This is a genomic window from Hyphomonas atlantica corrig., from assembly GCF_017795365.1.
GTDB classification, from domain to species: Bacteria; Pseudomonadota; Alphaproteobacteria; order Caulobacterales; family Hyphomonadaceae; genus Hyphomonas; species Hyphomonas atlantica.
In genome coordinates this window covers 111,683-227,025 of record NZ_CP051254.1, presented here as the reverse complement: position 1 = coordinate 227,025, position 115,343 = coordinate 111,683, and the positions used below count along the sequence as shown (strand labels likewise).

General features: G+C 57.6%; 99 protein-coding genes and 2 tRNA genes (2 of these 101 running past the window's edge). 54 read left to right on the top strand and 47 right to left on the bottom strand.

Annotated elements, in window-relative coordinates; all coding sequences use genetic code 11:
* Positions 1–236, top strand: partial view of a DUF805 domain-containing protein gene (locus HF931_RS01060; RefSeq protein ID WP_273241530.1) — the final stretch only. It extends 286 nt beyond the left edge of the window; 236 of the gene's 522 nt are visible here — the last part of the coding sequence; its start codon lies beyond the left edge, outside the window; it ends in the stop codon at positions 234–236.
* Positions 237–259: 23 nt separating this feature from the next.
* A complete protein-coding gene (locus HF931_RS01055) occupies positions 260–1,060 on the top strand; it encodes a hypothetical protein (protein ID WP_273241529.1) in 801 nt (266 codons plus the stop codon).
* Here HF931_RS01055 and lipB read toward each other — a convergent pair.
* Complete coding sequence (gene lipB, locus HF931_RS01050; RefSeq protein ID WP_420537724.1) at positions 1,033–1,731, bottom strand: lipoyl(octanoyl) transferase LipB; 699 nt, start codon at positions 1,729–1,731, stop codon at positions 1,033–1,035. The two genes, HF931_RS01055 and lipB, sit on opposite strands and share 28 nt — an antisense overlap.
* 85 nt (positions 1,732–1,816) lie before the next feature.
* Between lipB and HF931_RS01045 the strand changes: the two genes are divergently transcribed.
* From HF931_RS01045 to HF931_RS01030, 4 genes are all read left to right on the top strand, one after another.
* Positions 1,817–1,901, top strand: a tRNA-Leu gene (locus tag HF931_RS01045).
* 329 nt (positions 1,902–2,230) lie between these two features.
* Entirely contained in the window at positions 2,231–3,613 is a 1,383-nt protein-coding gene (mgtE, locus tag HF931_RS01040; RefSeq protein WP_035550734.1) for a magnesium transporter, read from the top strand.
* Positions 3,614–3,720: 107 nt separating this feature from the next.
* Positions 3,721–4,878 (top strand): lysozyme, encoded by a 1,158-nt coding sequence (locus HF931_RS01035; RefSeq protein WP_273241527.1) that lies wholly within the window; start codon positions 3,721–3,723, stop codon positions 4,876–4,878.
* Positions 4,879–4,914: 36 nt separating this feature from the next.
* The gene (locus tag HF931_RS01030) at positions 4,915–6,087 is read left to right on the top strand and encodes an isovaleryl-CoA dehydrogenase (RefSeq protein ID WP_273241525.1); all 1,173 of its coding nucleotides are present in this window, start codon (positions 4,915–4,917) and stop codon (positions 6,085–6,087) included.
* Here the strand turns inward: HF931_RS01030 and HF931_RS01025 are convergent.
* Complete coding sequence (locus tag HF931_RS01025; RefSeq protein ID WP_273241524.1) at positions 6,084–7,880, bottom strand: patatin-like phospholipase family protein; 1,797 nt, start codon at positions 7,878–7,880, stop codon at positions 6,084–6,086. The two genes, HF931_RS01030 and HF931_RS01025, sit on opposite strands and share 4 nt — an antisense overlap.
* 117 nt (positions 7,881–7,997) lie before the next feature.
* On the opposite strand from HF931_RS01025, the gene HF931_RS01020 reads away from it, so the two are divergent.
* The 6 genes from HF931_RS01020 (at position 7,998) to HF931_RS00995 (ending at position 13,171) form a co-directional block, all read left to right on the top strand.
* Positions 7,998–9,605, top strand: a complete 1,608-nt coding sequence (locus HF931_RS01020; RefSeq protein WP_273241523.1) for a carboxyl transferase domain-containing protein — start codon at positions 7,998–8,000, stop codon at positions 9,603–9,605.
* A 2-nt stretch (positions 9,606–9,607) separates the two neighbouring features.
* On the top strand, positions 9,608–10,141 hold the full coding sequence (locus tag HF931_RS01015; RefSeq protein ID WP_273241522.1) for a hypothetical protein: 534 nt from the start codon (positions 9,608–9,610) through the stop codon (positions 10,139–10,141).
* A gap of 81 nt (positions 10,142–10,222) precedes the next feature.
* Complete coding sequence (locus tag HF931_RS01010; protein ID WP_273241521.1) at positions 10,223–10,810, top strand: NAD(P)H-dependent oxidoreductase; 588 nt, start codon at positions 10,223–10,225, stop codon at positions 10,808–10,810.
* 117 nt (positions 10,811–10,927) lie between these two features.
* Positions 10,928–11,236: an EF-hand domain-containing protein gene (locus tag HF931_RS01005; protein ID WP_272981658.1), complete on the top strand. Its 309-nt coding sequence runs from the start codon at positions 10,928–10,930 to the stop codon at positions 11,234–11,236.
* An 83-nt stretch (positions 11,237–11,319) separates the two neighbouring features.
* Positions 11,320–12,366: an acyltransferase family protein gene (locus tag HF931_RS01000; RefSeq protein WP_273241520.1), complete on the top strand. Its 1,047-nt coding sequence runs from the start codon at positions 11,320–11,322 to the stop codon at positions 12,364–12,366.
* 4 nt (positions 12,367–12,370) lie between these two features.
* Positions 12,371–13,171: an enoyl-CoA hydratase-related protein gene (locus HF931_RS00995; RefSeq protein ID WP_273014762.1), complete on the top strand. Its 801-nt coding sequence runs from the start codon at positions 12,371–12,373 to the stop codon at positions 13,169–13,171.
* 7 nt (positions 13,172–13,178) lie between these two features.
* On the opposite strand, the gene HF931_RS00990 is transcribed toward HF931_RS00995, so the two are convergent.
* Positions 13,179–13,499, bottom strand: coding sequence for a hypothetical protein (locus tag HF931_RS00990; RefSeq protein ID WP_035550757.1), 321 nt, complete (start codon positions 13,497–13,499; stop codon positions 13,179–13,181).
* Positions 13,500–13,640: 141 nt separating this feature from the next.
* Between HF931_RS00990 and HF931_RS00985 the strand changes: the two genes are divergently transcribed.
* The gene (locus tag HF931_RS00985; protein ID WP_273241518.1) at positions 13,641–14,534 is read left to right on the top strand and encodes a DUF817 domain-containing protein; all 894 of its coding nucleotides are present in this window, start codon (positions 13,641–13,643) and stop codon (positions 14,532–14,534) included.
* On the opposite strand, the gene HF931_RS00980 is transcribed toward HF931_RS00985, so the two are convergent.
* On the bottom strand, positions 14,494–14,877 hold the full coding sequence (locus HF931_RS00980; protein ID WP_273241517.1) for a hypothetical protein: 384 nt from the start codon (positions 14,875–14,877) through the stop codon (positions 14,494–14,496). The two genes, HF931_RS00985 and HF931_RS00980, sit on opposite strands and share 41 nt — an antisense overlap.
* A 69-nt stretch (positions 14,878–14,946) precedes the next feature.
* Between HF931_RS00980 and HF931_RS00975 the strand changes: the two genes are divergently transcribed.
* Positions 14,947–16,848: an acetyl/propionyl/methylcrotonyl-CoA carboxylase subunit alpha gene (locus HF931_RS00975; RefSeq protein ID WP_273241516.1), complete on the top strand. Its 1,902-nt coding sequence runs from the start codon at positions 14,947–14,949 to the stop codon at positions 16,846–16,848.
* Positions 16,849–16,979: 131 nt separating this feature from the next.
* Here HF931_RS00975 and HF931_RS00970 read toward each other — a convergent pair whose 3' ends face one another.
* Together HF931_RS00970 and gltX are read right to left on the bottom strand one after the other, a co-directional pair.
* Positions 16,980–17,309, bottom strand: coding sequence for a hypothetical protein (locus tag HF931_RS00970; RefSeq protein ID WP_273241515.1), 330 nt, complete (start codon positions 17,307–17,309; stop codon positions 16,980–16,982).
* Between the two features lie 204 nt (positions 17,310–17,513).
* A complete protein-coding gene (gltX, locus tag HF931_RS00965; protein ID WP_273241514.1) occupies positions 17,514–18,854 on the bottom strand; it encodes a glutamate--tRNA ligase in 1,341 nt (446 codons plus the stop codon).
* Between the two features lie 130 nt (positions 18,855–18,984).
* Between gltX and HF931_RS00960 the strand changes: the two genes are divergently transcribed.
* Positions 18,985–19,812, top strand: coding sequence for a hypothetical protein (locus tag HF931_RS00960; RefSeq protein WP_273241512.1), 828 nt, complete (start codon positions 18,985–18,987; stop codon positions 19,810–19,812).
* Here HF931_RS00960 and HF931_RS00955 read toward each other — a convergent pair.
* Positions 19,779–21,041, bottom strand: coding sequence for an MFS transporter (locus HF931_RS00955; RefSeq protein ID WP_273241510.1), 1,263 nt, complete (start codon positions 21,039–21,041; stop codon positions 19,779–19,781). The two genes, HF931_RS00960 and HF931_RS00955, sit on opposite strands and share 34 nt — an antisense overlap.
* Entirely contained in the window at positions 21,034–22,683 is a 1,650-nt protein-coding gene (locus tag HF931_RS00950) for an NAD+ synthase (RefSeq protein ID WP_273241509.1), read from the bottom strand. Before HF931_RS00950 ends, HF931_RS00955 begins: the two co-directional genes overlap by 8 nt.
* A gap of 194 nt (positions 22,684–22,877) precedes the next feature.
* Between HF931_RS00950 and HF931_RS00945 the strand changes: the two genes are divergently transcribed.
* A complete protein-coding gene (locus HF931_RS00945; protein ID WP_273241508.1) occupies positions 22,878–23,330 on the top strand; it encodes a hypothetical protein in 453 nt (150 codons plus the stop codon).
* Between the two features lie 13 nt (positions 23,331–23,343).
* Here HF931_RS00945 and HF931_RS00940 read toward each other — a convergent pair whose 3' ends face one another.
* Positions 23,344–24,237 (bottom strand): hypothetical protein, encoded by an 894-nt coding sequence (locus HF931_RS00940; RefSeq protein WP_273241506.1) that lies wholly within the window; start codon positions 24,235–24,237, stop codon positions 23,344–23,346.
* 30 nt (positions 24,238–24,267) lie between these two features.
* Between HF931_RS00940 and HF931_RS00935 the strand changes: the two genes are divergently transcribed.
* Entirely contained in the window at positions 24,268–25,128 is an 861-nt protein-coding gene (locus tag HF931_RS00935) for a hypothetical protein (RefSeq protein ID WP_273241504.1), read from the top strand.
* Positions 25,129–25,210: 82 nt separating this feature from the next.
* Here HF931_RS00935 and HF931_RS00930 read toward each other — a convergent pair whose 3' ends face one another.
* Together HF931_RS00930 and parE are read right to left on the bottom strand one after the other, a co-directional pair.
* Positions 25,211–26,809, bottom strand: coding sequence for a diguanylate cyclase (locus tag HF931_RS00930; RefSeq protein ID WP_273241502.1), 1,599 nt, complete (start codon positions 26,807–26,809; stop codon positions 25,211–25,213).
* 108 nt (positions 26,810–26,917) lie between these two features.
* Positions 26,918–28,915, bottom strand: a complete 1,998-nt coding sequence (gene parE, locus HF931_RS00925; RefSeq protein ID WP_035550785.1) for a DNA topoisomerase IV subunit B — start codon at positions 28,913–28,915, stop codon at positions 26,918–26,920.
* Between the two features lie 38 nt (positions 28,916–28,953).
* On the opposite strand from parE, the gene HF931_RS00920 reads away from it, so the two are divergent.
* From HF931_RS00920 to HF931_RS00910, 3 genes are all read left to right on the top strand, one after another.
* Complete coding sequence (locus tag HF931_RS00920) at positions 28,954–30,270, top strand: NADH:flavin oxidoreductase/NADH oxidase family protein (RefSeq protein WP_337957148.1); 1,317 nt, start codon at positions 28,954–28,956, stop codon at positions 30,268–30,270.
* Between the two features lie 170 nt (positions 30,271–30,440).
* Positions 30,441–32,858: an endopeptidase La gene (gene lon, locus HF931_RS00915; RefSeq protein ID WP_273013821.1), complete on the top strand. Its 2,418-nt coding sequence runs from the start codon at positions 30,441–30,443 to the stop codon at positions 32,856–32,858.
* Between the two features lie 90 nt (positions 32,859–32,948).
* Positions 32,949–33,024 (top strand) — tRNA-Val (locus HF931_RS00910).
* 227 nt (positions 33,025–33,251) lie between these two features.
* Here HF931_RS00910 and HF931_RS00905 read toward each other — a convergent pair.
* The 26 genes from HF931_RS00905 to HF931_RS00780 all read right to left on the bottom strand — a co-directional run bounded on the left by HF931_RS00905 (position 33,252) and on the right by HF931_RS00780 (position 61,835).
* Complete coding sequence (locus tag HF931_RS00905; protein ID WP_273241498.1) at positions 33,252–34,373, bottom strand: Fic family protein; 1,122 nt, start codon at positions 34,371–34,373, stop codon at positions 33,252–33,254.
* Between the two features lie 129 nt (positions 34,374–34,502).
* Complete coding sequence (locus HF931_RS00900; protein WP_273241496.1) at positions 34,503–35,627, bottom strand: tyrosine-type recombinase/integrase; 1,125 nt, start codon at positions 35,625–35,627, stop codon at positions 34,503–34,505.
* A gap of 191 nt (positions 35,628–35,818) precedes the next feature.
* A complete protein-coding gene (locus HF931_RS00895) occupies positions 35,819–36,049 on the bottom strand; it encodes a DUF2274 domain-containing protein (RefSeq protein WP_034741777.1) in 231 nt (76 codons plus the stop codon).
* Positions 36,046–37,305, bottom strand: a complete 1,260-nt coding sequence (locus tag HF931_RS00890; RefSeq protein WP_045695883.1) for a TraB/TrbI/VirB10 family type IV secretion system protein — start codon at positions 37,303–37,305, stop codon at positions 36,046–36,048. Before HF931_RS00890 ends, HF931_RS00895 begins: the two co-directional genes overlap by 4 nt.
* Positions 37,302–38,324: a P-type conjugative transfer protein TrbG gene (gene trbG / locus HF931_RS00885; protein ID WP_034741985.1), complete on the bottom strand. Its 1,023-nt coding sequence runs from the start codon at positions 38,322–38,324 to the stop codon at positions 37,302–37,304. Before trbG ends, HF931_RS00890 begins: the two co-directional genes overlap by 4 nt.
* 13 nt (positions 38,325–38,337) lie before the next feature.
* Positions 38,338–39,024 carry a conjugal transfer protein TrbF gene (trbF, locus tag HF931_RS00880; protein ID WP_045695882.1) on the bottom strand — a complete coding sequence of 229 codons (687 nt, stop codon included), beginning with the start codon at positions 39,022–39,024 and terminating at the stop codon, positions 38,338–38,340.
* Position 39,025: 1 nt separating this feature from the next.
* On the bottom strand, positions 39,026–40,354 hold the full coding sequence (gene trbL / locus HF931_RS00875) for a P-type conjugative transfer protein TrbL (RefSeq protein ID WP_273241493.1): 1,329 nt from the start codon (positions 40,352–40,354) through the stop codon (positions 39,026–39,028).
* 4 nt (positions 40,355–40,358) lie between these two features.
* A complete protein-coding gene (trbJ, locus tag HF931_RS00870; RefSeq protein ID WP_045695787.1) occupies positions 40,359–41,084 on the bottom strand; it encodes a P-type conjugative transfer protein TrbJ in 726 nt (241 codons plus the stop codon).
* The gene (gene trbE / locus HF931_RS00865) at positions 41,069–43,498 is read right to left on the bottom strand and encodes a conjugal transfer protein TrbE (RefSeq protein ID WP_034741976.1); all 2,430 of its coding nucleotides are present in this window, start codon (positions 43,496–43,498) and stop codon (positions 41,069–41,071) included. Before trbE ends, trbJ begins: the two co-directional genes overlap by 16 nt.
* On the bottom strand, positions 43,492–43,764 hold the full coding sequence (locus tag HF931_RS00860; protein WP_034741973.1) for a VirB3 family type IV secretion system protein: 273 nt from the start codon (positions 43,762–43,764) through the stop codon (positions 43,492–43,494). Before HF931_RS00860 ends, trbE begins: the two co-directional genes overlap by 7 nt.
* The gene (locus HF931_RS00855; RefSeq protein ID WP_034815832.1) at positions 43,764–44,075 is read right to left on the bottom strand and encodes a TrbC/VirB2 family type IV secretion system protein; all 312 of its coding nucleotides are present in this window, start codon (positions 44,073–44,075) and stop codon (positions 43,764–43,766) included. Before HF931_RS00855 ends, HF931_RS00860 begins: the two co-directional genes overlap by 1 nt.
* On the bottom strand, positions 44,072–45,097 hold the full coding sequence (gene trbB, locus HF931_RS00850; protein WP_112074349.1) for a P-type conjugative transfer ATPase TrbB: 1,026 nt from the start codon (positions 45,095–45,097) through the stop codon (positions 44,072–44,074). The genes HF931_RS00855 and trbB overlap by 4 nt, the downstream gene beginning before the upstream one ends.
* Positions 45,090–45,551: a hypothetical protein gene (locus tag HF931_RS00845; protein WP_045695782.1), complete on the bottom strand. Its 462-nt coding sequence runs from the start codon at positions 45,549–45,551 to the stop codon at positions 45,090–45,092. Before HF931_RS00845 ends, trbB begins: the two co-directional genes overlap by 8 nt.
* On the bottom strand, positions 45,548–47,611 hold the full coding sequence (gene traG, locus HF931_RS00840; protein WP_051615497.1) for an IncP-type conjugal transfer protein TraG: 2,064 nt from the start codon (positions 47,609–47,611) through the stop codon (positions 45,548–45,550). The genes HF931_RS00845 and traG overlap by 4 nt, the downstream gene beginning before the upstream one ends.
* Positions 47,612–47,889: 278 nt before the next feature.
* Complete coding sequence (locus tag HF931_RS00835) at positions 47,890–48,564, bottom strand: hypothetical protein (RefSeq protein ID WP_034741805.1); 675 nt, start codon at positions 48,562–48,564, stop codon at positions 47,890–47,892.
* Positions 48,561–51,653, bottom strand: coding sequence for an HsdM family class I SAM-dependent methyltransferase (locus tag HF931_RS00830; RefSeq protein WP_034741808.1), 3,093 nt, complete (start codon positions 51,651–51,653; stop codon positions 48,561–48,563). The genes HF931_RS00835 and HF931_RS00830 overlap by 4 nt, the downstream gene beginning before the upstream one ends.
* Before the next feature lie 96 nt (positions 51,654–51,749).
* Positions 51,750–52,265, bottom strand: coding sequence for a hypothetical protein (locus tag HF931_RS00825; RefSeq protein ID WP_146740241.1), 516 nt, complete (start codon positions 52,263–52,265; stop codon positions 51,750–51,752).
* Between the two features lie 218 nt (positions 52,266–52,483).
* Entirely contained in the window at positions 52,484–54,388 is a 1,905-nt protein-coding gene (locus tag HF931_RS00820; protein ID WP_034741820.1) for a DUF3363 domain-containing protein, read from the bottom strand.
* Positions 54,385–55,125, bottom strand: a complete 741-nt coding sequence (locus tag HF931_RS00815; protein WP_146740240.1) for a S26 family signal peptidase — start codon at positions 55,123–55,125, stop codon at positions 54,385–54,387. The genes HF931_RS00820 and HF931_RS00815 overlap by 4 nt, the downstream gene beginning before the upstream one ends.
* Before the next feature lie 81 nt (positions 55,126–55,206).
* The gene (locus tag HF931_RS00810) at positions 55,207–55,422 is read right to left on the bottom strand and encodes a helix-turn-helix domain-containing protein (protein ID WP_045695780.1); all 216 of its coding nucleotides are present in this window, start codon (positions 55,420–55,422) and stop codon (positions 55,207–55,209) included.
* A gap of 243 nt (positions 55,423–55,665) precedes the next feature.
* The gene (locus tag HF931_RS00805; RefSeq protein ID WP_034744474.1) at positions 55,666–55,989 is read right to left on the bottom strand and encodes a DUF736 domain-containing protein; all 324 of its coding nucleotides are present in this window, start codon (positions 55,987–55,989) and stop codon (positions 55,666–55,668) included.
* Between the two features lie 453 nt (positions 55,990–56,442).
* A complete protein-coding gene (locus tag HF931_RS00800) occupies positions 56,443–58,422 on the bottom strand; it encodes a ParB/RepB/Spo0J family partition protein (protein ID WP_051615562.1) in 1,980 nt (659 codons plus the stop codon).
* A gap of 35 nt (positions 58,423–58,457) precedes the next feature.
* Positions 58,458–58,934: a hypothetical protein gene (locus tag HF931_RS00795; protein WP_045695779.1), complete on the bottom strand. Its 477-nt coding sequence runs from the start codon at positions 58,932–58,934 to the stop codon at positions 58,458–58,460.
* Positions 58,935–58,937: 3 nt separating this feature from the next.
* Positions 58,938–59,354, bottom strand: coding sequence for an antirestriction protein ArdA (locus tag HF931_RS00790; protein WP_273241479.1), 417 nt, complete (start codon positions 59,352–59,354; stop codon positions 58,938–58,940).
* Between the two features lie 3 nt (positions 59,355–59,357).
* Positions 59,358–61,088, bottom strand: coding sequence for a group II intron reverse transcriptase/maturase (gene ltrA, locus HF931_RS00785; RefSeq protein WP_273239838.1), 1,731 nt, complete (start codon positions 61,086–61,088; stop codon positions 59,358–59,360).
* Positions 61,089–61,091: 3 nt separating this feature from the next.
* On the bottom strand, positions 61,092–61,835 hold the full coding sequence (locus tag HF931_RS00780; protein ID WP_273241477.1) for an antirestriction protein ArdA: 744 nt from the start codon (positions 61,833–61,835) through the stop codon (positions 61,092–61,094).
* Between the two features lie 287 nt (positions 61,836–62,122).
* On the opposite strand from HF931_RS00780, the gene HF931_RS00775 reads away from it, so the two are divergent.
* Complete coding sequence (locus HF931_RS00775) at positions 62,123–62,557, top strand: GNAT family acetyltransferase (RefSeq protein WP_034742719.1); 435 nt, start codon at positions 62,123–62,125, stop codon at positions 62,555–62,557.
* Between the two features lie 328 nt (positions 62,558–62,885).
* On the opposite strand, the gene HF931_RS00770 is transcribed toward HF931_RS00775, so the two are convergent.
* The 4 genes from HF931_RS00770 to HF931_RS00755 form a co-directional block, all read right to left on the bottom strand.
* A complete protein-coding gene (locus HF931_RS00770) occupies positions 62,886–63,704 on the bottom strand; it encodes a DNA -binding domain-containing protein (protein WP_034742714.1) in 819 nt (272 codons plus the stop codon).
* A gap of 298 nt (positions 63,705–64,002) precedes the next feature.
* Positions 64,003–65,052 (bottom strand): 4-hydroxy-2-oxovalerate aldolase, encoded by a 1,050-nt coding sequence (gene dmpG / locus HF931_RS00765; protein ID WP_045699438.1) that lies wholly within the window; start codon positions 65,050–65,052, stop codon positions 64,003–64,005.
* A complete protein-coding gene (locus HF931_RS00760; protein WP_045699440.1) occupies positions 65,052–65,999 on the bottom strand; it encodes an acetaldehyde dehydrogenase (acetylating) in 948 nt (315 codons plus the stop codon). The genes dmpG and HF931_RS00760 overlap by 1 nt, the downstream gene beginning before the upstream one ends.
* Positions 66,000–66,011: 12 nt before the next feature.
* A complete protein-coding gene (locus HF931_RS00755; RefSeq protein WP_034738348.1) occupies positions 66,012–66,800 on the bottom strand; it encodes a 2-keto-4-pentenoate hydratase in 789 nt (262 codons plus the stop codon).
* 128 nt (positions 66,801–66,928) lie between these two features.
* Between HF931_RS00755 and HF931_RS00750 the strand changes: the two genes are divergently transcribed.
* The 22 genes from HF931_RS00750 to HF931_RS00645 all read left to right on the top strand — a co-directional run bounded on the left by HF931_RS00750 (position 66,929) and on the right by HF931_RS00645 (position 95,914).
* On the top strand, positions 66,929–67,672 hold the full coding sequence (locus HF931_RS00750) for an IclR family transcriptional regulator (protein ID WP_051615006.1): 744 nt from the start codon (positions 66,929–66,931) through the stop codon (positions 67,670–67,672).
* A gap of 702 nt (positions 67,673–68,374) precedes the next feature.
* Positions 68,375–69,157 (top strand): 3-(cis-5,6-dihydroxycyclohexa-1,3-dien-1-yl)propanoate dehydrogenase, encoded by a 783-nt coding sequence (gene hcaB, locus HF931_RS00745; RefSeq protein ID WP_034738352.1) that lies wholly within the window; start codon positions 68,375–68,377, stop codon positions 69,155–69,157.
* A 72-nt stretch (positions 69,158–69,229) separates the two neighbouring features.
* Positions 69,230–70,321: a WD40/YVTN/BNR-like repeat-containing protein gene (locus HF931_RS00740; protein WP_273241470.1), complete on the top strand. Its 1,092-nt coding sequence runs from the start codon at positions 69,230–69,232 to the stop codon at positions 70,319–70,321.
* Between the two features lie 46 nt (positions 70,322–70,367).
* The gene (locus HF931_RS00735; RefSeq protein ID WP_273241468.1) at positions 70,368–72,695 is read left to right on the top strand and encodes an efflux RND transporter permease subunit; all 2,328 of its coding nucleotides are present in this window, start codon (positions 70,368–70,370) and stop codon (positions 72,693–72,695) included.
* Positions 72,696–72,754: 59 nt separating this feature from the next.
* Positions 72,755–74,677: a DUF1302 domain-containing protein gene (locus HF931_RS00730; RefSeq protein ID WP_273241466.1), complete on the top strand. Its 1,923-nt coding sequence runs from the start codon at positions 72,755–72,757 to the stop codon at positions 74,675–74,677.
* Positions 74,678–74,714: 37 nt separating this feature from the next.
* Positions 74,715–76,145, top strand: a complete 1,431-nt coding sequence (locus HF931_RS00725; RefSeq protein ID WP_273241464.1) for an outer membrane lipoprotein-sorting protein — start codon at positions 74,715–74,717, stop codon at positions 76,143–76,145.
* A gap of 175 nt (positions 76,146–76,320) precedes the next feature.
* Positions 76,321–78,207: an AMP-binding protein gene (locus tag HF931_RS00720; RefSeq protein ID WP_349679777.1), complete on the top strand. Its 1,887-nt coding sequence runs from the start codon at positions 76,321–76,323 to the stop codon at positions 78,205–78,207.
* A 92-nt stretch (positions 78,208–78,299) separates the two neighbouring features.
* Positions 78,300–79,283, top strand: coding sequence for an NADPH:quinone reductase (locus HF931_RS00715; protein WP_034738356.1), 984 nt, complete (start codon positions 78,300–78,302; stop codon positions 79,281–79,283).
* A gap of 134 nt (positions 79,284–79,417) precedes the next feature.
* Entirely contained in the window at positions 79,418–80,458 is a 1,041-nt protein-coding gene (locus HF931_RS00710) for an alpha/beta fold hydrolase (protein ID WP_045699445.1), read from the top strand.
* A gap of 240 nt (positions 80,459–80,698) precedes the next feature.
* The gene (locus HF931_RS00705) at positions 80,699–81,436 is read left to right on the top strand and encodes a GntR family transcriptional regulator (RefSeq protein ID WP_206741425.1); all 738 of its coding nucleotides are present in this window, start codon (positions 80,699–80,701) and stop codon (positions 81,434–81,436) included.
* A 69-nt stretch (positions 81,437–81,505) separates the two neighbouring features.
* Positions 81,506–82,885: an aromatic ring-hydroxylating dioxygenase subunit alpha gene (locus tag HF931_RS00700; protein WP_084146479.1), complete on the top strand. Its 1,380-nt coding sequence runs from the start codon at positions 81,506–81,508 to the stop codon at positions 82,883–82,885.
* Between the two features lie 114 nt (positions 82,886–82,999).
* A complete protein-coding gene (locus HF931_RS00695; RefSeq protein WP_045699447.1) occupies positions 83,000–83,563 on the top strand; it encodes an aromatic-ring-hydroxylating dioxygenase subunit beta in 564 nt (187 codons plus the stop codon).
* An 8-nt stretch (positions 83,564–83,571) separates the two neighbouring features.
* Complete coding sequence (locus HF931_RS00690; protein WP_034738357.1) at positions 83,572–83,898, top strand: bifunctional 3-phenylpropionate/cinnamic acid dioxygenase ferredoxin subunit; 327 nt, start codon at positions 83,572–83,574, stop codon at positions 83,896–83,898.
* Positions 83,898–85,127 (top strand): NAD(P)/FAD-dependent oxidoreductase, encoded by a 1,230-nt coding sequence (locus tag HF931_RS00685; RefSeq protein ID WP_051615014.1) that lies wholly within the window; start codon positions 83,898–83,900, stop codon positions 85,125–85,127. The genes HF931_RS00690 and HF931_RS00685 overlap by 1 nt, the downstream gene beginning before the upstream one ends.
* A 51-nt stretch (positions 85,128–85,178) precedes the next feature.
* Positions 85,179–86,057, top strand: a complete 879-nt coding sequence (bphC, locus tag HF931_RS00680; RefSeq protein ID WP_034738359.1) for a biphenyl-2,3-diol 1,2-dioxygenase — start codon at positions 85,179–85,181, stop codon at positions 86,055–86,057.
* Positions 86,058–86,123: 66 nt separating this feature from the next.
* Positions 86,124–86,978 carry an alpha/beta fold hydrolase gene (locus HF931_RS00675; protein ID WP_034738360.1) on the top strand — a complete coding sequence of 285 codons (855 nt, stop codon included), beginning with the start codon at positions 86,124–86,126 and terminating at the stop codon, positions 86,976–86,978.
* A gap of 100 nt (positions 86,979–87,078) precedes the next feature.
* Positions 87,079–87,372: a hypothetical protein gene (locus HF931_RS00670; RefSeq protein ID WP_034738361.1), complete on the top strand. Its 294-nt coding sequence runs from the start codon at positions 87,079–87,081 to the stop codon at positions 87,370–87,372.
* 169 nt (positions 87,373–87,541) lie between these two features.
* Complete coding sequence (locus HF931_RS00665; RefSeq protein ID WP_045699449.1) at positions 87,542–88,057, top strand: hypothetical protein; 516 nt, start codon at positions 87,542–87,544, stop codon at positions 88,055–88,057.
* A gap of 1,284 nt (positions 88,058–89,341) precedes the next feature.
* Positions 89,342–92,434: a TonB-dependent receptor gene (locus HF931_RS00660; RefSeq protein WP_273241454.1), complete on the top strand. Its 3,093-nt coding sequence runs from the start codon at positions 89,342–89,344 to the stop codon at positions 92,432–92,434.
* A 167-nt stretch (positions 92,435–92,601) separates the two neighbouring features.
* Positions 92,602–93,333 carry a SapC family protein gene (locus tag HF931_RS00655; protein WP_273241452.1) on the top strand — a complete coding sequence of 244 codons (732 nt, stop codon included), beginning with the start codon at positions 92,602–92,604 and terminating at the stop codon, positions 93,331–93,333.
* A 54-nt stretch (positions 93,334–93,387) separates the two neighbouring features.
* Positions 93,388–94,389: a cupin-like domain-containing protein gene (locus HF931_RS00650; RefSeq protein WP_420537723.1), complete on the top strand. Its 1,002-nt coding sequence runs from the start codon at positions 93,388–93,390 to the stop codon at positions 94,387–94,389.
* 25 nt (positions 94,390–94,414) lie between these two features.
* Positions 94,415–95,914, top strand: coding sequence for a tryptophan halogenase family protein (locus tag HF931_RS00645; protein WP_273241449.1), 1,500 nt, complete (start codon positions 94,415–94,417; stop codon positions 95,912–95,914).
* Here HF931_RS00645 and HF931_RS00640 read toward each other — a convergent pair.
* Entirely contained in the window at positions 95,911–97,230 is a 1,320-nt protein-coding gene (locus tag HF931_RS00640; protein ID WP_273241447.1) for a flavin monoamine oxidase family protein, read from the bottom strand. The two genes, HF931_RS00645 and HF931_RS00640, sit on opposite strands and share 4 nt — an antisense overlap.
* A gap of 175 nt (positions 97,231–97,405) precedes the next feature.
* On the opposite strand from HF931_RS00640, the gene HF931_RS00635 reads away from it, so the two are divergent.
* Positions 97,406–99,121: a sensor histidine kinase gene (locus HF931_RS00635; protein WP_273241445.1), complete on the top strand. Its 1,716-nt coding sequence runs from the start codon at positions 97,406–97,408 to the stop codon at positions 99,119–99,121.
* A gap of 98 nt (positions 99,122–99,219) precedes the next feature.
* On the opposite strand, the gene HF931_RS00630 is transcribed toward HF931_RS00635, so the two are convergent.
* A complete protein-coding gene (locus HF931_RS00630; RefSeq protein ID WP_273241443.1) occupies positions 99,220–100,245 on the bottom strand; it encodes a glycosyltransferase in 1,026 nt (341 codons plus the stop codon).
* An 88-nt stretch (positions 100,246–100,333) separates the two neighbouring features.
* On the opposite strand from HF931_RS00630, the gene HF931_RS00625 reads away from it, so the two are divergent.
* The 7 genes from HF931_RS00625 to HF931_RS00595 all read left to right on the top strand — a co-directional run bounded on the left by HF931_RS00625 (position 100,334) and on the right by HF931_RS00595 (position 109,472).
* A complete protein-coding gene (locus HF931_RS00625) occupies positions 100,334–102,109 on the top strand; it encodes a hypothetical protein (protein WP_273241441.1) in 1,776 nt (591 codons plus the stop codon).
* A 255-nt stretch (positions 102,110–102,364) separates the two neighbouring features.
* Positions 102,365–103,405: a rod shape-determining protein gene (locus tag HF931_RS00620; RefSeq protein ID WP_035550806.1), complete on the top strand. Its 1,041-nt coding sequence runs from the start codon at positions 102,365–102,367 to the stop codon at positions 103,403–103,405.
* A gap of 41 nt (positions 103,406–103,446) precedes the next feature.
* Positions 103,447–104,316 carry a rod shape-determining protein MreC gene (gene mreC / locus HF931_RS00615; protein ID WP_051602618.1) on the top strand — a complete coding sequence of 290 codons (870 nt, stop codon included), beginning with the start codon at positions 103,447–103,449 and terminating at the stop codon, positions 104,314–104,316.
* Between the two features lies 1 nt (position 104,317).
* A complete protein-coding gene (locus HF931_RS00610; protein ID WP_035550808.1) occupies positions 104,318–104,866 on the top strand; it encodes a hypothetical protein in 549 nt (182 codons plus the stop codon).
* Positions 104,863–106,803, top strand: coding sequence for a penicillin-binding protein 2 (mrdA, locus tag HF931_RS00605; RefSeq protein ID WP_035550811.1), 1,941 nt, complete (start codon positions 104,863–104,865; stop codon positions 106,801–106,803). Before HF931_RS00610 ends, mrdA begins: the two co-directional genes overlap by 4 nt.
* Positions 106,800–108,008: a rod shape-determining protein RodA gene (gene rodA, locus HF931_RS00600; RefSeq protein ID WP_164473913.1), complete on the top strand. Its 1,209-nt coding sequence runs from the start codon at positions 106,800–106,802 to the stop codon at positions 108,006–108,008. The genes mrdA and rodA overlap by 4 nt, the downstream gene beginning before the upstream one ends.
* Before the next feature lie 78 nt (positions 108,009–108,086).
* Complete coding sequence (locus tag HF931_RS00595; RefSeq protein ID WP_035550813.1) at positions 108,087–109,472, top strand: sodium-dependent transporter; 1,386 nt, start codon at positions 108,087–108,089, stop codon at positions 109,470–109,472.
* A 305-nt stretch (positions 109,473–109,777) separates the two neighbouring features.
* Here the strand turns inward: HF931_RS00595 and pip are convergent, their stop codons facing one another.
* Complete coding sequence (pip, locus tag HF931_RS00590; RefSeq protein WP_273011224.1) at positions 109,778–110,767, bottom strand: prolyl aminopeptidase; 990 nt, start codon at positions 110,765–110,767, stop codon at positions 109,778–109,780.
* A 113-nt stretch (positions 110,768–110,880) separates the two neighbouring features.
* On the opposite strand from pip, the gene HF931_RS00585 reads away from it, so the two are divergent.
* Positions 110,881–111,495 (top strand): hypothetical protein, encoded by a 615-nt coding sequence (locus tag HF931_RS00585; protein ID WP_273241437.1) that lies wholly within the window; start codon positions 110,881–110,883, stop codon positions 111,493–111,495.
* A gap of 9 nt (positions 111,496–111,504) precedes the next feature.
* Here the strand turns inward: HF931_RS00585 and HF931_RS00580 are convergent, their stop codons facing one another.
* Together HF931_RS00580 and HF931_RS00575 are read right to left on the bottom strand one after the other, a co-directional pair.
* A complete protein-coding gene (locus HF931_RS00580; RefSeq protein ID WP_273241435.1) occupies positions 111,505–111,864 on the bottom strand; it encodes a DUF423 domain-containing protein in 360 nt (119 codons plus the stop codon).
* Positions 111,861–112,289 (bottom strand): PaaI family thioesterase, encoded by a 429-nt coding sequence (locus tag HF931_RS00575; protein WP_035550823.1) that lies wholly within the window; start codon positions 112,287–112,289, stop codon positions 111,861–111,863. The genes HF931_RS00580 and HF931_RS00575 overlap by 4 nt, the downstream gene beginning before the upstream one ends.
* Positions 112,290–112,396: 107 nt before the next feature.
* Here HF931_RS00575 and HF931_RS00570 point away from each other — a divergent pair, with 107 nt between their 5' ends.
* Positions 112,397–113,509, top strand: coding sequence for a hypothetical protein (locus HF931_RS00570; RefSeq protein WP_273241433.1), 1,113 nt, complete (start codon positions 112,397–112,399; stop codon positions 113,507–113,509).
* Here HF931_RS00570 and dgcA read toward each other — a convergent pair.
* Positions 113,506–114,489: an N-acetyl-D-Glu racemase DgcA gene (gene dgcA, locus HF931_RS00565; protein ID WP_273241431.1), complete on the bottom strand. Its 984-nt coding sequence runs from the start codon at positions 114,487–114,489 to the stop codon at positions 113,506–113,508. The genes HF931_RS00570 and dgcA overlap by 4 nt on opposite strands.
* 88 nt (positions 114,490–114,577) lie before the next feature.
* On the opposite strand from dgcA, the gene HF931_RS00560 reads away from it, so the two are divergent.
* Positions 114,578–115,343, top strand: the 5' portion of a protein-coding gene (locus HF931_RS00560) for an ABC transporter permease (protein WP_273011231.1). Its footprint extends 359 nt past the window's final position; 766 of the gene's 1,125 nt are visible here — the first part of the coding sequence; the start codon lies at positions 114,578–114,580; its stop codon lies off the right edge, out of view.

Here is a 115,343-nt window from a genome sequence, read left to right as displayed (position 1 = left end):
CGCCGGAAGCGTTCGCATTGTATGCGGAGTTCGGAAACGATCTTGCCGCTGCGATGGAAGCCCTGACTGAAAACATTCAGGAATTCGAGCGTTTGACCGCATTGACGTCGCTGGCCAGTTTCCTGCTGACAACGGCCTTGCTCGGTTTTATCGCCGCGCGCCTGCCGACCGATACCGGCCCCAACAAGTACGGACCGCCCACGTCGGGCACACCGATGACTCCCCCCACTTCCTGACCCCCGCAAGGAACCGACCGGACATGACCCATCATACGACAACGCCCATAGATCCGCATCGGCCCTGGATTCGGGACGAGCGCGATGACCCGTCCCGGATGAACTGGGTGCAGACCTTGTTCAATCCGTTTGGCATGACGGGCAAACTGCACTTCAGCCGCGCCTGGACATTCATGTTCATGGGGCGACTGCTGCTATTCATCGTGCCGGTTTTCGGCGTGTCCATTGCGACGATGGCGGGCGCGGACCTCAGCTCAGCCTGGCAACCGATCAAATCGATCGGGGTGCCGCTGCCAGCGCTTTTGGTGCCCTTCTTCTTTTTCACGATTGTCACTGAGTTCACATCCTGGGTGGCTCATGTGCGTCGTTTTGCGGAAGCGAACCGGTCGACTCTGAAGGCGGCGATCGTATTGATTCCGCTGACGCTCGGCCTGATCGGATTCGCGCTCGGGGTTATGGGTGGCGTGTCTCAGTACGAGGCCCAACAGGGACAGTCTGCACAGGCGCCGGTCGAAACCGTCACGGATGAAACGGCTGATGGTACGGCCGCTGACGCCGCACCGACAGAAGCAGCCGAACAGGCCCCGGCGCAGAACCGCGGCCGCAGAGGTCCACCGCCAACGCCAGCGGAGATGGCCCTTGGCGCGGGTATGGGCCTCGCCATGCCGCTGTGGGCCTTGTCATCCTTCTTCGTCATGCTGTGGACGCTGCTTCATGTGGCACGCCTGCCGAATGGCGGCGTTGGCGGGTTTCGCACAGGAAGCGACCTGACGCAGGAAGAGCAGCGGCTGAAATCCTACGAGATGGCCGCAAGCGGTTCCTGAACCCGAACAAGGCGGCTTTCGAACACGGTTTCAAACGCTGCTTTCAGCGCGGCGTCCACGTCTTCCATTGTCGCGAGAATACCAAGGTCGACGAGGCTGGTGACGCCATAGCGCGGGTCTGCGATGCCGCAAGGCGTGATACCAGAGAAGTGCTCCAGATCAGGCTCCACGTTCAGGGATATACCGTGGAAGCTGACCCACTTTTTCAGGCGCACGCCAATGGCTGCGATCTTGTCTTCGCGCAAGGGTCCACCCGCTTGTGTCCGGTCGACCCAGACCCCGACCCGTCCGTCGCGCGTACCGGCTTCGACATTGAAAGCGCTGAGCGCCGCGACAATCCAGGTTTCAAGATTCTGCACGAATGCGCGCACATCCCGGCCACGCTGGGCGACATCCAGCATCATATAGGCGACGCGCTGTCCGGGGCCGTGATAGGTGTACTCACCACCGCGGCCGGCATCGAACACGGGGAAGCGGGACGGGTCACGCAGGTCGTCCACCTTGGCTGACGTACCAGATGTGTAGAGCGGGGGGTGTTCCAGGAACCAGACCAGTTCCGGTGCGCCTTCCTCACGGATGGCGCGGGCGCGGGCCTCCATGAACCGGACTGCGGCTTCGTAGGGAACCTGCCGTTCGGAAACGGCCCATTCGGTGTCGGGAAATTTCTGCATCACCGCGCGCATATAGGCGACATTCGGGGCTTCACAAAGGGCTGGTGTCGCCTTATACGGCCCGTCTGCCTCATTGAAGACCAGTGCGGTCATGGCGGAATTGGTAGACGCGCAGCGTTGAGGTCGCTGTGGGGCAACCCGTGGAGGTTCGAGTCCTCTTGACCGCACCATTCATTCGCGGTGGCGCTCCGCGCCAAAAATCGATCAAGGATCGATTTTAGCGAATGAATGAATTCAAAGACTCATCCCGGCTTCGTTTCACTTCGCCCTGGATGCAGCTCAAGGCTGCTGCGGTGGCGCTCCGCGCCAAAAATCGATCGAGGATCGATTTTAGCGAATGAATGAATTCAAAGACTCATCCCGTCTCTATTTCCCGTGTGCGCGCGCTTCACAGCTCTCCGCCACATATTGTTGGCAGCCTGTGAATTTCCCGCGAATCCCTGTCACCTCCGAGCATTCGGTTCTTGCCGACGCAGATTAACAACGGCAAAGAGGCGACATGACCGAACAGTCCGTTCAGCCTGCGCAGGCCGCTGAGACGCCAAACGTCGATCCGGACCTGCTGGAAGATATCATCGAGTCGATCGATGAACGTGATACCCGCTGGCTGGCGCGGACGCTGCAGCGCATGCACCCGGCCGATGCGGCGGATGCGCTGGAAGCGCTATCCTTCGACACGTTTTCCGAAGCTGTGGAACTGCTGGGCGGCGAATTGCCGGCAGACATCCTTATCGAATTGCGCGATTCCTATCGGGAAGAGGCGGTCGAGGTGCTGCCCGATGCAGCCGTTGCGAGCGCGCTGGATGAGCTCGACTCCGATGATGCAACCACCATCCTTGAAGACCTCGAAGATGATCGGCGCGAGCGCATCCTGGAAGACCTCGCGCCGATTGACCGGGCTCAGCTTGAGCGTGGTCTTTCCTATGAAGAGGAATCGGCTGGCCGTCTCATGCAGACGGAATTTGTCGCTGCGCCGGAATACTGGACGGTGGGCCACGCTATCGACCATGCGCGCGATATCGGCGAGGAATTGCCCGAAGTCTTCTATGAGCTTTACGTTATCGACCCCGGTCACCGCTTGATCGGCATCGTCCAGCTGGCAACCCTCCTGCGGACGGCGCGCGATGTCCAGCTGTCAGACATCATGAAGGACCCGCTCTCCTCCCTGAAGCCCGACATGGATCAGGAAGAGGTGGCGTTCCAGTTCCGCAAATACTCGCTGGCCGCGGCGCCGGTCACAGACGAGGGCGGGCGACTGGTCGGTATGATCACGGTCGACGATATGGTCGACGTCATGCAGGAAGAGAACGCAGAAGACTTGCTCTCCTTGCTCAACGTGACCTCGGCGGATGGGGCCGATACTGTCTGGGATACGGTCAAGGCGCGGGCCCCCTGGCTGGGGGTGAATCTGTTTACGGCATTCATCGCATCGGCGATCATTTCGCTGTTCGAGGGGGCTATCGCCCAAGTGGTGGCGCTGGCCGTACTGATGCCAGTCGTGGCGGCGTTGGGCGGCAATGCAGGCAGCCAGGGGCTCGCCGTGGCTGTACGCGCCATTGCAGAGCGACAATTGGATGGCGATGCAGCGCGCCGCGCCATTCTTCGCGAAGTGCTCAGCGGCTTCGTCAATGGATTGATCTTCGCCATTGGGGTGGGGGTAATCTCATTGGTATGGTTCCGCGATATCGAACTGGCGCTTGTGATCGCTACGGCGATGCTTGCGACATTCGTTTGGGCTGGGCTCTCCGGCATTCTCGTTCCATTGGGATTGAAACGCCTTGGTGCGGACCCTGCGGTGGCGTCCTCTGTATTCGTGTTAACCCTGACCGATGTGATGGCATTCTTCAGCTTTCTGGGCCTTGCCTCAATTGTTTTGCTTTAAAATGAAGGCGTTGGGCCAGAATCTCGCCTCTCAGGTGAAAGGGCGCGAGAATTGCAGTGTCACACCGTAGTAAAAAACAGAACTGTCCCAGAATGGGAGCCTTTTGCATGGCCGGAAACATGCGCACGTCTGATACGGGGGTCGAACTCATCAAGAGTTTCGAGGGCTTCCGTGCGCGTGCCAGTCGGCTGCCGGATGGGAAATGGCTGATCGGGTATGGGCATACGGAAACCGCGCGGGCCGGACTGAAGGTCAGTCCGTTCGATGCCGAACTCATCTTGCGCTATCGCGACCTCAAACGAATTGAGGATCACCTTGCACAGCAGGTCTTCACACCGCTTGCCCAGAATGAATTCGATGCACTGGTCTCCTTCGCTTTCAATATCGGGCTGAAAGCCTTCGATGCCTCAGATGTGCTGGCGCACCTGAATTCCGGTGACCGCATACTTGCTTCGGAAGCCATGAGCAGTTGGCGGCGGGGCAGGGTGGATGGCCAGATCCGGGTGATCGATGGCCTTGTCCGCCGCCGCGCTGTTGAAGTCGCGATGTTTCTCGACACGCCGCGCCAGAGGGTTGCGATCCCCAGCGCCCTGGTTCGTCCGGAGCGCGATGGCTTATCCGGGCTGAATTTGTCCAGGGAAGGTTCCGTTGTTCTGGAATCCCGGCCCGAGGCAGAACGTGCCCGATCAACGCCAGAGCGCGAAAGCGCTCCTGAAGCTGCCGCCCGTGCCGTGGCGCAGCGGCTGACGCGTATTCTGGGGGAGAATGGCTCGCTTGCTTCGGGAGAGACCGGGATAGAGCCAAGCGGTGATTCCACGGTCGACGAAATTACACGTGCCGTGTCCGCTCTGGCAGGCCCCGAAGGAAATGGCGACCATCCGCCGCCAGCCTCCATGTCTGAACGGCGTCGCGCGCATCGCCCGCAAGAGCCTGAAGATGAGCTACAGGTGTCGACGCGCCAGATTGTTGTAGACGACTTGGCGAAGGTGCATGTCGACACGAGCCGCCGGACCACGCCAGCACAAGAGGAAGTGGCTGATTTCGCGCCACCATACAATCTCCGTTGGGTGCCGTTTGCCCTTCTGGCCGGCCTTGGCACGATTGGCCTTTACGCGGGGCTGCGGCGCATCGTGACCGGATCGGCCAGCCGAATTGGCGAAACCGCGACGCAAGGTTACAGCGGTCCGCTCCTGACACTCGGTGGCGGCTTTCTGTTGTTTGTGTCAGTTTACTATCTCTACCGCATGCTTGCCCGCGAGGATTAGGCTGACAGGCGGGAAAAGAATTGCTAGGTCACCGCCATGATTCCGAACACATATCCCACATTGAACTTCGATCTCGGCGAAACTGCCGACATGATCCGCGAAACGGTGGCAAGTTTTGCTCAGAACGAGCTTGCGCCTCGCGCCGCCGAAATTGATCGGACGGACACGTTCCCCCGTGACCTGTTGCCGAAGATGGGCGAGCTCGGCTTGCTGGGCATCACCGTCGAGGAAGAATGGGGCGGCACCGGACTTGGCTATCTAGAACATGTCGTCGCGATGGAAGAAATTTCCCGCGCGTCGGCCTCGGTTGGCCTCTCCTATGGCGCGCACTCCAATCTGTGCGTGAACCAGCTACGACGCTGGGGGAATGATGACCAGAAATCCCGCTACCTGCCCAAGTTGATTTCCGGAGAGCATTTGGGCGCGCTCGCGATGAGTGAGAGCGGCGCGGGCTCAGATGTCGTATCCATGAAACTGCGCGCAGAGAAAAAAGGCGATCGCTATGTGCTGAACGGCACGAAGATGTGGATCACCAATGCACCGGATGCAGACACGCTGGTTGTTTACGCCAAGACAGAGCCAGAGGCCGGATCGCGCGGCATCACCGCCTTCCTGATTGAACGGGATTTCCAGGGGTTCTCCGTGGCGCAGAAGCTGGACAAACTCGGCATGCGCGGATCGGAAACAGGCGAGTTGGTTTTCGATAATTGCGAAGTGCCGGAGGAAAACGTCATGGGCCCGCTGAATGGCGGTGTTGGCGTTCTGATGAGCGGCCTGGATTACGAGCGCGCGGTGCTGTCTGCTGGCCCGACCGGCATCATGCAAGCCTGCATGGATGTCGTGATCCCGTACATCCATGACCGGAAACAGTTCGGTCAATCGATTGGCGAGTTCCAGCTGATCCAGGGCAAGGTGGCGGACATGTATGTTCAGATGAACGCGGCGAAAGCGTACGTCTATGCCGTGGCCAAAGCCTGTGACCGGGGCGAGACGACCCGCAAGGATGCCGCTGGCGCCATTCTGTATGCGGCCGAAACCGCCACCAAATTGGCGCTTGATGCGATCCAGATTCTGGGCGGCAATGGCTATATCAATGAATACCCGACCGGACGTCTGCTTCGCGATGCCAAGCTCTACGAGATCGGGGCAGGGACGTCGGAAATCCGCCGTTGGTTGATTGGCCGGGAGCTTTTCGGCGAAACGGCTTAAGCTGGGCAGCACAATTCCTTGATTTTCTTGCCTTCGAAGGCTTTCATCGTGGCGACATAGCCAGCCTCGACGGTTTCATCATATGCGTCCCAGTCGCGCAATTGCACATCGGCCAGTTGTGGCAGGACAAGAACATCGGCCATGTCATGGCCGAATTTCGTGTCTGCACGGATTGTGGCCGTGCGCATCAACAGGCCTGCAATTGGGGGCGGGCTGGAGAAGCCATTGTTGAACACCCAGCGGAAAAAGCCCGGTGGGTCTCGGAATTCAGCGAGATCCATGTTCTCCGGCTGGCGAGTCACGTCGGACCCGATGACAAACCCACGATGCATGTCACGCATGATGTCCGCCGGAAAATTGTTCAGCACCGCGCCATCCACCAGCAGGTCTTGCCCATCCACGACCGGTGGAAGAATGCCGGGCAGGGAGATAGTGGCGCGAAGGGCATGACGCAGTAAACCCTCGCGATGGATGCGCGTGGCGCCGCTGGTGAGATTGGTTGAGGTACAGAAGAAAGGCAGGTGCAGGTCCCCGATTTCTGCCTCGCCAAAATGTTCTTTCAGACGCGCATTCACCCGCGCACCTTTGACCATGCCGACTACCGGCAGATGGTAATCGCCCAGCGGGTTGCTCTCCACGAATGCTTTCCGGATGCGGAGTTCGATTTCAGCATCACTCCACCCCATGGCGACGCAGGCGGCCACGACAGACCCCATTGAAGCGCCACCCGTGAAGTCGATCGGGATGCCCATTTCCCGCATCGCTTTCACAACGCCAATATGGGAATAGGCGCGCGCGCCGCCGCCAGACAGGATCAAACCGACTGAGACGCCAGCCATAATGCGGGCGAGCCTGTCGCAATCATTCCCCTCGACCTGGTTCCAGTGGAACACGCGGGTCGCGCCGGACGCGGCGACCCATTCGACGGGCTTTGCACCGCGACGCTGGTCACCATGATGCAGCAACACGACGTCGACCAGCTTCAGTGCTCGCGCCGGAGACTCATCATCCGGCATCAATGGGTTGGACGGTCGGGCATCGGCGCGGCCAACGACCCAGATCCGATCCGCCTGACGCATGGAGAGCCGGAACCAGGCATTGTCCCCAATGGCCGAGATCAGGATCACGACATCATGCGTGCGTTCAAGCTCGTCAAAATAGGCGGCTGGGCGCTCATCCCCCATAGACTCATCAACAATGATGGCTTTTCGGCCAAGCCTCTCCAGGGCCTGTTTGAGTGAGCGTGCCCGCAGCTTCAGGTCGATCGTCGGGGAGGTGGCTACCAGCGTGTAGACTTTCGGCGCAGCGCTCGCCACGCGGTCACCGGATTTGCCAAGCCGCTGCAGGATCACGCGAATCATGGATTCCAGCAATTCCGGCTCGGCGCGGACCATTCGGTCCCATCCCTTGCGAGACACACCGACCACCTCAGTGTCGCGCAGCGCGTAAACCGAGCTGGTATGTGGCGCATCATTTGGCTGGCCATCACCCGTCAGGTCGACACCGCCCAGGAATAGCGACATTTCACCTGCCGGTTCGCCAGAGCGAATATGTCCAATGAATTCAGTCTTGGCGTGTGGGCCTTCGCGGAAGATGCCCAGCGTGCCAGACAAGACAAAGTATAGCGTGTCGGCAGCTTCACCGGCCAGGTAAAGCGGCTTGCCGGCAGGGATGGAAAACCATTTGGCTTCCTTGCCCGCGGCCCGCATGGCGCGGCGAGGCACATCTTTCAGGAATTCAATGGCCCTGAGGCGGGGAGTGATATCGAAGCCCATGTTGGTGAACATGCCCATTTCGATTCCCTTTTCATAGCCTTTCGATCATCCTGTGTGTTTCAAATTCGCATGACGTCCGCGTGACACGCGCGCCGCACGCCGCTAAGCAGGCACAAAATTCCAGTGGGAGGCTTTATGCCGGTTCTGAAATCCAACCTAGATGTTTCGGGAAGCAAATTTGCCGCCAACAAGGCCGCGATGGAGACGCTTCTTGCCGAACTGCGTGAGAAGACGTTCGAAGCATCCCTCGGGGGACCTGAAGCATCCCGCCAGCGCCATATCGACCGGGGCAAATTGTTGCCGCGCGAACGTGTCGAACGTTTGCTGGATCCGGGCTCTGCATTCCTAGAGATTGGCGCGCTGGCCGCGAATGGGATGTATGACAATGAGGCCCCCGGCGCGGGCCTGATAACGGGTGTTGGCCGGGTCGAGGGGCGCGAGTGTCTGATCGTCTGCAATGATGCGACGGTAAAGGGCGGCGCGTATTTTCCGATGACGGTAAAGAAACACCTCCGCGCGCAGGAAGTCGCACTGGAGAACCATTTGCCGTGCATCTATTTGGTCGATTCTGGTGGCGCGAACCTGCCGCACCAGTCGGAAGTTTTCCCGGATCGAGAGCATTTCGGGCGCATCTTCTACAATCAGGCTCAGATGAGTGCGAAGGGCATCCCCCAGATCGCCTCCGTGATGGGAAGCTGTACGGCGGGCGGCGCGTATGTACCGGCCATGTCGGATGAAACAATCATCGTGCGCAAGCAGGGCACGATCTTCCTCGGCGGCCCGCCGCTGGTGAAGGCTGCGACGGGGGAGGTAATCTCCGCCGAAGACCTTGGCGGCGCGGATGTGCATACGCGCCAGTCCGGCGTGGCAGACCATTATGCAGCTCATGACTCCCATGCGCTTGCTATTGTCCGGTCCATTGTCCGCACACTGGCAAAGCCGAAACCGCAGCCCTTTGATCTTACCGATCCGGCAGAGCCTCTTTATGACCCTGCGGAGTTGCATGGCCTGGTACCACAGGATGTGCGGGAGCCTTACGATTCCCGTGAAGTGATCGCTCGTCTTGTCGATGGCTCCGAATTCCATGAGTTCAAGAAACTTTATGGCGAGACGCTGGTCTGCGGCTTTGCGCGGCTTTATGGCATGCCGGTGGCAATTCTGGCCAATAACGGCATCCTGTTCTCGGAAAGCGCGCAAAAGGCCGCGCACTTCATCGAACTGGCGGACCAGCGTCGCATTCCGCTGGTCTTCCTGCAGAACATTACCGGCTTCATGGTCGGTTCGAAATACGAGGCGGGCGGCATTGCCAAGGATGGTGCCAAGATGGTCACAGCTGTGGCGACAGCCAGCGTGCCGAAATTTACCGTGGTGACCGGCGGCAGTTTTGGAGCCGGCAATTACGGCATGTGCGGTCGGGCCTACAGCCCACGCTTTCTGTTCATGTGGCCAAACTCGCGCATTTCCGTCATGGGCGGCGAACAGGCGGCCAGCGTTCTGGCCACGGTCAAGCGCGACGGCATCGAGCGCAAGGGTGGGGAATGGTCCGCCGAGGAAGAGGACAGTTTCAAACAGCCGATCCGCGACCTCTACGAGGCCGAAGGCTCTCCCTACTTCTCCACGGCGCGCCTCTGGGATGATGGCATCATCGACCCGGCTGATACGCGCCGCGTCCTTGGCCTCGCCCTGTCAGCCAGCCTAAATGCTCCGTTCCCGGACAGGGGGTTCGGCGTGTTCCGGATGTAGACATGAGCAAGTATAGCGAGCTAGTCACTTCGATAGGTCCCTATGCTTGGGAACTCACGCTTGCAATACTCTTTACTCTGATAGGCGCCGTCTTCTCTCGACACGAGATCGGAAAACGCGAGCGTCGCGCTGTTGTGAAAGAGATCATCACGATTCAACGGCGGCTTTTCAATTTTGCTACACGAAATTGGACCCAAGAAGGCGGCAACCGCGAGGTGTGGATGATTGAGCTACTTGTAGAACGAGTCGGCACGTTACGCACGATGGTAACTTCTAAAGACAAACTACCCGAGAAGCTCGATCAGTATTTCACATCATATGAAGTCGCATTGCAGGAGTTCGGAGCCATCTTCACCTCTGCTACGCGAAGAGGTGAACGCTTTTGGAAAGCGTATGAGCGTACCACATTTACGGCGCGCCAATTGAGCCGTACTCTTTCAAAGCACTACACAGCTGAGCAGTTGGAAGTGTTTGATCAGTTCGATGGGGCAAGAGACTCCCTTCGCCAATCGAGCGACACAAGTTTTCTGACGTGAAATTGTCAGTAGTAATCCTACGTATAAGGCCGCATCGCCACGCGTGGTAAACAGTTCTTGTTCCTGACAGGAGGCTGACCCGTGTCCAAGAGAATCTGCATCATTGACGGCCATCCGGATGCAAATCCGGACCATCTTATCCATGCGCTTTGCAATGCATACGAAACCGGTGCGGTGGAGGAGGGGCATCAAGTGTCGCGCATCAACGTTGGCGGTATGGACGTGCCCTTCCTGAACTCTCAGGACGAGTTCGATACACCTCCGCCTGAGCCCATTCTGAGTTTGCGGGAGCAGATCGGCGTTGCGGACCATCTCGTCATCGCCTTTCCGCTCTGGATGGGCGGCATGCCGGCCCGGCTGAAGGCGTTTCTGGAACAGGCAGCGCGTGCGGGCTTCTTTCTGAAGCCAGGCCAGTCTGACCATGAGTGGCCCGAGCGCATGATGAAGGGCAAGTCTGCGAGGATCATCATCACAATGGGCATGCCGGATTTGATGTACCGTTTCGGAATGGATGCCGGCGCTCTTAAAGCTCTGGAGCGCGGTGTGCTTGGCCTGTCCGGCTTCAAGCCGATGCATCACACCATCATTGGCAGTGTGGGCGCGCTGACAGAGTCGAAGATCGAATCCTGGATGACTTTCATGAAGGAGATCGGTGGCGAAGCCGTTTGATCGCTTTCATTACATCTTCGTCGTGAACGTCTTTTCACGCATCATTACCAGCCATTTCGCGTACCTTCGTCTCTGTCGCGGTCCCCTGCGACACCTGAAGTGAGAAGGAGTTCGAATATGATCAGACGCAGCAGCTTTCTCGTGACAGCCGCCATGATGACGGCCCTGATGGGCCACGCGGGCGAAATGCCCGACTTCTCGCAGTTGGATCTGGATGATGACGGCCTGATCAGTGAGGACGAGTTTGTGAGCCATCATGCCAACGCAGGCGCGGCCAGCGAGGCAGAGGCGAAGGCCCGGTTCACCAAGCTTGACCTGAACTCGAATGGTACCGTGTCCGAAGAAGAACTGGCAGACGCCCTTGCTGCCTGGCGGGGACGGTCCGAAGACAGCGCTGTCATGACGGCGCCCCAACCCGCTCGGTAGGGAAGCCGTCAGGCAGGTGCTGAAGGGGTCCGCCGGTCCTGCGGACCCCTTTTCATTTGAGGCCGATACGGTAAACACGCGCGATGTCTGAAGCGCACTCGTCCACGGCGAACAGGTTTGATCTCATCCGTCTGGCGCTCGCCTCGACGGTTTTTGTCTACCACGCCATCGTTTTGTCATCGCTCGCGCCAATGAGTGGGTTGGAGGCAGGATGGGGCCAGCTCGCAGAAATCGCCATTCAAGGCTTCTTCATCGTGTCCGGCGCTTTGGTGGCGGGATCTCTGGTGCGATCCCAAGGTCTTGCGGACTATGCGGGAAAGCGGGTGCGAAGGCTGTATCCGGCCTATCTGGTCGTTGTCTTGATCCCAGCAATCATCTGTTTGCTGATGGGCGGAGACGTTCGAGGCGTCGGCGAGTACATCGCGGCCAATCTGGTTTTCCTGAATTTCCTGTCGCCGGACTTGCCGGGCGTGTTTGAAGGCAACCGCTTCACGGAAGTGAACGGTGCGCTTTGGACGCTGAAGATCGAGGTGATGTTTTATATCTGCCTTCCGGTCATAGGTTGGCTGCTCAGATTGTTCGGACGGGCAAAATGGCTGTTTCTGATCGGAATTTATGCGGCGGGAGAGGCGTGGCGCCAGCTTGTGCCGGTCATGCTGGATCATCCCGATGCGCCCATGCTTGCGCGTCAGTTGCCAGGCCAGATGGCCTTCTTTGCCAGTGGTATTGCGCTTTGGCAGATGTGGGGTACCGCAAAGGCGAAGCCGCTTTGGTTCGGATTGGTGGGATTCCTCGTGACCGCGCTTTCATTCGCGCATCCCTGGTTGGAGCCGCTGCGCGCGGCGGGGCTGACGGGCTTGATAGCTTGCATCGCTTTCCTGCCGGGCCCGGCCTTGAATGCGGCTCGTTTTGGCGACATCAGCTATGGCGTCTACATCACGCATTTTCCCATACTACAGGCTTTGGTGGCGCTCGGTGTGTTCGCCTCGTTGGGATATGCGGCCGGATTCATGCTCTCCGCCGCGCTGGTGATCGCCGCCAGCTATGCGCTGTGGCATCTTGTCGAACGGCCCGCCTTGCGCCCGTCCAGCCACTACCGCAAGGTGGCAGAATACACTGAACAGGAATGATCCCATGCGCGATTCCGAATACGATCTCATCACGCTTGAAGCGACGCAGGAGGGCCTCGCCGTCGTTACACTGAACCGCCCGGATGTGCACAACGCATTCAACGCGGAGCTGATTGCGGAGCTGACAGATGCCTTTCACACGATTGCAGACCAGCGAACGATCCGGATGATGATCCTGCGCGGGGCGGGAAAGAGCTTTTCCGCTGGCGCAGACCTGAATTGGATGAAGCTGGCGGCAACGCACACGCGCGACGATAACGAACGCGATGCCATGAATTTGGCCGAGATGCTACGGGCGCTTTACGAGATGCCGCAGATGACATTGGCGTTGGTCCAGGGGGCCGCGATGGGCGGCGGCGCGGGCCTTGTGGCGGCGTGTGACGTGGCTGTCGCCATGAAGGGTACGAAGTTCCGGTTTTCAGAGGTGCGTCTCGGCCTGACCCCTGCCACGATCAGTCCCTACGTTATTGAAGCGATTGGTCCACGCTGGGCGAAAGCACTATTCACCACGGCGGAAACGTTCGATGCCGACTATGCCGAGCGGCTCGGGCTCGTGCAGTATGTCGTCGAAACCGAAGCAGACATGACGGCGATGGAGGAGCACCTCGCAGATCTGGTCTTTGCCGCTGCGCCGGGCGCTGTTGCCGACAGCAAGGCGCTGGTGCGGGACGTGTCGGGTGTGTTCATCGACAAGGACCTCAGCCACGATACGTCAAAGCGGATCGCGGCTCGCCGTGCATCAGAAGAGGGCAAGGAAGGTATCGCCGCCTTCCTGGACAAGCGTCCGCCTAGCTGGGGGAAGTAGGCTCTCCTCAGACGGGGAGGCCCCAGTCTCTCAACACGTGAATCGTTGCGTCGACCGGGTTGATCCCGGTCATTGCCTCAATCTGATTCTGGAAGACGTAGGCCACAATTCCGAACAGGATGATATAGATCACGAACTGCATCAGGGATTTCAGGATGAAGGCGCCTGCGCTGCCGGCGACAAAGCCAATGGCACCAAGGATCAGTGAGCCTGCCACGGGGCTGAGATTGCTGACATCTGCGGCCTGAGTGAAGCCGATGTAACCGCCGACACCTGCGCCGATTATGCCCGCAACACTGCTGATCCTGATCCCTGAAGCATAGGCCATAAGATACTCCCGTGGTTTACCTGCGTTAACCCTTACGATAGCTCGCCGGGCTGTCAAAGGCGGAATTTGGACGGGCAATCGCCCCCTCGTGGCCGGGCTTGCACCTCGTTTGCGCCGTGTTTGGACCGGATAGACATGTGGATGACCATGCCGCCCCCCAATTCGACTCGTTTGCAAATTCGTCTTCATGATGCGCGTGCGGCGCTGCATGCGCGATATGTGCGCGGGCCCGTGTCACAGGCTGTGTTCGAATTCGTCGCCTTTGGCATCAAGCAGGGGTGGGCCTGCCTGTTTGGCGGTCTCATGCTGGGCCTGCTCCTGGCCACCTTTCTTTGGTATCCTGAAACGGCGATACTCAGTCGGTATGATTTCCTTGTTCTAGGGGCGATCGTGATCCAGGTCGGCATGCTCTGGACTGGGCTGGAGACCTGGGAGGAGGCCAACGTCATCCTCGTCTTCCACATCGTCGGAACGGTGATGGAATTGTTCAAGACGGCGCATGGCAGCTGGATCTATCCTGAAGACAGCTTGCTGCGCATCGCGGGCGTGCCGCTTTTCACGGGTTTCATGTATGCAGCAGTCGGCTCATATCTCGCGCGAGTCTGGCGACTGTTCGAGTTCAGGTTCGACCGATTCCCGCCACTCTGGATTCAGGCTGCCCTTGCCACAGCCATCTATGTGAACTTCTTCGCGCATCACTGGCTGCCGGATATCCGAATCGGACTGTTTGCGGCCACGGCGATGGTTTACGGCCCTTGCGTGGTCTGGTTTCGCGCCGATGAAGCGCATAGGCCGATGCCGCTCGTAATCGGCTTCATATTGGTGGCATTGTTCATCTGGTTTGCGGAGAATATTGGCACATTCACCCGCGCCTGGGCCTATCCCGGCCAGACTGAAGGCTGGCATCCGGTTTCCCTATCCAAGCTCGGTGCATGGTATTTGCTGATGATCATCAGTTTTGTTCTGGTGGCGTGCGTCCATCGCAGCGGGCAGGCTAGTCAGCGCTCGCTGTCATCTGGGACGCGCAGGCCATGAAAAGATCGTCGACCACGTCAAAATACTTGATCTCCGCCGCGCTCAAGGCCTCTCGGCTAACTCCGGCGACTGAGGCGCGCTCATAGATCTGGTCGTCTGGCACGTTTCCTCGCAAGGCGTCGCTCATCAGCATCCAAAGACGAACCTGCTGGTCGCCAGCATCTGTGCGGCTCACCCAGTTTCTGACATTTGCCGTGATACAGCCGCAGGCAGGCTCCATTCCCGGAAGCGCCTCACCGCATTGTTGGGCGAACGCATTCATCACCGGGTCGACATCCAGAAATTCTGCGTTTGCGGGCAGTATCACCAGCAGTGCTGACAGCATAAGGGCCGGGTATTTCATACAGTTTGACCTTCCATAGCAGAGCCCTGATGCTTGTCTTTGTCGACAAAATCGGGTCTTGCTTCTCCCATGTTGAAAAAGCTCCTGATTGCCAATCGCGGCGAAATCGCCTGTCGCATCATGGCCACTTGCCGGGACCTCGGCATACAAACCGTGGCCGTTTATTCCGACGCCGATGCCCGCGCAAAACATGTTCGCGAATCGGACGAGTCTGTTCATATCGGACCTGCTCCGGCCACAGAAAGCTACCTGAATGGGGAGGCTATCCTTGCCGCAGCCAAGGCCACAGGCGCGGATGCGATTCATCCCGGCTATGGTTTCCTGTCCGAGAATGCTGATTTTGCGGAAGCGGTGGAGAACGCAGGCCTGATCTGGGTCGGGCCGTCGGCCAAGGCGATCCGGTCCATGGGGCCAAAGGATGAGGCAAAGCGTATTGCCGAAGAAGCAGGTGTTCCCGTGCTGCCCGGGTATCGCGGGGAGGGGCAGGATCTGGAAACGCTCGCCGAGGCTGCCCAAAACATCGGGTTTCCATTGCTTATCAAGGCCGTGGCGGGCGGCGGCGGTCGCGGGATCCGCCTTGTCAGCGAGCCGGGCCAATTGAAAGCCGAACTGGAAAGCGCGGTGCGCGAGGCGGAAAGCGCCTTTGGTGATGGCCGGGTGATGCTGGAGAAACTGGTCCAGCAGCCGCGCCACATCGAGGTACAGGTGTTCGGCGATGCACAGGGCAATGTCGTCCACCTCTATGAGCGCGATTGCTCGCTTCAGCGCCGCCGCCAGAAAGTCATCGAAGAAGCGCCCGCACCGGGCATGCCGGAAGACGTACGCGCGGCGATGACGGATGCAGCGGTCAAGCTGGCCAAGGCGGTCGGCTATCAGGGAGCCGGTACCGTGGAGTTCATCGTGGATGGATCGAAACCGCTGGCGGTAGATACGTTCTGGTTCCTGGAAATGAACACCCGCCTTCAGGTCGAGCATCCGGTGACGGAATGCATTACGGGGCAAGATCTCGTCGAATGGCAGTTGCGTGTCGCGTCCGGTCAGCCACTTCCTCTGGCACAGGATCAGATCCCTTTGATTGGCCACGCCATAGAGGCGCGTGTCTGCGCGGAAGACCCGGCTGACGGTTTCCGTCCGGGTGCAGGTTTGATCCTGGAATTTGGATTGCTGCAGCCGATTGATGGCGAGACCATTCGTTGGGATGCCGGGTTTGAGACCGGTGACCGTGTGCCGTCGAACTATGACTCCATGATCGCCAAGCTGATCGTGTCGGGTGGAGACCGTGATGAGGCGGTGGACCTGTTGGTGGAGACGCTGACCCATACACAATTGTCCGGCGTACCGGCAAATACCGGCTTCCTGCGCCGCTGCGCTCAGTCTGATGCGTTCCGGGACGGTACACATCACGTGAACTGGATTGCCGAGCAGGGAGACGCTCTGACTCATTCGCCATCGGAGCATCAGCACGCCTCAGTGCTGGCGGTCAGTGATATTCAGCTTGATGATGCTGGCGCAGGTATGCCCTGGGATATTCGCGACGGTTTTCGGTCAAATGCAGCGCCCGTCCGCAAGGCGGCTGTGGCCGTCGGTACGGATGCGGACTGGTTCGACCCGGTGGACCATGATGTGGCGGCTGAAACACCGCTGCCTTTCGTAACAGATCTGTCGCCGCGCCGGTATGCTGTGACGACAGGTGGCGACACGGTGCTGGTTGAGGTGCCGGATTATGATGCAGACGTCGAGGCGGTACTTGGCGGAGATTCCGTCAGCGCGCCCATGCCCGGAAAGCTCTTGTCTATTCAGGTAAAGGCGGGCGACACGGTGGCCAAGGGTGACCCTGTAGCCGTAATGGAAGCCATGAAGATGGAGCACACACTGCCCGCACCGCGCGACGGGGTGGTCGCGTCAGTTGAGGCCGCTGCCGGAGACCAGGTCGCGGAAGATGACGTACTGGTTCATCTGGAGGCGGAGTAACCCCCACCCTTCACATGCTGGTGTGCTGCCCCCTGTCCGATGGGTGAAATCGGACCAGACCCGCGCGCCCGGAGAGTGGTGTGGAGGCGCGACAGGCAGGGAACATGTAAAGGGTAGGGGCCGCTGCGTGACTAGGCCGCGACAGCGTAACCGGAATGAATGCGGACCGGGGCTTGCGCTTCTGCGCGATAGCGGCGGTGGACGATGGGCGGGGCGCTGATCTCGCCGAGCGGGTTGGCCGCATAGGCGGTCGGCTCGGTCTTCAGGATCAGTTCGTCATACTCATTACGGGCGATAGACACCGGGACAGCCGAACCGTCGCGGTCTGCGGCGCGGAATTCGACGCCAGTCGATACCAGGGCAATCGCCTGTTCCAGATCCATCCGGAACCCGTCGCCATAAACGACATCGCGCGACTCGACTGGATCGTACTCACATCCCTTGATCACCAAACCCGACATGCCGAAACCCCTTATCAAACTGTGTGCTGAACCTGTTCTCCGCCTGACCGGCGATGTGAGAACATAAGCAGAATATTCACTTTTTGGAAAGGAAAAAGTTCCGATTTTGTTCTAAAATTTCAAAATCAGAATGGAATCAGGACTCTCGTGTTGAAAGTCTCCCGCTATTCGCTTTGTTCACGTTGGGTTCGCTATGGAAAGTGACTAGCTCTGCAGCCGTACCAATGCACGCTCCCGTCCGATTAACGGCAACAACGCGCTCATGTCTGGGCCGTGTTCCTGGCCGGTCAGCGCCTTGCGCAGCGGCATGAACAGGCCGCGACCCTTGCGGCCGGTTTCGGCTTTTACGGCGTTGGCCCACGCGCTCCAGCTGTCGCCCGTCAATTCGCCTTCGGGCAACAGTTTCGCGGCGGTCGCAATGAAGTCCTTGTCTTCCGCATCGACCAGTGAGGTCACGTCGCCGAACACAGTCTCCACCCAGCCCGTCACTTCGGGCAGAAGAGAGCAATTCTCGCGCACCACGCTCCAGAAGGTTTCGTCCGCCGCGCGTGGGTCCACCGCGGCGAGGCGGTCTTTCACAGCCTCAAACGGCAGGCCATGCAGAATCGCCGCGTTCAGCGACAACAGCTCTGCTTCGTCGAAGCGGGCGGGTGCGCGACCAATCTTGCCGAAATCGAATTCTGCGACCAGCTGCTCCAGGCTTTCGCGCGCTTCGACATTGTCGGACGTGCCGATCTTGGCCAGCAGAGAGCAGACGGCCATCGGCTCATAGCCTTGCGCGCGCAGTTCCCCCATTGAAAGGGAGCCGAGACGCTTCGACAGGCCCTGGCCATCCGCGCCAATGAGGAGGGGGGTGTGCGCCATGTCTGGCGCCGTGCCGCCCAGCGCCTTGACGATCTCGATCTGAGCGCCGGAATTCGTTACATGGTCTTCGCCGCGGACGACATGGGTAATCTTCGCCTCGATATCATCGACGACCGAGGGCAGCGTATAGAGATAGGAGCCATCTTCGCGGATCAGGATCGGGTCAGACAGGCTGGATGTGTCGATGCTTTGCGGGCCGCGCACCAGATCATTCCACTCGATCCGCTCGCCGGAGAGTTTGAACCGCCAGTGGGGGCTGCGGCCCTCGGCTTCCAGCTTTGCCTTGTCATCATCGCTCAGAGCCAGAGCCGCGCGGTCATAGACGGGTGGGCGTCCACGCGACAGCGCGATCTTGCGCTTGCGGTCCAGTTCGTCTGCCGTCTCGTAGCAGGGATAGAGCAGGCCCATCTCGCGCAACTTGTCTGCGGCGGCGTCATATTCGGCGAACCGGTCAGACTGGCTGAAGCTGTCGTCCCAAGTCAGGCCCAGCCAGGCAAGGTCGGTGCGGATGCCGTCCTCATATTCCTGTGTCGAGCGTTCTGTATCGGTGTCATCAATGCGCAGAATGAACTTTCCCTGCTGCCCCTTGGCGAACAGCCAGTTGATCAGCGCCGTGCGCACATTGCCAACGTGCAAGCGGCCAGTGGGGGAGGGTGCAAAGCGAACAATCGGTGCAGTCATGGAAAAAACCTGTTTTGAAGCGTGCTTTCGACATCAAATTGCGCAAAAAGCCAAGGGAGGGATGCCACATTCTTGCTAATGTGCGTGCTATTGTGCGAGGGGCAACTGAGTCGCCGTCGAGGAGAGCTAGATGAGACTGGGCTGTATTCTTATCGCAGCGGGCCTGCTTGCGGCCTGCGGGCAGGAGCGTGAGGCCGCGCCAGCAGAGGCGCCTGTCGCCGCAACTGCGCCGTCGGAATCATCAGAACTGAGCAGCGCGCTGGAAGAAGAGCCTGCGCCGCTGCCGGCCGATGATGTCGATTACCAGACGCTGTCAGGATACGATTCCACCTGGTATGTCAGTGCAGGCTGGCCGGGGGAGTATCCAGCCGGATTTGCCGTTCTGGATGCAGGTATCAGCGCGCCCGCCTGGACCGTACCGAATGGCGATCGCGAGGCTGATGCCAGCTGCACTCTGCCGCAATTCGCCAATTACCAGCTCTGGAACACTGAGCGCGTGGAGGGCGACGACCTTCGCTTCTTCGTCGCGACCAAGACATTCCCGGTAACGCTCAACCAGAATGCCAGTGTGGAATACATTTCCGATGGTGAAATTCGCAAGCTTGAACTGACTGCGGGCGACCAGCTGACTTTCCTGCGCTATCTGGGCGAGGGGTTCACCGTCTTGTCGTTTGAAGGCGTCGAGTACGGGATCAACGAGGCCGAGTTGCGCGATGTCAGCGATATCGGTTCAATGCCCACGGTCGAAGACCAGTGGGTGCGTGTCACCTGCGCAGATGGCAGCCAGCCCTGGCTGCTCTATGCGGCGATGATAGAGCTCGACGGGGTGGTGCCATCGCCCATGCTGGCCTACGGCGAGTCATGGGACATTGCGCCTGAAGACGTTGAGCAGGTTCGCGCCGAGGCCGAGGCCAACCGCCTTGCCTATGAGGGGCTGGAGCCCGGCGTTCTGGAGTAAACGTCCATCGCGATGGCATTCAGCCGACCTCGCAGGGCCAGCAGGATGATGCTTGCGCTGACGGAGATCGCGGCCATGCCTGCCAGCTGGACCGAAAACGCGATACCGGCGTCAATCAGGTATCCTGTTACCAAAGGGGAAAGCGCGGAGGCGAGCACGATGGCGGCGAAGGTCAGCGCGCGAACCTCTCCCAGATATCGAAGTCCGAACAATTCCGGCATCAGCGTGCCGGCAAGGGCGGAATCCGTTCCTGCGGTCAGCCCGATCAGCACCATTGCCACGGGAACCACCCACACAGCGTCCACCGGCCAGAGCAGCGCGAGGCCCGCGGCCATCGGCAGCTGATAGACGGCCATCATGGCGCGGGCGCTGAACCTGTCGATCAGTCCGCCTGCAAACAGGCTGGCAACGATCCGGGCCAGCGCAAAGGCGGTAAAGGTGGCAGCGAACAGGCCTGCGCTCCACCCCTTCACATCGGTCAGGTGCAATTGATGGAAGAACAGCGCTGTCATCATGGCCGCCGGGTTCACCGCGCACAGGATCAACACCCAGAAAACCGGCGCGCGCAGGACCTCCCGTCGCCGCCAGCTTTGTTTGGCCGGGGCAGGGCGCGTACTTTCTGTCTCTGTCAGATCTGTTGCCTGGCCTTCCGGCATGCGGTCCTTCGCCAGCAGGCCCCACAGCACCGGGCCAAGGCCAAGCGCCAGCGCGGCGGCTGACAGGGTCCAGGCCAGCCGGTCGCCGGTCAGGGCGATCAGCGCCACCGCCGCCGCCGGAACGATGGCAATGCCCGCCGCATGGCCCAGAGACACAATGCTGACCGCCATGCCGCGCCGCGCTTCAAACCACCGCCCGGTCGCCGTCATCGCCACATGGCCCATCATGCCCTGGCCGAACAGGCGCAGCAGCAAATAGGCCGCAAACAGCATGACCGGGCCCTGCACCCCCGCCATGACGAGGCAGGCCAGCGACAGTCCGGCAACGGTAATCATCGCCGCCGTGCGCGCCCGCACGCGGTCCACGATCTTGCCGAATTCCAGCAGGATCAGCGCGCTGGACGTGGTGGCCAGCGCATAGACAAGGCCCAGTGAGCCGTGGCTGAAGCCGAACCGCTCGATCAGCGCAGAATTGGAGAGCGACACAAAATAGGTTTGCCCGAAGGCAGACCCCATCGTCATCAGGAACCCGGCCAGCAGCCAGCGGAAATTCCCGATGAGAAACCTAGTCATCCCGGAACCGGTTCGTGATCGGATAGCGCCTGTCGCGGCCGAAATTCTTGCCGCCGACCTTCACGCCGGGCGGGGCCTGACGGCGCTTGTACTCCGCGATGTAGAGCAGATGCTCGATCCGTTTCACCACGGCCCGGTCATGCCCGCGGGCGAGGATGGCCTCGATCGGCTCTTCCGCGTCCACCAGGCCGCGCAGAATGTCATCCAGCACGTCATAAGGGGGCAGGGAGTCATCATCGCGCTGGTCTTCGCGCAGTTCGGCGCTTGGCGGCTTGGTGATGATCCGCTCCGGGATCACTTCGCCGCCGGGGCCCAGCGCCCCGCGTGGCACCGTCGTGTTGCGCCACTTGGCCAGCTCGAACACTTCGGTCTTGTAGAAATCCTTCAGCGCATTGTAGCCGCCGCACATGTCGCCATAGAGCGTGGCATAGCCCACCGCCATTTCAGACTTGTTGCCCGTGGTTACCACCATATGGCCGAACTTGTTCGACAGCGCCATCAGCGTCACCGCGCGCAGGCGGGACTGGATGTTCTCTTCCGTCGTGTCCGGCTGGGTGCCGGCAAACTGTTCGCCCAGCATCTCGTCCAGCGCGCCGACGCCGGGGGCAATATTGATGCTGTCATATGTCACGCCCAGCGCCTCTGCGCAGGCCTTGGCGTCTTCCAGACTGTCCGAGGACGTATATTTCGACGGCATCATCACACACCAGACCCGTTCCGGCCCCAGCGCGTCCACCGCAATCGCCGCCGTCAGGGCCGAGTCGATCCCGCCGGACATGCCCAGCACGACGCCGGGAAAGCGGTTCTTGTTGACATAATCGCCCAGCGCAATCACCGCCGCGCGGTATTCGGCATGCCAGCCCTCGGTCAGCTCCGCCTTCGCCTCGCTGGCGAAGCGGTGCGTGGCCGGATCATATTCCACCAGCGCCGTGCCGGTCACGAAATCGCCCAGCAATTGGTGCTCCGTCCCGTCATGGTCCACGGCATAGGAGCTGCCGTCAAAGACCAGCTCGTCCTGCCCGCCTACCTGGTTGACGAACAAATACGGCACGCCCGTCTTGCGCCAGGCCGAAAACGTTGTGTGCCGCTCTACCTGCACGGTCCGCCGCCAGGGTGAGCCATTCGGCACGATCAGCATCTCCGCCCCCGCATCATGCAACAGGCTGGGCACGCGCGGATACCAGATGTCCTCACAGATCGCGACGCCGATCTTCACGCCATGAAACTCGAACACGGGCAGGTTTTCGTCGCCGGCATCGAAGATGCGCTTTTCGTCGAACACGCCATAATTGGGCAGTTCGCGCTTGTCATATCGGCCCTTGATGGCCCCGCCAGACAGCCAGACGGCGGAATTGTAGCGCTTGCCATCTTCCGCCCAGGGCGACCCGATGATGATGTCCGGCGCGCCATCCGTCTCAGCGGCCAGATCGCGCACCGCCTGCATGGAATCCTCCACCGCGGCGGGCTTCAGCACCAGATCCTCGGCCGGATAGCCCAGGATGAACAATTCCGACAGCACGACCAGATCGGCGCCCGCCGCTTTCCCCTCGGCCAGCGCGCCCCGCGCCAGCTCCAGATTGCCCCCAATATCCCCCACCACCGGGTTCAACTGCGCGACCAGAATTTTCAGCTTTTTGCTCATAAGGAGCATTTAGGGGGCTGCGAAGGGAATGGCAATCACATGAAACTTGATTCCGGTTTCACTTTGGGCCCCTTTGCAAGAAAGCCACGAGCATTGATTTGCATTGTTCGACTTCGATGCATCTTCGACTTCTTTGGAGAATTGGTATGACCTCAAGCAACGACGACTATTAACACAAGCTTCACACGATCCGAATGTCGCATCTGTATGAAGATGCGCGCGTAAGCACCGGCGCAACCATTAACTTCGCATCTGGAGGGATAAGAAGTCTATTTCTTGTTCACGGAGGTGCACTAATTGCTCTTCTCACCTTCGTTGGAAACGCAGGTTATGAAAAAGCAACGTTGTCTGGATTGCAGTCCGCATTCTTTCTGTTTGGCGGCGGACTGTTTTTCGCTTTGACCGCAGCATTCGGCGCTTACTTTGCACAGGCACTCGCTACATTGAGTTCCACTTACGATGCTGAGTTCATCTACTTCAACCAAACAGGAAGTTCAGAAATTTCAAGAGAGATGGAAAAAAAAGCAGATAGGGAACGTTTCAGATCAAATGCGGTACGTATCACTGCCGTAGTATCTGCTGTGATATCTGGGTTCACATTTCCTGCAGGAGTTTTTGTTGCTGCAAACGCGCTTGTTGTGGCGTAGTCTGGGAACAGATTCAGTTAAGCCGGACCAATTCTGCTAGAAGTACGTCCAATTCTCTACGGACATCGACTTGATTTGCGTTCGGAAGGGCTTCTTTTTTTCGCATCCCTTCATGCAAGTACGAATCTGCAATGTTTCGAAGAGACACGTGCAAGTGTTCCATGGACTTCTTGAACGATCGTGATCCGTGGTGGTTGGTCACATCGTTGAAGGTGTTTTTTCCAAAAGCTGCAGGAACGTGATCAATTATTGAGCGCGCTATCATTGCAACTGAGAAGAAGCAATCCGAAGAGTACGCGGAGTTAAGTTCTTCACAAAGACGAATTAGCTTTGCGAAATCTATAGTTTCAGAGTTTAGCTGCTTCAATTCATCAATCCGCTTTGGACTGATATATGTAGTTTCCGTTTTGCTAGAGGAATCCACTGTTGCTTTGGGTGCTTTTCTTCGAGCAATTCGTTCAGATGCGCCCATAAGTATTTCGCTGATTTCTGTTACGCATGCAAATGAAGGGCCTCCTAACCAGCCTCCAGTTCCATTCGAGTAACTTGTTTCGAGTGATCTGTAATATCCGCTATCGGGACCGAAATTTTCTCGGAGTAACTCAGACGCTTCAACAAACAGTCTTTCAAACTTGGCCGAGTCATCGGTACGCAGAAACATGCCGGTAAGGTTGTCTCCTTTCACAAATTTGGATCTCAATGCACTGATCCGCTCGGATAAATCTGCGAGTTCTTCTGCAACAAGCCGACCGTTCGCGAAGTCATCAAGCCAAATTTCTACGAGTGCGGCTTTCTCCGCACCGTATTTCTTTGCAGCTAGGCGATATTTAACCTCTTCATATCCAAGCCCCATCAACGACTTTCTGAAATCTTTTCGCGCCTGTGGGTCGTCAAACTGCGTACTCATATCGGCCTCGCCCATTCGTAGTTAAAGTAGGTGGGAACTCTCTCAACGATTGGCAACAATATCCGGCGCATAACTTCCCGCATAAGCCTGGGACACCCCTTTGTCGAAGCCGGCCTGCATGAGGTGCGGTTTGCCATTTCGGACGTCATCGCGATGACGGATTTGCAGCTCGGGCCGAAAAAGCTCACGCGCTGCCTGGCGCGGCGGGCGTATCGAATGCCCCCCAATCCGTCTGATACCCGCCACCCCCATACTTCCCGCATGGACGCACAGGCGGACATTCTCAAACGGGGGCTGGAGCAGGCGGCTTTGGCGGTGCTGGGGGCGTCGGCTCTGGGGAATTTGCATCTCGAGCCGGCGCGCATCGGGCGGGGGGTGGCGCAGCGGATTTCCGGGCGCCTGCGCCAGGTGGAAAGCCTTGTCCGCCGCATCCTGTTCCTCATGGCTCTGCGCCTAGCCTATGTGCCCGCCCCGAAAGCGGATGCCGCGCCCCGGCCAGCGGCCGCGTCCGCCCTGCCCGACGGGGTGGAGCTGGCCGAGTTTCCGCGCGTCACCATGCGGCGGCTGTCGCTCTTGCCCCCGAAACGGGCCTTTGGCACGGACGCACAATTCCCTGACACGCTTCAGGCGCGCCTGCGCCCCGGCGGCCCGGTCAGCCCGGCGCGGCTGGTCCAGCGGATTGCCGCCTTGCGGCGGGTGTTCAAGGATCCGGACGGGCATGTGAAACGCCTGGCGCGGCATCTCTACCGGCTGAAATCGGCGGGGGAGCCGCGGCCCATGATCGGCCCGGCGGACAGCGCCTATCGCCTCTCGCCAGAGCTTGGCGCGCTGGCGACGCTCTTGCCCTCACAGATCCATGCCGCGCTGGATGGCTGGGACAGCTCGCCCTGATATTCGTCTGATAAGGAGATCGTCTTGCCGGCGCGCGCCCTGCGTGTCCGGCCATTCGTGCTGGCGTTCGCGGGGAAGGGGGTCAGGCGAACGCCTGCTCGTCCACCACAAAGGGGCCAAGGTCTTCATAGAAGCAATACTGGTTGCGCCCGCGCCCCTTGGATTCGTACAGCGCCATGTCGGCGGCCTTCAGCAGCGGTTCGGTGCTCATGCAGTCGAACGGCGCGGCGGCAATTCCGATAGAGGCGCTGACCCGCACGCGATGGCCGCTGGACAGGCTGTAAGGCTCCGCCAACTGACGGTTCAGCCGCATCGCCAGGCCCTCCGCCGCCAATCTGGACGGCGCTGTGTGGCAGACGACGAAGAATTCATCGCCCCCAATGCGCGCGCACCAATCGCTTTCGCGCAAAGTGGACTGCATCCGCGCGGCAACGGCTTTGAGAACCTCGTCGCCCGCGCCATGACCATATGTATCGTTTACCGCCTTGAAGCCGTCGAGATCCAGCGCCAGCACATGAACCGGGTTCCGGCTCGTGGCCTCTTCCAGGATCTTGTCCATGGCCGCGCGGAATTTCCGCACATTCGCCAGGCCCGTCAACGGATCGGTCGAGGCAAGCAATTCGGTTTCTTCCTGCCGGGTCTGCTTTTCGGTCACATCCGTCGCCGTGCCGATATAGCCAATGATCCGTCCCCGGTCATCATAGTGAGGCTTTCCGGACATGGACATCTTGTAGGTCTGACCATCAACATCCGTGAACGTTCCAATGATGTCCTTGTAGGCGCCGAATGATTTCAATGCCGCGCGAAGGATTTCCAGGTTTTCCCCAGAATACTGGATGATATCGCGATAGTCGCATCCGACAATGGTTTCCCGGCCGCCCTTCATCCGCTCCAGGAAGCTGCCTTCCGCATAAATCATATGCCCGGCAGCATCGGTTTCCCAGAAGAGATCCGCGGCAACAGAGGCAAAGTTCGACAACCGGTCCAGGGTTTGTTCCGATGTGTCGCTTTCCGCCTGCAGTCTTTCGAAGGCGCGGGAAATGGTCTGGTGAGACGGCCAGAAGATCAGCAGGATTTCCGCGAACAGCATCAGGACTCCGGCCATCAGGGAGAGATCCTGAATCTGAGTCAAAGTGGCTCTCCGGCGATCAGAAACAGTTTCCCAGGTGCTGACAGCATCATTCAGCCGCCGCGCCAGAACGCCATCGGCCATCTGCTGGACCGCTTTTGCGTGACCCGCCCCATTTTCCGGCTCATCCAGCAGGCGATCGACATGCAAGAGCATGGCTTGAATCTGTTGGTTGAGCGGTTCGCTTCCCCCCGTGTAAAGATCATGCGCGAGTTTCGCAGACTGACTGCGGGAGATGAGCTTCGCATGCGATTCTTCAAACAGGCGCGCATTGGTCTGAAGCTGGTTCCGGTCTTCCAGGTCCTGCGTTTCGGAATAATCGTCCGCAATGTGAGCAATTCGCTGCAGCAACATCCGCTGGCGACCGCTCATATTGATAGTGGACGCATCCTGCGCGCCCTGATGAAGCGCCTCGCGGGAAACAATATGGCTGGTCATCAGCAGGCCGAAGATCAGCGCCAAGGCAATAATATACCGCCTCCACAGCGCCTTCAGGTCTTGAGGGCTGCTCAGGTCGTTCAATCGACGAAGGGTGCGGACACCAAGAAACATGGTGATCCATATCGCAGGGTAAGGTTAAAATCAGGTGCTACCATCGGGAGAATTTCATTCCCGATGGGTAGATTTCGTTTACTTTTGATGGGCTGGATGCCGGGCTTGCTAGATATCCAGCTCTTCCACGAAGGCGGCGTTCTCCTGAATGAAGCGAAACCGCAATTCAGCTTTCTTGCCCATCAGCGTGTTGATCAGTTCCTCGGCCGGAACCTCCACGTCGTCGATCGCTTCCAGAGTCACCCGGGCCAGCGTCCGCGTCGCCGGGTTCATAGTGGTCTCTTTCAACTGCCCGGGATTCATCTCTCCCAAACCCTTGAAGCGGGTCATGTCGACCTTCTGATTGGGCTTGAAGTTTTCCTTCATTTTTTGCGCCCGGTCGGCATCATCCATCGCGTAGACGATCGTGCCTTTGTTGGAGAGCTTGTAGAGCGGAGGCATCGCAAGGAACAAACGCCCACTTTCGATCAGGCCCGGAGTCATCCGGTAGAAGAAAGTGATAAGCAGGCTGGCAATATGCGCGCCGTCGACGTCCGCATCGGTCATGATGATGATGCGGTCATAGCGCAGGTCATCCATGTCGAATTTCTTGCCCAGTTGGGTGCCGAGCGCAAGGGAGAGGTCGTTGATCTCCTGATTGTTCATCATCTTGTCGAGCGAGGCGCTTTCGACATTCAGGATTTTTCCGCGCAGAGGCAGGATGGCCTGGGATTTCCGGTCGCGTGCTTGCTTCGCAGAGCCGCCAGCGGAATCCCCCTCGACGAGGAAGAGTTCCGTGCCTTCTGGTCCTTTGTCAGAGCAGTCGGCCAGCTTGCCAGGCAAGCGCAGCTTCTTTGTCGCGGACTTGCGTGAGATCTCTTTTTGCTTGCGGCGGCGCTGGCGTTCCTCGGCGCGCTCAACCGCCCAGCTCAGCAGCTTGTCGGCTTCTTTCGGGCTGCCAGCCAGCCAGTGATCAAACCGGTCGCGCACAGAGTTTTCGACAAGGCGGAAGGCCGCAGTGGTCGAGAGCTTGTCCTTGGTCTGGCCAACAAACTCCGGCCCCTTGATGAAGACCGAAAGGAGCAGACCGGAATGGCCCATAATGTCTTCGGCGGTAATCTCGGACGCCTTCTTGTTTCCCGTCAGCTCTCCAAAATTGCGCAGGCCTTTGGTGATCGCCGCGCGGAAACCCGCTTCATGCGTTCCGCCATCCGGGGTCGGAATAGTGTTACAGTAGGATCGTGAAAAACCGTCAGATTCGCCAAAACCGGCGCGCGTCCAGGCAATTGCCCATTCGACCTTGCCTTCGCCGCCCTGGTCTACAAGACCGGTGAACGCTGCATCTGTGATCGTGGCCTTGTCCTTGAAGACTTCGTCCAGCTGGTCAGCCAATCCGTTCGGATAGGAGAGGGTGGCCTCGGCCGGAACTTTGGAGTCCTCGGGCAGCAAAGCCGGATCACAGCTCCAGCGAACTTCGACGCCGCGATAGAGATAGGCTTTCGAGCGGGCCATCTGGAACAGGCGGGCCGGGCGGAAACGCATTTTTTCGCCGAATATCTGGAAGTCCGGCTTGAACTTCACCGCCGTGCCACGACGGTTCGGAGCGGTGCCGACCTTTTTCAGCTTGTCCTGCGGAATGCCGCGAGAGAATGTCTGCCGGTACAGAACCTTGTCGCGGGCAACTTCAACCTCGACCAGTTCGGACAGCGCGTTCACCACGGAAATACCCACTCCGTGCAGGCCGCCCGCGGTTTCATACGCCTTGTCAGAGAATTTACCGCCCGCGTGGAGTGTCGTCATGATCACTTCCAGCGCGGACTTTTTCGGGAATTTCGGGTGTGGATCCACCGGAATGCCCCGCCCATTGTCCGTGACGGTGATGAAGCCTTCGGCGTCGAGCTTGATCTCGATCCGGCTGGCATGGCCGGCGACGGCCTCGTCCATGGAATTGTCCAGCACTTCGGCGAACAAATGGTGATAGGCGCGCTCATCCGTGCCGCCGATATACATGCCCGGACGTTTGCGGACAGGTTCGAGGCCCTCGAGGACCTCGATATCCTTGGCGGAATAGCCGGTACTTTCTGTACTCATTTGATCAAACAGCTTTGCTTGCTTGGCGGCTGCCATATGATGTCTCCGATAAGGGCGGGCGACTCAAAGTCGATATGGGAGCACATACAATGACGGCCTCGATTAATACCGCGTTAACCCTGGAGAGTGGGCTTACATTCCCCAATCGGCTTGTGAAAGCGGCCATGACAGAGGGACTCGCAGATCCTCGCAACCAGGTAACTGAAGCTCATCTGACATTGTATCGCCGCTGGGCGGAAGGTCGGATAGGTGGAATGATCACCGGAAACGTCCAGATTGACCGCAATCATCTCGAACGTGCCGGGAATGTGGTCATTGATGGCAAGCCGTCAAATGAAGAGATGGATATGTTTTCCCGTTGGGCCGAGGCGGGCAAATCCCACGGTGCAGCGATGATCATGCAGGTCAGTCATGCTGGCCGCCAGACTCCGAAACTGATCAATCCGCGTCCGGCAGCGCCGAGCCCGGTGCCCCTTGGCCTGCCTGGCGGCCAGTTCGGCCAGCCGCGAGCCATGACGAGCGAAGAGATTCGCGGCGTCATTGAGGGTTTCGGCAATGCGGCCAATGTGGCGAAGAAGACTGGCTTTGATGGCATCCAGGTTCACGCGGCGCATGGCTATTTGCTCTCTTCCTTCCTGTCGCCGCTCGCAAACCAGAGACAGGACGAATATGGCGGCCCCCTGGAGAACCGCGCGCGATTGCTCGTGCAATGCGTGGAAGAAGCGCGAATCGTCGGCGGACCCGGCTTCTCGGTCTCGGTGAAGCTGAACTCAGCCGATTTCCAGAAAGGTGGCTTCAGTTTTGAAGACTGCCTGGCCGTGATCGACATTCTGAACGAGCTGGGCGTGGATTTCGTCGAGATTTCGGGGGGCAATTACGAGCAGCCGCGCATGATGGACACTGAAGGACTGGAGCCGGTTTTCGAACAAGGCATCAGCGAGTCGACGCGAAAGCGTGAAGCCTACTTCCTGAAGTATGCGAAAGCCGTTCAGGAGCGCAGCCGGTTACCGCTGATGGTGACGGGCGGATTCCGCACGACAGAGGCAATGAATTCTGCGCTTGCAGAAGGGGAGGCGGACCTGATCGGGATCGGTCGTCCGCTATGCGTGGATACGGATACGCCGAGAAAACTGCTGTCGGGAGGGATCAGCGAGACAGATCGTTGGGAAAACCAGCTGCGCCTTGGGCCGGGAATTCTTTCGCCAACATCTCCCATCAAGTTCATCAAGATGTTGAACGGGTTTGGCGCAATTGGCTGGTACTATGAACAATTGCGTCGACTCGGTGCGGGAGATGCGCCCAATCCAAAGCTCGGTTTGTTCACGGCCTTCCTGGCAAATCAGAAGAATGAAAAGCGTACGGAATCCGCCCGAAAGGCTGCAACCCCCTGATTGCACAGGCTTTCCACAATTCAGAGGGTTTCCTGCGCATTGCGACGCTTGAACCCCAAGGGCGTGAACGCCACATCTGGTACAATGCCCGACTCCTGCCATCATGGTATGAGAGGGTTTATTCGAGCTGCCGCCAGCCGGGGCTCAATTTGAAGAAGGAGGCATTGTATATGCCAAGCATAAAAAACCTTCCGGTGTTGCCGCTTCGGGACATCGTCGTGTTCCCAGACATGGTCGCCCCCCTCTTTGTGGGGCGAGACAAGTCTGTTCGGGCTCTCGAAATGATCGAAGAGGCCGACAATGAAATCATGCTGGTTGCCCAGCGAGATGCTGCGATTGACGACCCGGACGCCGATGACGTGCATTCGGTCGGAACGATCGCGACGATTCTGCAATTGCTGAAATTGCCCGACGGCACAGTGAAAGTGCTCGTTGAGGGCAAGACTCGTGCGCGCCTGAATCAACTATTTGATCGCGGCGAGTATTTCGAAGCCGAGATTGAAACGCTGGAAGAAGCTGACGGCGCCGATGGCGACGTGCAGGCGCTGATGCGTGCGGTGCAGGAGCAGTTTGAGAATTACGTCAAACTGAACCGCAAGATCCCGCCGGAATCTGTCACCACGATTGCTGCTCTGACAGAGCCGGGACGTCTTGCTGATGCGGTCGCGTCAAACCTGTCTGTCAAACTCTCCGAGAAGCAGGAATTGCTCGAACTTCCAGAGGCGAAAGATCGCCTCGAGAAGGTCTTCGCCCTCATGGAAGGCGAAATGGGCATGCTGCAAATGGAGCGGAAGATCAAAAACCGCGTGAAGCGGCAGATGGAGAAGACCCAGCGCGAATATTATCTGAATGAGCAGATGAAGGCGATCCAGCGCGAGCTGGGTGAGCAAGGCGGAGACGGCGGCGAGCGCGATGAGCTGGCCGAACTCGACCAGAAGATTGCCGACGCACCCCTGTCTGAAGAGGCTCGCACCAAGGCTGAAGCCGAGATCAAGAAGCTGCGCCAGATGTCGCCAATGTCGGCGGAATCCACTGTTGTGCGGAACTATCTCGAATGGCTCCTCGCCCTGCCTTGGGGCACGCGCAAGGATATCCAGACCAATCTGGGCAAGGCCGAGCAACAGCTCGATGATGACCATTATGGTCTCGACAAGGTGAAAGAGCGGATCCTGGAATATCTCGCCGTGCAAAAGCGTACTGGCAAGATGAAGGGTCCGATCCTCTGCCTCGTTGGCCCTCCCGGTGTTGGCAAAACCTCGCTCGGCCGCTCCATCGCGGAAGCAACAGGGCGCGACTTCGTGCGCGTGTCGCTTGGCGGCGTGCGGGATGAAAGCGAGATTCGCGGTCACCGCCGGACCTATATCGGCTCCATGCCGGGACGGATCATCCAGTCTCTGAAGAAGACGAAGACGGGCAATCCGCTCTTCCTGCTCGACGAGATCGACAAGATGGGCATGGACCATCGCGGTGATCCGGCATCTGCCCTGCTGGAAGTGCTGGACCCTGAGCAGAACTCCACGTTCAACGACCATTATCTGGAAGTCGATTACGACCTGTCAGACGTGATGTTCGTGACGACGGCGAACTCGCTCAACATGCCTCAGCCGCTTCTGGACCGGATGGAGATCATCCGCATCGCCGGCTACACGGAAGACGAAAAGGTGGAGATCACCAAGCGTCACCTCATCCCGCAGGTTCGTGAAGATCACGGCCTGAAGGAAGGGGAGTGGGTGGTTGAAGAGGCGGCAATTCGCGACCTCGTTCGCTACTACACGCGAGAGGCCGGTGTGCGCAGCCTGAAGCGGGAAATCGCGCGTCTGGCTCGCAAAGCCGTTCGGAACCTGGCGGACAAGGAAGGCGAAACCCTCACGGTCACGTCTGACAATCTCGCCGAATTCGCTGGCGTGCGGAAATTCCGTTATGGCCTTGCCGACGAGACGGATCAGCTGGGCGCTGTCACGGGCCTTGCCTGGACAGAAACCGGCGGCGACCTGCTCACCATCGAAGCGGTGAAGATGCCGGGACGCGGCAACATGAAGGTCACGGGTAACCTCCGCGACGTCATGAAAGAGTCGATCCAGGCGGCCAGTTCGCTCGTGCGGTCACGCTCTGTGATGCTGGGCATCAAGCCGACCGTGTTCAATACGACTGACATCCACGTCCACGTGCCGGATGGTGCAACGCCAAAGGATGGTCCATCCGCCGGTATCGCCATGACCACGGCCATCGTCTCCTTGCTCACCGGAAACCCGGTGGACCGGGAAGTTGCCATGACCGGCGAGGTGTCCCTGCGCGGACGCGTTCTGCCGATTGGCGGCCTGAAGGAGAAGCTGCTTGCAGCGCTTCGCGGTGGCATCAAGACGGTTCTGATCCCGGAAGAAAACGAGAAAGATCTCGAAGACATTCCGGAGAATGTGAAGACCGGCCTGAAGATCGTGCCCGTGTCGGACATCAATGAAGTGCTGGAGATTGCCCTGACACGCCCGCTGTCGCCGATTGAATGGTCGGAAGCGGATGAGGCGGCCCTGCAGGCTTCCCTGGCCGGCCAAGCTGGCGGTCAGGCGACTGATCCGGCGCGTCCGCACTAAGGCAAGTATCCCACAAATTGCAGGCGGCCGTTCAAACACTGAATGGCCGTCTTGCTTTTTTTCTCAAGCCCGTGCATTGGAGCGGGATTGGGGCGGTTAGCTCAGTTGGTAGAGCATCTCGTTTACACCGAGAGGGTCAGCGGTTCGAACCCGTTACCGCCCACCATAAAAACAAGGCACTAGCCTGTGGAAAAAAGAACATCAGAGAACAGTTTACAGCATAGTTTACAGGTTCTGTTCTTGTTCCGTCCTTAAAATGTGGCGCTCATCCGCCCAGAACGGTCGCGGCAAACGTGTGTGCGAGCTTGATTTTTTTGCATGTCTTAGGTGTCCAGTCGAACAGATCGGTGAGGACTTTATCAGTGAAGCGGTCCCGGCTTAGCCGCTGCTCGATTACTTCCCTTCTTGCCGTCCACCACCGTCAGACACACGCATGAACAGTGCGAGAAGCGGTTCGTTGATATAGTAATTGTTCCGGCCGGCCTGATGCTTGGTCACGAAACCCGCTTCGGCCAGTTGGTCGAGATACTTGGTGGCGGTCGGTCGGCTGACATGCAGGTCGTGCATCACATAATCGATGCGCGTGTAAGGGTGGCGGAAGAGGTTGTTCAACAAGTCCTGACTGTAGATCTTGCCGAGCTCTGCTCGCATCCGTTTCTTGTAGTCCGCCATCTGGGCGCGCAAGCCTTCGATCAGCTGCAGGGTCGTCTGAGATGTCTCTGCCACCGCTTCCAGAATGTAGAGTACCCAATCTTCCCAGGCGCCGTCATCTCGCACGGCCTGCAGCAATCGATAATAGTCGCTTTTCGTACCTGTGATGTGACGGCTGAGATAGAGAATGGGAATGTCGAGCAGGCCCGTGCGCGTCAGATAAAGTACATTAAGGATGCGCCCGATGCGGCCATTGCCGTCCGGGAACGGGTGGATGCTCTCAAATTGATGGTGAATGATCGCCATTTTGATGAGCGGGTCCAGATCGCAGGCGTCATCATCATTGATGAAGACTTCGAGCCCAGCCATAAGGGTTTCAATCTCACGCGGGCCCTGTGGTGGCACATAGACGGTTTCGCCTGTGCGATCATTCTTCAGCTCTGTTCCGGCCTGCGTTCTGAAGCCATCGTCTCGCCCCTTCAACAAACGAAACATGTCGATGATGATGCGGTTGGTAATCAATCCCTGTGTCTTGCGTATCTGGTCAAATCCAAGTCTCAGGGCATCACGATAGAGCGCCACCTCTTTTGCGGCTGCTGAGCCAGGTCCTTCGGGGAACAAGTCTGCTTGGAACAGTTCGTCTTGAGTGGTGACGATGTTTTCAATTTCAGAACTTGCCTTGGCCTCCTGCAAGGCCAGCGTGTCGATCAAGATACCCTGGTTGGGGATGGCTTTGGCTGCGCCCTTCAATTCCGCCAGTGCCCTGTTGGCGCGCGCAAGTGCCTTCAGCACCGGTACCGTCTCTATCTCGACCGGTGGCGGAAGGTCTGGCAATTTGTACGAGGAATCTGGTAATTTCGACATGATATGTCAAAGAAACGCAATTTTCTTTACATGTCCAGCTAACGTGTAAAGAAAATCACCAAATTGGTGTAAATCAACACCAAGCGATTTCTTACCTATGCAGGCGGGATACTCTACGAGACCTGGCTCCTAGAGCGAAGTCGTCATCGCTTCAATGACAGCTGCATCTGACACGTAAATCCGCTTCATTTTCGCAAGTGTGCCGGGCGTCCAGCCGAACAAATCGGTCAGAACCTGATCTGATATCAGAGTCGGGTAAAGGTGCTGAAGGATGACCATATTCGTCGCGCATGTCTTGCGCATGTCGTGGATGGTTGGACCATCGTTTTCCGGGCCAAGTCCTATACGGCTGCGATGGCGATCAAAGCTCGTGCCGAACCCTTCTGCAGTCCAAGGCTTGCCCTTGCTGGAGAAAAGAATCGTGAGGGGTGCCGTCGCGAGTTTGGCGCGCGCCGCATCGATTTCATCAAGCAACGACCGAAGCGGAGGCGTGATGGGGATAAGGGCAGTGTTGCGGCCACGGCTCTTGCCCGTAGGAATGATCAGATGCTGCTTCGTGATCGCCGAAAGGGGCAAGCGGGTCAGATCTTCACGGCGAAGTCCGGTGTGAAGAGCCAGCTTGAACGCCCAGGCCAGATGCGCCGACGCGGTCTTGAGAAACTTTGCCTGCTCTTCCAGAGACCAAATACGCGCTTCCGTCGGCCGTTCGTAAAGCGGTTCGATGCCATGCGCTCGGTTCCAGTCCAGTCGCCCGTCCTTTTTGCACCAGGTCAGGAAGGCCGACAGAGCCAGGACGGCCTCATCAGCTGAGCTCGGAGAGTGACCCCAGACACGATCACGGTGGGACGTGATAAACTTGATAATGCGTCTGCTATCGAAAACCGAAAGCGGTGCGTTCGCAGCTGGCTGGCCCGCCTTCAGGGGCATTTCCAACCACTTGTCGAGGTACTTGATCCTGGCCGTTTGCCCTTTTGTCTTCATCTTTCTGAATGCGGGAGACTTCTTCCGATAGAGCATAACCGCCATGGCGAACGAATCTGCGACTGGCGCTCTTTCATCCTCCATCACCTCTGAATAGGCCTGGATGAATTCTGGGGGCAGTCGCTTGCCAGGCTCATCCAACCTGGATCCTTCACTCGTCCAGAACTTTGGGCCACCGCGAAACGCGTAATAATAGTAGCGGGTCTGACCCGTCGCGAGCTTCTTCGCAATTACATGCAGTCCCTTGATGGACATGGTCAGCTCCCTAGCCATTTCGCCTCCGAATCAGTTTCGAGCCTGAGAGAGGCCTTGTCCAGAAGCGTAATCTCGCCGTCAGGCATGAGCCGAACGCCGCATACGTCAAATCCTGTATCTTTCGCTGCAGCGATCAGCGTTTTGAGGCGGCGCTTGATTTCACAGGTTTTAAGATGGGGAGGTATCTGCGTCCGGGCCATTGCTCGACATCACCGGTAGGTTTGAGTCTTCATGGCCTTACGAAAGCCAGGATCGCTTGAAAGGAAAGCTTCAAGCATCAGAGGAACCAGCACAGCCACCGATGCCTCAGCTCCGTAGGTGGCAGCATGGATCCGAGAATACGCTTCGAGGTCCGCAGCCAGAGGTGGCTCGAGACTGATCGACAGTTTCTGCGGTGTCCGGTCCGGAAGCGGCCCAATTTTCAGACTGACTTCACTCATGGCTGATTGCCTCCTTGATAGGGTTTCAGAACGATATCCTTGTTGACGAGCACTGCGAGCCGCCAGCCAGGCCGGATCGTGATCGAGGGTTGGACGTCGAGATTGCGACGCACGATTTCCTGGCCCGCCTCATTCGCGCCCGTCTGTGCGGAGCGGCGAAGCGCGCGGGCAATGTCGCCCTCATCATCGCTCGCGAGTTCTGATCCCACGCCGAGCAAGGTGGAGAGCGCGACGCCCTGCAACAGCTTCCAGGAATGATAGTCGACTTTGTCTTCGAGGCCGGCATAGCCACGGGCATCGACGCCGGCGAGATTGTCGATGCGGATCGACGATCCATCCGGCATGACGATCCGGCTCCAGACGAGGAGCGCCCGTGACTGACCGAACGCGATGACGCTGTCATAGCGGCCAATGAGCCTCGCGCCCTGAGGCACGAGAACGCTCTCTCCAGTGACGGTGTCATAAACCGGGCTTGTCACCTGCGCGATGACCTGCCCCGGAAGGTCGGAGTTCACCCCTGTCAGCAGGGTTGCCGGAATAATCGTTCCAGCCATCAGCTGGTAGGGAGAAACCGGTGTCTCCAGCCGATGCGGATTGTAGATCGAGGGATCGGTTTCTGCGCCCAGAAAATCAAGCTTGCGGGCCTGCCGGTTTGGATCTTCATTTAAGGATGACCCAAACGCACTGCCGCCAGATGGCGCAAATGCCGACAGGTCCGGAAAACTGATCGAGGCCGCTGATGGACTCGCAACGCCTCCTCCAACGCTCTTCGAACCCGTACTCGCCCCAACCTGGAAAAAAACCCCGCTCCCCCGCGCGGCATCGGAGAGCGCCGCTTCACGCGCGCGCAGCTCTGCCTCCAGTGCCGTTAATTGTCCGCGCATCGGATCAGATTCAGGCGCATCCTGTTCAGGCAGCCCCATCCGCCCTTCGCGCTGCGCCTTCAGGATCGGTGTGCCAAGATCCCCCGGCAGTGGCGGCCCGAGGACATCGTCTTCCGGCGCAATCTCACCATAGGATTTCGGAAGCGTGGCCAATCCATCCGCCTCTGGATTATGACCGGTATTGTAAAGCTCCCGCGCCGGACCGTCAGTGCCTTCCTTCGGTCCCTGCAGCGCAAAGGCTAGCGAGCCAAGCACGATTGCGCTGCCGGTTCCGAGCAGGATCATCAGCGCCCGTTTGGAGAACCGCTTCACGGGTCTCGGGCGCCCGCGGATTTCGAGCGGTTGGGCTGGAGGAGAAACGGCCTCTGTCATGGCTTCGCGCTGCCAATGTCATTGCGTGCGATCTTCACGACATCCTGGCGCTTTTCGCCGAGGCGGAGTTCCGCGCGGGCGAACAGACGGTCGACGACATAATAGTCTCCGGACATGCGATAGTTGACCAGCTGGGACTTGCCGTCCCGGCCAATGACGAAGAGGGCCGGGGCCTCACCCTGGTCGAGCCGTGCCGGGAACTGGATATAGACCTTTCGGCCATCATCGAACACGCGATCCGGCCGCCAGTGCGGAAAGTCGCCCTCAAGGTCATAGCGGAATTTCAGCCGCTCGAGTTGCAATCCGGCCGGCGATGACGATGCGCGTGTTGCCGCCGAACCCGCCACCCGCGTCACAAGTTGCTGGTCGGCATAGCGCCATGAGACGGCCGCCATATAGGTTTCTTCGAATGCCCTCAGCTCAAGATGGTAGGCCCGCAGGCTCGTCGTGATGATGAGGTTGGTCTTCAGGCCCGCCTGTGTCGGTTTGATCAGGATATGCGCCTGGGCCTCGCTACCCGTTCCGGAGACCGTATCCCCGAGGACCCAGCGCACCGTGTCGCCGGCAGAGACCGAGACGAGTTCCTCGCCCGGCTGCAGGACGATGTCGGTGACCTGTTCCGGCGCGCAATAGACCTGATAGAGCGCGCCGACCGTGTAGGGATAGACCTGGATCGCGTTCATGTAATTGTCGAGCGAAGGCTCGATCGCCGCCTTACCATTCGCCGTTTCGATGGCCTGGTAAGGTTTGAGTGATGGCGCATCTGCCTCCGTCGGCATGGGCTTCAACTGGCCCGGCATCGCGCCCGTGACACTTGTCGGCGTATAGGTGCGGTAGACAACCGGCGTTGGAACAAGGTCCGCGTCGGCGATATCGGTCTCTTCCACGTCAGGGGCGAGATAGAGGTCTTCGACATAGTCTGGTTCATCCAGTGTGATGTCGGGGCCGACAGCGGCCGGAAAGCTCTCGCACGCCGCAAGGGCGGTCGAGGCGAGGAGGATGAGGGCAAGGCGTTTCATGTGGGATTAGCTCCTATTGATGGTCTTTCGACCAGTTGAGGCCGTGGACGTAGAGGCCGAGAGGATTGGCCCGGAGGGCCTCTTCGGTGCGGGGCGGGTCAATCACGATCGAGAACACGCCGGTATGGTTGGACTGGCCGGTCTCAGTGCCGTTGCGATATGCGGTCTCGCGCCAACGAACCGTGAAGCTGTCGTCTGACGCGCGCACGACGCTCGTCACATCGACTGACACGGAGCGCCGTCCGAGATCCGCAAATGGATCATTGTCGCGGGCATAATCATTGAGCGTGGCTGCCGCCCGGTCGGTTGCATAGGCATAGGCCTTCAGCCAGTTCTGCCGGACCACGACCGGATCGATGGAGATGGACCGCGTGTTCTTCACAAAATCTGCGAGGTGGAAAGCAATCTGCGCATCGGTCGGCTCATAGCGCCCATCGGCCGGGCCGACGGCGCGCACGGCGCCTTCACCGGTCAGTTCGACTACGTAAGGTGTGACGAAGGACTGGGTCGAGCGCCAGACAAGACCGCCCGCGAGCACGAACGACAAAGCGATGCTCCCAAGCGCCGCCAGCCGCCAGTTGGCCGCCTGCACGCGGGCAGAGCCGATCCGGTCATCCCAGGCCTGCGCCGCGCGCTGGTAGGGTGTCACAGGTTCCGGTGTCTCGCCATAGCGGGTGGATGTTCGCTTCCAGAGCTTCATGTCAGTCCTCGTCATTCTTCAGTTGTATCGATGTGCCGCCACCGGGACGGTCGCCGTCGCGCACGGCTGAGGCCGCCATCATGCCGGCATCGCGGGTTGACTGGTCGCGCCGGATACGCCGGGCCCAGTCAGGGGAAGAATTCTGTCCGCCATTGGTCGGACCAGCGTTCGGCGCGCCCGTGCCGCCCGTTGCCGCGAAAGCGGCGCGGGCTCCCGCCTGATGGCGCTCATGCGGATTGCCAAAGGCGCGCCGGGCAAAGTCTTTAGCGCCGGACGCAGCGGCGCGAACACCTGCGCCCGCGACACCGCTCATGCCCGCCATGGCGGCGCCGGCGCCGGACTTTCCGGAAGCGGCGGCGTTCATCTGGTAGGCAGTCCGGGCGCCGCCTGCCATGGAGGCTGCTGCGCCGACGGCGCTGCGCGTTCCGCCAGCTGCGGCGCCAATGCCCGCCTTGGCGAGGGTGCCGCCCGCTACTGTCCCGGCCGCGACGCCAGCGGCCGTACCGATGGCCGCGCCCGCGCCCAATTGCGGCGCGCCGGAGACAAGGCCCGTGGCGATCCCGGGCCCGAACAGGCCGAGGGCCAGCAATGAGAGCGATCCAAGGATGACGGAGGCAGCCTGTTCGAGCGTCACCTCGTCCGGCTGGAAGGTCGACGTAATGGAGGAGAAAATGGTCGAGCCGATGCCGACAATGATCGCCAGCACCATCAGCTTGATGCCTGAGGCGATGACATTGCCGAGCACTTTCTCGGCGAGGAACGAGGTCTTGTTCCAGAGCGCAAAGGGGATCAGCACGAACCCGGCCAGCGTCGTCAGCTTGAACTCGATGATCGTGACGAAGAGCTGGATCGCGAGGAAGAAGAACGCCAGCAGCGTGATGATCCAGGCGAGGAACAGGACAGCGATGATGACGATGTTCTGGAAGAAGGCGATCGGACCGGTCAGCTTTTCGATCTCGTCGAGCAGGGGCAGAGCCGCATCGAACCCGGTGGCCGCGACAAATCCCGGCTTCATGATGTCCTCGGCGGTAATCGTGCCGCCAGTGGCATTGAGCCCCAGCTGTGCAAAGCTCGTGAACACCACGTCCGACAGGAGCGCAAAATTGCCGAGGATCAGCGCGAAGGCGCCGACATAAAGGACCTTCTTCAGGAACCGGCCGACAATATCCGTGTCCGGCCCCATGGCCCAGAAAAGTCCGGCGAGCGTGATGTCGATCGCGATGAGGGCGGAGGTCAGGAACGCGACATCCGGCTGCAGGAGACCGAACCCGCTGTCGATATAGGCGGAGAAGGTCGCAACAAACTGGTCGATGACGCCAAGATCTTCCATGGCGCTAGTTCCGCCTGTAGGCGACGCCGTCGCCGCGGAAGCGCTTGTGACGGATGCGGGCCTGTTCCTCGATGGCGGCCCGGCGCGATTCTTCGAGCGCCACCATCCGGTATTGCGCGGCCATCAATTGCTGCATCTGCATCTGTTGCTCGACCGAGAGCGCGACGAGCTGGTTGCCGGCCTGGGAGACGGACAGGTTCCCGGTCGCCGCCTGGCTCTCACCAACAAGGTCTGTCAGCGTCTCGCGCGCGTCCGCAATCGAGGTCACAATCCCGGACTGGACCTGGATCGAGGCCCGGAAGGCCTCCCGGCTGATCTGCCACTGGTCTGCGGCTTCGACAAGGATTTCCTTATTGGAGAGGTCTTCATAGGAGTCCGGGAACGCCTCGCGGTACTGGCGTTCGGACTCTTCGACTTCATAAGTCATCTCACCCGCTTCGCGCATCAGCGTGTCGATCCGTTCGAGCAGGCGCTTCAGGTGCTCGATCGAGGCATAGTCGAGCCGCTTCAGGTCCTCGGACTGGTTCACCAGCATCTGGGCCTCATGCTGGAGTTGCTGGACCTGATTATTGATCTGTTCGAGCGTATTGGTGGCTGTCACGATGTTCTGAACCAGGTTGGTCGGATCGATCACGACATCGCCCACGCCGAGCAGGGCGTTTGCAGGCGGCGCCAGTCCGACAAGCGAGGATACGGATCCGAGAAGAATGGCGATCATTCGGCGGCGCATGGCACGTCTCCTTCTGTTCCGATCAGGTTTGCCGCCCAATGGAGTCCGCGCGCCGCAAGCCAGGCCGGCGCGAACCCGTCCGGACCTGAAGCAGTAAGAATCTCGGAGATCAGTTTTTGGTCGGCTTTGGAACCGGCAGCGCAGAAGGCGAGCGCGACGGGCCCGAGGTCGAGATCGAACAGGCGATTGCCCTCCGGAGTCTGAACATAATAATCCCGCTTCGGCGTCGCCCGTGCGATCAGTTCGACCTGGCGGGCATTGAGGCCAAAACCCTCATAGGCTGCGCGCTGCGAAGGCTCTTCGGCCCGTGCATTGGCGAGGAAGATGCGGGTCGGCGCGCTTTCGATCAGGCTCGGGGCTATTGAACTGGCCGAGATGTCCGACAGGCTCTGCGTCGCACACACGACGGACACGTTCTTCTTGCGCAGCGTCTTCAGCCAGTCGCGCAGGCGTCCCGCAAACATCGGATGATCGAGAAAGAGCCAGGCCTCATCGAGGATGAGCAGGGTCGGTCGGCCGTCGAACCGGGCTTCGAGCTTCGTGAACAGATGTGCAAGCACGGGCGCGGCGAGCCGCTTGTCCTGCATCAGCGCGTCCATTTCGAAGCAAAGCATGTCTCCGTTGGCAAGACTGTCTTCTTCGGCGTCGAGCAGCGCGCCATAGGGCCCGGCCAGCGTATAGGGTTCCAGCGCCTGCCGGAGCTCCGGCATCTGGATGAGCGCGGCAAGCCCGGTTAGTGTGCGCTGCACGACAGGCGCCGCGCCAAGGCTCTGCAGCGCCGTCCAGACGGCTTGCTTCACCTCGGGCGTGACCGCGACATTCTCCTGAGCGATCAGCCCCAGCACCCAGGCCTGCGCCTCAGCGATCCCGGCTTCACTATCCAGTGCCCGCAACGGTTGGAACGCCAGGTCGCCCTCAAGGCCCAGCTCATACCAGGTCCCGCCAAGGGCGAGCGTCGCGCAGCGCGCTGAACCGCCTTTGTCGAAGATGAACACCTGCGCGTCGGCGTAGCGTCGGAATTGCAAGGCCAGCAGCGACAGGAGGACCGACTTGCCGGCACCGGTCGGCCCGACCACCATCATGTGTCCGACATCGCCCTGATGCGTGACCAGCCGGAACGGTGTCGCACTGGCCGAGCGCGCCATCAGGAGCGGCGGGCCGTCCAGGTGCGTGTTGCGCTCCGGCCCTGCCCAGAGTGCCGACAAGGGGGCCATATGCGCAAGGTTGATCGTGTTCAGTAGCGGCTGGCGGACATTGGCATAGGCTTCACCCGGAAGCGTGCCGAGCCAGGCTTCGACGGCATTGACGCTTTCGGAAACGCAGGTGAACCCGCGCCCCCGGATCACGCGCTCGACGGCGCGGATCTGGTCGTCGGCGATCGCTGCATCCGCATGCCGAACGACAATCGCCGTCGTGCAATAGCCGAATGCAACATGGCCTGCGCCGAGCGCCTGCAGGGCCTCGTCGGCATCGGCGGCCTGATTGTCGGCATCTGAGTTGAGGAGTGTTGCGGGCTCATTGGTGAGGATTTCGCGCAAATAAGAGGTAAGCGACCGGCGTTTCGCAAACCAGTTGCGGACATAGGCATTGAGCGTCTTTTCGGCCTCGGGCTTGTCGAGGGGCAGGAACCGCGTCACCCAGCGATAGGCAAAGCCGAGCTGGTCGAGCTCTGAGAGCAGCCCGGGCTCGCCGGTTGCGGGGAACCCGTTGATCGTGAGGACTTTCAGCGTTTCGTCCCCTAAGCGGGGTGACAGCCCGCCCGTCAGCGGCGTATCGACCATGAGCGCATCAAGGCACATCGGCAGCGAGGGTGCCTTCACCGTCTGCCGCGCCACCGAGATGCAGGCATGCAGGTAGGTCAGCGTCTCATCGTCATCCAGGAACCGCGCCTCCGGCATCAGATCCGCCATCATGTCGCGCGCCCGGGAAGTTTCGGTTTCGAAATGCGCCAGATGCTCGCTCCAGAACGCAGCTGGAGCGTCTGCCGGATCGTCGATGAAGAGCTGCTCGATCCGGGCCGTCCGGTCGGCCGGTGGCATCCATGTGAGGGTCAGGTAGCAATCGGTCTCGAAGTGGCGCCCGTGCTCTTCGAACGCCGCCCGGCGTTCCTCATCGACCAGCCAGGCGGCTGCGTCGCGCCAGGAACTTTCGGGATAGGTGACGGATGGTCGCCGGTCCGCTTCTATATGCAGCGCCCAACCTGACCCGAACCGGCTGAGGAGATTGTTCATGCGGGCTGTGACGGCGACGAGTTCTTCCGGTGTCGAGCTTTCAAGATCGGGTCCGCGATAGAAACAGGTCCGCTGCAAGCTGCCATCCTTGTTGAGCAGGATGCCGGGCGCGATCAGGCAGGCCCATTTGAGATGGTCGGCGAGCGCAGCCGGGCGGGCGCGATATTCACGAAGATTCAGCATGCGTAATAGCCCCTCGTTCTTATGTGCCGGATCAGCACGTCGGCAAATTGCGGATCGCGCCTTGCAGCGAACACGCAGATGCCCTGCGCCACGATCCAGAAGACGAGCCCCACGCCCCAGAGCTGCAGGCCGATGCCGAGCGCGGCGGCCAGCGTACCATTGACGATCGTCGCCAGCCGTGGCGCCCCTGCGAGCAGGATCGGCGCCGTCAAAGAGCGATGCACCGGCACGCTATAGCCAGGGGGCAGGGGACGGTTGTCCGCCATCAGAGCGTCGCCCCGCCACCGAACGAAAAGAACGACAGGAAGAACGAGGTCGCAGCAAAGGCGATCGAGAGACCGAACACGATCTGCAAGAGCTTGCGCATGCCGCCGCCACTCTCACCGAAAGCAAGGCCAAGGCCGGTCAGGATGATGACGATGGTTGCGAGGATCTTGGCGACCGGCCCTTCGATGGAGTCGAGGATCGATTGCAGCGGGGCTTCCCAGGGCATGCCGGAGCCAGCCGCATGGGCCGGGAAGGTGAGCGCGACGGCAAAAGCCGTCAGGCTCAGGGCTTTGATCAGTCTGTATTTCATTGGGGTGGTGTCCTTTCTGGAGCGGTGGAGAGAAGCGGTTCGGAAAAGGGCAGGCTCGGCAGGACGAGCTGCAGGTCCGGCTGGACGGGGATCAGGTCATAGCCCTGACGCCCGAGCCCGTTCATGCGCGCGACTGTCTCGACGCGGTGAACCCCGGCGCGCCGGGAGATGTAGACGACGCAGTCGATTGTTTCTGCGATGAGGTCGTGCGGCACCTGCGCCGAGGTCTCGCCAATCAGCTGTTCGAGCCGGGAGAGTCCGCCCAGGGCCGAGTTGGCATGCAGGGTGGCGATGCCGCCCGGATGGCCGGTATTCCAGGCCTTCAGCATGTCGAGCGCCTCGGCGCCGCGCACTTCACCGATAATGATCCGGTCTGGCCTGAGGCGCAGGGTCGAGCGGACAAGGTCTGCAAGAGTTACTGATCCGGGCTGAGTGCGCAGCTGGACAGAGTCGCGGGCTGTCGAAACAAGTTCGCGCGTATCTTCCAGGATCACAAGCCGGTCCCCAGTGCGGGCAATCTCGGCCAGCAGGGCATTGGCAAGCGTCGTCTTGCCCGAGCCCGTGCCGCCGACGACGAGAATGTTCTCGCGGGTCCTGACCGCCAACCGCAAGGCTTCGGCGTGATGAGGTGCCATTACGCCGGAGGCGACATACTCACCCAAAGCGACCACCCGTCCCGCTGGTTTGCGGATCGAGAAACAAGGCCCCGGCGCCACCGGCGGCAGGACGCCTTCGAACCGCTCTCCGCCCATTGGCAGCTCTGCTGACACGATGGGCGACGCTGCGTCGACGCGCCGGCCCATATGGCTTGCGACCAGCCGGATGACGCGTTCGACATCGCCAGCGGTGACAACCAGGCCGGATTCGGATCGGCCAGACCCATGCCGCTCGATCCAGAGCCTGCCGTCGGGATTGATCATGATTTCGACAACGGCGGGGTCGTCCAGCGCTGCAACAATCTCGCTCCCCAATGCCGTTATCAGCATGGCGCGGGTACGTGTCTGGCTTTGTACGTCACGCATCGGTCCGCACCTCGCCCATATGTTCGGGCTCGCGCTCAAGACTGGCCGCGTCCGCTGTCACATCCTCAACGGCATTCTGAAGAATGCGCTGGCCCGACCTGAGGGCCTCCGCGACCTGCCTCACAAAGAGGTCAAACCGCATGTCGCCCTTGGCCCGGGCGGCCTCGACCTGGTTGGCCGGCACCGGCGGCGTCACCGTCAGGAAATAATGCACGAAGGTCGCGAGCGTTTCGGCAAGGACGAGATTGTCCCGCTCGATCCGCCCGAATTGGCGCGTCAGTCGGTCGAGCCGGCGATTGATGGCGGCTTCGCGCTTATTGTCGGACTCGCCTGCCCGGTAGGCCGTTACTGCCCCATCGATGATCGTGCTTTCTGACAGGCCAGGGCGTTTGGCCATGGCCTTCAGCCAGTGAAAATTCTCTGGCGAGATATAGGGCTGGATCCGGAGCTTCATTGGCCATTCCCCGTGAGATCAATGCCGGTCGCCTGTTCGAGGCTGTCAGCCTGCACGAGGGCGTCGAAGAGACTAGCCTGCAGGGGATTGCACACCTTGCGCCGCGCCGTGCCTGGCTTCGAGGGGCCTGCAAGCCGCGCGCGATCCTCGGCCGCATCCCGCGCCTTCTGAGGCCCAAGGCCCTCGACTTCAGGCTCGAGCTCTGCAGCCTGCATCAGGCCTTCATGGATCGACCGGACCTCGCTGCCCCAATCATCAACCCGCACGTCCGGAATACAGGCCGCGAAGGCAGGGGCGTCTTTGAGACGTTCGGTGAAGTTCTGGTCCTCGTAATAGCGTAGCTTCAGCGCGCGCACCGGCGGGGAGCCTGCGACAAGGACGAGTTCCTGGTCTGCGGGCAGTTGCATCACTTCGCCGGGCGTCAGCAATTGGCGGGCAGTTTCCTGACGCGACACCATTTTGTGCGACAGCCAGGGCGCGAGCCGGTGGCCTGCATAATTCTTCATGGCCCGCTGTTCGGTCTTGGTGCCGAGTGCATCGGAAATCCGCTTCGCCGTGCGCTCGTCATTTGTCGCGAACGCCACCCGGACATGACAATTGTCGAGGATCGCATTCGAGGGGCCATAAGCCTTTTCGATCTGATTGAGGGATTGCGCGATCAGGAAGGCCTTGAGGCCATAGCCTGCCATATAGGCGAGCGTGCTTTCGAAGAAGTCGAGGCGCCCAAGGGCAGGAAACTCGTCCAGCATGAACAGGACACGCCGACGGGACTTTACGACCGGCACAGAAACCTGCGGCGTAAGCAGCCCGCAAACTCCGAGAATGTTCGCCAAAAGCGATCTGCCACGCGAGAATACCGAAGGACGAATCTCGAGATGCTCCGTCAGCCGCCGGCCCACCTGATTGAGGATGAGGCGCATCAGGGGCTTCGTCCGCGAAAGGTCCGAGGGCGGGACGACGAGGTAGAGCGAAAGCGGCCGGTCGCCGGACACCAGATCCTCGATCCGGAAATCGCTCCGCGAGGTGACTTCGGCAATCACCGGGTCGCGATAGAGCGACAGGAACCGCAGCGCTGTTGACAGCACGCCGGAGAGCTCGTTCTCCGCCTGGTTCATCAATTCTCGGGCTGTCTCGGCGACGACGGGATGAACCTTTGGCGCATCGCTGGTCCCAAGGTGGTTTGTCCGGAGCATGATCGACAGCGTCGTGCGGAATGTCCGGTCGGGATCGGCAAGGAAGCTCGATACGCGCGCCAGCGTCTTCTCGCGCTCGGCATAAAGGACGTGCAGGATCACGCCGACGAGCAGGGAGTTCGCCTTGTCGACCCAGTGCCCGAGATCTCCGAGCTTGCCCTGAGGGTCCACGAGAATATCGGCAATGTTCTGGACGTCGCGCACTTCGCAATGCCCCTTACGCACTTCCATCAGGGGATTGAAATGCGCCGAGACCACGTCGGTCGGGTCGAACCGCACGCAGTGGGAAAACTCCGAGCGCCAGCCTGAGGTCAACTGCCAATTCTCGCCCTTGATGTCGTGCACCAGAACAGAATGCGGCCAGGAGAGGAGCGTCGGGACAACAAGGCCCACGCCCTTGCCGGAGCGGGTCGGCGCAAAGGCCATGACATGATCGGGTCCGTCATGGCGGAGATAGGATCCTGATGCTTGGCCCAGGAACACGCCGGCTGGCTTCAAAAGTCCGGACTTACGCAAATCCTTGCCTTCCGCCCAGCGCGCAGAGCCAAACGTTGAGACCCGCTTGTCCCAGCGTGCGCGGAGGATCGACCCAGTTACCGCGATCACGATGGCCGCGACACCGCCCGAAGCGGCGATAAGTCCGCCCCGGTCAAACACATCCGGCGCGTAAGCATCGAACGCGTACCACCAGCCGAAGAAGGCCCAGGGCACGTACACCGGCATGTCGAGGATGACGAAGAAGGGTTCACCAAGCCGGGGTGACCAGCCAAGCGACCACGCTGTCCACTCCGTCGCGCACCAAAGCGCCAGGAGGACGACGAGCAAGACAAGGAGGATCTGCCAGAAGAGGTTCGTGCCATGTTTCATGACACTGAACCTGACCAATCATCGCCTCAGTCTCCAGAGAGGAAATTGGGGGAAATCAGGGGGTATTCTGAAGATTTCGGAACTGGTGAGTGGTGTGGGTGAAGTGCCGGGAAGAATTTGTGGGATCCAATTTCTTTGGGGATCGCTAGCCCGTTAAGCAAATTGTCGACAGTATTCGTATTATCGGCAAAGAATGGCAGGCTTAGTACTCTGATCAACAATCGACGTTGGCGTACGGTCCAACAACAGCCGTACGCGGGATTGCCACGTAGCTAAGACTAAGGAGTAGGCCAGCCGAGAAATATGTGCGCTAAGCGTATGGGTGCGCGATTGTTCGAGCGATCATGGTCTGTGTCGAAGGCAGCCAGCGCGATTACTTGTGATGGCTGAGTGATTAGCTTGCTGCTACCGTTCTTGCGCTGTCGAAGTTTCGCCTCGTATGATCCATCGCTTAAGGAGTGCTGGAGGTTGGGCACAATTTTTTCTTCGGGACCTGTTAGTAGCGCTACCATAGCTGCTGCAGTTTCATCTTGGCTGTAATATCCGTCTACGAAACGGCCCATACCATCATCACCCAGGTATGCCTTTCGGCTCGTCACTGTATGGCTGACTTTTTTGAATTCAAATACGAACACCATGGTTTGTTGGTCGTCGTTCCAATGAAAAGAGATATCCGTGCGCTTTTGCCAGATGATATCTCCGGACTCGACATCAAGATTTCCGACCTTGTTTTCGGCACTCCAAGATCCCAACAATCCGCGTTTGCGAGCTACAGTATCACAATGAAACTTTAATTTTGCAGTGAGGCGATCTTCTCGATCTTTCGGTTGGAAGCCTGGCGCGTTACGGCGAACAAGTTCCTGCCACGCTTGCTGAAGCGTTGCAGCAGCAGCTTCTACCGGTTGCCGCGGAAATGCGGAAATCCAGTCCGGCGGCGCCCCTCCGATAGTCATGCGACCTTCGCTGCTGCGTTGTTGAATTGAACTTGTTCGACAATTGTTTCGGCATCGCGGAACGCCTGTCGTAATGAGAAGTTGCGCCGGGTCAGGGGCCTGGCGATTATCAACGCGTCGTCGGTCCACACAAAAGCATCAGGCGCTAGTCCAAGGCCGAACCCGGCAGAGACCCGGCCAAATCCGTCGGCGCGGGCCTGATTAAGCAATGCCATCAAGGCATCGCTGTCGCTGCGTGCATTTGCTTTCGAGCGGAGAGAATTGTTCTGTTTGTAATAAATCCTAATTGCTCCCATTCCGCCCGCAGCGTGTGCGGAGCTTGAAAGAGCAGAAACATCAAAACGTCCATTGCCGTTTGTGCGGGCTATCCAGACGTCGAGTGCCGTCGCGAGTGCACGAACATAGGAACGAACGTCAGAAAGACCGGCGCGAGTTTGAGCTGGTGTGTCAAGATTACCGAAGCTACGCGGTCGGATTGATGGCAAAAGAAGCGCCACCGTTTCGGAGATGATTGCTCGTTCGAAGGCATCAATTGCAAAATAGTCGAACAGGTGCTCGTCGATTTCCGATTCCATATCTTCATATGCGCGGCGTTGCTCTAAATCTGGCAAACCTTCCAGTTTAAGCATCAACTCGACCGTTCTATCGAACGCCCTACGTGCTACCTCAGGCTTATCCGCATTCTCAGGTTCGTGGAATGGGAAACCGCCGATGTCTACTAGCCGGACCGCATTTCGCTCGCACAACATTGTCCAGGATCGGAACATAAGGACATATCGAGCCAACGTCGAACGCAAATAGGCTGCTACGAAGCGTAGGAGACGGGCGTCGTCGTGGGGGCCTGAAATAACACCCACACTCGCCGTAAAACTCGCTGTGCTTTCAGTGTACGCAGCCCGAACTGAAAGATCTTCTTTGGAAAATCCATCAGTATACAGAATGCGTGGACCTTTGAAGACTTCAAGGACTTCGTCAGAAATGTGGCTTACTTGATCAATCTCCTCGGGCCAAGGCTGTAATAGATCAGGATGCAGTACGGGGACACCAGCGCCCAGTGCGGTTGTGGCGACATGGGGCATTCCTCGGAGAGGCTCTGCGCTCACTGGCTCACGTTGCCGATCTATTATGTGAATGCCTTTGCGTGCTTGCCAGCGCCTTGTTTTTTTCGGGCCACTCCAATAATCGCCGAGTTCTCCGAACACCCCAAGTCGATGGAGTAAGGATTGGTCGAACGCGTCACCCCACATGAATACAGTTAGGATATCTTGCTGGTCGATTACTGCCCGTGTCGCAACGCTATGGCGATCGTTGGAAGAAAGTGTCAAGCGACCGTAGGCCAAACTCATGTCAGCCTTCGGCACACAGTAGTCAAACCGTTCCTCAACAGCGATCACCACTGGACGGGAGTTGCGCTTTTCAGCCAATAGCACGTGGCAAGTGTGTTCGGCGGAAGGAAAGAGTAAATTTTGAAAATCACCGAAGTTGATCAACCGGATTGGACGAGCAGTCTCGAATAGATGTTTCACGAAGGACTGCTTCGATGGCCCGAGAAACAAATTAATTGGAAGGATCAAGCAAAGGCGCCCGCCGTCGGAGAGAAACTCCAAGGCTCTGATTGAGAACGCCGCAGCAACTTGCCGATGTCCTACGGGGGCCTTCATCTGTTGTGCCCAAATGTCGGCGCTCGTCACGTCGCTGCCGCGTGGCTCGATCCATGGAGGGTTGGAAAGGACAAGAGAAAATGTGCGACCGTTGAATCCGTGGTCCGGGCTAAAAAAGTCACCTGTGGCTCCGAACAGAAGATTCACCCCTTTCAGCGTAGGGAGTTTCACTCGCTCTTTGCTCTGTGCTTCGCGGATATCTGACGGATCAAGGCCCTCCAATAGGGATAGATATAGACTGAACGCCGTCACACGACATGCCATTTCATTGATATCTGCGCCAAAGATGTGCCTGGCCAGCAACTGGCGGCGTTGCTTGAAACTAAGCGGCGAACCCTCGCGTGCTTCTGTCAGTGCGATCATCCGGCGAAAAGCTGTTGTCAAAAGAATTCCAGAGCCACACGCGCCATCGAACACTGTCTCCTGCAGTGGATCGGCCGACGCGCTGAAAGCCTGGTCAACAGCCAGCATTGCTAGGTGGCGTGGCGTGTAATAGGCGCCTGTTGACGATTGTACGTCTTCTGAAAGAAAGGACTCATAGAGTCCCGACAGCAACTCGACGGGAATCAGACTAAAATCGTAGTTCCAAAAGTCGCCTTGGCCGGTACTCATATCGGTGCGGTTAAGAAAACGTTCCAGCGCTTCAAATCCAAAAGCATTGAGAGACTGCCATGGATCGTGTCGGTCATCGCTTAGGAAGTCTCCGTTGAAGTCTTCTTTGAGCCTGTCAATAAGGCGGCGCACTCCGCCAATGTCGCGTTCTGTAACCAACTGATGCAGGCGTCCAACCTTATGGTGAGAGCGATATACGTCGCTGACTATGCCGCGATGTTCAAGATAGGAAACGAACAGCACCTGACCCATGAGTAATTCAGCCAGACGTCGAGAAAAATCGTCTACTGGTAGCTCGCCGTAACCAGCCTGCGCCACCTCGCGCACACAAACCGACAAGTTTGTGAGAAGCATGCGATCAACCCGATCCCCAGCGTCGAACCATTCTGGGAGACGGCGTGCGAGACTGTTTGAGGATACGTCGAAACCGGAGAAAGGCCCGTCTGGACGTGCTTCTTCCGCAGTGACAATTTCTAGTGAATCCGGAGCCTTGATAACCGGTCGAACCAATACCCGGTCACTGTCAATTTCCAAGATGATTTGCGCTAGGTTCTGATTCCACACACGCTGCCGAACATGGTTAAGCTCTACCTTCGTAAGCGGAGTTCCATCTCCACTTACGAAAACCACGGTAGGGACGCCGTCAACATCGAACACAGCCCGGGCACGAATCGAACCGTCCTCGGCAAGCAGAGCATTCAATTCTGGCGCATATGGGTGGCGCGGGTCGACATCGGCAGCGCTACGATGGAGAGACTTTCCAAAATCGGCATAACCGAGACGTCGGAGCCATTCGTCGAAGATCGTGTCAGTCATTGGGGAAACCTGTTGGACTAGTGCCTAACGGCATAGAACAAAAGACGAACATTTGCCAGTGATTCGGTAGCCATTTGACTGCACGGGGCGCACGTTTCATGCTTGCCTCCGTCCGACATCACGCCCGCTACGCTCAAAGTCGACTCGCATAGTTCTGATTTCGGTTGCCGGAAATAAGTCAAACTGTTGCGATCGTGTTCGTGGGCTTGCTTTACCGAACGCTCCGCAAATGGCTTCCAGATGGTCATGAAGAGGTAGTTTGAGAAAGGCACAAGTCGGGCCAAACTCATCGGCCCGCGATAATCTCCACGGTTCGCTTGGGCTGCAAACAATGGCGGTTCCATAAAGCGCCAGAAATGAATGTTCTGAAAGCACCTCACGTAACTCGGAAAACTGCGGCGCATGGGCTTGGAGTTGTAGGTGAAACTCCTCTTTCAGCTGATTGGCAATCCGAATGATGAGTACTGTTCTCCAACTGAACTTTGCCGCATTGCCCTTTCCGGCTGCGGGTATATCTGCGGGTATTAGCGCACGGCGCCGCGTCCACTCGCGCAGAACCACAGCGGACAAGCCAGTCAATTCGATTACCTTGGATGTTGATACGTAAATCACGTGGCCCTCGGAAATGGGTCTTCTGCCCATTCTTAGTTAAGAGTGGGTAAAGGACTCGTTCTCCTGAGTAAAGTCTAATGGACGAACAGAGCCTTGGTGTGGCGGCGCGGAAGGGCGGCGTTCACGCTGCGCGTCGCCATCTAAGTTCGGATTGCATACACAAAGAATGATTGGCTCAAATAGTAATGGAGGCACTGGCCAAACTAGTGCTACCAATATTAATCCGCTATTCCAATCCCGCGCCCCAGCGCCCACGAAATCCGTCCCCCGCGCACGACACCCGACACGGCCATCCCGCGCCGCTGCTCCAGCACCTGCCGCCAAGGTACAATCGTAAAATCCCTCTGCCGCTCAATCACCGCGAACTTCCCACTCACCCGAGACACATGCTCGCGATACGTACCATCGACATGTCCTCGTTCCGGCGCTGGCGAATATGGCTTACCGATCTCTACGCTCAGCGTCCGGGCAGCTCGCGCGAAATCTCGCTTCATCAACTCCGTCTTCTGTGCCGCAGACAAGCCAGTGCCAGCCGCTACCTTCATTCCAATCCCCGTCAGAAACGCCCGTCGCTTCACCTGCGCCTCAGCCACCTCTTTTCCGAATCCGAGCGGCACGCCAGACGGGGCAGGGACGTCATCCAGCCAGGTCACACCAAGGGCCGTTTCCTGATCTGCCAAGCCAAGCTCCGAGCGAACTAACACCTGCGCCGCCCGTAACCGCGCCTGTGCCCGCTCGTACGAACTCGCTCGGTCTAGATAATCCGGTGGAACCTTCCACTCCGCATCAGCTGAACGCTCTGCATGACCAGCCCGCCGCAAAGCCTCCAGCCGTCGCACATGAGCCGCGACAAATTCCGGGCTGTATCGGGGATCGTCCGCCTGGTGCAGACCTGCCGAATAGCTCCCACCATTCGCGCGTGCGATCCGATCAATCGTGATGTCTGACGGCTTCGGTTCAATGTTCGGCGGAGACACCGTCACAATCGCCCCGCGCTTTACTTCCTCGACCTCGCCGGCGACACCCAGCTCCACAAACACGGCGCGCCCATCCAGACCGTCGATGATGACATAGGTCCGGTCATGCGCTTCACCCGTAAGACCCGTCTGAAGAACCACGCCCGTCACGCTCCGCCCGCCGGGATCGGACTTGTCGAAGATAGCGTCCGTATCGAGCCGCCGGTCACCGCGTCCGGCAAGAGCACGGTTCATCGTCTTGATGATGTCGTGCCTTTCCGACAAGCCCCGCAAAACCTCGCGGAAATTCTCCTTCATCTGCCAGCGTCCAGCTCCGAGTTTCTCTGCAAGCCCAAGCCGTTCCAGAGTCCGCAGCCGCGCGGCATGCAAAGTACGATACTGTGAAGGACTATCCTTCAACCGAAATTCCTGTTCGGGACCTACCTGACGCGCGATAAAATGATCGATCCGTGTCACGCGCTCGGCAGCGATATCCGATTGAAGTTTGCGCTCCTGCTCGAGCCGAGTTTCAGGCCCGAGTTCCAGCGTTACAAGGTCCTCGGCCCGCTCCCGGATCCCATGCGAAATATACGCCCGCGGCATGACAAGGTCAGAGCCATCTTCACGCCGCCCCCGGATGACCAAATGCGCATGCGGCCGGCCCGTATCATGGTGGACTGCGCCGACCCATTCGAGCCGCGTCCCCAGATCGGTTTCCATCTGCGAGACGAGATCACGGACGAAGGGCTTGAGGTCTGCCATTTCGGCGCCGTCTTCGGGCGAAACAATGAACCGGAAATGATGCCTGTCTTCGGTAATGGATTTGACGAGATCGGACGCGTTGGCATCCTCGCTCATGGCGTCAAACAGTTTCCCGCGATCCTTCTCTTCCAGCGCTGCGTCGCGCCGGATGTATCCGATGTGGGCTGCCAGTGCCGCCACGCTCGATGCCGACATGCGCACAATGCGTGCCTTGACGATGACGCGCCTCTGCCCACCGCGTGCACCGATACGGGGCCGGGCGGGAAGGGTAGTGCGGCGAACGCCGCCGACGGACGACAGCGCCTTCGTCATCCGCGTCAGATAGGTCTTCGCGCGCCCCCCTGATCCGGCAGACCGAATCCTGCCAGGTCTGGGAGTGAAGGGATTGTCCTGCGGCGTGCTCATTTGAACCGATCCAGCGGAAAACAGGCCAGTTTCTGCGAATGGAACCATGCCAATCTGTAGTCCTTGCTGAGGATTCCATCAAACCACAGAGCTACACACTGAGGCATGGAACCATAAAAATCGATGTGCAGACAAGGTGATAGACCCTCATTGGCTCCATGAGCTTTTATCTTGCATTCCGATCTGTCCCCATTTTTCCCAATCAACCCTTCTGCATGCTCCTTCCGATCACCGCCTATCCACACCGCACGACCAATGATGTCGCCCTCCCTGACCGCTCCAAAATACCGTCCATCAAAGGAATCCGGTGTGCGATCAGAAAGGAGCAGAACCTCTTCTGCCTGAAGCTGCCTGCAGCCCGTCCAGGGAGACGGCAGGGCGCGTCCCATACTATCTGTTGATAGCAGGCGGACAGTCGAAGTCCCGTTGATCTGTAACACACCCTTGATCTCACAAACCGTGTCGCCTTCGAGCGCCCGGACGTTCTTGATGACGGGGATGCCTGGCGCAAGATAGCGCCTCTGGATCGCGAGTCTCGAAGCGGCCTCTGGCAGGTTCGAGACAACCAGATCACCCCGCGAAATCACCTCCAAAGGTTCGACGCGATACCACCCAAGCGGAGCACTTTCGCTCGGATTGTAGAGTAATATGGGCGGTAAAACACCAGTCGCCGGAAGGCCTGTCAATGCCACTCCGAGCACAGAAATACCGCTCCAAAATACTGCGCGGAGGCTCATGAAAAGCCCCTCCAGTTGCTCGAAAGAAGTCTCCAATTGGCCATCGACAATGTGATTGAATCTGTTCTCAATGCCCTGATTTCAAGCGCCATGACCGCCTCCCCGGGACCTATTCCAGACGGTCGAATAATCATTCAAATCATCGACATGATAGACGACGGTGCCGCCATGTTTTCTGTATTGCGGTCCATTGTTCGACCAGCGCCAGTTCTCCATCGTGCGAACCGTGATACGCAGATAAGCCGCCGCCTCTTTCGTCGTCAGGAAAGGACTTGGACGTCCTTTTGCCTCGTTCATTCCCCGTACCCCGTCTTGCCGGGCACAGATCAACGTGGCGGCTTCAACACGTCCCAGAAAACAAAAGAAAATTCTAATTGGGAGTCACGAAGATATGCGGCTCCGCGGCGATACCCTGTTTAACCATGCGCAGCGCGCATGACTTCGTAAGCATACAGATGCCCCTCTATCGAGCGAATTAAACATGCCAGAAGCCGCCCCGGAATGATCTCCGGAGCGGCCAGTTTGGCGATGAGTGCGGGGCTAGTCCTTGGGGTTCCAGAGGATCACGTGGCGGCCTTTCTTGCCTTTGACCGGTGCGAGGTTCGCGTAGATGCGGCGCGGGCCAATCTGCGGATCTGCGAGGGTCAGGGAGACGTATTCGCGGCCGGAAGACTTTGCCTTGCGCATCCAGCCGCCGCCGATTTCGGTCGCGGTCTCACCGGCGAAGATGCGGTAGTCCGGCTGGGCCTCTTCAGCTTTGTCCGCGTTCTTTTCGATGCGGATGGCGGCTGAGAGGTTCATCATTGCGAGGGCGCCTTCGAAGCCGGTTTTGGTTTCGCTGACATATCCGAGTGCGTTTGCCATGGGGGTCTCCTTTTCGTTTCCGTGGCTGTCTTCGAGGGACACCTTGTCCCCGTCGACGCCGGACCGCCCGGACGGCGCGGGGCGGGCCTGAACCTGCAAGGGCGCAGCAAAGCGGAGCACCGGACAGGCGCATGAATTTGTCTCGCGAGGAGCCGCAAAGCGGCGGGGAAATTCGTGGGACTGTCCGGTTTCAGGGCCGTTTCGTGTCGTCCAGGTCACACGGCAATAGACGGGAACAAGGGGTCTTTCGGGGCAAGCGGAGAGCGGAACAGACCGCTTTGGCAATCGCACTCGGAGGCAAAAAGAAACCCACAGACGGGCGATTTTTCGGAGGCGCATCTGTCTTGATCTGAACCGCAGGAGTACACACTCATCCGGTAGAAGCATGTGGAAATGCCGCCCGGCATGCTGCCGAACGGCTTTCGCTTCCACGGACAAGGAGACTGCAACATGTCAGGCGGCGTCCTGCTCTGCGACAGACTGGTCTTCGGGAGAAGCTTCGTCCTCGCCAGAGGTAAACAGGCTGGCGATCCGGACCCATGCATCTGCTGGCGGCGACCCTGCGTTTGTAACAAGGCGCGTAGGCGGCACCTGCATCCATCCCGGACGCCAGCCCGGATTGGCCTCACACTCTTCGCCAGTGATCCGGTTCCAGACCAGTTCCTTCTGGGCTTTGCCCGTGTCTGTGAGCGCTGCTTTCGCCGTCGATGGAGACGCAATGTCTGCCACCATGGCGTTAATGGCGCGCTTGTCCCGAACGAGATCAAGGAAGACACGCTCCGGCTTCCAGTAAGCGGCCATGTCGGTTTCGGTGGCGACAGCGACGGCTTCCACAACCGGGCCGCCCGCTTCCAGCGTATCCGCCATCACAAAAGCCAGCACGGTCAGGGTTTCCGCATCGTTCATTTCGAGCAGCGCCGCAAAGACCTCGCTGAGGTGATAGGCGTCCCCGTTTGCGCGCAGGGATGCGACCCCATGGGCGTCAAACAGGCTGCGGACATGGTCCCCGGCGGCCCGCATTTCTGCGGCGGCGCGTGATGCCTCCACGCTGGCCTGTATGTCCTCCTTCCGGGCGAGGAAGTCGTGCCGCCTGACAGTCCAAAGAGCGGACCCGACCATGGCATGCGCCACCATCAGCCGGAGGGCGATTCCAGGGTGTCCAAGCAAGGTTGTACGCGCTGCGCCATGGCGGTGGAGGGCAATGTATTGTGCGAGCGGCCCGGACATTTCGGGCTTGGTGTCGGCTGCTTCCGCATCACCGTCCGGCCTTGCGCGCTTCTCCAGTTTCCGGGCTTCGGCCTGCGTAATGTAGCCCTCATGGAAGGTCACAGTGCCATCATCGCGGACTTCGACAATCACGCTGCCGCCCTTCGTCCGGGGGCGCTTCAAATACTCCCAACTGGCAAAATATTTCCCGCGTTCGAGAACCTCTACATTGCGCCACCCGGCGTCAATGTAGGTCTCGACCTTGGCCGCAAGCGCTGCCGATTGGGCTTTCCAAAACGTGTCGGCCTCTGCGAAGACACCTGTCTCACCGAAGAGGTCAGCTGCCACTTTGCCTTCATAGATCGCCAGATCAAACAGCGCCTTGTCGGTCGTGATGGTGGCCCCGCCCGTGATCCATGCCTTGCAGGCGCGGCCCATGGGCGCGCGCTCTGTTTCACTTCGAAACAGGGCCAGCCAGTCTGCCTGCTGGTCCTTCGTAGCAAGTGTGAGCGCGCGGATTGTCTCCGGGTCGATTTCGTCTTTGGCGTAAAGCGCACGGATCGGGCTGGAGAGATTGGCGAGGGCGAGGATACGCCGGACTTTCAGGTCCGTGACCCCGAAATGTCCGGCAATCTCTTCCACCGTCCGGCCTGCATGCGCCAGCTTTCCGAACGCATTGTATTGCTCCATTTCCGTGGCGGGCAGGCGGGCGACATTTTCGATGAGCGAGGCCTCCACCGCTGCGGCGTCGTCATCCGCTTCCATGATTGCGCACGGGACGGCGATTGACTTGCCGGTCTCAGCGGCAATGACCTGCAAGGCATGGAAGCGCCGCCGTCCCGCGACGACGCCATAGCCATCACCTTCGGGGCGCACCAGAAGTGTCTGGCGGATTCCTTTCTCCCGGATGGAGGGCAAGATGTCGGAGACATCAGGCGCCTTGCGGTTGTGCCGCATGTTGAGCTTGCTGATATGGAGTTGCTCAAGGGGAAGTGTTTTCAGTGCGGGTTGTGCCATGGGATTGTCCTCCTGTTCTGGCGGGTAAAGTGAAAGGCCAAGCGCCCATGCCGGGCCTTTCCAGTTGATCGGGCTGAAGGGGAGGCCTTCCGCGTCGCGGTTTGCGTCCGGATCGGTCTCGCCCCAGTCATAGTCATGCAGGCCAATCAGCGGCGCGCGGCCATCGACCCAGATTTCGACGACGCGGGACTCCTCTATGACGAGGGTCATGTGCGGACGTGGCCCTAATAGGTCATCCAGCGCGCTCATGCCTGCGCGACCCGTGCAGGTGCGGACGCCATCAAACGCGCTAAGGCTCTGTGCCCGGCTTGCAAGGCTTCGGGGAGCAGTTCGCATGCGACTTCAGTCAGGTAGGCGTTCTCCGACCTCGGATCGTTGGCCTCTATACCCCAGATGCTGGCGGCATGAGATTCCAGTTCCACGCTTTCGCGTTCAATGGCGAGCACGATTCCGCAATAGAACCACTCATCCTTGCGCCACGCGTCCATGACGGCTTCGGCGTCTGCTTGCGCCTTCGTCAGCCGCTCGCGGAAATTGTTTCCGGGTCCGATAAATCCCGGGTCGCCAATATTGAGCGATGGCCAGAATCCGTCCTGGCGCTCGTCTGGACTATCCGGACAGTCGTCGCGGACGATCCGCGCGGTGACGCGAAAGCCGTCAATCTCGACGGCAATGCTGTCGCCCTCGCACACATAGCGGTCAAATCTCTCCCGGAACGCCATGACTCAGCGGCTCCAGAAAATGTGGACTTCATCAAAGCCCGTCTGGAACACCATGATCTCGCCATTCATCGCCATGTCGCGGGCAAGCGCGGTCCAGTCGATATAGTAATCGAGCGAGGCCGGAATCTCTGTCCCGCTGTCGCGCGTCACTTCCTCGGCAAAGTCTGCGGCGCTGCGATATTCGCCTGCATAGTCTTCAAACGCGGCGTGAGCCTGTTCAAGGTCATCGCCGAATTCGCGGTAGAGTTTCGCTCCAAGGCTCCCGTGTTCGGTGATGAAGTCCGCAAGGGCGCAAACTGTCTCGAAGGAGGCATATTCGGAAATGCGCGCGCCTTCGAACCCCTCATAGTGTCGGGTAACAGGTCGGCGTTGCCGCCGACCCGTCCCCTCAGAACCGTGCTTGCAAGTTTCCCCGCACACGGCTCAAGCAAGTCCCTGTTGTGCCGCGCGGCGGCAGTCGGCGTGGACAAGTCGCAGGTTCCGGTAGGAACCGTTCGTCCTGTCCCCATCCACATGAGACATGCGGATGGTTTCGCCATTGTAGAGGCTCTCGCGGCAGGTCGGGCACGTGTGCCGTTGCCGCTGCGCAACCTTCTGCCAACTGCGCGTGAGGTCAGTCCCTCCCATCCGGCGGGTCCGGTTTCGCCAGTAGTCGGCGAGAGACGGATCGTCGGGAGAGTTGCGGTGCTTCACCATCGTCCAGCGCACGATTTTGATCGCGGCTGGATGGATCATGAACGCACCAGACTGCTTGTCCATAAAGGTGTAGCTGAAGTTCGGGCAGTTATAGTGCCGCCCGAAGTATTTCCGCATCCACCAGTGTTTCAGCTTCCTCGCATGGGCACGGTGGCACCAGCGACGTTGCCGGACATGGACATAGTGTTCGATCCCCGAGAAGATTTTCCCGGCGACACTGTAGCGGTAGTAATTGCACCATCCACGTATCACCGGATTGGCAGCTGCAAGCAGCTGCCCCTGATCCGAACCGACATGGGCGCGGAACAGGTCCCTGAGCTTCTTCCTGAACGCTTTGACGGCGTCCTTGGAAGGTTTGATCAGGGTCTTCGTGCCAGCGGCGCGGTCTGCCACCTTGTAGGAACGGACATTGAAGCCGAGGAAGTCGAAGCCTTCCCGTATGTGCCGGATGCTGGTCTTCTCCTCGGAGAGGTAAAGACCGCGCCCGGCGAGAAAGGCCGCAACCCGTGTCCTGGCCTCAAGCGCTTGCGTCTCGGTGTGGCAGATGACGACGAAGTCATCAGCATACCGCACAAAGACAGGGCAGTGAGGTTTCACGTATGAGGCGCTCGTGCCTCCGCGATACTCAATGCCCAGCGCTTCTTCCATTCCATGCAGGGCGATGTTCGCAAGTAGGGGACTGATGACCCCGCCTTGCGGTGTGCCCTGCTCGGTGGCGTGGAACACGCCATCTTCCACATAGCCTGCCTTCAGCCAACGGCGGATCATTCCCCTTGCGGGGAAGTTGCCGATGGCCTCCATCAGGGCGTCGTGGTCGATATTGTCGAAGCAGCCTTTGATATCGGCATCAAGAACCCAGACCCGTTTGGACCCGGATTTCGTTGCCAGATATATCCGCTCGATGGCGTCATGGACGCTACGACCGGGCCGGAACCCGTAGCTTGTCCCCTCGAACTGCGCTTCCCAACAGGGCTCAAGTGCATTGAGCACAATGGCCTGCTGGCACCGGTCGATGAGGGACGGGATTCCGAGCGGCCGCTTCTTACCGCTCGCTTTAGGGATATACACCCTCCGGGCTGGAAGCGGCTCCCATGCCTTGAGGTTCCCCAGCTGGTTCGCAAGGTCGGCCCGCTCGGTCGGCGTCAGTGCGGTTCGCGCATCGACACCGGGAGAGGCTTTCCCGCGATTGATCTGGCTGACCCTTCGGATGGAAACGAGCAGGTTCGCCCGGCTGCGCAGCATCAGCTTTTGCAACGAGCGAACCGTCTTCCAGTCCCGCATTTCAGTCGCCCGATAGATTCTCCGGCGCAGCGTCCTGACGGTTCGATAGGCGGCAGGCCAGTCAATGGTCTGCCATTGAACAGTTCCGCCGCTTACGATCAGGCCTTGCGGCCCGTCCATCTTTTCACGAACGGTTCGGTTGCTGTTCCATGAGATTACGGGGGACTCACCAGTCATCTGTCAGCACCCTTTCAGGTTGGGCATGGCCCTATCCGCCGGGTTATGTATTCCCCGTGCCTTTCGGCTGGCGGCATTTGCTTCTGATAACTTCCTACACCCGCTGAGGAGTTGGGCGGCTCTTGCGAGCCGCTTACCGAATGCTGTTGCCAGCGACCGGACCTCATCGGGGTTACTCAGTTCCGCATCTGTGAGATGCGACCGGGTTAGGTGCCTGCTATACGCCGGGGAATATCGACCTTCCGACTGAGGGATCCACGTGCCCCCAGCCCATTCCCTTGCTCCCCGTAAAAGCCACTTCCGGGGGACTGATGGGTAACGACGCATCAACACAGATTCACTTTCGTTCACCATACCGGTCTTCTCCTTGGGCGGTTCACCGGCGTGTGGCTGCCAGCTCCCCGCTCGTTTCCGGAGGCTTCGCACCAGCCGGTTACCCAGCTCGCACGCTCCGGCTAGAAATGGTCGAGAAGGCTCGACCAGAGGCATCCCTGCCTCACTCAACAGATGCGACTTTCTGGTCGCACCATGAATTGACCATTCCTCCGCACCCGGTTCAGGCGACGCCGCCAGCATGGCGCGGACGCCCTGCATCATCTCGTCCGGTTCTGTCGCGTCGATCCACGCCCCGTGGAGCCGTCCATTATTATACGCGGCAAGACAGGCGACATAGATGCGGGGCGTGTCCCGCAAATCTGGTCCGGTCGCTGTTCCAAGGGGAGCGGGAGTCTCGTGTGAAGGGGTCATGTCAGCCTCGCAAAATTGAACCTCGCCCGCGTGCCTTTCCCGGCAGGCGGGAGGGGGCGGACGAAAGGTGCGGGCGCCCGGGCGTATGAGGGCCGGGGGCAAGGCGGAAAGGTAGGAGGCACGGAAAGAACCGGCGGACCCAGGTCACCGGCGCCTTGCGCGCGGGCCGCGCCCGGGCAGACGCGCCGTCCGCCCCCTCCCGGCTGCTGGGAAAGCTTGTCCACGCTTTCAAACACCAAACAGGCAGGCTGGTGCCGTGGATACGAATCCTTCCAGACCCGACAGCCATGGCCTTGGATATACGAGACTTCCGGGAAGCTGACCGCGCAGCGCTGATTGCGCTTTGGGAGGCGTGTGCGCTGACCCGGCGATGGGACGACCCGAATGCAGACATGGACCGGTCGATCGCATCCCGCGATGCCACGATCCTCGTCGGTACATTAGATAACGATGTCATTGCCAGCGCCGTGGTCGGCCATGACGGCCATCGCGGCTGGATCTACTATCTGGCTGTCAGCCCAGACCGTAAAGCCTGCGGCCATGGGCGCGAAATGATGGCCGAAGCCGAGCTTTGGCTGACGGCGCGGGGGACGCCGAAGGTGCAGCTCATGGTGCGCGGGGAGAACGAGACCGCGACTGCCTTCTACAATGCCCTCGGCTACGAGCGCCAGGATGTGACCGTTCTCGGCAAATGGCTCATGCCATCGCCCGAGGCAGATTGAGGTATCGAGAGGCCACGCGCGCCTGACCCCTCTGGCCGTAAGGCCAGTGGGAAGCAAAGCGCGGCCCCCGCCGGCGAGCCCCCGCAGCGCGCGGCGACCCGAACGGGTGGCCGCGTGACCGGAGACGAGCCGGGCCCGGTCAGGTGACGTGGACGAGGTGGAGGGCTCTCGTCTCCCGGACAGCCCCGCGTCAGCAGGCGGGGGAGGGGCGATGCTTACAAGTGCTTTGAGATACTAAGAGGTGTCTACCAGTTCGTAAGCCGCTAATCGAAATAGAGCGTTCGACCGGATGACGTCGTATGCGCTCTTCGATGTGCGGAGGGGCAGGTCAAAGGTTCTCTTCCAAAAGGGAGAAATATTCGCCGTCCCGAAGGCGCTGGCCCTTGGCGAGCAGGCGGGCCATTTCGGACTTCATGGCGGACGACGGTCCGCCCCATTCTTCCGAGATGCGCTTCTCACCATAGAAAATCGTCGCGGTTTCACGATAGGTGAGTCCCGCGTCGTGGGCATCCAAGGCGACAAGAGCGTTGCGATAGCCGAGGCCCTTGCGTGACCAGACAGGAGGCGACATGTCGTCGTCGCCGTAGACCTTCTGGGCACGGTTCAGCGCATTCACGTGATCCTGCATTGTGCTGAATCCCGAGATGGAGAATTCCATTTTTACAGGCTCGAGGGACAAGAGCGACTTGCCACTGCACCTGACCTGGATCGAGCACTTCTTACCTTTGACAAGGATGTGTTCGTGCTCGAAGGCATCCACGAGATGGATGATCTTGCAGAGGCGCGTGCTCTTTTCGAAGATTTCGTCGATCTCGCCGCGCTCTCTTTCACGCACGTGAACGGCGACCTTGCGGGGATAGGTCTTGTCGGACCAGAAGACATGCGTGGTAAGGGCCGACTGATCTGGGTTCGGAAAATAGAGAAGTCCCCAGTCTTCGGCTTGGCGGTCCTGCTCGCAAAGCCGGAGAAGCTGTATGTCACAACATGCCGTTCTTGTTTCAAAGTCAGGTTGCGCAGCATAGGCGGCGGCTTTCAGCGCGGAATTGCGCCGGGCGAATTCCCAGGCCCAGTTCCCGCGTGAGAGATTGGCGGTGTAGTCATACCTGGCGAGGGTATCGTTCAGGTCTTCTATCGTGTGAACAAGCATGGATCTGCCTCCCGCGTCAGGGGAATGCAGAAGGCGTGCCAATTTCAATTTATCATGGAAACTTCAAGGTTGCTCGCTTAGGTCAAAAGGCGATGAAAAAGTGCGCTCACCGAGCCAAAAGCACTGTACGCACATAAGCAGATTGAGCGTGTTCTGACTGCGCCGTTCGTCCAGACAGATTGAATCTCGCAGCCGTCACAATTACAACAGGCTGCATCGAGAGATTGATACCAGATAGATGATTGTAGTCTCGCATCGTGACCGCGATGCAAGACAACAGTCAATAAAGATTGGTCGCTCACGTCGCAAGTTTTTGAGTGGATTGTTGTTCTTTCAATATATCCAGGGCTACGTCGACGATCATATCTTCCTGGCCACCAACCATACGCCTACGTCCTAGTTCAACCAGGATTTCACGTGTATCGATCCCATAATCTTTCGCTGCCTTCTCTGAATGCCGGAGGAAGGACGAGTACACCCCGGCATAGCCCAGCGAGAGCGTTTCGCGATCAACGCGGACGGGGCGGTCCTGGAGTGGGCGGACAAGTTCCTCAGCGGCATCCATGAGCGCGAAAAGATCGCATCCATGCTTCCACCCCTTTCGCTCGGCGGCTGCGATGAACACCTCAAGCGGTGCGTTTCCGGCCCCGGCACCCATGCCGGCCAGCGAAGCATCCACGCGTCTTGCGCCATGTTGAACGCCGACAATGGAATTGGCGACGCCAAGCGACAGATTGTGGTGGGCGTGGATACCCCGTTCAGTTTCCGGCTTCAGGACTTTTTCGTAGGCTTGAAGCCGTGCGATGTATCCATCCATGTCGAGCGCGCCGCCACTATCGGTGACATAGATACATTCGGCACCATAGCTTTCCATCATGGCGGCTTGTTCAGCCAATTTCTCAGGCTCAACCATGTGGGACATCATAAGAAAGCCAACCGTGTCCATACCCAGATCTCTGGCAACACCGATATGCTGTTTCGATACGTCGGCTTCCGTGCAGTGTGTGGCGATCCTGACAGACCTGACGCCAAGCTTGTAGGCATGCTTCAGCTCCTCGATCGTTCCGATCCCGGGAAGGAGGAGCGTGGTCAGTTTCGCCGTTTTCACTGAATCTGCGACGGCTTCAATCCACTCCCAGTCTGTGTGGGCACCAAAACCATAATTGAAGCTTGAGCCATTCAGGCCGTCTCCATGTGCAATCTCGATTGCGTCGACCCCGGCCTGGTCAAGGGCGGCGGCAATCTTGCTGACGTGCTCGATACCGTATTGGTGTCGGATCGCATGCATCCCGTCGCGCAGAGTGACGTCCTGAATGTAAAGATTGTCGGATTTTGGATCGAACGCCATCAGGCAGTCTCCTTGGCTAGCCGCTGCGCGGCGATCTTCTCAGCGGTCGCAATGCCAGCTGACGTCATTATGTCGAGATTTCCCGCGTATGCAGGCAAGTAGTGGGCCGCACCCTCGACTTCCAGGAAGACGCTGGTCTTGATGCCTTCAAACGTGCCCAGGCCCGGAATCTTGACCGGGTTGTTCGAGCCGAACCGTTCGAACTGAACCTTTTGCTTCATCCGATAGCCGGGCACATAGGCATTGACCTTTGCAACCATTGCTTCGATTGAGGCCTCAATTGTCGGCTCATCTGCGCCACTAGAGAGGGTGAATACCGTATCGCGCATGATCATCGGAGGCTCCGCCGGGTTCAGGACGATTATGGCTTTGCCTTTCCGGGCTCCTCCAACCTCTTCTATACCCTTTGAGGTGGTCTCGGTGAATTCATCAATGTTGGCCCGCGTTCCCGGCCCGGCTGACTTGGAGGCGATGGAAGCGACGATCTCCGCATAGTGGACTGTCGCGACGGATGCTACTGCTGCCACGATTGGGATCGTCGCCTGCCCGCCGCAAGTGACCATGTTGACATTTGACGCATCCAGATGCGCGTCACCATTGACGACGGGTATGACATACGGCCCGATCGCCGCAGGCGTGAGGTCGATCATCACCTTTCCGGCGGACGTGACGACTTCATTGTGCCGCTTGTGTGCGCCAGCAGATGTCGCATCAAAGACAATTCCGATTTCGGGCCACACGTCGAGCTTAACGAGACCCTCAATTCCTTCATGCGTGGTCGCGATACCCATGCGCTTTGCCCGGGCAAGGCCGTCCGAGTCGGGATCGATCCCGACCATCGCGCCCATTTCGAGACCCTTTGACTTGCGTATGACCTTGATCATGAGGTCAGTTCCGATATTTCCGGATCCGATGATCGCAACCTTGGTCTTCTTGAGAGTTGTCATTTCCAATGTCTCCTATTTCGCCGCAATTGCGAGGCGAACCGACCCAATACCTTCGATATCTGCTTCAAACAGATCACCAGGCTCCATTGAGGCCATCGGGCCAAGAGCACCTGTCAGAACGACGTCGCCGGCCTTGAGAGGTGCTCCGAGCTCTGCGCATTTTCGTGCGAGCCAGAGTGCGGCGTTTAGCGGATTTCCAAGGCACGCGATGCCGGCGCCATATGAAACCGGGCGTCCATTGCATTTCATCACCATGCCAGCATTGACGAGATCAAGCCCATGCAGTGCACGAACAGGACCGCCCAGGACATATAGGCCTGATGAGGCGTTATCCGCGATCGTATCCGAAATGCGGATATCCCAGTCCTTGATACGACTGCCCACAATTTCGATGGCAGGCACGACGTGGTCTATGGCTCGGATCAGTTCGCTTGGCGTTGTATCCTGCGCGTTGATGTCCCTGCCGAGTATAACGGCTATTTCAGCCTCGGCCTTGGGTTGTTGAGTTGCTGACAACGGAATTTCATCACCGTCGCAATATTCCATATCCGCATAGAGGACGCCAAAATCGGGCTGGTCTACGCCAAGTTGATTTTGGACTGCCGCTGACGTCAGGCCAATTTTCCGGCCAACAATCCGTCGCCCTGCGGATACCCACCGGGCTGTGTTGATCGCCTGGACCTCGTATCCGGCTTGCGGATCAAGACCAATGAGATCACGCACTGGCGCGCAGTAGGTTTGTCCAGCGTGTGCGTTGAACAGTGCATCCGCAGCCTTTTGAATTTCATCTCTGGAGATCATGGTCTGGTTCGCGTCCGTAAGTAACTTGGAATGTAGATCGCTAACTACGCGATATACTTGACACTGCAATCCGAGGCAGGCCAATTGCTATCACAATGTGATAAATGGAGATCCGTGTGACACGATCCATGTCTTCCTTCGACAAGGCGATGGCCTTGTTCGGAGCACTTGTTGCGCAGGACGGTGTATTCGAATCAGACGCAATGAGTGTCCAGCTCGGGGTGCCGGAATCGACTCTGTACAGGCATCTGAATGCCCTCCATTCGGCCGGGCTCATCTGCCGATCCAGACGTGGACGATATTTGCCCAACCCAGTTTTTCTGAAGAAGTTGGAGGGGTACACACCACATGCAGTGCTGTCGGAACTAGTACGGCCCTTTTTGGACCAACTAAGTGTCGCGTTGGAAACCACGACCCACTTTGGCCTTCTGGAGAACGACATGGTTACCTACCTCGCGAAATCGGTATTTGAAGGAGAGGAGGTGTTCACGCGCGAGAACGGGCAGCTGGAGGCGTACTGTTCTGCTATCGGCAAGGTGTTGCTCTCGCACATGACGGTCGACGAGCAACGGGCGTATATATCCAGCGGGCCCTTTCCAAAGCTAACGGATAAAACGATCACGGATCCAGCCGCAATCGAACGAGAACTACATCGCACGCGCAACAAGGGATTCGGCGTCGACGATGGCGAGGTTCACAACGCACTTTATTGCATCGCTGTGCCAGTCTTCAGTTCGCGGGGAATAGTCGTGGGCGCAATTTCTAGTTCATCTAGCCAGAGGTGGGCGAGTCCTAAAGAACAGCGTGATCGCCTGATTCAGCTCAACGGGGTAGCGCAGTCAATCTCTTCCACTTTAGGGGCCGGCGCATGATCATGTGGAGATGAGAGCTCAAAAAAATGGGAGCCGCTTAGGCTCCCAGAGTTTGGCGGAGACCTAGCTCCGCCGGAGGAAACAGACTGGTTGTCGTATCTGTTGTACGTTCCCTGACCTTGAATGGCAGTGAAGTTCAACCTGACACGACACATTTGAGTTGTGCCGCGATCCGGTTGCGCGTCAACCTGGCCGGATGCGAATGAGCGGCATCGCTCTCACATTGTGAAACTTTATGGAATCTGAGCACTCGGGTGGAACAGGATTGGAATTCTGTACGCCTACCCATGATATTTATGTGCCGAGAATATTCCCGAAAGCGGCCAATGCGCGAATAATCGGACATGTGGGAACATGGACTGCGTTCTGAGCGTTCCCGAACAACCGATAGAAATAAGCGAGTATACGGAACAAAAATCTCGGAGTCGGGAAATGGCTTTTCGACATCCGGGGCGGCGAGCACTGCTCCAATCCGGGAGTCAGGTGCACTAAGTTGCGCTGGCGTCTGTTCCGTATGGCGAAATTAACAGCGGCATCGATAGCACAGTTGCCTTTGGCCACATGCAGATTTCGATCCTTGCTACGGAATTTGAGCTCGCGCTGTTCGTAAATAAATATTGACACAATCAAAAAAATCATTTTTTCTCAAAAAAAGAACAAAATCTTGCACCTCAAGCAAGGTTGTTAGGGAGGTACTTAAATATGCCAAAACTAAGCGGCAGTTCCGTTTTGATTACGGGCGGAGCCACGGGAATTGGTCGGGCGGTGGTCCATCATTTTGTCGAGGAAGGTGCCAGACTGTGTGTTCTGTGCGTCAATGACGAACAGGCGAGTTCGTTGCGGGGTGAGTTCGGGGCTGAGGTTGAAACAGTAATTGGGGATGTGCGCAGTCTGGCAGACAATCAGCGCGCTGCGGCCCTTGCCGTGGAGAGATTCGGTGGACTGAACACCTTTATCGGCAATGCAGGGATATGGGATTTTATAACGCCTCTGGAAGCGCAGGATGAAGAAAAGCTCGAAAGAGTCTGCGATGATATTTTTGGTGTGAATGTAAAGGGGTACGCGCTCGGAGCGTACGCGTGTCTTCCTGCGCTTCGCCAGTCTAAAGGGTCCATAATTTTCACGGCCTCTAGCTCAAGCTTTTTTACGGGCGGAGGTGGTCCGCTATATGTGGCATCGAAACACGCTGTGATTGGACTCATCAAGCAGCTTGCGAAGGAAGTCGCGCCAGACGTTAGGGTTAATGGCGTAGCTCCAGGAGGTACGATTACCAATCTTTCCGGGTCGCCCTCATCCGAGCACGCAAAGTCCCAGATGGCTGAGATTCCAGAGATCGACAAACTTCTCGAGGGCATGACACCGCTCGGATTTGCCGCAAAGCCTGAAGACCATGTAGCGCTATATGCGTTGCTTGCCTGTCCGGTGTCGGCTCGATACGTCACAGGCACAACCATCTTGTCCGATGGCGGTATTGGCGTGGGCTGACCCAGCCTGAACGCGTTCACCAACTAAGTCGAAATTGTGCCAGCAGTGCTGGCGGTCTTTTGGATCAAATCTATGAACCTGCCGGTCTTCAAATTCGCTCATGCTGCCGCTGCTGCTGGGGTGCTTTACTTCTCCCAACCTGGGGCGCTGGCAGAGCAGGCCGTTTTATCGCCCCCCGACATAAGCCCTCGGTCAAATATAGAGATGCCAACTGACGGACGTGTACGGTTTGTTCCTGATAATTTATTTGCCGTCGATTTTGTCTCTGATTCTGTGGGCTGGGCGGGGGGATACTACGGGACACTACTGAAGACCGAGGATGGAGGAGGGCACTGGAAGCGCGAGCCCTTGCCGTTTACGGACTTAATTAGGCGAATCGACTTTGTGGACGAGGCCGTCGGCATTGCTGTCACGAGTAGAGGAAAGATCCTGAGGTCTGAAGACGGGGGCGCACATTGGGAAGTTGTGCATGTTGAGCCGGGCATTAACTTGCGAGATGTCTACTGTCTCGACGCCCAGACAGCTTGGGTCGTCGGACATGAGGCTACAGTGCTTCACACGTCCGATGGCGGTAAAACGTGGCAAACTCAGGCGTTATCCGGATATCAGGGACGTGATCTACCGAGATTGAATGGCATTACACGTCTCGAGGACGGGCGGTTGGTTTTGGTTGGGGAGTTCGGCCTGATAGCGTCGTCAATCGATGATGGATTGAGCTGGGAGGTGCTGGACGCGCCCGATGCCTCGGTCACATTCACAGCGGTAGATGCATGGCGTTCGGAGGCGCTAATATCTGGGCTTGGCGGCAAGCTTACAATGGTTCGATTTGGTTCGGACAGTGACGTTGAAGAGGGCTCGGGACGCTTAATGGACCGTGTCCCGACGATCACAGCTTTGTCCTCGGGGACAGATGCGCATTTGTTCGATCTAACATTAGACCAAGATGGTGACGGAGTGATCGTAGGCCAGGGCGGTGTGGTCCGTGTAAAAGCTGGATTGCCTGTATCGGATTTGTTGCCCTTGGAGAGTAAGCCAGGATTCCTTTGGTACGGAGGAGTCTCTAAAACATCAGAACACGGAGGGTATGTTGTCGTTGGGGCGAACGGTGCCGTACTAAAAACCGAATTCGATGTCTCAGATCCGGAGCCGTTAGTGCGGTGGTAACAGGAGTAGTTCGCTTGTTGCAAATTCAATCAAAGGCTCAAATTCAGTGGTAAGTTATATTTCGAATTTCGTCATAAGATTTCCCAGAATCATTCTGGCAATCGCTTTTCTGGTCACATCGGGGGCGGCTTATTTCGGCGTGACAGGTGTCTCGTTGAAGGTCGTTATCGAAGATATGCTGCCTGCAAACCATTCGAATGTCGAACTCTATAAGGAGTTCCGGAGTCAGTTTGGTGGAGTCAATAATGTCCTTGTCGAAGTCGAAAATAAAGCAGGCGACATCTACAATTCGGACTTTCTTGAAACGTATCGGGAAGTATCAGACGAGTTCTATTTTCACGATAACAATATCCGCCCTCTGTTTGAGGCGGCCAATCTCCGGAAGACGAGATCGGTGGCCGGCGGGGAGGGGCAAATTCTGGTCAGTCCTCTTATGTGGCCGGAAGTGCCCCGCTCTGAGTCTGATATGGAGCATTTCAAACAAATCGTCAGGGGGCAGTTTCTCGGCTCATTGGTCTCACTGGATGAGCATTCAATGCTTATTTCTGCCGAGCTTTCAGAGGAGGTGGATTCTCGGGAGTTTGTCGCCTTTATTGACAATCTAAAATCAGAATTCTCGACGAAAGATGTAAAAATATCAGTCGTTGGCAGGCCCGTACTTCTGGGCACGGTTAAGAAATATCTGCCTCATATGCTGTTGGTTTTTGCGGCCTCTGTGCTGGCTATCGCTGCCGTCCTATTTTTCTATTTCAGGTCCTGGGTGGGCGTTGCTGTTCCAATGCTCGTGGCCTTCGCCGTCACGATTTGGGGCTTTGGCGTCATTGGCTTGGTCGGTTACAATCTTGATCCCCTGTTGCTCTTGCTCCCATTCTTCGTCTTCGCCACTGTCTTATCCCATTCAGTTCAATTCGTTTCGCGCGTTTTCGATGAAATCGAAAATAGTGCCACCATGCGTGATGCAGTAAAAGAAGGCCTTGAGCGCCTTCTGTTCCCGAGCACTGCGGCTGTGATTACCGATGCAGCTGGATTTACGGTTCTGGCTCTGGTGACTATCCCAAGCATACAGTCGCTTGCCTTCATTTGCACGTTTTGGCTTCTAACGCTGACCCCGGGAATTATTGTTGCTGCGGCGTTCATGGCGGTCCTTCGGAAGCCGACAAAATTCCGCACCACCTTACCCGGTCAAGCCGTATTGGCCAAAATTTTTGGGCTGAAAGCGTCCAGATATGTATTCCTCCCGGCTTTTGTCGCTGCGTTGATTGCGGGCATTTTCATTTCGCAGGGGCTAAAAATAGGTGACGCAGAAGGGAGCCCGATCCTGTGGAAAGATTCCCAATACAACAAAGATGTCAAAAAAATCAACTCGAGCTTTGACCGTGTCGGTACGGATGTAATGCAGGCCTATTTCTCCGGTGATGGAGAGATAATGCTAGATCCGCGTGTGTATCATCAGATCGAAGCATTTGATCGCTATATTTACGAACGAGTTCTTCCCGCAACTCGCGCACAAAGCCTTGTTCCAATTGTAAAAAATATCAACATGGTTTTGTGGGAAGGGGACCCTTCATACCAAACAATTCCTGATACAGAAGAAGAAATAGGGTTTAACATTTACATGTTCCGGTCTGGCGGTGAGCCAGGAGACTTTGCCGCCTATACGAACCCGGAATGGAGCATCGGTAAGCTCTCAATTTATACGGGGGAGCATAGTGCTGACACCGTGAATGCGTTGATGGCGGCGGGCCATGAATTTCTAAACACCTATCAGTTTTCAGATGGGGAGCCGCGTGTGAGGTTCGCCGGCGGACAGATCGGTATAATTAAGGCGAGTAACGACGAGATCGAGCACAAAGAAAATGTACTCCTTATTGCCATTATCATCGTTATCGCAGTTAACCTGCTCTGGCTATATCGATCACCCGCAGTCGCAGTCGTGATCATACTTGTACTGACGACATCTCACTTTATCACCATGAGTGTCATGACGCTTATGGACGTGGGGATGAACTTGAATACGCTGCCGCTTGCTGCGTTGGGTTTGGGCCGTGGTGTTGATTACAGCATCTACATGGCAGACCGGATACGCGACGAAATGAGGCACGGCCATGAATTCGCGAAGGCGGCGGGCCGGGCGTTCAACACGTCTGGTATTGCCGTGATAGTTACGGCACTGACGATGATACTGCCGCTATTGCCGTGGTACTTCCTGTCTCCGATCAGGTTCCAAGCCGAGATGGGCGTTCTGTTGGCGATCATCTTGATGTTCAACATGGTGGGGGCGCTCACTGTTGTGCCTGCAGCAATCGGCTTGCTGAAGCCACGGGGATTTCCGTTTAGCACACAGAAGAAAATAGTCAGGGCTATGGTTGGTTAGATTGAGGGCGATAGAGCCTGGCTGCGCATCGGGAAAAATAGAAAGTGAGGGAGAGAAAGATGAATACCAAGAATAAAAAAACTAAAACTAAGTCGCAAAAGCTATGCCTGCTCGGGGCTACAGCATTTTCCACAGTCCTTATGATGCCGCTGGCAGCGAATGCCGAGTCATTGGCTGAAGCGCTGAACCTGCCCGACAATGTCTGGGTGGGCGGACGTCTGACGCAAGGGACGGGCGTCTATTTTGACCGGTATGGTGGTGGAACTGGAGTGGGGCCTTCCCAGTTTGTAGCGCAGCTTCAGGCTGAGTGGACTCCCAATAGCAACGTGACGGTCGTTTCCGATTTTTGGCTGCGCGGCGATTGGTACTATGATCTTGATGATGGAGATTCAACCGGGCCTGGCACGCAAGACTTTACTAAAGGCCCTCCGTTTCTAGATCGCTTTGATTTTTTACTCTCGCAGGATGGGGCGCTCACGCTTCCTGAACCGTTTGGTAATAGCGGTGAAGAAAATCGCATACTCGATGATTTCGAGCAGGATGTGATTAGAGAGCTGTCGATAGCGTTTGCTGATTCAGAGGGACGCGCGTCTCTAAAAGTCGGAAAGTTTCAGCGAGGGTGGGGGCAAGCAGATGGTCTGCGCCTTCTTGATATTCTGAACCCACAGGATCTCCGCCAAAGGAGTATATTTACAGACACCGAGGATTTGCGGATACCTCAGTGGAGTGCTGCCCTATCTTTGGATATTGACCAGCTTGGGTTGGCTGCTCCTTTTGAGGGGCTAGGACTCAAGGATCCATCACTGGAAGTGATCTACACTCCGGTGGTACGCCATTCCGAATTCATCGTGAATAATCCCACGCCGAATTCCAGCACGTCCGGAGGGCCCTTCGGACTGCCCTTTCCGAGATTGGTGGAAGGGCAGTCCGGTTTTGGAATGCCTTTGTTGGGAGCAAAGCTGTCGGACAAGGAAACAGACGACTGGGAAGATTCCGAGGTCGGCATGCGGCTAAAATTCGATGTCCTTGGCGGGCAGGGGACAGTTAATGGTTTTTACGGTTTTCAGGATCTGCCGATCGTCGTCAACACCGGTGCAACAGTTCATATTGGCACATTTATCGGAGATCCAAATGCAGCGGGCGTTGTCAATGTGCCCATTGATCTCCCAACCACCATAGGTGCGATGAATGCGCCGGGTCAGTACGTTGATTTCATCCAGTCTCTAGCAGCTGGGACTGCGGCGCCAGGGGACTTTCCTTTAATTCCGTTCGGCTGCCTTGATATTCTGGATCCGGCGGCGGGAGGGGTGCCGTGTTCTATTACTGCAGATTTTGACCTCGATTACACACTCCGGCAAAAGACCGTCGGTTTTTCATTCACACGCGATATGACGGAGTTCCGATTCGGTAGAAAGGATGTCTCTCCGGTACTGCGTTTGGAGGCGGCATACGAGTTTGACAAACCCTTCAACAAGGGGGTGATTCAGAACCCCTTTGTGCCCGGGCGTGTGACCGTCGGAACACCAGCTCTCATTACTACCCGTGACGACACAATCGCGAGACGAGATCAGCTGTCTGTCTTGGTCGGATTTGATTATAATTTCTGGGTGCCGGGGTGGGAATCCCAGCGCAGTTCGATTTTTATGACAACTCAGTTTTTCGAGATCCATACCGAAGATGCTGATGGGCTCCTGTTTCAGGCGCCTTACGCGCTTACAAATGTTGAAGAGAACCAGGAATTCATAACTCAGACGTACACGAAGGGTTTCTTAAACGACAAAGTGACTCTGGATGGCTTGGCGATCTGGGACATGGATAAAGGTGGCGTTGCGATAAGGCAGAGAATAGATTTCTCCGTAGGAGGAGGAAATTGGAAGCCCAGAATTGAAGTGGGCTACTTTAGCGGGAAGGATGAGCAGGGCCTTTTGGGGCTCTATAACAAATCGGACTACGTTGAGTTTTCTCTGACCTACCAATTCTAGAGAAACATAACGATAACGCAAAGATGTCTGGTTCTTGATGATGGAGAAGAAAATGAAACGGTTAAGCTTGAAAAGCTTTCTGATCGGAGCGACGGCGCTTATGGCAGTTGCGACTGCAGCAACGCCCGTAGCGAATGCACAAGAAGATTATATCGAGCGCTGGAAGGCGTTTGCCAAGGAGACGGGCTTGCCCGAACACAAAGCCTGGGCTGATATGCTTGACAATGATGAGACCCGAAAACTTGAGAAAGAGTGGAAGGATTTCAGAGGTTACACGGCCTCGAGCCTCATAGAGGACGCCGATATTCCGGGCGAGCTAAAACCAGGGTTAATCATCACGAAAGACAACCTGGCGTCAATGCCTTGGTTGTCAGACTATCTTCCAAAGTTCTGGATTGATCGGCTCAATAGTGAGTGGATGGGTGTCAAGGGTATCCGCATTGTTCCCACGAACCATTATTATATGCAGAAAGCTCTGCTCGATGCGACCAAGAAGCTGGGCAAAGATCCCTTCACGATTAATGAAAAGGGTGAGCTGGTAGACAGGGACGGAAAAAATGGCGTTCTCACAAAGAGCGGATTGCCTTTCCTGACACCAAAAAATGGTGATGAACTAAACTGGTTGTTCAATGCGCACGGCGTGGGAACAGAAGATCTCTGGTTCAACCCGGTACTGATGACCGGCTGTAGCTCCAGCAATAAGGTCGAACGCTCTTACACAGGCAATATTTGGTGGCGCAAGATGGCGGGTAGAGTTGGTAAAACTCCGCTCGGTAATGTTCCGGGATATGAAGGTGTCACCGAAGCGGGTTCTTTGCTACTAACTTCGCCTAGGGATGTGCGAGGATTAGCCGGTGTCCGACTTCGGTACGCGGATGCTGACAAAGATGACAACTTCAAGATTTTCATCCCTACGCTCCGTCGTACTCGCACTCTTACTGGTACCAATGGCCAAGATCCAATTGCTCCGTCTCTGGAGCTCACTTGGGACGAATGGCGTAGTCAGTGGACCAAAACTGATAAACGCAAATTCAAGTACACCATGGTTAAAGAGGGCTTCGTATTAGCCGCACCGGAGGTTGGTGCAGCATACGATCCTTATCGTCCGGATGAGGCGCATTGCGCTTTGACGGGAATTGTTGACATGGAGCTGAGGCCGGTATGGGTTTATGATATCGATGATCTCACCAACAGCTACCAGTACTCCAAAAAACGCATTTGGGTAGATAAGGAACTCTACTATACCCAGTGGATGGAAATGTACGATCGTCGGGGTAACCTATGGCGGACTTGGGACGATTCACGCTGGTGGCAGCCCACAACGGGACGCGCAATGTGGCGTTCACTGATTATTCCAAACTTGATTTCACAACGGCACACGATACTCAGCATGTCGTCGGATTGGGAGAAAGTTGATCAGATGGACAATTCTTTGTTCGACGTCGATAAATTGAGAGACAAACGCTAGTCACTCTCGGGTTGGCATTCATCAAGATTGCCAACCCGCACGTGCTGCCGAGCTACGATTCACACCGAAGAAAATTGGAACTATTCCGTCTTGGTCACAGGCCGGAAACTGGTTGTGCGGTTGTAAAGAACATAGTGGCGGCAAGGCGGACCCGGCAGTATTGGAAGACATTCTTATGGGAAGTTATAGAACGACATACCAGAAATGGGAATCGGCACCTGATAAGTTTTGGGAGGCAGCGTCTCATGCCGTGGAGTGGTATAGACCTTACGACGTACTCAGAGAATCGAAAGATCATGCGACCCGTTGGTTTGTCGGCGCCGAATGCAACATATGCTGGAATGCTTTGGACCGTCATGTGCGCGATGGCCGTGGAGATGATCTGGCGTTGATTTACGATAGCGCAATGACGGGAGCGGTGCGGAAGTATACTTATTCTGAACTACTCGATGAGGTTGGTATACTTGCGACCGTGCTAAAAGAGCGTGGGGTGAATGCCGGCGATCGGGTCTTGATTTACATGCCAATGGTTCCCGAGGCTGTGATTGCGATGCTTGCGACGGCGCGCATCGGAGCAGTCCATGTGGTCGTATTCGGGGGGTTCGCAGCTAGAGAGCTTGCCACTCGAATCGAGGACGCGACGCCAAGAATTGTGTTGTCAGCGTCCTGCGGGCTCGAGCCTGGTCGTATCGTTGAGTACAAGCCTCTCCTTGATGAGGCGATCAGGCTCAGCCCGCACAAACCTGAGTGTTCAATCATTTTCCAGCGTTCTAGCAGGACGTGCGAGCTTGAGCATGAGCGGGACTTCGACTGGGCCGCCCTGGTTGAAACCGCAAGAACGGCTGGCGAGAGAGCCGAATGTGTGAGCGTGGCGTCTACCGACCCGCTATACATTCTGCATACATCGGGGACGACTGGAAAGCCGAAGGGTATCGTCAGGGATCACGGGGGGTATGCGGTCGCTCTCAAATGGTCGATGGAATATGTATACAATGTCAAACCGGGAGAGGTGTTCTGGGCCGCATCGGATGTAGGATGGGTCGTCGGTCATTCGTATATTGTGTATGGTCCGCTTCTTAACGCCAGTGCGACGATACTGTTTGAAGGAAAGCCGGTCGGAACACCAGACGCTGCAACCTTTTGGAGGGTGATTGAGCGGCACCGGGTTAATACGCTCTTTACGGCACCCACGGCGTTAAGGGCGATCAAGAAAGTCGACCCAGCAGGCTCATTATTTTCCGGTTACGATCATTCCGGTTTCAGACAGCTGTTCCTTGCGGGTGAACGAGCAGATCCTGACACGATCCAGTGGGCAGAGCGTCTCCTTGATGTGCCAGTCGTAGATCACTGGTGGCAGACTGAAACAGGGTGGCCGATCGCAGCCAATCCGTTGGGAATAGAACAGCTGCCAACAGAATATGGTTCTAGCACAGTTCCTATGCCTGGATTTGATGTTCGCATTGTGGATGAGAGCGGTTCTGAAATGCCGCAAGGTGGGCACGGAGCTATTGTCATAAAGCTGCCGCTTCCACCGGGGTGTTTGCTGTCACTGTGGGAAGACGATGAGGCATTTCTAAAATCATACTTTGAGGAATACCCCGGATACTACAAGACCGGGGATGCCGGATATATAGACGATAAGGGCTACATCTTCGTCATGAGCCGCGTTGACGACATTATTAACGTTGCGGGTCATCGCCTGTCCACTGGTGCAATCGAGGAAGTGGTGGCGGCGCATCCAGATGTCGCGGAGTGCGCCGTTATTGGAGTTGCAGATTCTTTGAAGGGAGAATTACCAATTGGGCTCATCGTTTTGAACGATGGGGTCACGCGTGCAGAGGAAGAAATTACGAGAGAAATCGTAAACTTGGTGAGAACCGAAATTGGTCCGGTAACTGCCTTCAAGCGCGTCATCGTTGTCGATCAACTTCCAAAAACAAGGTCGGGAAAGATTCTACGGAAAACGATCAAGAGCATTGCGGAGTCGCAAGACTATGTAGTTCCGGCGACGATCGATGACCCGCAGGTATTGAATGATATCACTTCAGCCATTGCTCGGTAGGCGCGTATCCGGCCTCACCACAATGGCAAATGTCTTGGCGGCCCACGGATGAGTAATTTTTGAATCTGGAATTGACGCCAGAAAGGGAAAACATGAAAGCTTATATCTACGAGAATACAGGGCCAGCTGCGGACGTATTGACGCTGCGGGAGATGGTGATGCCGGCGCCTGGGGCCGGCGAAGTTCGGGTGCGGTTAAAATGGTCGGGTGTGAACCCTTCTGATGTCAAAACCCGCAGTGGGCACATCCCCTCCACAATCCCATTTCCACGCATTCCTCATAGTGACGGAGCCGGACTGGTTGATATGATTGGTGATGGCGTTGACGATTTTCAGCCGGGCGATGCGGTTTGGGTCTGGAATGCCGCATGGAACAGAAGCAATGGAACTGCCGCTGAGTTCGTTGTGCTGCCTTCTGAGCAGGTCGAGCATATGCCGGACGGGCTGGCGCTTGAGAACGGTGCATGTCTCGGCATTCCTGCAATGACCGCCTGTCATGCCGTCGCAACTGACGGAGGAGTTCGAGGGCAGATTGTCCTCGTCGCGGGTGGCGCAGGTGCGGTTGGCCATTACGCGATTCAGGCGGCAAAATTTTGTGGTGCCAGAATTGTCATTGCGACAGTCAGCAGTGAGGAGAAGGCGGCCCTAGCGAGGCGCGCAGGAGCAGATTTTGTATTCAACTACAAAACAGACACGCTGGTCGAAGAAATCAACAAGGTTACGGACCATCGGGGCGTCGACCGGATAATCGAAGTAGACCTGGCTGCCAACATTCAAACAGACGTGGCGATTATGAAAGAGGGGGGGCTGGCCGTCATCTATGGCAGCAGTCAAAAAGAAATCGCTTTACCTTTCTCGCCGTCAATCGGACGCAATATCTGTTATCGCTTTTTCATCGTGTACAAATTATCCAGGTCAGATAGGCAAAGAGCCCTGTTGGTGCTCCAAGACATGCTTAAGGACAAGAACGTCCTGCATAATATTGCAAAAAAGGTGAGCTTTGCAAATCTCGTGGAAGCCCATGAACTGGTTGAGAGCGGAGCGTTGCCGGGCAACGTCGTTTTGAGAATTGAATAGTTCGGCGGAGAGCTATGCTGTCAAGTTATTTGGAGCAGCAGGATACCTCCCGAGGGGCTTTCCGGACTTGCTTTTTGGAGCCGGCCTTCACGGACGCACAGAGACAATTTTGATTTCTGATTTCGGAAAAAATCATGCAACAAAGAAGCTCACAATTCTTGACTGTCGGCTCTGCCCGAATTCACGCCGTGTGCGAAGGCGAAGGCCCACTAGTCATACTCGTTCACGGCTTTCCGGAGTCCTGGTATTCGTGGCGCCACCAGCTTTCAGCTTTAGCCGAGGCCGGTTACCAGGCCGTTGCCATTGATCTAAGAGGCTATGGGCGATCATCCAAATTCTTGGACTCCGAATATTATCTGATCAAGTCTGTTGTCGAGGACATCGTGGGTGTGGTCAGGGCGTTAGGTGCCTCAAGTGCCGTTGTCGTTGGGCATGACTGGGGGGCAATGATTGCCTGGACAGCGGCCTGGTTGCATCCTGAAATCTTCCGTGGCGTTGTGGGGCTTGCAATTCCTTTCTCTGGGCGCGGGCTAATTGCTCTGCCTGGCTCTCCTTTCGGTGAACGCTCTCCAGAAGATATTCATAAAGAATTGGCTGGACCAGACCAACAATTCTATCAGGACTATTTTGGTTCGCTGGCACCGGCCATACGGGAATTCGAAGAAGATTCGGGTGGTTGGATACGTGACGTTCTGTGGGCCTTTTCAGGCGAGAGTATGAAGGCTGCGGGTTTTTCTGGCCTTTTGGACTTACCGCAAGTGGACATCATACGTGCGAGCGCCCTTAGTATACCGTTTGGTGCTCGAATGCGGGACAAAATGCATGCGCCCGCCGATCTTCCGGTCTGGTTGAGAACGGATGATTTGGAGTTCTATACGCAGGAGTTCGAGCGGTCAGGAATGATAGGGCCTTTTTCCTATTATCGAAGTATTCAAAACAGTTGGGAGCAGCTTGAGTCACATGACGGCACTCAGCTTCGCCCACCTGCGATGTTTATTGGAGGAGAGTGCGATGTCACGACAGGATGGGGACTAGAGGCAATTGATCGTGTAGGCGAGTTCGTTCCGAATTATGTCGGGTCACACATTCTGTCCGGATGCGGTCATTGGATCCAACAAGAACGGCCTGAGGAAGTAAATGAATTGGTTTTGGGATTCATGAGAGAGCTTGTTTGAGGCGCGCTACGCGGAAGTGCGCACGCTAACGTGCGTCTGTATTATCTCCCGAGTGAACATTTTATCAGGCGCTTGGGCAAAGGATAATGAACACGAATTTTCGGGCGTGCGTGGGACTCTATGGCCCAGACGGAATGCTGAGAAATTGGGGAATGCATCCTGAATTTTGTTGACATAAGAAAAAAAATAATTTTATTTGATAAAAAAGAATAATCCAAGGTGAGGAAGAGGCTATCAATCATGTCCACGGGTGAAATGTTCCAGCGTCGGACGGAAACTGAGTCCGAATCAGACGGGCCTCGGAGCCTGATTGAGTCGACTTACGAGCAGTTGAGTCTCGATATTGTACACGGCAAGTATGGGCCGGGTGACAAGCTGCGACTTCAGCCACTAAGTGAAAATTATGGAGTGAGTGTTGGCACTGTGAGGGAGTCGTTATCTCTCCTCGTGTCGGATGGGCTCGTCCTTACTCAATCCCAAAAAGGTTTTCGAGTGGCGCCGATGTCGCTTGTTGATTTCGAGGATTTGACCAAGGCGCGGGTCCTGCTGGAAGCATCAGCGTTGCGGGATAGTATCGTATCCGGGAAAGATGACTGGGAAGGTCGGGTTGTCCAAGCATATCACCAACTGTCCCTTGCGGAGAAAAGGCTCGAAGCTAATCCAATCGCAGGATTCGAGATATGGGAGCAGCGCAATCAGGAATTTCATGATGCGCTCGTATCGGCTTCTTCCTCTCGCTGGGTGCAGAAGTTCCGAGTTATTCTCTACAAGCAAGCGGAACGCTACCGGCGGTTGTCTACAGCCAGTCGAGTAAGCCCTGGCGTGTTGGCTCATTCTGAACACGAGAAGATTTTCGAGTTGGCCATTGCGCGTGACGCCGATGCGGCGGTTGAGGCGCTATCTTTTCATATTTGGTCAGCCGTAGAATTCTTGAAGGGGCGTGGTCTGATTTTGGAAAGTCCGGACAAGGAAGGCTAATTCTGCCGGCAGGCCTCATATTAAAAATGGAGGCATGGGCGGCTCATGATATCAAGGAAGGTTACAAATATGACGACGGCTAAAACAAAGACGCGCCTGAACATCGGGCACGAACCAAAGGCGTTCGAGAAGAAAAATGTTTGGAATGTCGAGGAGATAACGGCTCTGCTTGACGAAGAGAATGGCACGCTTGATCCAAGAATTTATTCAGATCAGGATCTGTATGAGTTGGAACAGGAACGCGTTTTCGGACGATCATGGATTATGCTCGGGCACGAGACACATGTTCCCAAAGCCGGTGACTTTTTGACGGCCTATATGGGCGAGGATCCCGTCATTCTTGTGCGTCAAAAAGATAGAAGCTTGAAGGTTTTTCTAAACCAGTGCCCGCATAGGGGGATGAGAATCTGTCGAACCGATGGCGGCAACGCAAAATCGTTTACATGCAGCTATCATGGTTGGGCGTACGACATCGGCGGAAACTTGGTGAACGTACCATATGAGTCTGAGGCATTCTGTGAGGACTTCAACAAGGCCGAGTGGGGGCCGGGCCAGGCAAGGGTTGAGACCTACAAGGGCTTGATCTTCGCGAACTGGGATAAAAACGCGCCAAATCTGCGCGAGTATCTTGGCGACGCGACATTCTACATGGACCACATGCTCGATCGAACCGAGGCGGGTACTGAAGTTATCAGCGGCATGCAGAAATGGGTTATCCCATGCAACTGGAAGTTTGCCGCTGAGCAGTTTTGTAGTGACATGTATCATGCCGGAACCGTATCCCATCTGTCCGGTATCGAGGCGGGCCTGCCCGAAGGTATGGAGCTTTCGGATGCGAAGATTCCGACGGTGGGATACCAGTTCAGGGCGAAGTGGGGCGGGCATGGAACGGGTTTCTATGTCGGAGAGCCAGGTATGCTAGTGGCTATCATGGGGCCCAAGATTGCTAAATATTGGACGGAAGGTGAAGCGGCCGCCAGGGCGGAGAGGCGCTTGGGAAGCGCAGAGCGTGCGCGTCAATTGATGGTCCAGCACATGACTGTTTTCCCAACCTGCTCATTCCTTCCCGGTATCAACACCGTTCGAACCTGGCAGCCGAGAGGCCCGAACGAGACAGAGATATGGGCATTTACAGTTGTAGATGCTGATGCTCCTGACGAGATCAAGGAAGAGTACCGCCGTCAGACATTAAGAACGTTTTCTGCCGGAGGCGTATTCGAGCAAGACGATGGTGAAAACTGGGTCGAAATCCAGGCTGTGTTGCGAGGGCATCAGGCTAGGAAGCGCCGGCTCAACATTCAAATGGGAAAAGGTCGTTCTGCTGCCGATAATCCGCATTACCCGGGCAGTATTGGGTATGTGTACAATGAAGAAGCCGCTCGCGGACTCTATCATCAGTGGATCCGTATGATGACTGAACCTGATTGGGACACACTCGGGCCAAAGTAGGGAGGTCTGTGAGCGGATCACCCGTTTCGTAGGCAGAGCGAAGTGCGCTCAACCGATAGTTCTATTAACCCTCGCGAATAACGGGCGCATAAATCGCGCAAATTGGAGATAATTATGCTGAAAGAAAAAGTGGGACCAGAGTCATCAGCGTCGCAGATAAGCACTGCCGCTCTGCTGCTGCAGCATGAAGTTGAGCAATTCTATTATAAGGAGTCTCTTCTGCTTGATCGGCACGAGTTCAACGATTGGTTTGACCTTCTGGACAAGGACATCAGGTACTTTATGCCGTTGAGAACGAATCGCACGAGGCGCGATCAAAAGCTCGAATACTCTAAGGACGGTGAGTACGCGCATTTTGATGATGATCTAGTGATGATGCGTGGGCGGCAGCGGAAATTAATGTCGGATGTCGGATGGTCTGAAAGCCCGGCTTCGCGAACGCGCCACATCATAGCGAACGTCATCATTAACGATGCAAGTGATGATCAGGAAGTTCATGTGACGTCGTCATTTATTCTTTACCGAAATCGTCTGGAACGGCAGGTCGATATTTTTGCAGGAGAGCGAATGGATGTACTGCGCCGCAGTGACAACAAGCTCGGCTTCATGATCGCTAAGAGAACCATACACATCGATCAAAGTACGATTCTCTCTAATAATCTCAGCATCTTTTTCTAGGTATCGTGATGGCTTTTAAGAAAGTTTGCAGCCTAGACGAAGTTCCTGAAGGTGACGCGTTGCGGGTGGAGTTGTTCGACGAACCTATCGCGCTATTCAACTTAGACGGAGAGATCCTCGCGACTCAGGACCGCTGCACACATGGCGACTGGTCGTTAGCGGATGGCTTTCTCGAAAATGGCGTCATTGAGTGTACGCTTCACTGGGGAAAATTCTGTGTGCGGACGGGAAAAGTGAAGGCTCCACCCGCTTGCGCGGCCTTAACTGTTTATCCCGTGAAGGTGGAGGGCAACGACGTCTACGTGGATTTCGAATCTGGTAAGGTCAACGATTGATGCAGAGTTTCGCGATCATAGGTGCGGGTCTGGCGGGGGCGACAGCGTGTCGGTCGCTCAGAGACCAGGGGTTTGAGGGAAAGATTTTCCTCTTTGGCGACGAGCCGTATGAGCCATATGATCGACCCTCCTTGTCCAAGTCTGCTTTAGCGACCAAATCTGCCCCCCCTTTGTTAATGGGTTGTAATTGGAGCGAAGAATTCAGGGTCGAGAAATGTCTGGGAGTTCGCGTTGAAACAATAGACTTGCCCTCGATGCGTATTGAGGTGAGCTCTGGCTCGGACCTCAAGTTTGACAAGCTCCTTTTTGCCACTGGGTCTCGGGCGCGGTCTCTGCGTCTAGATGCGCATAGCGAGACGCCGGGACTTTACTCACTGCGGACACTTGACGATTGCGTGGCTCTACAGGGAGCAATCTCCCCTGGGGCACAAGTCATCATCATCGGGGGAGGCCTCATTGGATGTGAGCTTGCCACTACAATTCAGAAGATGGGTGCAAAGGCGATTATCCTTGAGACTGCCAATGAGCTCTTGTTGCGTGTTCTGGGCAAGACAATAGGCTCGTGGTGTCGAGAGGAATTGGAGGCCATAGGGGTTGAAGTCCACACGGGCGTCTCAATTACTCATGTAGATCTAGACCCCTCGTTCCGGGAAGTACGATGCGGCGACGGAAGAAGATTTTCTGGTGATCTGGCAATCGTCAGCGTTGGTGCGGAGCCGGTCACCGCTTTAGCAGAGCATGCTGGATTGGCGTGCGCGAGGGGCATCATTGTAAATTCAGTTGGTATGGCTTCAAGCGACACGGTGTACGCAGCGGGCGATGTCGCAAGTTGGCCTCTCAGGAGCGGAGGGCGCCGCAGTCTGGAGACTTATCTGAATTCTCAAAACCAGGCGGCTGTGGCTGCGGGAGCAATGCTCGGAAAGGGTGAGCCAGCACCGCAAGTTCCGATTTCTTGGACGGAGATAGCGGGGCATCGGATACAGATGATGGGCGAAGTCACTGGTCCTGGCGATGTCGTCACTCGGGTTGATCCCGGAGGGACCGGAATGACGGTGTGTCGATTGAATGGTGGGGAGCTTCAATCTGTTGTTTCAATAAACCAGCCGGCAGATTTTTCTTTCGCATCAAAAATCATTGAACGGAGGATGCAGGTAGATGCGAAATCAATTCGTGATCCACTCATTCGTATGAAAGACGTTTTCAAATTGGCGGCAAAGACGGTCGCGTGAAGTACAATAAGTACGGATACACACTAAAATCAAAAAGACAGGGAGAAGACAATGAGCGTTAAGAAGTTGGGATATCTGGGTTTTTCTGCATCAAACATTGATGCGTGGCGGGATTACGCAACCGGAACGTTAGGGCTAATGGATGCTGGGACGAGAAATGACACTCTCTTTCTGAGAATGGATTCTCGAAATTGGCGGGTTGCAGTCCATCCAGGTGCGGCAGATGATCTTTTGTATGCGGGGTTCGAAGCTTCGAATCGAGCCGAGATGCTTGAGATCGCTGAAAGACTAAAGGAAATGGGTATCTCCGTCGAGCAGGCCGATTCCAAGCTGTTGGCGCAACGGGGAGTGATTGATTTGGTATCCTGCCTTGATCCGTCAGGGATCAAGATTGAGGTGTATTATGGTGCCAGCGAACTCTACGAAGAGCCGTTTATTTCGCCTACGGGTGTATCTGGATTTCTAACTCAGGATCAGGGACTTGGGCACTATGTCCTGAGTGTTGAAGATATTGAACGTTCTTTGGATTTCTACATCCGTGGACTGGGAATGGAGCTATCCGACATCATCGACTGGCAGGTCAATCCGGACGTGAAGCTTCAGGTGAACTTTCTCCATTGCAACAGGCGCCATCATAGCCTGGCATTAATCCAAGCGCCCGCCTCCAAGAAGTTACACCACTTTATGCTGGAAGTAAGCTCGTTCGATGATGTCGGGCGCGCATATGATCGCGTGTCAGAGAAGAATGAGATCGTGATGACGCTCGGTCGGCACACAAATGACCACATGTATTCGTTCTACGGCGTCACGCCTTCCGGCTTTGCTGTCGAGTATGGATGGGGCGCTCGACCCATCGAGTCAGATTGGTCTGTCGTCCGATATGACAGCATCAGCATGTGGGGACATAAGTTTATGGGCACAGGAGCTTGAGCGGCGCGTCCGCAAAACTGATCCAAATCCGTCCGACCCCCGACGCTGCATTTAGGAGATTCTAGCATGGCCATTCAGATCGTATCTGAAGATACCAACCCAGAGATCGCACGTAACATTGAAGTTCACGGTGTAAAGACGAACTATCATGATCTCGGCGCTGGGAAACCGCTCTTTCTGATTCACGGATCAGGGCCGGGGGTTTCAGCTTGGGCAAACTGGCGATTGGCAATGCCAAATTTTAGTGAGGTGGCCAGAGTAATTGCTCCTGATATGCTCGGGTTCGGATATTCGGAACGTCCGGGAAAAGACTACTATAATATGGAAAGTTGGCTCGACCAGGTTGTTGGGTTGATGGACGCTCTTGATATTGAACGGACCGATCTCGTAGGCAATTCCTTCGGGGGTGCGATTTCTCTTGCGATGGCCATTCGACACCCGGATAGAGTTCGGCGCATTGTTCTGATGGGAAGCGCGGGTTTGGCGTTGGGGCTGAGTGAGGGACTTGACCAGGTTTGGGGGTATTCTCCATCCATTGAAAATATGCGCCGTTTGCTGGATATCTTTGCATATGATCGAAGTTTGGTAACGGATGAGCTTGCTGAACTACGGTACAAAGCAAGCATTCGTCCGGGTTTTCAGGAGTCATTCTCAGCGATGTTTCCTGCGCCTCGGGGGAGATGGCTGGAGCACTTGGCAAGTGATGAACGCGATATCCAGAAAATTCCTCATGAGGTTCTGGTTATTCATGGGCGTGAAGACGTGGTTGTGCCGCTGGAAAATGGCCTGCGGCTGTCGCAGTTAATCAAGAGGTCTCAGTTGCATGTCTTTGGAGAGTGCGGGCATTGGGCGCAAATTGAACATGCTGCGAGATTTGAAAAACTCGTCATGAATTTCATTCAGGAGGCGGAAGAAAAATAGGTGCGGTGCGTCGTTAGTGCGAAACGAAAATATCTAAAATTCGTATGCTGCAATTGACTTAATAATTAAGTTCGAACAAGGACTAAAAAGGAGTGGTAAAATGTTGAAAAAGTTTGCTTTGATTGCCTCTGGTTTTGCGGCCCTGTATTGTGCGAGCGCGCAAGCGGAGGGCCGAGATGATTTGCAGCGCGTCTGCGTAACGGTTTCTGTTGCTGACGGTTTGAGCGAGGAGGAGAGTCAGGATTTTTGTGAGTGCTTAGCAACAGGCGCTGAAGAACAAGGACAAGAGTCCATTGACGAGCTTGTTGAATCGGCAGGAATACCGGATCGGCAAGCGCGCATCAATGGGCTGTCCGAAACGTCTCAGAAAATCGTGGCGGTATGTGCTCCCTAAACAGGTTCCAGTATAAGAGTCTTCGCCTTGGCTAGCTCTGCTTCTGAACAAGCTGTCCGAAGCATGAGTTATTACGCATTCGATTGGTCTTGCCGCTGTGAGGCCGGCTCTCTTCGGGGAAATGTAGACTATTGTTCTTGTGCAGAAAACTTCAATCGGGTCCGGGCGAGTGACTGTTGTCGCGGCATTGGCGAGAAATGCGGTAGGCGATGACAAAGCTGACGTGCCTGTGGGGAGGCTCTCATCTGCCGCCGTCGATATTCTTTTGGGCCTTTATACTGCGCAAACAAGGATGCTTGAGAATGGTTTCCGCAATGACGTAGCAGTCTTGGCTGTATGCACTTTGCTTGCCAATCTGATCGACGGGTTCGTTGCCGCCGAACTTGGTAAGCCGTCCTTGTCTCTCGTTCAGAAAGGCTGGCATCTTCGGAGGCGCGAATTGTTGCTCGCGCGTCCGAACGTCGAATCCCGCAAGGTCGGCGCGGCTGCTAATCGATTGACAAATGATTTTCGCAAAAGCCTCGAAGCATCCGCAGGCGCGAATGGATTAGCCAGAGAGCTAGCAGCTATCTGCCTGGCAGTCATTAGCGAATATCATGAGCGGGGCGAACCGGGCTCGTGCTTCGCTGAAGCCGAGGGAGCGCTCAGCCAACTCATCCGCGCATTCAGTGAAGGTGTTGCTTGACAGAATCAGTATGCGGATAAAGAAGGGGCTGGAGCAACCTCTATTGTTTGAATTCAATCGATAGAAAAGAGACGTTGATAAAGCTCAACCATTGACGGGATCTGACGAAAGTGATCCGGCAAGTGCTTTAGCTATCTTACAATGGTGACGCGCTTACCGATCAAATCTTGGGCTCTTGTACGTATCTAAACAAATCAAAATGGATTTCTCGTGGCCCAGTACCTCGGTAGATGGCGTGCACATGAATTCCTTTAATGGATCGCTCCGGGATGAACGCCAACGGGTTCGTTTCCTTGACCGTAGCAATACAGCTACTTGAGACGTCGAGAATGGACTACAGTGAGAGGAGACCTCATACGGCTCACAATGGGCAATCTCCTGCCGAGTTTGCCCGCAACGTCGGCCTGTGCCATGCTGGCAAGGCCAAAATCGCTGCTGGATTTTAACACCAAGGCCGGACTACCAGAGCCAAGCACTTCATCGCTGCTGTATTTTAGCACCACGACTGGGCCACCAGAGCCAGGCATTTCAGAAACCGCCAACTCTAACTTTACGGGTGGACCAGTCCGATTGGGCAAGCGAGGAAGACATGACGACAAGCGCCTAGTTCCGATGCCAGAGTGATGACATTTGCGGTTTACACGTGGTGCCAACGAGCCTTGTTTTTAATACGGAAAACCTGATGCGGTTTACAGAGAACTCCATGTAAAATAAGAAAAAGTGCGTCGTTTACACCGAGAGGGTCAGCGGTTCGAGCCCGTTACCGCCCACCATTTCCCCCTTGATGATCTACGTTCCTGAAGGCGACTAATCGCAAAGAACCGGCTCGTGTGTCGATTGAGCGGGCATTCGATTTGACCTGGCCTGCAAACTGGAATCCGGTGCGTCTGGCGTCGCCGAGACGTGGAATTTGGTCTGCGATTCTGGTGAGACGTTTCCACTTCGCGCCGAGAAAGTGTGGCGAAAATGCCAACCTTGTCATTATTTTTTCAAATTGCGGTTTGTGAAAAGTTTTCAAAGCTCACAGGTTTCTGCGCGCCGAATTGCTCCAAGTCCCGATAAACACAGGTAAAATCGAGTAAAAATCAGGGTGAAAACGGTTTCATTGCGCAAATGGGTCAGTTTAAAAATTACGTTTTTTCAATGATGCCCACTTGATAGCGCAAACATTTGGTGATGGATTGGCTCGCGGGTAGGCCGGAATGCCGTCGTATTCTGCCTGGCCGAGACAAGCATTGAAGACTGGCACCTGATTTTGAGTCGCCTGTCTCAGGGAGGATTGTAATGACTGTTTCCACGGACAAGCTCCGTGCAGCTTCTGCACGGAAAGTAAAATGGGGTACGCTGCTGTGCGGCGCGTCCGCGGTGTCTCTTCTGTCGGCCATGCCAATGGCAGCGCACGCCCAAGAGGCGGCTGAAGAGACCCTTACGCAAGATGTTGTGGTCGTGCAGGGGATCCGCGGATCGCTCGAGCGCGCCATGGATATCAAGCGCGACTCCAATGGTGTCGTTGACGCCATTTCTGCCGAAGACATCGGCAAATTCCCGGACACGAACCTGGCTGAATCGCTTCAGCGCATCACCGGCGTGTCCATCAACCGCGTAAACGGTGAAGGGTCTGAGATCACCGTTCGTGGTTTCGGCCCAGGCTTCAACCTGGTCACCCTGAACGGCCGCACCATGCCAACCGCCAAGGTTCGCGCGATCGGTGCGCGTGGCAACTATGGCTCCGGTGGTGATCGCGCGTTCGACTTCTCGAACCTCGCCTCCGAAGGCGTCAACGGACTGGAAGTCTACAAGACGGGTCAGGCCGTTCTGCCATCAGGTGGCCTCGGCGCGACCGTCAACATCAAGACACGGACGCCATTTGACGATCCAGGTCTGAACGCTTCTTTCTCGGCCAAGGCAATCAACGATACGAGTGTTGAATCTGGTGATGATTTCACGCCAGAGCTTTCCGGCCTCGCAAGCTGGACCGACGATTCTGATCGGTTTGGTATCGGCGTCTTTGGTTCTTACTCCAAGCGCGATTCCGCGGCACCTTCCCAACAGATCAATGACTGGCTGGTCTTCGATCCGGAAGTCGATGGAGCGTTTGAAGATTCCGGCTATGTCCGCGGTGACGGATCCACGCAGATCACCAATGCGCCAAAGGATGGCCAGCTCTACGCCATTCCTCAGGACAGCCGCTACGACCTCTCGGAAATTTCCCGTGAGCGGATCAACGGCCAACTGGTCCTGCAATTCCGTCCGATCGACAATCTGACACTGACGGGTGATTACACCTTTGCGAAAACGGAAGCAGAAGAGCTTCGTTACGAGCAGACAAACTGGTTCGCCACGCCGTTCGATCAGATCATTTTCGACAATGATGGCCCGGTTGCCAGCGCTGTGTTCCTTCAGGAAAACAACAATGGTTCCAAGGACATCGGCTTTGAGCAAACCAATCGTGCGGTCAAGGACGAGCTGAACTCCTTCGGTTTCAATGCTGAGTGGGAACTCTCTGATCGTGGCACGCTGATCTTCGACGCGCACAGCTCGAAGTCCGAATCCGGTGGCAACAACCCGCTGGGTCACGCGACGACCTTCGTGTCGATGGGTGCACCTGTTATCCTTCAGCACTCTGTTGATTACCGCAGCGGTTCGCCAATCCAGTCTTACACAATTGACGACTCCGTGCGCGGAAACGGCAATGGCGTTCTGGACGTAGGAGATCTGGGTACGCAGGTTCAGCGGAGCAACTCCGCAAACATGCAGCACGAGGTCGACGAAATTGACCTGCGCTATGTCTGGGAGTTCGACAACAGCAGCCTGACAGTTGGTGGTAACTATCGCGACACCACGATGGATCGCTGGACCTTCACGACCCAGCAGGACCTTGGTTCCTGGGGTATTTCGAACCCGGGTGACGTTGAGCAATTTGCCCCAGGCGTCATGGAGCAGTACTGCCTTTCCTGCGTCTTCGATGACGTGAAAGTTGGTCAGGGCGATATCGCGTTCAAGGGCGATGCTGCGAAACTGTTCCCGCTTCTGGCGGCTGCCTATCCGGGTGGAACTCTTTCCACCACCGAGTCGCTCGACACGGTCACAGAGGAAATCAAATCCCTCTACGCACAGTTCCAGATGGAGAGCGAATTCTTCGGCCGTCCGGCACGTGTGAATGCGGGTATCCGCTACGAGGAAACCGAAGTTGAATCCGTGGCAGACCAGTCGCGTCCAGTCGACGTGCTCTGGACAGCGGACAACGACTTCCAGATCCTGACCAGCGATTCAAGCAGCCTCAGCGGATCCGGGTCCTACGATCACTTGCTCCCGAACTTCGACTTCCAGGTCGACGTGACGGACAATATCGTTGCACGGACGTCGTTCAGCACAACCATTGGCCGGACAGCCTACACCAATCTGTTCGCATCCACTGAAGTGAACGCGCCAAACCGTCCATCCGCACTTGGTGGTCAGGTTACAGCGAAGCTGAACAACCCGGAACTGGCACCACTGGAGTCCAACAACTTCGATATCTCGCTCGAATGGTACTATGACGATGCGAGCTATCTGTCGGTTGGTTACTTCGACAAGAAGGTGAAGAACTTCATTGGTAACTCGTCCTATGACGGAAACCTGTTCGACCTTCGTGACCCGGCCTCCGGTGAAGCAGGTACGCGCTCCGGCGATGCCCTCGACATCATCGCGGATCTTGGCATCGACCAATCAGAAGCAAACCTGTTCTCGCTGGTTGCCCTGATTGATGCCAATGGTGGCGACGTTGCTGCCGCTCGTGCCGAGTTCGAAGGGCTCTTGGTTGGTGGTGCGCTTCCGCAAAGCGAAGTTGACCGCATCCTCGGTGCCTATGACGTTGTGTCTGATGCGAATGATCCTGAACTGGTCTTCGCGATCTCGCAGCTGATCAACAACAATGAAGGCAATATCGACGGTATCGAGATCGCCTGGCAGCACTTCTTCGGTGAAACCGGCTTCGGTTTCCAGGCCAACTACACCATGGTCAATGGTGACGTTGGACTGGACCCAGGCTCCAACCCATACGAAGAGCAGTTTGCTCTGCTCGGCCTGTCCGATACGGCAAACCTGACGGCGATCTACGAGAAGTACGGCTTCTCCGCCCGTCTGGCTTACAACTGGCGCGATACGTTCCTGAGCGAATCGAATGTCGGTGGCGACCGCTCGGGTATCTATGTTGAAGACTTCGGGCAGTACGACCTGAACATCAGCTATGACATCAATGAGCAGCTGGCTGTGTCCTTCGAAGGCATCAACCTGACCGGCGAAGACCAGCGGATTTATCACCGCGTGCCGGAACAGGTCTACTATGTCTATGAGCTGTCACCGCGCTACCAGCTCGGCGTGCGCTACAAGTTCTAATCGGAAGCGATTTGAACAAGACGTGAAACCTTCAGGAAAGGCCGCTGCTTGCAGCGGCCTTTTTTGCCCCCGCTTGTCCGGGGCAGGGGATTGTTTCATCATGCAGGAAAAGTGCGGGCCCGAAGCAAGCGAGGGCGCTTACCGCACGCAGCATTCAAGGGCGGGTCATGGCCAATACGGCACTTCTCAACAATATCGATCATGCGGATCTGAAAATCGTCACGCGCCGCGGCGCCGAGTTTGGCGACAGTGTGAATCAGGTGGCGGTGTACCCCACCGAGTTTTCGGAGCTTCAGCGCGACTACCCCATCTTTTTCCGCAAGGATGAAGCCGGCAACTATTTTTGTGTCGTCCTCATGGGGCTCGACAAGGGCGAAAATCTGTTTCTGGCGGGCGACTGCTGGAATGCGAACTATATTCCGGCACTGCTGCAGCGCGGCCCGTTTCTGATTGGCTTTCAAGACCAGAATGTCGATGGTGAGGTCCGCCGCGAGCCGGTAATCCATGTCGATCTGGATAATCCGCGCGTCAGCAAGATGGAGGGTGAGCCGCTTTTTCTTTCACAGGGCGGCAATGCGCCTTATCTGCAGCATGTCAGCCAGGTCCTGCGCGTCATCGCCATTGGTGATGAAATGACGAAGCCGATGTTCGAGGCGTTTGATCAGGCGAGCCTCATCGAGCCGGTTTCGCTGGATCTGAAGCTCGACGACCATACCGAATACAAGGTGCCGGATCTGTTCACGCTGAGCGAAGAGCGTCTCGCTGCGCTGGAGGGCGAGATGCTGGAGCGGCTGCACAAGGGTGGCTTTCTGCGCGCGGCATATCTGGTGCTGGCATCGCTGAGCAATGTGAACCGTTTAATCAACATGAAGAACGCCAAACGATCTGCCACCGGCTGATCGATCAGGAGGAGCCGCGTGTCCGCACTGGACATTCCCCGCAAGACAAAAGTAATGGAAGGCGTCGCGCCAGACGCCATTCCGTATGCGCAATTGATGCGGGATCAGGAACCGGTCATCCTCAAGGACGTGGCGCGCGACTGGCCCCTGGTGCAGCACGGGTTGAAGTCGCCAGACGCCGCAATGGACTATATTGCGCGCTTCTATCAGGGGCGCCCGATTGTCGAGTATCGCTGCGCACCGGGGGAAGGCGGGCGATATTTCTATACTGACGCGGTTGATGGTTTCAATTTCGAGCGGGGGCGTGTGCCGCTGGACGAATTCTTCACACACATTCGCGAGGCGATGGCCAAACGTACGGGCGCGTCTGCCTATGTCGGCTCAACCGATCTCGGTATTTTCTTTCCGGGCCTCCGAGATGAGAATGATCTTGTCCTGAATGACGCAATGTTTGATACGCACGCGCCGCTGGTCAGTATATGGATGGGCAATCACACGATCGCCTCGGCGCACTATGACATGTCGCACAATCTTGCCTGCTGCATGGTTGGCAAACGGACATTCACTCTGTTTCCCCCGGAGCAGGTCGCGAATTTGTATCCGGGCCCACTGGAGCCGACGCCCGGTGGGCAGGTCGTCAGCATGGTCGACTTCCGCGAGCCGGATCTTGATCGTTACCCCCGGTTTCGTCAGGCCATGGCGGCCGCGCAAGTCGCAGAGTTGGAGCCGGGAGATGTCCTCTTTTATCCGGCCCTCTGGTGGCACAATGTTGAGGGTTTTGGCGACTTCACGGCCATGATCAATTATTGGTGGAACACGTCGCCGAATTTCATGGACACGCCGCAGAATACGCTTTTGCATGCCATGCTGAGCCTGCGGGATCGTCCCGACTCTGAGAAGCAGGCCTGGAAGGCGCTGTTTGATTACTATATTTTCGGGCCGTCTGATCGCCCCGCTGAACATTTGCCGGAAGCCGCGCAGGGCAATCTGGCCCCGATGGACGAAGTAAGGGCCCGTCGCCTGCGCGCGATGCTTCTGAACAAACTCAACCGTTAGCGCCATAGAGAGGCCGGAGGTTCATGTGAGTACGCAACAGGTAAAACGAGTCGTTATCGCTGGGGGAGGTACGGCTGGCTGGATTGCCGCCGCTGCATTGTCCCGCATGCTGGGGCCTTTGCTCGACATTACATTGGTGGAATCAGACGCCATCGGCACGGTGGGTGTGGGAGAGGCGACCATCCCCACCCACCGAACCTTCCATCACCTGCTGGGAATAGATGAGCGAGAGTTCATGCGCGCCACCAAGGCGACCTTCAAGCTGGGCATTGCGTTTGAGAATTGGGGCGGCGTCGGGGATCGCTACATCCACTCCTTCGGCCAGGTCGGCAAGCCGAGCTGGATGGGCGAGTTCTACAATATCTGGATGTATGCGCAGGAGCGCGGCATTGGCGATGCGCTCGACGCTTATTGCTTTGAATTGCAGGCTGCCGAAGAGGATCGTTTCTATACGTCTGAAAAGGCCAACATCAATTTCGCCTATCATCTGGATGCGAGCCTGTATGCGAAATTCCTGCGGACATTCAGCGAAGCCAAGGGTGTAAAGCGCGTTGAGGGTTTGATCGACACGGTCGAGCAGGATGGTGAAAGCGGGTTCATCACTGCGCTGAAGCTTCAGTCAGGTGAGCGGATAGAGGGTGACCTCTTCATCGATTGCACCGGCTTTCGTGGCCTGCTGATCGAACAGACCTTGAAGACCGGCTATGAAGACTGGACGCATTGGCTGCCGACGGACAGTGCGCTGGCGGTCCAGACGCGCTCGGTCGGTCCGGCCATTCCCTATACGCGCGCCATCGCGCACCATGCGGGCTGGCAGTGGCGCATTCCGCTTCAGCATCGTGTCGGAAACGGGCTCGTCTTCTGCAGCGAGAACATGCAGCCGGACGAGGCTCAGGAATTCCTTCTGAACAATGTCGACGGGGAGCCGCTCACTGAGCCGCGCCTGATCCGGTACAAGACCGGCCGCCGCCGCAAGGTGTGGAACAAGAATTGTATTGCCCTTGGCCTGTCGAGTGGATTTGTGGAGCCGCTTGAATCGACCAGCATCCATCTGATCCAGATTGGCGCGACGCGACTGGTGCAGCAATTCCCGTTTTCCGGGATCAGCGAAGCCATCGCCAATCATTATAATGAGCAGGCAGAGCGTGAACTGGAAAAGATCCGGGATTTCATTGTCCTGCACTATAAGTTGACCGAGCGTGACGATTCAGACTTCTGGCGCGCGCGCCGCGATATGCTTGTACCGGATACACTGTCCCAGCGCATTGCCCTGTTCCGGGAGAATGGACTCGTCTATCAGGCGTCGGATGATTTGTTCCGTGTGGATTCCTGGCTGCAGGTCATGATGGGCCAGCGCCTGAAGCCGAAGGGGTATCACCATATGGGGCATATGATGACCGACGATCAACTGACCCGCGCGCTGGACGGATTACAGGCCAGCATCGCGCAGGCGGTCTCCAAACTGCCCAAGCATCAGGACTTTATCGACACCTATTGCGCGGCGCCGGAAACCGAGACCGCCTAGGCAGTCTCCTTGTCAGCCGTTTGGGGCAGGGCTTCGGATTCTTGCGGAGCCCTGGACAATTCTGTCAGCATGTCCCGCACCATGCCCTGGGACTGCTCGACAATGCTGCAGACCAGCTCGTGGGAAAAGCTGGACCCGCTGAACCAGGTACGCTTGTTGCCCTGAACCCGCCGTAGTGCGCCGAATAGGCCGTCGCGCACGGCCTCGGCCTTGTATTGCGGGAAATATTGCCAGACTTTCTGCTGGATAACGCTTTCGATCGTGAAACCATGTTTCTGCGCGTCCGCCTCCAGGATCTCGCGCAGTTCTGCCGGGGTCAGCCCGGTTGAGAACTGCCCGGTCACATAGAGCCGCCCGCCAAGTTCTTCGCTCTCGCCTTCCCGTCGCCCTCCGAGGATGGCACCCTTGCGGCTGGAATCCATGCTCGCCTCGGAATACCCGATGATCATGTACCCATCGAACCAGTCCGGCGATGTGAGCAGCGTTGTCGTATAGTTCTGCCACTCAATGCCTTCGCAGATAAACATCTCGTCGCGCGTTGCGGCGCAGAACTTCACGAAATTCTGCATCGGCACAGTAGAGACCACGGCATCGAATGATTCGCTTTGGCCGCCTGCAGTCACGATGGGTTTTGGCCCGGATCGGTCGAGATGGGTGACCGGGCTGCCGAGACGCACATCCTTGTCCTCGGCAAACCGGGTCCAGAACTCGGTCCAGCCCTGATCCGGCATGTGCATGTCATTCAGGACGCCGGACAGCAGATAGTTGAGATCGCACCATTGTACGGTCTGCCCGATCGTCGCCTCATCCGTGAAGCCATAGCCTTGGGTTGTCTGGATGCGATGCGAGGCAAGGTCGATCTTCGGCAGGCCAAGCCGCTTGACCCATTCGGCCGTCGTCATTGAGGCTTCGGCGCGCACATCCGGGTCATCCGGGCGATTTCGGATGTCACGGCGCAGGCGACCGGCGGCCCGAATGAATTTCAACGCCTGGAAGGCGAGGGGCGGCCCGTCCCCCTGTTTGACGTAGTCGACCACCTTGACGCCATCATATCGCGCTTCGCCGAGCCGGGTCAGCGTGATGCCAACCTGCCTCATCCATTTCTTCACAAGCTTGTGGGAGCGCGTGGTGTAGCAGGTGCCCATCTCGTTCATGGCATCGCCGCGCACAACGGAGAAGGACTTGCCGCCAAGCCGATCCTCAGCCTCAAAGATTACCGCTTCGTGTCCGGCCTGTTGAATGAAATGGGCTGTGCTCAATCCGCCCGGACCGGCACCAATGACAGCAATCCTCAAAGGCGATTTTGGGCGGGACACAGGCGCGGCACTCTCTTCTACTGGAACGCACGCTACAGAATCCAAGACCGACTATGCAACCATTCTGTGTAACCTATTGTGGTTAATCCTCCCGTTAACGACAAGTTTCCACAGTCTTGCAATACCGCACCGACTCGCGAGCGGAATGTTCACTTCGCCCATGTATAGCGGTGTCATGGCGAAGCAGAAAAAATCATTTCTGTCCTATGTGACTGGCAACACGCTGCCTCGGGGCACGGCGGTTGACCGGCTGATTCTATTGCAGCAGCACCTTGATTTCTCTCGCCATGTGCTCGTCATGGCCTTGATTATGCTCGTGAATACAGTCGGCGCCAGTTTTCTGGTGCGCCGCTGGGTTCCTGATACCAATATCGATATCTGGGTTGCGCTGAATTTGGGCCTGGCGCTTTTGCTGGTCGTGGACTTCTTGTTGAAGCGCGGGCGCTCAGCGCCGAAACAGGTAAGCGGAAAATACCTGCGTCGTTCCGAATTCCTTGCCATCCTGTTCGGTATGGCCTGGGGCTCTCTGCCCTTCTTTGTCGGCCCTGATGAAAATGCCGCCATGATCATGGGCGGCCTCATGATCACGCCTATGGCTGCCGGCATGGCAAGCATGTTGACGCGGGTCCCGCGGATTGTGCTGCGCTACGCCCTCGCTGCCTTCGCCTCCAGCGCTGCCTACAGCACCTATGCCCAGTCGGTTACCGGCGTCACCATCTGCCTGATGATGATCGTATTCATGATCGCGCTCTATCTCGGGGCCCGATCCAGTTACATGGTCTATCAGTCGGATATTGACGCCACGCTCAAGGCTGAGGAATCCCGAGACCTGCTCATCGGAGCACTCGAGGCCAGCCATCAGGCGTTTGCCATCTTCGACGAAGGTGGTGATGTCATTGTCGAGAACCAGCTTCACAAGAAGGTCTTCAGTTCCAGCGAAGATTCCCTGGAGCCGGTTGAAAAGCCGATCCGACGCGAAGGCATGTACTGGCAGAAATCCGTTCAACACATTCCGAATGTCGGCACCGTTGTCGTGTACGCAGATGTGACACGCATCGAAGAGGCCCGTTCGGAAATCGAACATGCCCGAAATGAAGCGGAAGCGGCGAACGAAGCCAAGACGCGTTTCCTGGGCTCCATGAGCGCTGAGCTGAAAGTGCCTCTGGATGTCATCTCTGCTTGCGCGGGTGTGATCGGGTCTTCGTCTAACATTCCGTGTAGCAAAGAAGAGGTCAGCTCCTACGCTGACAAGATCGGCGAGCAGGCTGTGATCCTGTCATCCACTCTCGACGGGATCATCAACTACACCCGGATGGAGCGTGAGGACTATCTCGCCCATGCATCTGAAGTGTCCGTGACGCAATCCATTCAGAATGTCGTCCGCAAGCTGTCTGATGTTGACAATTCCCGATTTGCAGATCGACTGAAAGTCAGTGTTCCAAACAATTTGTCAGCCGACATGGATGAGAACAGCTTTGAGATCATCCTGCGCAATGTGATCAAAAACGCGCTGGAGTCCGGCTCATCTACGCCGATTGTCGTGAAGGCTGGCATGGTCTCCGGTGTGGGCCTTGTTGTCATGGTACGTGACCGGGGCAGGGGGATGACCCAGGACGTTCTGGAAAAGGCGTTCGAACCGTTCTTCCATTCCCGTCCGGCTCACCAGAAGTTTGACCATACGGCAGGTGTCGGTCTCGGCCTCAGTGTTGCGCGCCGCCTGGCGGATGCGCAGGGTCTGCGGATCAAGCTGCGGTCTGAACCTGGTCGCGGCACGACAGCCTTCATCACTATTCCGGAAACGCTGGTTCGCCGCGCTCCGAAAGACGAAGCCGAGACATCGCCTGATGCAGCAGAGGTCAGTGCCGCCGAGCTGCGCCAGAATATGGGCTAATTCGTAAGCTGTGTGTTTCAGGTGAGCACGGGAGATTGCAGCGCTCAGCGTCTCAGGTCTGCGTGGACGTTCTGTTCACTTTCTGAAACATGAAAGACTCAAGCGCCGGTCTTGCGAGACAGGTCCTGGAGATAGGTTGCCGGGTCATCCTCTGTTCGCTGCATGCGTCCCCCAATGCCGCCTTCGCCTCTGGCGGGGGCAATGGAAAGATAATGGATCCGCTTTTGCTCAATGCGTGACCGGGCCAGTGAGTCCAGAATAACCCCTGCTGTGAATGACATCATCGCGCCGAGCGTGAGCGTCATGGCCAGCATCCAGGTCGGCATGCGGCTGACAAGGCCCGTCTCAAAATATTCGACGAGAATTGGCAGGCTGAGCAGTGTCGCCGTACCGAACAAGACTGCCGAAACGGCACTGAAGAAAGCGAAGGGCTTGGTTTCCTTCATCAGCATGCCCATCATGCGGAGAATGCGGAATCCGTCACGAAAGGTTGAGAGCTTGCTTTCGGATCCCTCGACGCGCCGGCCATAATCGAACTCAATCTCCGAGACCGGCAGCCGCAGGCTGGACGCATGGACCGACATTTCTGTCTCGATCTCGAATCCTGGGGAAGAGGCGGGGAAGCTTTTCGCAAAGCGACGCGTGAACGCGCGATAGCCGGAGAAAATGTCCGTGAACTCGCTGCCGAACAGGGCGCGATAGATCTTGTTGAAAAGACGATTGCCGAAAGCATGACCGTTCCGGCCTGCGTCTTCGGTTACATTCCGTCGCGTGCCGACGACCATGTCGGCACGATCGGCCAGAAGTGTGTCGATCATGCGCGGCGCAGCGGACGGATCGTATGTGCCATCGCCATCGGCCATGATGTAAACATCCGCTTCAATATCTGCGAACATCTGACGAACCACATTGCCTTTGCCCTGACGACGGGAGGGAACGACGGTGGCTCCGGCAAATGCGGCTTGCGAGGATGTGTCGTCGCTGGAATTGTTGTCATAGACATAAATCCGCGCAGACGGCAGCGCCTTGCGAAAGCCGATCACGACGGACGCGATAGATTTGCCTTCATTGTAACAGGGCAGGAGCACAGCGATGTTCAGCCGGGGCAGATCAGTATCGGTCATCAGTCTTTCGCGCCTCCCTCTTTAGCGTTTCCTATACTCCCAGAGGTTAAGTTTGCCTTTCGGGAGCGCGCAGCCGCGGAGGGAGCACATGACGTTTCGGTTCGACGCCAGACTTGTTCTGTTGTTCCTATTGGTGCCTGCCTGCCTGATACTGAGCAGTGTTGTTCAGGCGAAATTCGGCGACATCGGACCGGATGGCGACGACATAATGCGACTCGTTCAGATACAGGATCTGTTGAATGGACAGGCCTGGTTTGACCTCCAGCAATACCGAATGGGACCGGAGGGCGGCACCGCCATGCACTGGTCGCGGCTTGTGGATCTGCCGATTCTGTTGCTGTTCCACCTGTTCAACATATTCCTGCCATCAGAGACCGCGCTCGTTTGGGCCTATACGGTCTGGCCGCCCTTGAGCGTACTGCTCTTGCTGGCCGGGCTCTACACAGGCGCGCGGCATCTGGGCGGCAAAGGGGGTGCGCTGGCGTGCCTCTTGTTGAGCGCCTTCATCTTCTCCACGCATTACCGGTTCATGCCGGGGGCTATTGATCATCATAATCTTCAACTTGGCCTGCTCGCCCTTGCACTAGGCTGTGCTGTTGACCCCTCGAGGCGTCCGGCACGTCTGGCGCTGGCTGGCCTTTCGGTTGCCGCGTCCGTGGCGATTGGAGGCGAAGTCTATGTTTTTGTTGGCATAATCTGCGGATTTGTGGCGCTGGATTGGGCGATCTCGGGCGAGGCCGCACGGCGCGGTGCGATGGGGTTTGGCGCTGGATTGGCGGCGGGGCTGGAGCTCGCTTTCTTTGCGACGGTGGCACCTTCGAATTATGCCGTCGTGGCTTGTGACGTGCTTTCATCCGTCAGCCTGCTTGCCGGACTGGCAGGGGGGCTCGGCCTTGTTCTGGCCGCGCTTCTGGCGTCTGCGCGGGGATTGGGCGTACGCATGGCGGCGCTGCTATGTATTGGCGCGGCAAGCGCTGCAGTCCTGCTGCTGGTGGGGCCGCAATGCCTGTCGAACCCGCTGTCTGATCTGTCGCCTGAGGTGAAGACGCTCTGGCTGGACCGCATTGATGAGGCGCGGCCCCTGTTCGCAGAGCGCCCCGGCAGGGTTGCGAAAATCGGCTTCATGCTGGGCATCGCATTGCTGGCGCTGGGCCTCAGCCTGTACGGCGCGTACCGGGGGAAGCGCCTGCGGGCGAATCTCCTCTTCGCCGCGCTCTTGGTTTCGGCATTGTTGATGTCGGTCTATCAGGTTCGGTTTGCGGGCTTTGGGCATGTGTTTGCCATCATTCCGCTCAGTCTATGGGTTGCAGACACTTACCGTGATGGAAAGGCACGCAATCCTTCCAGCGTCGCCTATATTGGCGCGCTGGCGCTTAGCCTGCCCTTCTTGTGGGCTGTTCCGGGCCTGATCCTGTCGCCAAAGTCGGCCACGGCCAATGATAGCAACAAATCAGCCTGTCTTGATGACAGCCTGTTTGAGCGATTGAACGCGCTGGAAACGGGACGAATACTGGCGCCGACAGACTTTGCGCCCCGTATTCTGAACCGGACCGACCACAGTGTGCTGCAGGGCAATTATCACCGCAATCATGACGGCATCGCACTTGCGCTGGACATCCTGATGTCGCCGCCCGGTGAAACCGAGGCCCTGCTGTCAGAAGGCGGGATCGATTACATTGTGCTTTGCGAGGCAGATGGCGAAAACAAACTGCTTGCCGACCGCGCGCCAGGCGGACTCGCGGCGCGGCTGACCTCCGAACACATGCCTGACTATCTCGTTCCCGCTGATGAAAAAGCGTCACCGAGACTTTATCGCGTGCGCGCTGAGCCGGAATCGCTTTCAGAAGATGACGAGCTTTCTTAAGCGGCGTCCATACATTGTTAATAATTGATGTACGGTCCGTTCCGTTTGTCCGTAGGCATGACAGCGAATGTCATCCAAAATTCCAGTAAATACAGCACAAAGCAGGCGCGTGAACGCTGCGTACCGCTCATCTGTTCGGTGTCTCTTGCATTAAAGGCGCGTTAACGGCACATGTTGTATGGGGCTGTGTATAGAATTTGCACATGCGCGCCGGATTCTCATGTCCGGCCGCTCAAGAAAGAGCTCGGGTACGACATGATTGGTAGCCTCCTCGGCATGCTGTCCACGGACATGGCCATTGACCTCGGGACAGCGAACACGCTGGTCTATGTGAAGGGGCAGGGCGTCAAGCTCGATGAGCCCTCGGTCGTTGCTTACATGACTCAGGGCGGCCGCAAGATTGTCTATGCGGTCGGAGAGCAAGCCAAGAACATGCTCGGCAAGACGCCGGTGAACATGGAAGCCATCCGCCCCATGCGCGATGGCGTGATCGCCGATTTCGAAGTCGCCGAGGAAATGATCAAGCACTTCATCCGGAAGGTTCACAACCGCCGGGCGTTCGTGTCTCCCCTCATCATCATCTGCGTGCCAAGCTCCGCTACCAGCGTTGAGCGCCGCGCCATTCACCAGTCGGCCCTCGCCGCCGGTGCCCGCGAAGTGCAGTTGATCGAAGAACCCATGGCCGCTGCAATCGGCGCTGGCCTGCCGATTGATGATCCGGCGGGCTCAATGGTCGTGGATATTGGGGGCGGTACGTCCGAAGTGGCGGTGCTGTCGCTGGGCGGCATTGTGTATTCGCGTTCAGTCCGCGTCGGCGGCGACAAGATGGACCAGGCCATCGTCAACTATCTGCGCCGCGAGCAGAAGATCCTGATCGGTGAAATGTCCGCTGAACGCATCAAGAAGGAAATCGGCACGGCCATGCCGCCGGAGAACGGCACCGGCATGGCGCTGACCGTGCGCGGGCGCGGAACACTGGATGGTGTGCCGAAAGAGACCGAAATCACCGAAGCCATGATCGCCGAAGCGCTGCGCGAGCCCGTGACGGACATCATTGATGCTGTTAAGATCGCGCTCGAAGCCATGCCGCCTGAACTGGCCGCCGACATTGTGGATCGCGGCATTGTTCTGACGGGCGGTGGCGCCTTGCTGCGCAATCTCGACACGGTCATTCGCGAGCAGGCTCAGCTGCCGGTAATGATCGCCGACGATCCGTTGAAATGTGTTGTGAATGGCTGCGGGCATGTGCTCGAGAATTTCACGAAGATGCGTACGGTGCTTTCACCGGAAGTCTGACATCATGAGCAGACAGGGGTAACACGCAAAGGGACAGGCCAATGGCGCGCCTCGGCCGATCAGCAACGAAGAGTCAGAAACGCTCTCCCAAGCGTCTGATCCTCGGCGTGTTCATTTTTGCTGCCGCTGCCCTTGTCCTTGCGCAATCTGCCCCGCAAATCCGTTCCATGTTCAATCCTGTCCGCACAACGGTTGGCGACCAGTTTGGCGGCAATGAGGGGATGAATGTCTGGGCCTGGGTCACCGGTCAGGCCAAGCGCGAGCGCCGCATCAAGGAACTCGAAGCCGAGGTGCGAAACCTGTCGCGCTACAAGGCTGCCGCCATTTCAATGGCTGAGCGGCTTGAGGCCTATGAAGAGATCCTGAATTTGATGGGCGAGCCGCCCGCGCGCGGCGTAACGGCCCGCGTCACCGCAGAAAATGACGGGCCCTTCGCGCAGACAATTCTGGCCAATGCCGGCCGGGCACAAGGCGTTGAGCCGGGTGCGGTCGCGCTGAATGAAGGCGGCCTTGTCGGCAGGGTGATCCAGCTTGGCGAATATTCTTCCCGTATCCTGTTGATCACGGACTTCAACAGCCGTGTGCCTGTGATGGGCGAAGTCAGCGGTGTGCGCGCCATTCTCTATGGTGGCCGGGATGGCCTTGGCAGCCTGACGGATTTGCCGGAAAGAGACGCCTTCGTCGAAGGCGAACGTATTCTGACTTCAGCCGAGGGCGGAGCATTCCCACGCGGTCTGGTGGTGGGAGAAGTGCGCAAATCCGGGGATGACTGGCGTGTGAAATTCTCGATGGCAGAGCGCGATGGAGGATACGTCCAGATGATCCCGCCGCCGGAGATCGTGAAACCGATGGCGCTTCCGGTGGAGGAAGTCGAGCCAGCGGCCAGCCCGACACAGGGAGCGCGCCAATAGAATGTCACGCTCCAGCAGCCGTCCCAATCGAAGCCTGTGGTCGCAGACTGGCCCAACGCCCCGCCTCCTGTTCGGGGCGTTTGCGATTGCTGCCATTGGTCTGCTTGGGCTGACACCACGCGAATTCTTCGGGTTTTCAATCGCATGGCCATATGCTGCGCTCTGGGGTGCCGTAGGCTGGGGCAGGGTGGGCCTGTCGGTGCGCCCGATGATCTTACTGATCATTTTCGGATTGGTGCAGGATGTGACCTTCCACGCGCCGATTGGCTGCTTCGTGATCCTGAACCTGCTCGCCTATGGCGCCAGCGCGGCGATTGCGGACATGTTCGACGTCATGAACGAGCCGCTGATCGCCATTCTTTCGCCGATCTTGCTGTTCTCGGGCGCCTTCCTGTTGCTTTGGCTCATGGCGTCGACCTTGGAAGATCATGCCGTCCGGGTGCTGCCTTTGGTGGCGTCGCTGATGACGACGGGGCTGGTGTATGCGGTGCTGAACAAAGTGTTTGATCTGGGGCGCCTGCCCGGTGAGAGTGTGGGGCAAGCCTCATGAGCAAGAAACCCGCCGATCTCGATCACGCATTCACACGTCGCGCCGCCATTGCGGGTGCAGCGGGCGGGCTTGTCTGGGCCGGTTTGATCGGGCGTCTGTTCCAATTGCAGATCCTGGATCAGGAACGCTATCAGGCGCAGGCCGAGGCAAACCACATCAAGCTGCAACTCGCCCCGCCGCAACGGGGGCGAATCCTTGACCGCTTCGGCCGCCCGTTGGCGTCGCATCGCCGGGCGGGCCGGATCTCCATTATTCCGGAACAGGCCGACAATCCCGAGGAAACGCTGGCACGCATCGCGTCCCTGATCGAGGTGCCGGACCAGCGCCTGGAGCGGATCGCGAATGAAGTTCGCATGAGCCGTCGTCGCAATGCGGGCTTCGTGCCGGTCACGGTCGCGCATGAGCTGACCTATGAAGACTTTGCACGGATGAACGTGCATGCAGCGGAGATGCCGGGCGTCAACGTCGAGATGGCGCTGACCCGCTCCTATCCTCGCGGGCGGGACTTCGCCCATGTGCTGGGATATGTCGCGCGCGCAAGCCAGGATGATCTTGTGCGCCTGACTGACGACATGAGCGACAAGGAAGCTGAAACGCTGAAAACCATGTTCCGGCATCCCGACATGCGCACGGGTCGTCAGGGTATGGAGCGTTTCGCCGAGGAATGGCTGCGCGGCAAGCCCGGCTATCGCAAGCTCGTCACCAATGCGCATGGCCGCGTGATTGAGGAAATCCCCGATGAGCGGCTGGCACCGACGCCGGGGCGGGATCTGTTCGTGACCATCGATTCCGATCTCCAGCGTGTGGCGATTGAGCGTTTCGAAGGCGAAAGCGGTGCAGCCGTGGTGCTCGATGTGGAAAGCGGCGACGTGCTGGCCATGGTGTCCACACCGGCCTTCGACCCGAACGATTTTGTAAACGGTATTTCGTCTGCGGATTATGCAGAGCTGCGCGACAATAATCGCTCGCCGCTTTATCCGCGTGCGCATGGCGGGGTGTATCCGCCGGGCTCCACCTTCAAGATGGTGGTTGCGACAGCCGCACTGGAGGCGGGCGTGATCAAGCCGACCGACCGGGTGCATTGCAACAGCTACTACCATTTCGGTAACCGCACCTGGCATTGCTGGAAGCGGGGCGGGCACGGTTCGGTCAATCTGCATACGGCCATCAAGGGGTCGTGCGATGTCTACTTCTATGAAATTGCCCGCCGCACCGGCGTTGACAAGATCGCTGAGGTCGCCCGCAAATTCGGCTTCGGCGAAGACTGGGTTCTGGGCATGACCGGCGGACGAGGCGGTCTTGTGCCGGACCGGGAATGGAAACAGCGCGTCCGCAAGGAAAACTGGTACGAAGGCGAAACGCTCAATTTCGGAATTGGCCAGGGGCAACTCGGCACGACCCCTCTGCAGCTTGCCTTGATGACGGCGCGCATCGCATCAGAGGGCAAGCCCTTCACACCGCGCATGATCGGCATCGGTCCGAACTCGGCGGACGACCACTCGCTGGATGCGCCGCTGGATGCAGAAATCATGAAGCTGATGAAAGCGGGGATGTATGGCGTGACGTCGGAGGGTGGCGGCACGGCCTATCGCTCTGGCGATCTGGGCCTCGGAGGGCCGCGCCTCGCCGGCAAGACGGGGACAGCACAGGTACGACGCATCACCCGCGAAGAGCGCCTCAGCGGCGTACGCTCGGGCAGTGAGATTGCGCGCGAGCTGCGCGATCATGCCCTGTTCGTGGCTTATGCGCCTGCCGATAATCCAAAATACGCCATCTCTGTCGTGGTCGAGCACGGGGAGGGCGGTTCGCGCACAGCGGCTCCGGTGGCGCGCGATATCCTGCATTTCGCGCTCAAGACCGATAGTCGTCGCAAGCCGACCTATTCTCAAAGTGCTTCCCTGCCGGCCTCGATGAAGGATGAGGGAGAGCCGACATGAACCGCGAAGGTTTTACCGGTTTCTCGCGGGGCGAAGCGCGGACACGAACGGCGACATCGCTGAGCTTTGAAAATCAGGGTGTGCTCGAAAAGCTTATGCGCCTACCTTGGGGGTTCATCCTCCTCATCGCGGCGATGGCGCTGACCGGCATCGCGATGCTCTATTCCTCGGCGCACACGAACCCGATCGAGGCGCATCTCTGGAAACTTCAGTTGGTGCGCCTGGTCATCTGTTTCGTGATGATGATCGGCCTTGCCATGCTGCCGCTGTCCTGGTGGATGCGGCTGGCGTTTCCGGCCTATGCTGGCACGCTGGTATTGCTTGTGCTGGTCGAACTCATGGGTGTGACAGGCGGCGGTGCGCAGCGCTGGTTGCAGGTCGGGCCTGTGGCCGTTCAGCCTTCGGAGTTTGCAAAGCTGGCCGTAACGCTGGCGCTCGCGCGATACTACCAGATGATACTGCAGCCCCAGACAGGGCGCATTCTCGTACACCTCGGCGCATTGGCGATCATCCTGTTGCCTGCGGCCCTGATCTTTAAACAGCCGGACTTCGGAACCACGCTTGCTCTGGTTGCTTCCGGCGGGGTCGTGATCTTCCTCGCTGGCCTGTCGGTGCGCATCATTACGGCCGTGATTGTCGGCGGTGTGGCGTCCGTCTGGCCGGTGTACCAGTTCGTGCTGGCACCTTACCAGCGTGAACGGGTGGATACCTTCCTCGCCCAATTGTTTGGCGAGTCAACCAACGCGCTCGGCGAAAGCTACCAGATCGAGCAGGGCAAGATTGCCATCGGCGCAGGAGGCTTCAATGGCCGCGGTTTCCTGCAAGGAATCCAGTCGCAACAGGATTATGTGCCTGAACAGCATACCGACTTCATTCTCACCGTGATTGCGGAGGAGTTCGGCTTCCTCGGATCGACGGCCCTGCTGGTCGGATTTGCTGTCTTGCTGGGATGGTCGCTCTACAGTGCAGCGCGGTCTGTCAGCTGGTTCGGGCGGCTGGCGTCGGCAGGGGCGGTGGCCACGGTCGCATTCTATATCGTGTTCAATGTGGGCATGGTATTGGGGCTCTTGCCCGTCGTGGGAATGCCCTTGCCATTGATCTCTTATGGCGGCACAGCCATGCTGACGACAATGGCGTGTTTCGGCCTGATCATCGCGGCGCACATGCACCGGGATGAAAAGCTGACGGCGCGCGGAATATTTTAGCTCTAAAACATAACAATCGTTGATTTTTGTTTTGCCGTCGATAGGTTCGCGCAAAACTTTGACCCGGGGAGAGGGCATATGGCAGGAGAAATTGGCCGCAAGACGGACCATTGGGGCTCGCGCTTTGGATTTATCATGGCCGCGGTCGGCTCATCGGTCGGATTGGGCAATTTCTGGCGCTTCCCATTCACTGCAGGTGAAAATGGCGGCGGCGCATTCATCATCATCTATCTGATTTGCGTCCTGTTCCTCGGCCTTACCGTGCTGATGGCAGAATATGCCGTGGGACGGAAATCCGGCATGTCGGCGATTGAGGGCATTCACTCTCTCGCGCGCGCCGAAAACAAGAGTGAGAACTGGCAGGTTGTCGGCTGGATCGGAACGCTGGGCTCGTTCTTTATCCTTACCTTCTACATCGTGATCTCAGCCTGGGTTCTGGCCTTCATTCCCCAGGCCTTCGACGGCACTTTCACACGCTTCGCAGATGAAGCGGCGCGCCTCACTGCAGAGACCGGCACAACTGTCAGCCTTGCAGATGTATCCTCCACCAATTTCGGCCAGACGATCAGCAATAAATACATGATCGGCACATTGCTTGCGGCCTTTATCGCGCTGAACACATTCATCGTGGCGCGCGGCGTGAAGGGGGGGATTGAAAAAGCGGCCACTTTCCTGATGCCTGCCTTCTTCATCCTGCTGATCGGTATTGTCGGCTTTGCGCTCGTTGAGGGTGATGCCGGTGCTGCGGCCAGCTTCCTGCTGACTCCGGATTTCAGCAAGGTCACCATGGCCACCTTCCTGGAAGCGGTGGGCCAGGCCTTCTTCTCGCTGTCCGTCGGCTCCTGCCTGATGGTCACCTATGGGGCCTATCTCAGCCGCGATACCAACATTCCACGCTCATCGGCCATTGTGGCGAGCGCCGATACGATGGTGGCGCTGATCGCTGGCTTTGCGATCTTCCCGATCGTGTTTGCCTTCGGGGCGGACCCGGCCGGCGGACCGGGCCTGTTCTTCGTGTCGATGCCAATCGCATTCAGCCAGATGGGCGCGCTGGGCGTCTGGGTTGGCGGAGCCTTCTTCCTGCTGGCCCTGTTTGCGGCCTTCACGTCTTCGATCTCATTGATGGAAGTGGGCGTTGCGTGGCTGGAAGAGCGCGAAGGCGTCACCCGTCCCGGGGCTGCAATGGGCATTGGCTTCGTCCTGTTCATGATCGGCATGGGCTATGTCTTCTCATCAGACTTTATCGACTTTGCTGACATCATCACTGGCAACATCATGCTGCCGCTCTGCGCCTTGTTGCTGGCGGTGTTCGCGGGCTGGATCCTTAGCCGCGAGATGCTGACCAGTGAGCTTGGCGAAGGGACGATCATGAATCTCTGGCGCTTCATGTGCCGCTGGGTTGTGCCACCTGCGCTGGCCTTCATCCTCGTGCTTGGCACACTGACCAAGCTTGGCGTGATCTAGGCAACAGCACACACAAGACCTGCGGAGAAGGGGGCGTCTATGCGCCCCCTTTTCTTATATGGGGACAGGTAGAAACAGCCCGCCAATCCGGCGCGCGGAATTCTGCGGCAGGATGGTGCCTGTCACCGGACTTTCTGGCTTTCCTGTTCCGGTGGGGCGAACGAGGCGATGCGTTCTCCCGGCGGCGGAAGGTGCAGGGTCGCAACCTGAACTTCCCCAATACCAAAACCTGACGCGGCCTCTGTCTCTTCCGCCCGTCACACTCTTCGTAAAACCGGAAGGCGCGGCCTGTCCGGCCTTTTGTGTTACGCCTTGATCAGGTCGGCATACTGGATGGCAAAATCGTCCGTTGCCTGGATCAGCTTGTCGACAATGCCGGGCTCCATGGAGGAGTGACCTGCATCCGGAATGATGTGGATGTCGGCTTTTGGCCAAGCCTTTGAAAGCGCCCAAGCGGTGGAGAGTGGTGTCACCACATCATACCGGCCGTGCACGATCACACCGGGCACATCCTTCAGCTTGGTTCTGGCTTCTTCCAGCAACCAATTGTCCGACGCGAAGAAGCCGCGATTGACGAAATAGTGGCATTCGATCCGGGCAAAAGCGTCGACGAAATCATCTTCATTGAACCGGGCAGGGGTTGTCGTTGGCCCCTTGATGGACAGGGTTTCGCCTTCCCAGCGCGACCAGGCGCGGGCGGCGTCGATGCGTGCCTGCTTGTCGTCGCCGATCAGGCGCTTGTGGAAGGCCATCAGAAGGTCGTCGCGCTCGTCCTCCGGGATCGGCTTGATGTAGCGGTCATAGGCATCCGGGAACAGACGGCTGGCGCCGGATTGGTAGAACCACTGGATCTCGGCTTTCGAGACGAGAAAGATGCCGCGCAGGACGAGGCCGAGCGTGCGATCCGGATGGGTCACGCCATAGGCCAGCGACAGGGTGGAGCCCCATGAGCCGCCAAACACCAGCCATCTGTCGACGCCGAGGGCATCCCGAATCGACTCCATGTCATCGATCAGGTCCCAGGTCGTGTTTTCCCGCAATTCAGAGTGCGGGGTGGAGCGCCCACAGCCGCGCTGATCGAACAAAATGATGCGATATTTGCCCGGATCGAAAAAACGCCTCATTTCTGGGCTTGAGCCGCCTCCGGGGCCTCCATGTACGGCAATGACAGGAATCCCGTTCGGATTCCCCGATTCTTCCCAGTAAATTTCGTGAATTTCGCTGACTCGCAGCCTTCCAGAGCGTCTGGATTCCAGTCTCGGATACAAAATGCGGCGGTTGGAGCGTCTGTTCATGCAGTTTTCACTTATTCTCAGTCATATTGTGCGGTGTTACTGGACTTGTGCCAGTGGCAACCGTAAACATTATTGCAGGTGTGGTCCCAATCAGGTGTGCAGGTGGCTGTCAAATGCGTAGTATAGTTCTGGGTGCATCCCTATGCCTTCTGGCAGGATGCGCAACCGTTTCGATGGTATCCGGTGAGACTTCGGTTGAAACCAGTCTCACGCAATCCCAGTCTGCCCTGCGTAAAGTTTCTGCTGAATATTGCACCGATGCCGTCAAGAAGGGCTGGATTGAAGCAACCGGCGGCTTGGCTGGCTTTGCGTCCACGCTGATCAACGGAAAATCTGACGACGAAACCCGCGACTATGCTTCCCGCATTGGCGCGAAATCAGATGCACCCTCTCTGGTGCTGGCACGCATCGTATCGGACGCTCAGGCCGCTCGTACCGGTCTGGCAGATGTCAGCCGTGAAGCCCGCGATGTGCTCGAAACCGGCGGGCAGGATTCTGCCACCCGCGCCGATGTGATGAGCTATGAGCGGGCCCTGGTGCGCGCACAGATGGCCTATCGCAACTTCCAGGGTGCCCTTGGCGATGTCACGTCCCGGTCCGACATGGACATGGATATCGCGCCAGTTGACCGGGAGCTCAAATCGTTCGCAGACACGATCGACGACGCCCGCGATACGGCAGATGGTCTCGCGGATAAATACGCCTCGCTTAGCCGTTCGACTTCTTAAGTCGCGTCTCTAGGCTGCCTTTCGAGCGCCAAAGGCGCAGAGAGCCCACCCCACCAGCAATCCAACGCCGCCAATCGGGGTGATCGCCCCGAACCAGCGCGGCGCGCCCAACGCCATCGCGTACAGCGTTCCGGCAAAGATGATCGTCCCAATCGCAAACGCCCAGCCCGCCTTGCGCAGCAGGCCGGTGTTGCCGTGCAGGGAAATGGCCAGCGCGGCGACAGAATGCGCCAAGGCATAGAGCGTTGCCGTGTGCCACCAGTCTGTGCCTTCAGCCGTCAGAACACCTTCCAGCCCATGCGCACCAAAGGCGCCCAGCGCCACGGCTGCAAAGCCCAGAAGGCCGGCGATCAGTCCCAATGCATTCATGCCATTCCACTCGGTTCTCTCGGGATCGCATAGGTCACAACCGCATGACTTGACGGCTTGTCTGCGCCTTCGATCCGTACATCCACTTCCATGACGGCCAAAGCCTGACCGATCTTCAATATACGCGCATCCGCGACGACCACATCCCCGATACAAGGTCGCAGGAAGTTGATGCTGAGATTGCTGGTCACGGTCATGGGCTCATGGCCCGTCTTCGTCATCACGGCCATATAGGCGGCGGAGTCGACCAGCGACATCTGCGTCGGTCCGGAAATGTAGCCGCCGGGGCGCAAATTCGATTCATCCGCCACGAGGCGCATCACGGCGCGGCCATCTTCCATCAGCGTGACTTCCGTTCGATTGTCTTTCGTCGCGAATGCGCCGCGCAGGAATGTGTTGGCTTCGTCTGCCGTCATCTTGGTCATGATTTTTTGGGCTCCCTTTGCGTCACGGCTTGAACCGTCTGTGTGTGTCGTTCACCCTAGCTGCGGGACGTTGCCCGCCAAGTGGTGACGCGAAGGAAGGAAACGACATGCTGACAGCCGGAGATGAGTATCCGATTCACCAGACACCGGAACCTGTGGCCTTTTCAGGCTCCGACCGGAATTTCTACGACCGCTATTTCTTCAATGGCTATTCTCCCGATGGCGAGACGTTCTTCGCCGCGGCGATGGGCATTTATCCGCACCTGAACATTATCGACGCTGCCGTGTCCGTTCTGAGGGGCGGTAAGCAACATTCGGTCTTCTTTTCCCGTCCGCTGAACATGGAGCGGATGAACACCTTTGTTGGTGGCTTTTCAGTAGAAGTGGTCGAACCGCTGAAGCGCATACGGCTGAAGGTTGAGGAAACCGAAGGCATTGCGCTGGACCTTGTCTTCGAGGGGCGGGCCTTCCCGATCGAGGAGCCGCGCTTCACACGCCGCCAGGGGCCGCGCATGCTGATGGATGTGACGCGCATGACGCAGAATGGCCGCTGGGCTGGCAAGCTGCGCATTGATGGCACAGAGATCGATGTCTCACCGGAAAGCTGGACGGGAACGCGTGACCGCAGCTGGGGCGTACGTCCGATCGGGGCGCAGGATACACAGCCGCTGATCCCGCCGCTGCCGCCGCAATTCTACTGGATCTGGACGCCTACCAATTTCCCGAACCTGTCCATGTTCTATCATGTGAACCATGATGAGGCGGGTGAGGCGTGGAACACGCGCGCCGTGCTGGCGATGGATGGCGCAGGGCAGGGCGATCTGATCCATCTCGACAAGCCGCATATGGATATCCAGTACACGTCCGGAACGCGGCGGATGAAATCTGCGAAGCTGCACCTTGAAGACGGTCAGGGCGGCGCGCATACGGTGAGCTTCGAGCCGTTTGGTACCTTCCTGATGAAGGGCATTGGCTATGGCCATCCGGAGCGCAAGCATGGCTCGTATCAGGGCGATCAATTATCCGTATTGCGCGAAGACTACGAACCGGAAAAGCTGGCGTGGCAGCAGCCGGAGAATCTGCACATTCAGGCCATTGCCCGCGCAAGGCATGAAGGCCCGAACGGGTTGTCCTCCGAAGGGATCGGCGCATTCGAGCAATTGTTCATGGGCCCGCATGCGCCAAGCGGCTTCAAGGATATTCTGGACGGCGCGGCCTAGCCCCAGAGTTCGGGCTTCGGTGGGCTGATCATTCCATCCGTATAGGTCAGGCCGTCTACCACATCCTCGGCGAGCCAGAGTGGTCCGTCGAGGTCGGTGGCATCCGCAAGGCCAGCCAGCAAGACAGCAGGCGCCATGGAGATGGAGCCTGCGACCATGCAGCCAATCATGACATTCATGCCGCTTGCCCGGGCAGCCTGCACCATGCGGATCGCTTCAGTCAGGCCTCCGGTCTTGTCGAGCTTTACGTTGACCGCATCATAGCGACGGGCAAGGTCCTGTATCTCTGCGCTGGTGTGCGCGCTTTCGTCCGCGCACACTGATACCGCGCCGGGCCGACGCAGCAAGGCCTCGTCCTTGCCAGCGGGGAAGGGCTGCTCGACCAGAACGACGCCCAGTTCTGCGGCGCGCTTCATGATGCCGGGGAACTGGTCCACCAGCAGGCCCTCATTGCCATCCACAATCAGGCGCGCATCCGGGCGGGCGGCATGAACCGCTTCGATCCGGTCAAGATCCTCCGGGCCGCCTAGCTTCAGCTTCAGGAGCTTGCTCGGCGTGGATTTGGCCGCCTCTCCCATCGCTTCGGCGGTGTCGAGACTGACCGTCACGGCAGTTTCGACCGGCCCGGGTTCGGGCAGGCCCGCCAGTTTCCAGACAGGCGTGCCGGTCAGCTTCGCTTCAAGGTCCCATAGCGCGCAGTCCACGGCGCACCGTGCGGCGCCAGCTGGCATCGCGTCCTGAAGGGCATCCCGGCTCAGCCCGTCTTCGATTTGCGCACGCATCTCCTCAATCGCGGCGCGCACGCCGGGCTGGGTTTCGCCATAGCGCGGATAGGGCACGCACTCCCCACGGCCAACAGCGCCATCCTGGCGTATGGTTACCAGAATGGTCTCCGCGCTGGTCTTCGCACCGCGCGAAATGGTAAACGCGCGCTTCAGGGGCGAAGAAAAATCAGTGATTTCAAGGGTCCGCTTGGCCATGTATGGTCCTGATAGATGAAATTTGAACAATCCTGCTTTTCAGGTCTTAAGCATGTTTGGATAGGGTGGGCAGGTATAAAAGTATTGCATGGCAAACCCTAACACCCCCGAATTCGCGCTGGAAACCAGCGACGAACAGACTGTGCTCCGCGTCTCGGGCGACTGGACGGTGCGCACGGTTCAGATCGTGGATGAGGATTTGCGCGCCCTGGAAAGTGGGGCGGGTGTGACACTGGACGTATCGGGTCTGGGCCAGCTGGATACGGCCGGAGCGTTCGTCATTGACCGCACATTGCGCCAATTGTCAGACGCGCCTGCAGATATTGTGGGAGACCATCGGAACGCCGAAAACCTGATCGGTCAGGTTCACGCGGTCACCGACGTGGACGAGCCCAAACGCCCGGCGCATGGCGGATTGGTCGACATGCTGGAACGCACCGGTCGCGGCTTCATGAATATGCTGTCCGAGTCGCGGGACATGCTCGCTTTTCTGGGCGAGACGCTGGTGACGACGTTCCGTCTGGTGCTGACGCCTTGGAAACTGCGCTGGACGTCGATTGTGTCTGTCCTTGAAGAGGCCGGTCTCGATGCGATGCCGATCATCGCCTTCCTGTCGTTTTTTGTCGGCATGGTGGTCGCCTTTATCGGCGCGACGACTTTGCGCGACCTCGGATCTGAAATCTTCGTCGTCGAACTGATCGGCTTCGCCATGTTGCGAGAGCTGGGCGTCATGATGACCGGGATTGTGTTGGCGGGGCGAACCAATTCCTCCTTCACGGCGCAGATCGGCACAATGAAGATGCGTCAGGAAATCGACGCGATGCAGACACTCGGCCTTAAACCGATGGACGTTC

What these genes read in the sequence shown, in the direction of transcription:
- HF931_RS00670 (WP_034738361.1), top strand. Translation starts at nt 87,079, where the DNA reads ATGTTGAAAAAGTTTGCTTTGATTGCCTCTGGTTTTGCGGCCCTGTAT.
- bphC (WP_034738359.1), top strand. Translation starts at nt 85,179, where the DNA reads ATGAGCGTTAAGAAGTTGGGATATCTGGGTTTTTCTGCATCAAACATT.
- HF931_RS00730 (WP_273241466.1), top strand. Translation starts at nt 72,755, where the DNA reads ATGAATACCAAGAATAAAAAAACTAAAACTAAGTCGCAAAAGCTATGC.
- HF931_RS00725 (WP_273241464.1), top strand. Translation starts at nt 74,715, where the DNA reads ATGATGGAGAAGAAAATGAAACGGTTAAGCTTGAAAAGCTTTCTGATC.
- HF931_RS00695 (WP_045699447.1), top strand. Translation starts at nt 83,000, where the DNA reads ATGCTGAAAGAAAAAGTGGGACCAGAGTCATCAGCGTCGCAGATAAGC.
- HF931_RS00945 (WP_273241508.1), top strand. Translation starts at nt 22,878, where the DNA reads ATGTCGCATCTGTATGAAGATGCGCGCGTAAGCACCGGCGCAACCATT.
- trbB (WP_112074349.1), bottom strand. Translation starts at nt 45,097, where the DNA reads ATGCGTGACGTACAAAGCCAGACACGTACCCGCGCCATGCTGATAACG.
- HF931_RS00905 (WP_273241498.1), bottom strand. Translation starts at nt 34,373, where the DNA reads ATGTCGAAATTACCAGATTCCTCGTACAAATTGCCAGACCTTCCGCCA.
- HF931_RS00610 (WP_035550808.1), top strand. Translation starts at nt 104,318, where the DNA reads ATGTCACGCTCCAGCAGCCGTCCCAATCGAAGCCTGTGGTCGCAGACT.
- HF931_RS01055 (WP_273241529.1), top strand. Translation starts at nt 260, where the DNA reads ATGACCCATCATACGACAACGCCCATAGATCCGCATCGGCCCTGGATT.
- HF931_RS00940 (WP_273241506.1), bottom strand. Translation starts at nt 24,237, where the DNA reads ATGAGTACGCAGTTTGACGACCCACAGGCGCGAAAAGATTTCAGAAAG.
- lipB (WP_420537724.1), bottom strand. Translation starts at nt 1,731, where the DNA reads ATGCAGAAATTTCCCGACACCGAATGGGCCGTTTCCGAACGGCAGGTT.
- HF931_RS01020 (WP_273241523.1), top strand. Translation starts at nt 7,998, where the DNA reads ATGCCGGTTCTGAAATCCAACCTAGATGTTTCGGGAAGCAAATTTGCC.
- HF931_RS00700 (WP_084146479.1), top strand. Translation starts at nt 81,506, where the DNA reads ATGACGACGGCTAAAACAAAGACGCGCCTGAACATCGGGCACGAACCA.
- HF931_RS00755 (WP_034738348.1), bottom strand. Translation starts at nt 66,800, where the DNA reads ATGATCTCCAGAGATGAAATTCAAAAGGCTGCGGATGCACTGTTCAAC.
- HF931_RS00830 (WP_034741808.1), bottom strand. Translation starts at nt 51,653, where the DNA reads ATGACTGACACGATCTTCGACGAATGGCTCCGACGTCTCGGTTATGCC.
- mgtE (WP_035550734.1), top strand. Translation starts at nt 2,231, where the DNA reads ATGACCGAACAGTCCGTTCAGCCTGCGCAGGCCGCTGAGACGCCAAAC.
- mreC (WP_051602618.1), top strand. Translation starts at nt 103,447, where the DNA reads ATGGCGCGCCTCGGCCGATCAGCAACGAAGAGTCAGAAACGCTCTCCC.
- HF931_RS00975 (WP_273241516.1), top strand. Translation starts at nt 14,947, where the DNA reads ATGTTGAAAAAGCTCCTGATTGCCAATCGCGGCGAAATCGCCTGTCGC.
- HF931_RS00890 (WP_045695883.1), bottom strand. Translation starts at nt 37,305, where the DNA reads ATGACAGAGGCCGTTTCTCCTCCAGCCCAACCGCTCGAAATCCGCGGG.
- HF931_RS00580 (WP_273241435.1), bottom strand. Translation starts at nt 111,864, where the DNA reads ATGAATGCATTGGGACTGATCGCCGGCCTTCTGGGCTTTGCAGCCGTG.
- HF931_RS00820 (WP_034741820.1), bottom strand. Translation starts at nt 54,388, where the DNA reads ATGAGCACGCCGCAGGACAATCCCTTCACTCCCAGACCTGGCAGGATT.
- trbL (WP_273241493.1), bottom strand. Translation starts at nt 40,354, where the DNA reads ATGGAAGATCTTGGCGTCATCGACCAGTTTGTTGCGACCTTCTCCGCC.
- dmpG (WP_045699438.1), bottom strand. Translation starts at nt 65,052, where the DNA reads ATGGCGTTCGATCCAAAATCCGACAATCTTTACATTCAGGACGTCACT.
- HF931_RS01025 (WP_273241524.1), bottom strand. Translation starts at nt 7,880, where the DNA reads ATGGGCATGTTCACCAACATGGGCTTCGATATCACTCCCCGCCTCAGG.
- HF931_RS00900 (WP_273241496.1), bottom strand. Translation starts at nt 35,627, where the DNA reads ATGGCTAGGGAGCTGACCATGTCCATCAAGGGACTGCATGTAATTGCG.
- HF931_RS00955 (WP_273241510.1), bottom strand. Translation starts at nt 21,041, where the DNA reads ATGACTAGGTTTCTCATCGGGAATTTCCGCTGGCTGCTGGCCGGGTTC.
- HF931_RS00980 (WP_273241517.1), bottom strand. Translation starts at nt 14,877, where the DNA reads ATGAAATACCCGGCCCTTATGCTGTCAGCACTGCTGGTGATACTGCCC.
- gltX (WP_273241514.1), bottom strand. Translation starts at nt 18,854, where the DNA reads ATGACTGCACCGATTGTTCGCTTTGCACCCTCCCCCACTGGCCGCTTG.
- HF931_RS00895 (WP_034741777.1), bottom strand. Translation starts at nt 36,049, where the DNA reads ATGAGTGAAGTCAGTCTGAAAATTGGGCCGCTTCCGGACCGGACACCG.
- trbG (WP_034741985.1), bottom strand. Translation starts at nt 38,324, where the DNA reads ATGAAACGCCTTGCCCTCATCCTCCTCGCCTCGACCGCCCTTGCGGCG.
- dgcA (WP_273241431.1), bottom strand. Translation starts at nt 114,489, where the DNA reads ATGGCCAAGCGGACCCTTGAAATCACTGATTTTTCTTCGCCCCTGAAG.
- HF931_RS01035 (WP_273241527.1), top strand. Translation starts at nt 3,721, where the DNA reads ATGGCCGGAAACATGCGCACGTCTGATACGGGGGTCGAACTCATCAAG.
- HF931_RS00990 (WP_035550757.1), bottom strand. Translation starts at nt 13,499, where the DNA reads ATGGCCTATGCTTCAGGGATCAGGATCAGCAGTGTTGCGGGCATAATC.
- mrdA (WP_035550811.1), top strand. Translation starts at nt 104,863, where the DNA reads ATGAGCAAGAAACCCGCCGATCTCGATCACGCATTCACACGTCGCGCC.
- HF931_RS00960 (WP_273241512.1), top strand. Translation starts at nt 18,985, where the DNA reads ATGAGACTGGGCTGTATTCTTATCGCAGCGGGCCTGCTTGCGGCCTGC.
- HF931_RS01000 (WP_273241520.1), top strand. Translation starts at nt 11,320, where the DNA reads ATGTCTGAAGCGCACTCGTCCACGGCGAACAGGTTTGATCTCATCCGT.
- trbF (WP_045695882.1), bottom strand. Translation starts at nt 39,024, where the DNA reads ATGAAGCTCTGGAAGCGAACATCCACCCGCTATGGCGAGACACCGGAA.
- HF931_RS00985 (WP_273241518.1), top strand. Translation starts at nt 13,641, where the DNA reads ATGACCATGCCGCCCCCCAATTCGACTCGTTTGCAAATTCGTCTTCAT.
- HF931_RS00625 (WP_273241441.1), top strand. Translation starts at nt 100,334, where the DNA reads ATGACGTTTCGGTTCGACGCCAGACTTGTTCTGTTGTTCCTATTGGTG.
- HF931_RS00845 (WP_045695782.1), bottom strand. Translation starts at nt 45,551, where the DNA reads ATGAAGCTCCGGATCCAGCCCTATATCTCGCCAGAGAATTTTCACTGG.
- hcaB (WP_034738352.1), top strand. Translation starts at nt 68,375, where the DNA reads ATGCCAAAACTAAGCGGCAGTTCCGTTTTGATTACGGGCGGAGCCACG.
- HF931_RS00715 (WP_034738356.1), top strand. Translation starts at nt 78,300, where the DNA reads ATGAAAGCTTATATCTACGAGAATACAGGGCCAGCTGCGGACGTATTG.
- HF931_RS00710 (WP_045699445.1), top strand. Translation starts at nt 79,418, where the DNA reads ATGCAACAAAGAAGCTCACAATTCTTGACTGTCGGCTCTGCCCGAATT.
- HF931_RS00795 (WP_045695779.1), bottom strand. Translation starts at nt 58,934, where the DNA reads ATGGCGTTCCGGGAGAGATTTGACCGCTATGTGTGCGAGGGCGACAGC.
- HF931_RS00630 (WP_273241443.1), bottom strand. Translation starts at nt 100,245, where the DNA reads ATGACCGATACTGATCTGCCCCGGCTGAACATCGCTGTGCTCCTGCCC.
- HF931_RS00770 (WP_034742714.1), bottom strand. Translation starts at nt 63,704, where the DNA reads ATGCTTGTTCACACGATAGAAGACCTGAACGATACCCTCGCCAGGTAT.
- HF931_RS00575 (WP_035550823.1), bottom strand. Translation starts at nt 112,289, where the DNA reads ATGACCAAGATGACGGCAGACGAAGCCAACACATTCCTGCGCGGCGCA.
- HF931_RS00675 (WP_034738360.1), top strand. Translation starts at nt 86,124, where the DNA reads ATGGCCATTCAGATCGTATCTGAAGATACCAACCCAGAGATCGCACGT.
- trbE (WP_034741976.1), bottom strand. Translation starts at nt 43,498, where the DNA reads ATGCTGAATCTTCGTGAATATCGCGCCCGCCCGGCTGCGCTCGCCGAC.
- HF931_RS00585 (WP_273241437.1), top strand. Translation starts at nt 110,881, where the DNA reads ATGCGTAGTATAGTTCTGGGTGCATCCCTATGCCTTCTGGCAGGATGC.
- HF931_RS00595 (WP_035550813.1), top strand. Translation starts at nt 108,087, where the DNA reads ATGGCAGGAGAAATTGGCCGCAAGACGGACCATTGGGGCTCGCGCTTT.
- HF931_RS00995 (WP_273014762.1), top strand. Translation starts at nt 12,371, where the DNA reads ATGCGCGATTCCGAATACGATCTCATCACGCTTGAAGCGACGCAGGAG.
- HF931_RS00860 (WP_034741973.1), bottom strand. Translation starts at nt 43,764, where the DNA reads ATGGCGGACAACCGTCCCCTGCCCCCTGGCTATAGCGTGCCGGTGCAT.
- rodA (WP_164473913.1), top strand. Translation starts at nt 106,800, where the DNA reads ATGAACCGCGAAGGTTTTACCGGTTTCTCGCGGGGCGAAGCGCGGACA.
- HF931_RS00685 (WP_051615014.1), top strand. Translation starts at nt 83,898, where the DNA reads ATGCAGAGTTTCGCGATCATAGGTGCGGGTCTGGCGGGGGCGACAGCG.
- traG (WP_051615497.1), bottom strand. Translation starts at nt 47,611, where the DNA reads ATGAAACATGGCACGAACCTCTTCTGGCAGATCCTCCTTGTCTTGCTC.
- HF931_RS00780 (WP_273241477.1), bottom strand. Translation starts at nt 61,835, where the DNA reads ATGACCCCTTCACACGAGACTCCCGCTCCCCTTGGAACAGCGACCGGA.
- HF931_RS00805 (WP_034744474.1), bottom strand. Translation starts at nt 55,989, where the DNA reads ATGGCAAACGCACTCGGATATGTCAGCGAAACCAAAACCGGCTTCGAA.
- ltrA (WP_273239838.1), bottom strand. Translation starts at nt 61,088, where the DNA reads ATGACTGGTGAGTCCCCCGTAATCTCATGGAACAGCAACCGAACCGTT.
- HF931_RS00920 (WP_337957148.1), top strand. Translation starts at nt 28,954, where the DNA reads ATGGGAGCACATACAATGACGGCCTCGATTAATACCGCGTTAACCCTG.
- HF931_RS00750 (WP_051615006.1), top strand. Translation starts at nt 66,929, where the DNA reads ATGTCTTCCTTCGACAAGGCGATGGCCTTGTTCGGAGCACTTGTTGCG.
- HF931_RS00810 (WP_045695780.1), bottom strand. Translation starts at nt 55,422, where the DNA reads ATGAACGAGGCAAAAGGACGTCCAAGTCCTTTCCTGACGACGAAAGAG.
- lon (WP_273013821.1), top strand. Translation starts at nt 30,441, where the DNA reads ATGCCAAGCATAAAAAACCTTCCGGTGTTGCCGCTTCGGGACATCGTC.
- parE (WP_035550785.1), bottom strand. Translation starts at nt 28,915, where the DNA reads ATGGCAGCCGCCAAGCAAGCAAAGCTGTTTGATCAAATGAGTACAGAA.
- HF931_RS00720 (WP_349679777.1), top strand. Translation starts at nt 76,321, where the DNA reads ATGGGAAGTTATAGAACGACATACCAGAAATGGGAATCGGCACCTGAT.
- HF931_RS00620 (WP_035550806.1), top strand. Translation starts at nt 102,365, where the DNA reads ATGATTGGTAGCCTCCTCGGCATGCTGTCCACGGACATGGCCATTGAC.
- HF931_RS00800 (WP_051615562.1), bottom strand. Translation starts at nt 58,422, where the DNA reads ATGACCCTCGTCATAGAGGAGTCCCGCGTCGTCGAAATCTGGGTCGAT.
- HF931_RS00705 (WP_206741425.1), top strand. Translation starts at nt 80,699, where the DNA reads ATGTCCACGGGTGAAATGTTCCAGCGTCGGACGGAAACTGAGTCCGAA.
- HF931_RS00930 (WP_273241502.1), bottom strand. Translation starts at nt 26,809, where the DNA reads ATGTTTCTTGGTGTCCGCACCCTTCGTCGATTGAACGACCTGAGCAGC.
- HF931_RS00775 (WP_034742719.1), top strand. Translation starts at nt 62,123, where the DNA reads ATGGCCTTGGATATACGAGACTTCCGGGAAGCTGACCGCGCAGCGCTG.
- HF931_RS00690 (WP_034738357.1), top strand. Translation starts at nt 83,572, where the DNA reads ATGGCTTTTAAGAAAGTTTGCAGCCTAGACGAAGTTCCTGAAGGTGAC.
- HF931_RS00970 (WP_273241515.1), bottom strand. Translation starts at nt 17,309, where the DNA reads ATGTCGGGTTTGGTGATCAAGGGATGTGAGTACGATCCAGTCGAGTCG.
- HF931_RS00855 (WP_034815832.1), bottom strand. Translation starts at nt 44,075, where the DNA reads ATGAAATACAGACTGATCAAAGCCCTGAGCCTGACGGCTTTTGCCGTC.
- HF931_RS01005 (WP_272981658.1), top strand. Translation starts at nt 10,928, where the DNA reads ATGATCAGACGCAGCAGCTTTCTCGTGACAGCCGCCATGATGACGGCC.
- HF931_RS00650 (WP_420537723.1), top strand. Translation starts at nt 93,388, where the DNA reads ATGGAAGGCGTCGCGCCAGACGCCATTCCGTATGCGCAATTGATGCGG.
- HF931_RS00740 (WP_273241470.1), top strand. Translation starts at nt 69,230, where the DNA reads ATGAACCTGCCGGTCTTCAAATTCGCTCATGCTGCCGCTGCTGCTGGG.
- HF931_RS01030 (WP_273241525.1), top strand. Translation starts at nt 4,915, where the DNA reads ATGATTCCGAACACATATCCCACATTGAACTTCGATCTCGGCGAAACT.
- HF931_RS00950 (WP_273241509.1), bottom strand. Translation starts at nt 22,683, where the DNA reads ATGAGCAAAAAGCTGAAAATTCTGGTCGCGCAGTTGAACCCGGTGGTG.
- pip (WP_273011224.1), bottom strand. Translation starts at nt 110,767, where the DNA reads ATGAACAGACGCTCCAACCGCCGCATTTTGTATCCGAGACTGGAATCC.
- HF931_RS00835 (WP_034741805.1), bottom strand. Translation starts at nt 48,564, where the DNA reads ATGACTATCGGAGGGGCGCCGCCGGACTGGATTTCCGCATTTCCGCGG.
- HF931_RS00760 (WP_045699440.1), bottom strand. Translation starts at nt 65,999, where the DNA reads ATGACAACTCTCAAGAAGACCAAGGTTGCGATCATCGGATCCGGAAAT.
- HF931_RS00815 (WP_146740240.1), bottom strand. Translation starts at nt 55,125, where the DNA reads ATGAGCCTCCGCGCAGTATTTTGGAGCGGTATTTCTGTGCTCGGAGTG.
- HF931_RS00570 (WP_273241433.1), top strand. Translation starts at nt 112,397, where the DNA reads ATGCTGACAGCCGGAGATGAGTATCCGATTCACCAGACACCGGAACCT.
- HF931_RS00660 (WP_273241454.1), top strand. Translation starts at nt 89,342, where the DNA reads ATGACTGTTTCCACGGACAAGCTCCGTGCAGCTTCTGCACGGAAAGTA.
- HF931_RS00655 (WP_273241452.1), top strand. Translation starts at nt 92,602, where the DNA reads ATGGCCAATACGGCACTTCTCAACAATATCGATCATGCGGATCTGAAA.
- HF931_RS01015 (WP_273241522.1), top strand. Translation starts at nt 9,608, where the DNA reads ATGAGCAAGTATAGCGAGCTAGTCACTTCGATAGGTCCCTATGCTTGG.
- HF931_RS00635 (WP_273241445.1), top strand. Translation starts at nt 97,406, where the DNA reads ATGGCGAAGCAGAAAAAATCATTTCTGTCCTATGTGACTGGCAACACG.
- trbJ (WP_045695787.1), bottom strand. Translation starts at nt 41,084, where the DNA reads ATGCGCCGCCGAATGATCGCCATTCTTCTCGGATCCGTATCCTCGCTT.